General features: G+C 71.3%; 100 protein-coding genes and 5 pseudogenes (1 of these 105 running past the window's edge). 61 read left to right on the top strand and 44 right to left on the bottom strand.

Annotated features, from left to right (window positions below; genetic code table 11):
• Positions 1–1715: the start of an SDR family NAD(P)-dependent oxidoreductase gene (locus ACTMVF_RS24155; RefSeq protein WP_441273189.1), read on the bottom strand. It extends 5851 nt beyond the left edge of the window; the window shows 1715 of its 7566 coding nt (coding positions 1–1715); it begins with the start codon at positions 1713–1715; the stop codon falls past the left edge of the window.
• A gap of 299 nt (positions 1716–2014) precedes the next feature.
• Here ACTMVF_RS24155 and ACTMVF_RS24150 point away from each other — a divergent pair, with 299 nt between their 5' ends.
• Both ACTMVF_RS24150 and ACTMVF_RS24145 read left to right on the top strand, forming a co-directional pair.
• On the top strand, positions 2015–2467 hold the full coding sequence (locus ACTMVF_RS24150; RefSeq protein WP_441273188.1) for a hypothetical protein: 453 nt from the start codon (positions 2015–2017) through the stop codon (positions 2465–2467).
• 182 nt (positions 2468–2649) lie between these two features.
• A pseudogene (locus tag ACTMVF_RS24145) lies at positions 2650–3395 on the top strand (transposase family protein).
• 153 nt (positions 3396–3548) lie between these two features.
• Here ACTMVF_RS24145 and ACTMVF_RS24140 read toward each other — a convergent pair.
• Positions 3549–3776, bottom strand: a pseudogene (locus tag ACTMVF_RS24140) (aldehyde dehydrogenase family protein); the annotation flags it as partial.
• 90 nt (positions 3777–3866) lie between these two features.
• Positions 3867–5990 (bottom strand): glycoside hydrolase family 36 protein, encoded by a 2124-nt coding sequence (locus ACTMVF_RS24135; protein WP_441273187.1) that lies wholly within the window; start codon positions 5988–5990, stop codon positions 3867–3869.
• Between the two features lie 70 nt (positions 5991–6060).
• On the opposite strand from ACTMVF_RS24135, the gene ACTMVF_RS24130 reads away from it, so the two are divergent.
• The 5 genes from ACTMVF_RS24130 (at position 6061) to ACTMVF_RS24110 (ending at position 12920) form a co-directional block, all read left to right on the top strand.
• Positions 6061–7098 carry a LacI family DNA-binding transcriptional regulator gene (locus tag ACTMVF_RS24130; RefSeq protein ID WP_441273186.1) on the top strand — a complete coding sequence of 346 codons (1038 nt, stop codon included), beginning with the start codon at positions 6061–6063 and terminating at the stop codon, positions 7096–7098.
• A gap of 144 nt (positions 7099–7242) precedes the next feature.
• Positions 7243–8574, top strand: coding sequence for an ABC transporter substrate-binding protein (locus ACTMVF_RS24125; RefSeq protein ID WP_441273185.1), 1332 nt, complete (start codon positions 7243–7245; stop codon positions 8572–8574).
• 2 nt (positions 8575–8576) lie between these two features.
• A complete protein-coding gene (locus ACTMVF_RS24120) occupies positions 8577–9497 on the top strand; it encodes a carbohydrate ABC transporter permease (RefSeq protein WP_441273184.1) in 921 nt (306 codons plus the stop codon).
• Positions 9494–10324 (top strand): carbohydrate ABC transporter permease, encoded by an 831-nt coding sequence (locus ACTMVF_RS24115; protein WP_441273183.1) that lies wholly within the window; start codon positions 9494–9496, stop codon positions 10322–10324. Before ACTMVF_RS24120 ends, ACTMVF_RS24115 begins: the two co-directional genes overlap by 4 nt.
• A 124-nt stretch (positions 10325–10448) precedes the next feature.
• A complete protein-coding gene (locus tag ACTMVF_RS24110; protein ID WP_441273182.1) occupies positions 10449–12920 on the top strand; it encodes a CBM35 domain-containing protein in 2472 nt (823 codons plus the stop codon).
• 81 nt (positions 12921–13001) lie between these two features.
• On the opposite strand, the pseudogene ACTMVF_RS24105 reads toward ACTMVF_RS24110, so the two are convergent.
• Both ACTMVF_RS24105 and ACTMVF_RS24100 read right to left on the bottom strand, forming a co-directional pair.
• Positions 13002–13271 (bottom strand): annotated as a pseudogene (locus ACTMVF_RS24105) (ABC transporter ATP-binding protein); the annotation flags it as partial.
• 10 nt (positions 13272–13281) lie between these two features.
• Positions 13282–14142 carry an aldo/keto reductase gene (locus ACTMVF_RS24100; protein ID WP_441273181.1) on the bottom strand — a complete coding sequence of 287 codons (861 nt, stop codon included), beginning with the start codon at positions 14140–14142 and terminating at the stop codon, positions 13282–13284.
• A gap of 327 nt (positions 14143–14469) precedes the next feature.
• Here ACTMVF_RS24100 and ACTMVF_RS24095 point away from each other — a divergent pair, with 327 nt between their 5' ends.
• Positions 14470–15357 carry a Gfo/Idh/MocA family protein gene (locus ACTMVF_RS24095; RefSeq protein ID WP_441273180.1) on the top strand — a complete coding sequence of 296 codons (888 nt, stop codon included), beginning with the start codon at positions 14470–14472 and terminating at the stop codon, positions 15355–15357.
• A 169-nt stretch (positions 15358–15526) separates the two neighbouring features.
• Here ACTMVF_RS24095 and ACTMVF_RS24090 read toward each other — a convergent pair whose 3' ends face one another.
• Entirely contained in the window at positions 15527–15853 is a 327-nt protein-coding gene (locus tag ACTMVF_RS24090) for a hypothetical protein (protein ID WP_441273179.1), read from the bottom strand.
• Positions 15854–15992: 139 nt separating this feature from the next.
• Positions 15993–16889 (bottom strand): GNAT family N-acetyltransferase, encoded by an 897-nt coding sequence (locus tag ACTMVF_RS24085; protein WP_441273178.1) that lies wholly within the window; start codon positions 16887–16889, stop codon positions 15993–15995.
• Between the two features lie 455 nt (positions 16890–17344).
• On the opposite strand from ACTMVF_RS24085, the gene ACTMVF_RS24080 reads away from it, so the two are divergent.
• Positions 17345–18553 (top strand): beta-1,3-glucanase family protein, encoded by a 1209-nt coding sequence (locus tag ACTMVF_RS24080; RefSeq protein WP_441273177.1) that lies wholly within the window; start codon positions 17345–17347, stop codon positions 18551–18553.
• Positions 18554–18763: 210 nt separating this feature from the next.
• A complete protein-coding gene (locus ACTMVF_RS24075) occupies positions 18764–18970 on the top strand; it encodes a hypothetical protein (RefSeq protein WP_441273358.1) in 207 nt (68 codons plus the stop codon).
• A gap of 94 nt (positions 18971–19064) precedes the next feature.
• Here the strand turns inward: ACTMVF_RS24075 and ACTMVF_RS24070 are convergent, their stop codons facing one another.
• Entirely contained in the window at positions 19065–20201 is a 1137-nt protein-coding gene (locus tag ACTMVF_RS24070) for a sulfite oxidase (protein WP_441273176.1), read from the bottom strand.
• 196 nt (positions 20202–20397) lie between these two features.
• Here ACTMVF_RS24070 and sthA point away from each other — a divergent pair, with 196 nt between their 5' ends.
• On the top strand, positions 20398–21801 hold the full coding sequence (sthA, locus tag ACTMVF_RS24065; RefSeq protein ID WP_441273175.1) for a Si-specific NAD(P)(+) transhydrogenase: 1404 nt from the start codon (positions 20398–20400) through the stop codon (positions 21799–21801).
• A gap of 10 nt (positions 21802–21811) precedes the next feature.
• Here sthA and ACTMVF_RS24060 read toward each other — a convergent pair whose 3' ends face one another.
• The gene (locus tag ACTMVF_RS24060; protein WP_441273174.1) at positions 21812–22315 is read right to left on the bottom strand and encodes a DUF5709 domain-containing protein; all 504 of its coding nucleotides are present in this window, start codon (positions 22313–22315) and stop codon (positions 21812–21814) included.
• A 312-nt stretch (positions 22316–22627) separates the two neighbouring features.
• Between ACTMVF_RS24060 and ACTMVF_RS24055 the strand changes: the two genes are divergently transcribed.
• Positions 22628–24100, top strand: coding sequence for an APC family permease (locus ACTMVF_RS24055; RefSeq protein ID WP_441273173.1), 1473 nt, complete (start codon positions 22628–22630; stop codon positions 24098–24100).
• Between the two features lie 11 nt (positions 24101–24111).
• Complete coding sequence (locus tag ACTMVF_RS24050) at positions 24112–25083, top strand: hypothetical protein (RefSeq protein ID WP_441273172.1); 972 nt, start codon at positions 24112–24114, stop codon at positions 25081–25083.
• Positions 25084–25098: 15 nt separating this feature from the next.
• Here ACTMVF_RS24050 and ACTMVF_RS24045 read toward each other — a convergent pair whose 3' ends face one another.
• From ACTMVF_RS24045 to ACTMVF_RS24035, 3 genes are all read right to left on the bottom strand, one after another.
• A complete protein-coding gene (locus ACTMVF_RS24045) occupies positions 25099–26250 on the bottom strand; it encodes a HoxN/HupN/NixA family nickel/cobalt transporter (RefSeq protein WP_441273171.1) in 1152 nt (383 codons plus the stop codon).
• A 193-nt stretch (positions 26251–26443) separates the two neighbouring features.
• Positions 26444–27298, bottom strand: coding sequence for a proteasome subunit beta (gene prcB / locus ACTMVF_RS24040; RefSeq protein ID WP_441273170.1), 855 nt, complete (start codon positions 27296–27298; stop codon positions 26444–26446).
• Between the two features lie 382 nt (positions 27299–27680).
• Positions 27681–29180: a hypothetical protein gene (locus ACTMVF_RS24035; RefSeq protein WP_441273169.1), complete on the bottom strand. Its 1500-nt coding sequence runs from the start codon at positions 29178–29180 to the stop codon at positions 27681–27683.
• A gap of 265 nt (positions 29181–29445) precedes the next feature.
• On the opposite strand from ACTMVF_RS24035, the gene ACTMVF_RS24030 reads away from it, so the two are divergent.
• Together ACTMVF_RS24030 and ACTMVF_RS24025 are read left to right on the top strand one after the other, a co-directional pair.
• The gene (locus tag ACTMVF_RS24030; RefSeq protein WP_441273168.1) at positions 29446–30126 is read left to right on the top strand and encodes a nucleoside/nucleotide kinase family protein; all 681 of its coding nucleotides are present in this window, start codon (positions 29446–29448) and stop codon (positions 30124–30126) included.
• 6 nt (positions 30127–30132) lie between these two features.
• Entirely contained in the window at positions 30133–30738 is a 606-nt protein-coding gene (locus ACTMVF_RS24025) for a hypothetical protein (RefSeq protein ID WP_441273167.1), read from the top strand.
• A 12-nt stretch (positions 30739–30750) separates the two neighbouring features.
• Here ACTMVF_RS24025 and ACTMVF_RS24020 read toward each other — a convergent pair whose 3' ends face one another.
• From ACTMVF_RS24020 to ACTMVF_RS23995, 6 genes are all read right to left on the bottom strand, one after another.
• Positions 30751–32583: a hypothetical protein gene (locus ACTMVF_RS24020; RefSeq protein ID WP_441273357.1), complete on the bottom strand. Its 1833-nt coding sequence runs from the start codon at positions 32581–32583 to the stop codon at positions 30751–30753.
• 70 nt (positions 32584–32653) lie between these two features.
• Positions 32654–34372 (bottom strand): hypothetical protein, encoded by a 1719-nt coding sequence (locus ACTMVF_RS24015; RefSeq protein ID WP_441273166.1) that lies wholly within the window; start codon positions 34370–34372, stop codon positions 32654–32656.
• A gap of 2 nt (positions 34373–34374) precedes the next feature.
• On the bottom strand, positions 34375–35277 hold the full coding sequence (locus ACTMVF_RS24010) for a carbohydrate ABC transporter permease (protein ID WP_441273165.1): 903 nt from the start codon (positions 35275–35277) through the stop codon (positions 34375–34377).
• On the bottom strand, positions 35274–36185 hold the full coding sequence (locus tag ACTMVF_RS24005) for a carbohydrate ABC transporter permease (protein ID WP_441273164.1): 912 nt from the start codon (positions 36183–36185) through the stop codon (positions 35274–35276). The genes ACTMVF_RS24010 and ACTMVF_RS24005 overlap by 4 nt, the downstream gene beginning before the upstream one ends.
• Positions 36186–36309: 124 nt before the next feature.
• Positions 36310–37635: an ABC transporter substrate-binding protein gene (locus ACTMVF_RS24000; RefSeq protein WP_441273163.1), complete on the bottom strand. Its 1326-nt coding sequence runs from the start codon at positions 37633–37635 to the stop codon at positions 36310–36312.
• A gap of 274 nt (positions 37636–37909) precedes the next feature.
• The gene (locus ACTMVF_RS23995) at positions 37910–39031 is read right to left on the bottom strand and encodes an ROK family transcriptional regulator (protein ID WP_441273162.1); all 1122 of its coding nucleotides are present in this window, start codon (positions 39029–39031) and stop codon (positions 37910–37912) included.
• A 430-nt stretch (positions 39032–39461) separates the two neighbouring features.
• On the opposite strand from ACTMVF_RS23995, the gene ACTMVF_RS23990 reads away from it, so the two are divergent.
• From ACTMVF_RS23990 to ACTMVF_RS23970, 5 genes are all read left to right on the top strand, one after another.
• The gene (locus ACTMVF_RS23990) at positions 39462–40361 is read left to right on the top strand and encodes an N-acetylglucosamine kinase (protein ID WP_441273161.1); all 900 of its coding nucleotides are present in this window, start codon (positions 39462–39464) and stop codon (positions 40359–40361) included.
• A 170-nt stretch (positions 40362–40531) separates the two neighbouring features.
• Positions 40532–42454 (top strand): phosphatase PAP2 family protein, encoded by a 1923-nt coding sequence (locus tag ACTMVF_RS23985; RefSeq protein ID WP_441273160.1) that lies wholly within the window; start codon positions 40532–40534, stop codon positions 42452–42454.
• 237 nt (positions 42455–42691) lie between these two features.
• Positions 42692–44272, top strand: a complete 1581-nt coding sequence (locus ACTMVF_RS23980; protein ID WP_441273356.1) for a phospholipid carrier-dependent glycosyltransferase — start codon at positions 42692–42694, stop codon at positions 44270–44272.
• Between the two features lie 81 nt (positions 44273–44353).
• A complete protein-coding gene (locus ACTMVF_RS23975) occupies positions 44354–45277 on the top strand; it encodes a MurR/RpiR family transcriptional regulator (protein ID WP_441273355.1) in 924 nt (307 codons plus the stop codon).
• A 394-nt stretch (positions 45278–45671) separates the two neighbouring features.
• Positions 45672–46046: a hypothetical protein gene (locus tag ACTMVF_RS23970; RefSeq protein ID WP_031487273.1), complete on the top strand. Its 375-nt coding sequence runs from the start codon at positions 45672–45674 to the stop codon at positions 46044–46046.
• A gap of 60 nt (positions 46047–46106) precedes the next feature.
• Here the strand turns inward: ACTMVF_RS23970 and ACTMVF_RS23965 are convergent, their stop codons facing one another.
• Positions 46107–46889, bottom strand: coding sequence for a cellulose binding domain-containing protein (locus ACTMVF_RS23965; protein WP_441273159.1), 783 nt, complete (start codon positions 46887–46889; stop codon positions 46107–46109).
• A gap of 124 nt (positions 46890–47013) precedes the next feature.
• On the opposite strand from ACTMVF_RS23965, the pseudogene ACTMVF_RS23960 reads away from it, so the two are divergent.
• Positions 47014–47216: pseudogene (locus ACTMVF_RS23960) on the top strand (hypothetical protein); the annotation flags it as partial.
• A gap of 18 nt (positions 47217–47234) precedes the next feature.
• Here the strand turns inward: ACTMVF_RS23960 and ACTMVF_RS23955 are convergent.
• The 4 genes from ACTMVF_RS23955 to ACTMVF_RS23940 form a co-directional block, all read right to left on the bottom strand.
• Positions 47235–48068: a hypothetical protein gene (locus ACTMVF_RS23955; protein ID WP_441273158.1), complete on the bottom strand. Its 834-nt coding sequence runs from the start codon at positions 48066–48068 to the stop codon at positions 47235–47237.
• Between the two features lie 51 nt (positions 48069–48119).
• Positions 48120–49211 carry a substrate-binding domain-containing protein gene (locus tag ACTMVF_RS23950; protein ID WP_441273157.1) on the bottom strand — a complete coding sequence of 364 codons (1092 nt, stop codon included), beginning with the start codon at positions 49209–49211 and terminating at the stop codon, positions 48120–48122.
• 138 nt (positions 49212–49349) lie between these two features.
• The gene (locus tag ACTMVF_RS23945) at positions 49350–50570 is read right to left on the bottom strand and encodes a helix-turn-helix domain-containing protein (protein WP_441273156.1); all 1221 of its coding nucleotides are present in this window, start codon (positions 50568–50570) and stop codon (positions 49350–49352) included.
• 17 nt (positions 50571–50587) lie between these two features.
• Positions 50588–50776: a hypothetical protein gene (locus ACTMVF_RS23940; RefSeq protein ID WP_441273155.1), complete on the bottom strand. Its 189-nt coding sequence runs from the start codon at positions 50774–50776 to the stop codon at positions 50588–50590.
• 230 nt (positions 50777–51006) lie between these two features.
• On the opposite strand from ACTMVF_RS23940, the gene ACTMVF_RS23935 reads away from it, so the two are divergent.
• The 10 genes from ACTMVF_RS23935 to ACTMVF_RS23890 all read left to right on the top strand — a co-directional run bounded on the left by ACTMVF_RS23935 (position 51007) and on the right by ACTMVF_RS23890 (position 63056).
• A complete protein-coding gene (locus ACTMVF_RS23935; protein ID WP_441273154.1) occupies positions 51007–51999 on the top strand; it encodes a DUF3068 domain-containing protein in 993 nt (330 codons plus the stop codon).
• A gap of 206 nt (positions 52000–52205) precedes the next feature.
• A complete protein-coding gene (locus ACTMVF_RS23930) occupies positions 52206–53492 on the top strand; it encodes a glycosyltransferase family 4 protein (RefSeq protein WP_441273153.1) in 1287 nt (428 codons plus the stop codon).
• Between the two features lie 11 nt (positions 53493–53503).
• Positions 53504–54304 carry a class I SAM-dependent methyltransferase gene (locus ACTMVF_RS23925; RefSeq protein ID WP_441273152.1) on the top strand — a complete coding sequence of 267 codons (801 nt, stop codon included), beginning with the start codon at positions 53504–53506 and terminating at the stop codon, positions 54302–54304.
• Complete coding sequence (locus tag ACTMVF_RS23920; protein WP_441273151.1) at positions 54301–58449, top strand: alpha-(1->3)-arabinofuranosyltransferase domain-containing protein; 4149 nt, start codon at positions 54301–54303, stop codon at positions 58447–58449. The genes ACTMVF_RS23925 and ACTMVF_RS23920 overlap by 4 nt, the downstream gene beginning before the upstream one ends.
• A complete protein-coding gene (locus ACTMVF_RS23915; RefSeq protein WP_441273150.1) occupies positions 58446–59825 on the top strand; it encodes a condensation protein in 1380 nt (459 codons plus the stop codon). Before ACTMVF_RS23920 ends, ACTMVF_RS23915 begins: the two co-directional genes overlap by 4 nt.
• On the top strand, positions 59822–60583 hold the full coding sequence (locus ACTMVF_RS23910; RefSeq protein ID WP_441273149.1) for a class I SAM-dependent methyltransferase: 762 nt from the start codon (positions 59822–59824) through the stop codon (positions 60581–60583). Before ACTMVF_RS23915 ends, ACTMVF_RS23910 begins: the two co-directional genes overlap by 4 nt.
• Before the next feature lie 4 nt (positions 60584–60587).
• Positions 60588–61493, top strand: a complete 906-nt coding sequence (locus tag ACTMVF_RS23905; protein ID WP_441273148.1) for a DMT family transporter — start codon at positions 60588–60590, stop codon at positions 61491–61493.
• Positions 61490–61702 carry a Trm112 family protein gene (locus ACTMVF_RS23900; protein WP_441273147.1) on the top strand — a complete coding sequence of 71 codons (213 nt, stop codon included), beginning with the start codon at positions 61490–61492 and terminating at the stop codon, positions 61700–61702. The genes ACTMVF_RS23905 and ACTMVF_RS23900 overlap by 4 nt, the downstream gene beginning before the upstream one ends.
• Positions 61703–61739: 37 nt before the next feature.
• Complete coding sequence (locus ACTMVF_RS23895) at positions 61740–62480, top strand: TetR family transcriptional regulator (RefSeq protein WP_441273146.1); 741 nt, start codon at positions 61740–61742, stop codon at positions 62478–62480.
• A gap of 159 nt (positions 62481–62639) precedes the next feature.
• The gene (locus tag ACTMVF_RS23890; protein ID WP_441273354.1) at positions 62640–63056 is read left to right on the top strand and encodes a Zn-ribbon domain-containing OB-fold protein; all 417 of its coding nucleotides are present in this window, start codon (positions 62640–62642) and stop codon (positions 63054–63056) included.
• Positions 63057–63081: 25 nt separating this feature from the next.
• Here the strand turns inward: ACTMVF_RS23890 and ACTMVF_RS23885 are convergent, their stop codons facing one another.
• Positions 63082–63468: a PPOX class F420-dependent oxidoreductase gene (locus tag ACTMVF_RS23885; RefSeq protein ID WP_441273145.1), complete on the bottom strand. Its 387-nt coding sequence runs from the start codon at positions 63466–63468 to the stop codon at positions 63082–63084.
• Between the two features lie 58 nt (positions 63469–63526).
• Positions 63527–64741: a MalY/PatB family protein gene (locus tag ACTMVF_RS23880; RefSeq protein WP_441273144.1), complete on the bottom strand. Its 1215-nt coding sequence runs from the start codon at positions 64739–64741 to the stop codon at positions 63527–63529.
• 200 nt (positions 64742–64941) lie between these two features.
• Between ACTMVF_RS23880 and ACTMVF_RS23875 the strand changes: the two genes are divergently transcribed.
• On the top strand, positions 64942–66321 hold the full coding sequence (locus ACTMVF_RS23875) for a S1 family peptidase (RefSeq protein WP_441273143.1): 1380 nt from the start codon (positions 64942–64944) through the stop codon (positions 66319–66321).
• Positions 66322–66334: 13 nt separating this feature from the next.
• Here the strand turns inward: ACTMVF_RS23875 and ACTMVF_RS23870 are convergent, their stop codons facing one another.
• The 3 genes from ACTMVF_RS23870 to ACTMVF_RS23860 form a co-directional block, all read right to left on the bottom strand.
• On the bottom strand, positions 66335–67276 hold the full coding sequence (locus tag ACTMVF_RS23870; protein WP_441273142.1) for an EamA family transporter: 942 nt from the start codon (positions 67274–67276) through the stop codon (positions 66335–66337).
• 85 nt (positions 67277–67361) lie between these two features.
• Positions 67362–67547 carry a hypothetical protein gene (locus ACTMVF_RS23865; RefSeq protein WP_441273141.1) on the bottom strand — a complete coding sequence of 62 codons (186 nt, stop codon included), beginning with the start codon at positions 67545–67547 and terminating at the stop codon, positions 67362–67364.
• A gap of 100 nt (positions 67548–67647) precedes the next feature.
• The gene (locus tag ACTMVF_RS23860) at positions 67648–68808 is read right to left on the bottom strand and encodes an ROK family transcriptional regulator (RefSeq protein WP_441273140.1); all 1161 of its coding nucleotides are present in this window, start codon (positions 68806–68808) and stop codon (positions 67648–67650) included.
• A gap of 164 nt (positions 68809–68972) precedes the next feature.
• Here ACTMVF_RS23860 and ACTMVF_RS23855 point away from each other — a divergent pair, with 164 nt between their 5' ends.
• Genes ACTMVF_RS23855 through ACTMVF_RS23840 form a run of 4 tightly spaced genes read left to right on the top strand, consistent with a single transcriptional unit; the run spans position 68973 to position 73444 of the window.
• Complete coding sequence (locus tag ACTMVF_RS23855) at positions 68973–69935, top strand: carbohydrate ABC transporter permease (protein WP_441273139.1); 963 nt, start codon at positions 68973–68975, stop codon at positions 69933–69935.
• A gap of 17 nt (positions 69936–69952) precedes the next feature.
• Positions 69953–70873, top strand: a complete 921-nt coding sequence (locus tag ACTMVF_RS23850) for a carbohydrate ABC transporter permease (protein ID WP_441273138.1) — start codon at positions 69953–69955, stop codon at positions 70871–70873.
• A gap of 10 nt (positions 70874–70883) precedes the next feature.
• A complete protein-coding gene (locus ACTMVF_RS23845) occupies positions 70884–72227 on the top strand; it encodes an ABC transporter substrate-binding protein (protein WP_441273137.1) in 1344 nt (447 codons plus the stop codon).
• A gap of 14 nt (positions 72228–72241) precedes the next feature.
• On the top strand, positions 72242–73444 hold the full coding sequence (locus ACTMVF_RS23840; protein WP_441273136.1) for a Gfo/Idh/MocA family protein: 1203 nt from the start codon (positions 72242–72244) through the stop codon (positions 73442–73444).
• 32 nt (positions 73445–73476) lie between these two features.
• On the opposite strand, the gene ACTMVF_RS23835 is transcribed toward ACTMVF_RS23840, so the two are convergent.
• Positions 73477–74175 carry a L,D-transpeptidase family protein gene (locus ACTMVF_RS23835; protein WP_441273135.1) on the bottom strand — a complete coding sequence of 233 codons (699 nt, stop codon included), beginning with the start codon at positions 74173–74175 and terminating at the stop codon, positions 73477–73479.
• A 137-nt stretch (positions 74176–74312) separates the two neighbouring features.
• Here ACTMVF_RS23835 and ACTMVF_RS23830 point away from each other — a divergent pair, with 137 nt between their 5' ends.
• Complete coding sequence (locus ACTMVF_RS23830) at positions 74313–76202, top strand: PucR family transcriptional regulator (RefSeq protein WP_441273134.1); 1890 nt, start codon at positions 74313–74315, stop codon at positions 76200–76202.
• A gap of 261 nt (positions 76203–76463) precedes the next feature.
• A complete protein-coding gene (locus ACTMVF_RS23825; protein ID WP_441273133.1) occupies positions 76464–77921 on the top strand; it encodes an amino acid permease in 1458 nt (485 codons plus the stop codon).
• Positions 77922–78179: 258 nt separating this feature from the next.
• On the opposite strand, the gene ACTMVF_RS23820 is transcribed toward ACTMVF_RS23825, so the two are convergent.
• The 5 genes and pseudogenes from ACTMVF_RS23820 to ACTMVF_RS23800 all read right to left on the bottom strand — a co-directional run.
• Entirely contained in the window at positions 78180–79475 is a 1296-nt protein-coding gene (locus ACTMVF_RS23820; RefSeq protein WP_441273132.1) for an MDR family MFS transporter, read from the bottom strand.
• Between the two features lie 38 nt (positions 79476–79513).
• Positions 79514–80041 (bottom strand): aspartate carbamoyltransferase, encoded by a 528-nt coding sequence (locus ACTMVF_RS23815; protein WP_441273131.1) that lies wholly within the window; start codon positions 80039–80041, stop codon positions 79514–79516.
• Positions 80028–80477 (bottom strand): MarR family winged helix-turn-helix transcriptional regulator, encoded by a 450-nt coding sequence (locus ACTMVF_RS23810; RefSeq protein ID WP_441273130.1) that lies wholly within the window; start codon positions 80475–80477, stop codon positions 80028–80030. Before ACTMVF_RS23810 ends, ACTMVF_RS23815 begins: the two co-directional genes overlap by 14 nt.
• A gap of 118 nt (positions 80478–80595) precedes the next feature.
• Positions 80596–81378: a TSUP family transporter gene (locus tag ACTMVF_RS23805; RefSeq protein WP_441273129.1), complete on the bottom strand. Its 783-nt coding sequence runs from the start codon at positions 81376–81378 to the stop codon at positions 80596–80598.
• 95 nt (positions 81379–81473) lie between these two features.
• Positions 81474–81923, bottom strand: a pseudogene (locus ACTMVF_RS23800) (SDR family NAD(P)-dependent oxidoreductase); the annotation flags it as partial.
• A gap of 51 nt (positions 81924–81974) precedes the next feature.
• Between ACTMVF_RS23800 and ACTMVF_RS23795 the strand changes: the two are divergent.
• A complete protein-coding gene (locus tag ACTMVF_RS23795) occupies positions 81975–82523 on the top strand; it encodes a hypothetical protein (RefSeq protein WP_441273128.1) in 549 nt (182 codons plus the stop codon).
• On the opposite strand, the gene ACTMVF_RS23790 is transcribed toward ACTMVF_RS23795, so the two are convergent.
• From ACTMVF_RS23790 to ACTMVF_RS23775, 4 genes are all read right to left on the bottom strand, one after another.
• The gene (locus ACTMVF_RS23790; protein WP_441273127.1) at positions 82514–83428 is read right to left on the bottom strand and encodes an SDR family oxidoreductase; all 915 of its coding nucleotides are present in this window, start codon (positions 83426–83428) and stop codon (positions 82514–82516) included. The genes ACTMVF_RS23795 and ACTMVF_RS23790 overlap by 10 nt on opposite strands.
• Before the next feature lie 95 nt (positions 83429–83523).
• The gene (locus tag ACTMVF_RS23785) at positions 83524–83898 is read right to left on the bottom strand and encodes a DUF4180 domain-containing protein (protein ID WP_441273126.1); all 375 of its coding nucleotides are present in this window, start codon (positions 83896–83898) and stop codon (positions 83524–83526) included.
• 70 nt (positions 83899–83968) lie between these two features.
• Positions 83969–84598 carry an MBL fold metallo-hydrolase gene (locus ACTMVF_RS23780; protein ID WP_441273125.1) on the bottom strand — a complete coding sequence of 210 codons (630 nt, stop codon included), beginning with the start codon at positions 84596–84598 and terminating at the stop codon, positions 83969–83971.
• Positions 84598–85686, bottom strand: a complete 1089-nt coding sequence (locus ACTMVF_RS23775; RefSeq protein ID WP_441273124.1) for an S-(hydroxymethyl)mycothiol dehydrogenase — start codon at positions 85684–85686, stop codon at positions 84598–84600. The genes ACTMVF_RS23780 and ACTMVF_RS23775 overlap by 1 nt, the downstream gene beginning before the upstream one ends.
• Before the next feature lie 213 nt (positions 85687–85899).
• Between ACTMVF_RS23775 and ACTMVF_RS23770 the strand changes: the two genes are divergently transcribed.
• Both ACTMVF_RS23770 and ACTMVF_RS23765 read left to right on the top strand, forming a co-directional pair.
• Positions 85900–87645 (top strand): MBL fold metallo-hydrolase, encoded by a 1746-nt coding sequence (locus ACTMVF_RS23770; RefSeq protein ID WP_441273123.1) that lies wholly within the window; start codon positions 85900–85902, stop codon positions 87643–87645.
• Positions 87642–88391 carry a sulfite exporter TauE/SafE family protein gene (locus ACTMVF_RS23765; RefSeq protein WP_441273353.1) on the top strand — a complete coding sequence of 250 codons (750 nt, stop codon included), beginning with the start codon at positions 87642–87644 and terminating at the stop codon, positions 88389–88391. Before ACTMVF_RS23770 ends, ACTMVF_RS23765 begins: the two co-directional genes overlap by 4 nt.
• 73 nt (positions 88392–88464) lie before the next feature.
• Here ACTMVF_RS23765 and ACTMVF_RS23760 read toward each other — a convergent pair whose 3' ends face one another.
• On the bottom strand, positions 88465–88752 hold the full coding sequence (locus ACTMVF_RS23760) for a metal-sensitive transcriptional regulator (RefSeq protein WP_030051803.1): 288 nt from the start codon (positions 88750–88752) through the stop codon (positions 88465–88467).
• Between the two features lie 75 nt (positions 88753–88827).
• On the opposite strand from ACTMVF_RS23760, the gene ACTMVF_RS23755 reads away from it, so the two are divergent.
• Entirely contained in the window at positions 88828–89424 is a 597-nt protein-coding gene (locus ACTMVF_RS23755; RefSeq protein ID WP_441273122.1) for a rhodanese-like domain-containing protein, read from the top strand.
• Here the strand turns inward: ACTMVF_RS23755 and ACTMVF_RS23750 are convergent.
• Complete coding sequence (locus ACTMVF_RS23750; RefSeq protein ID WP_441273121.1) at positions 89417–90010, bottom strand: transketolase; 594 nt, start codon at positions 90008–90010, stop codon at positions 89417–89419. The two genes, ACTMVF_RS23755 and ACTMVF_RS23750, sit on opposite strands and share 8 nt — an antisense overlap.
• A 254-nt stretch (positions 90011–90264) precedes the next feature.
• Between ACTMVF_RS23750 and ACTMVF_RS23745 the strand changes: the two genes are divergently transcribed.
• From ACTMVF_RS23745 to ACTMVF_RS23730, 4 genes are read left to right on the top strand one after another with little or no spacing between them, the layout of a single operon-like run.
• Positions 90265–91035, top strand: a complete 771-nt coding sequence (locus ACTMVF_RS23745) for an isopentenyl transferase family protein (protein WP_441273120.1) — start codon at positions 90265–90267, stop codon at positions 91033–91035.
• Between the two features lie 38 nt (positions 91036–91073).
• Positions 91074–92366, top strand: coding sequence for an FAD-binding protein (locus ACTMVF_RS23740; RefSeq protein ID WP_441273119.1), 1293 nt, complete (start codon positions 91074–91076; stop codon positions 92364–92366).
• On the top strand, positions 92363–93895 hold the full coding sequence (locus ACTMVF_RS23735; RefSeq protein ID WP_441273118.1) for a TIGR00730 family Rossman fold protein: 1533 nt from the start codon (positions 92363–92365) through the stop codon (positions 93893–93895). The genes ACTMVF_RS23740 and ACTMVF_RS23735 overlap by 4 nt, the downstream gene beginning before the upstream one ends.
• A 29-nt stretch (positions 93896–93924) precedes the next feature.
• Complete coding sequence (locus ACTMVF_RS23730; RefSeq protein ID WP_441273117.1) at positions 93925–95688, top strand: ABC transporter ATP-binding protein; 1764 nt, start codon at positions 93925–93927, stop codon at positions 95686–95688.
• Between the two features lie 133 nt (positions 95689–95821).
• Here the strand turns inward: ACTMVF_RS23730 and ACTMVF_RS23725 are convergent, their stop codons facing one another.
• A complete protein-coding gene (locus tag ACTMVF_RS23725) occupies positions 95822–96667 on the bottom strand; it encodes a (2Fe-2S)-binding protein (protein WP_441273116.1) in 846 nt (281 codons plus the stop codon).
• A 205-nt stretch (positions 96668–96872) separates the two neighbouring features.
• Here ACTMVF_RS23725 and ACTMVF_RS23720 point away from each other — a divergent pair, with 205 nt between their 5' ends.
• From ACTMVF_RS23720 to ACTMVF_RS23680, 9 genes are all read left to right on the top strand, one after another.
• Positions 96873–97865: a FecCD family ABC transporter permease gene (locus ACTMVF_RS23720; protein WP_441273352.1), complete on the top strand. Its 993-nt coding sequence runs from the start codon at positions 96873–96875 to the stop codon at positions 97863–97865.
• Positions 97862–98911, top strand: a complete 1050-nt coding sequence (locus tag ACTMVF_RS23715) for a FecCD family ABC transporter permease (RefSeq protein WP_441273115.1) — start codon at positions 97862–97864, stop codon at positions 98909–98911. Before ACTMVF_RS23720 ends, ACTMVF_RS23715 begins: the two co-directional genes overlap by 4 nt.
• A 56-nt stretch (positions 98912–98967) precedes the next feature.
• Positions 98968–99786: an ABC transporter ATP-binding protein gene (locus ACTMVF_RS23710; protein WP_441273351.1), complete on the top strand. Its 819-nt coding sequence runs from the start codon at positions 98968–98970 to the stop codon at positions 99784–99786.
• A gap of 26 nt (positions 99787–99812) precedes the next feature.
• Complete coding sequence (locus ACTMVF_RS23705; protein WP_441273114.1) at positions 99813–100832, top strand: ABC transporter substrate-binding protein; 1020 nt, start codon at positions 99813–99815, stop codon at positions 100830–100832.
• Positions 100833–100921: 89 nt separating this feature from the next.
• Positions 100922–102097 (top strand): ATP-grasp domain-containing protein, encoded by a 1176-nt coding sequence (locus ACTMVF_RS23700; protein WP_441273113.1) that lies wholly within the window; start codon positions 100922–100924, stop codon positions 102095–102097.
• Positions 102094–103773 carry an IucA/IucC family protein gene (locus ACTMVF_RS23695; protein ID WP_441273112.1) on the top strand — a complete coding sequence of 560 codons (1680 nt, stop codon included), beginning with the start codon at positions 102094–102096 and terminating at the stop codon, positions 103771–103773. Before ACTMVF_RS23700 ends, ACTMVF_RS23695 begins: the two co-directional genes overlap by 4 nt.
• A complete protein-coding gene (locus ACTMVF_RS23690; RefSeq protein ID WP_441273111.1) occupies positions 103770–104966 on the top strand; it encodes an MFS transporter in 1197 nt (398 codons plus the stop codon). Before ACTMVF_RS23695 ends, ACTMVF_RS23690 begins: the two co-directional genes overlap by 4 nt.
• Positions 104966–106699 (top strand): IucA/IucC family protein, encoded by a 1734-nt coding sequence (locus tag ACTMVF_RS23685; RefSeq protein WP_441273110.1) that lies wholly within the window; start codon positions 104966–104968, stop codon positions 106697–106699. Before ACTMVF_RS23690 ends, ACTMVF_RS23685 begins: the two co-directional genes overlap by 1 nt.
• Entirely contained in the window at positions 106696–107895 is a 1200-nt protein-coding gene (locus ACTMVF_RS23680; protein ID WP_441273109.1) for a type III PLP-dependent enzyme, read from the top strand. Before ACTMVF_RS23685 ends, ACTMVF_RS23680 begins: the two co-directional genes overlap by 4 nt.
• A gap of 74 nt (positions 107896–107969) precedes the next feature.
• On the opposite strand, the gene ACTMVF_RS23675 is transcribed toward ACTMVF_RS23680, so the two are convergent.
• A complete protein-coding gene (locus ACTMVF_RS23675) occupies positions 107970–108227 on the bottom strand; it encodes a hypothetical protein (protein WP_403342706.1) in 258 nt (85 codons plus the stop codon).
• Between the two features lie 170 nt (positions 108228–108397).
• On the opposite strand from ACTMVF_RS23675, the gene ACTMVF_RS23670 reads away from it, so the two are divergent.
• The 5 genes from ACTMVF_RS23670 to ACTMVF_RS23650 all read left to right on the top strand — a co-directional run bounded on the left by ACTMVF_RS23670 (position 108398) and on the right by ACTMVF_RS23650 (position 111235).
• On the top strand, positions 108398–108763 hold the full coding sequence (locus ACTMVF_RS23670) for a nuclear transport factor 2 family protein (protein ID WP_441273108.1): 366 nt from the start codon (positions 108398–108400) through the stop codon (positions 108761–108763).
• 163 nt (positions 108764–108926) lie between these two features.
• Entirely contained in the window at positions 108927–110027 is a 1101-nt protein-coding gene (locus ACTMVF_RS23665) for a YihY/virulence factor BrkB family protein (RefSeq protein WP_441273107.1), read from the top strand.
• An 82-nt stretch (positions 110028–110109) separates the two neighbouring features.
• A complete protein-coding gene (locus ACTMVF_RS23660) occupies positions 110110–110535 on the top strand; it encodes a phage holin family protein (RefSeq protein ID WP_441273106.1) in 426 nt (141 codons plus the stop codon).
• The gene (locus ACTMVF_RS23655) at positions 110532–110972 is read left to right on the top strand and encodes a DUF3618 domain-containing protein (RefSeq protein ID WP_441273105.1); all 441 of its coding nucleotides are present in this window, start codon (positions 110532–110534) and stop codon (positions 110970–110972) included. The genes ACTMVF_RS23660 and ACTMVF_RS23655 overlap by 4 nt, the downstream gene beginning before the upstream one ends.
• Positions 110969–111235: a DUF4235 domain-containing protein gene (locus ACTMVF_RS23650; RefSeq protein ID WP_441273104.1), complete on the top strand. Its 267-nt coding sequence runs from the start codon at positions 110969–110971 to the stop codon at positions 111233–111235. Before ACTMVF_RS23655 ends, ACTMVF_RS23650 begins: the two co-directional genes overlap by 4 nt.
• Positions 111236–111293: 58 nt before the next feature.
• On the opposite strand, the gene ACTMVF_RS23645 is transcribed toward ACTMVF_RS23650, so the two are convergent.
• Together ACTMVF_RS23645 and ACTMVF_RS23640 are read right to left on the bottom strand one after the other, a co-directional pair.
• Positions 111294–112265: a CU044_5270 family protein gene (locus ACTMVF_RS23645; protein WP_441273103.1), complete on the bottom strand. Its 972-nt coding sequence runs from the start codon at positions 112263–112265 to the stop codon at positions 111294–111296.
• Positions 112258–112791 (bottom strand): RNA polymerase sigma factor, encoded by a 534-nt coding sequence (locus tag ACTMVF_RS23640; RefSeq protein WP_441273102.1) that lies wholly within the window; start codon positions 112789–112791, stop codon positions 112258–112260. Before ACTMVF_RS23640 ends, ACTMVF_RS23645 begins: the two co-directional genes overlap by 8 nt.
• 105 nt (positions 112792–112896) lie before the next feature.
• Here ACTMVF_RS23640 and ACTMVF_RS23635 point away from each other — a divergent pair.
• A partial coding sequence (locus ACTMVF_RS23635) for a cbb3-type cytochrome c oxidase subunit I (protein WP_441273350.1) occupies positions 112897–113105 on the top strand: 209 nt, incomplete at its 3' end.

Raw genomic sequence — 113105 nt, 5'->3', positions numbered from 1 at the left:
AGCAGGTCGGCCCCCATGCCCGCCCATTGCGAACCGTTGCCGGAGAAGACGAACGCCACCCGCCCGCGCTCCGTGGCCTCACCCACAGCCCCGACGCCGGCGTCCGGCACAGGAAAACCTGGCTGCACATCCGCCTCGTCGTCGGATGCCGGAGACGGGGCGAAGAGCCTGCCCAGACGTTGTTGCGCCTCCTGGGAGGTCCGGGCCAGCACGACCGCTCGGTGTCGGTGCAGCCCGCGGCGCCGGCTCGAGGTGTACGCGAGATCGTAGAAGTCAGCCGGGTCGGCTTGTCGTAGGCACATGCCCATGCGGGCTGCCGCCTCCCGCAGCGCCTGCGCGGAGCGCGCTGAGACGATCACCGGGCGCAGCGCGCTGTCCTCGTCGACCGACTGCCGTGCCGCAGGCACCGTGGCAGGAGCAGGCGCGAGGATGACGTGAGCGTTGGAGCCGCCGAACCCGAAGGAGTTCACTCCCACCACGGGCTGCTCAACCGTCTCCAGCGGCATGGCTTGGGCGACCGGGGCCACGTTGAGCGCCGCGAAGTCGATGTCGGGATTGGCCGGCAGGGTATGCAACGTGGCCGGAGCCGTTCCGTAGCGCAGGACGAGCAGCGCCTTGAACAGGCCCGCCATCCCGGAGGCGGGCTCTAGGTGGCCGAGGTTGGATTTAACCGATCCGATGGGCAGCACCGTGGTGCGGCGCACGCCCAGGGCCCGTCCGATCGCCTGGCACTCGGCCGGATCCCCCACCAGCGTGCCCGTGCCGTGTGCCTCGAAATACACCAGCTCGTCGGGCTCCACCCCGGCCTGTTCATAGACCTGCCACAACAGGTCCTCCTGAGCACGGGGGTTGGGCAAGGACACGCCAAGGGTGCGGCCGTCGCTGTTCGAGCCGCTGCCCAGGATCACTCCATGGATCCGGTCCCCGTCGGCCAGCGCATCCTCCAGCCGCTTGAGGACCACCAGCCCGCCCCCCTCGGCCCGCACGAACCCGTCCGCATGGGCCGAGAAGGGCGCGCACCGCCCGTGCCGGGACAGCATGGACGCCTGCGAGAAGCCCACATAGTGGTAGGGACTGAGCAGCACGTTGGCACCCGCGGCGAGAACCGTACGGCTGGTGCCCTCGTGCAAGGTGCGGCAAGCCCGGTCCAGAGCCACCAGGGATGAGGAACAGGCCGTGTCGATCGCCATGCTGGGACCACGCAGGTCCAAGAAGTGTGAGAGGCGGTTCGCCGCGAGGCTGGAGGCGCCTCCGGCCATGGTGTAGGCGTTGACAGAACGGCTCTGCATCATCTGCAGCGCGGCGTAGGAGGCATCTGAGATGCCGACGTAGACCGCAGTGTCCGAACCGGCCAACTCGCGCGCAGAGAGGGCTGCATCGTCGAGTGCCTCCACCGCCAGCTCCAGCAGCATGCGATGCTGCGGATCCATCCGGGCGGCTTCCTTCGGCGTGATGCCGAAGAAGTCAGCGTCGAAGGACGCCACATCATGCAGGAACCCGCCCGCCGCGGTGTAGCTCTTTCCCGCCCGCGGCATGGCCGAGTCGACGAAGCGCTCGCGGTCGAAACGGTCCGCAGGGGCCTCACCGATCAGGTCCCGCTCCTGCTCCAAGGCCCGCCACAAACCGTCAAGGTCGACGATACCGCCGGGCAGTCGACAGGCGGCACCGACGATGGCGATCTGCCGAGACCGCCCCGGGCTGATATTGGCGTTCACTGAAAGTTCTCCCACCGCAGGCTTCGGCCGCCACGGCGCAGAAAGCCGTGATCGACAGCGCGGATGCTCCCATGAACTTCCATTTCGCCGCGCACGAGGAACTGCAAAGCCCTACTCACGCCAGCCCACCGAGAGCCGGTCGATAGAGGCACTGACCAGCAACAACGACTACCCGCTGAATCCGTTCACTCTACACTTGGGGGGGGTCGAAGATCACCTGAACGAGTGATAGGAAAATCGCGAAGGCTATAAGTTGCTACGCGCGCGAATACCCTCACTGCCGAGATGTGAGGTTAAGCGTGCAGAACTACACCCTGCCGACGCACCTGAGCCTCCTTGCCGCCCCCGACAGGAACGTCTCCGATCACATGAACGAATTGACGCAAAAAGCACTGGTTGGCACATGGCACCTCATCGACATGGAAGTGAAGTGGCGCACTCGCCCAGTCCGCATCTACGCCGAGGGCACACTCGTCTACACGCCGCAGGGGGACGTTTCCGTCGTCATGGAAATCGGCCGCTCACAGCGGTTCCACCTTCGTAAAGCGGTCGCCTACACCGGCCGTTATCACGTCGAGGACAACGAAACGGTGCATCAACTCACCAGCTGCACATGGCCGTTCAATCCGAAAAAGCAACTACGTCGGCGTGCACATCTTCTCCCAGACCGGCGCCTGCGCCTCGTCCCGGTCCGAAAAGGAAACACCGTAACGTGCGCCCTCACATGGCAGCTGGCAGACACACGCCTATGAGAGCGCGTAGCGCAGAGGGGTTATCCACTCATCACCCCAATCGCTTGATCAGTTCCGCCCGACCTACTGAGCCCTTTCCAACCTGAGGGTGGAGGCTGGCAGTTGGCGTGCTGTACGAACTGGTGAAGCTCCTGGTAGACGGGTTCACGACCAAGATCACCCGTGTCTGCCAGGAGCTTCGCGTGCTTGTCTACCCATCGGCGATCGATCTGTCCAGCGCGCACCTGCGCCACTTCGCCCAGCATTTGGCTGCCCGTCGGCGCGAGATCGGCACCCGATGGCGTCGGATCACGCCAGGTCGCCAGTCCTTGCTGGTCCTTGCGCACCTACGTTGCGGTGACACCTACGCCCAACTCGCCGCCGGGTTCGCGACGGTCTACCGCTACATCCGCGAGGCGATCGAGGTCCTGGCCGCGTTCGCCCCCAACCTCACTCAGGCCATGAAGACCATGAGCCGCCTGGCGTTCGTGATCCTCGACGGAACGCTCCTGCCGATCGACCGAATCACCGCGGACACCCCGTACTACTCCGGAAAGCACAAGCGCCACGGCATGAACGTGCAGGTCCTCACCGACCCGTTTGGACGGCTGTTGTGGGCCTCGCCCGCGCTGACTGGATCCACCCACGACCGACCGCCGCGCGTGCCCATGGCATCATCGACGCGCTGGCTGGCGTGGCTCTCAAGTGCTGGGCCGACAAGGCGTACCAGGGCGCCGGCCACCCAATCCGAGTCCCCTTCCGCGGTCGACGCCTCACACGATGGAAGCGTCGGCACAACAGCACCCACGCCAAGATTCGCTGCCTTGGCGAGCAGGCCATGGCTACCCTCAAGGGCTGGCGGCTCCTGCGGAAACTCCGCTGCAGCACTAACCGGATCACCGACATCGTGAAGGCCGTCCTCGTCCTCCACCACGTCACGTCAGCATGAGGTTGGATCAGGCTCAGTGAAGTGGGCCAGCTCCGCGGCCGAGTTCCGCTCGAACCGCTCACCCGCGTTCTGCGGGTGGGTCGGCCGACCTAAGAGGTCATCTCATTTGGACGCTTGAGTTGGCTCCAGTACCTGGCGGGCGTTCTCGGCTCCCGCTGGGACCGCGCGCGTGCCCAGGATGATCGGCGCGTTCCACGGCGCGAACGCGGCGATGACACCGAGGGGTTCGCGGACGGCCAGGCTGACACCGCCCGCTTCCTGGGTGGTGAGGACATCCCCGCGTGGCGTGGTGATGGCGGCGGCCTCGCGCAGCACATTCGCGGCCAGGGCGACGTTGAACAGCGACCGTCCCCGCGTCCCGCCCGCCTCCGCGGCCCTCAGGACTGCGGGAGCACACCGCCGGGGCCGGCGGCCTCTACGCCCCCTCTCGGCCGTTCGTCCTGTACTGCCGGGAGGTGACGATCTTCCCGGTCACGTGAGACGGACCAACAGGACACCGGGCGTACGCGGCAGTGACACCCGCAGCCCGTCCCCGTCCCAGACCGCGGAGCCGGTCGGCGCACAGGACGGGTGCAGGACCTCCGCACCGACCTCCCGGCCCGCCAAGTGCGGTACAGCCAGGCCTAGTTCGGACTCGCCGCCGCGCCGCCAGACCGTGATGTACGACGTGCGGTCGTCGGGCGTCCGCATCCCCAGGGCCAGCCACTCGTCCGTCCATCCGGGCAGACCCAGCGGCCAGAACGGCAGGGCCCGCGCGAGGTCCGGGCGGATCGACTTGTACGTGCTCACCGCCTCCCGCACAAGGGCGAGTTGGCGCTGCGACATCCGGTTCAGATGGCCCGACAGATGGATCCGCCCGAGCAGTGCCCCGCCCAGGGTGAAGGCGATCAGGTCGTCGTCGTACTCGGGCTGCGGGTACGCCCAGACGGCGCCCTGTTCGGGTGGTACGGCCGTCGGTGCGGCGGCGGCGATCGGCGGGTAGCGCAGCGGGTCCTGCTGGTCGCTGGTGGACTGGAGCTGGGACACGGCCAGCGTGGCCGCGTCCATCCGCATCCCGCCCGAGGCGCAGTTCTCGATGACCAGCCGCGGATGCCGGTCCAGCACCTCGGAGAGCCAGTCCAGGTAGGCGTGGGCGTGCCCGAGCAGCCCGGCCCCCGGTGCGAGGTCCCCGGGGGCCAGGGTGCCGGGATCGATCACGATGTTGTAGTCCAGCTTGAGGTAGCCCACGCCCCAGTCGCCGACGATCCGGTCCACCGTCTTGTCGAGGTGCGCGCGGGCCGCCGGATGGCGCAGGTCGAGCTGATGGCGGCCCTGCTCGGTGAGGCGGACGCCGTCGCGTTGGAAGAAGGCGTCCGGCGGGAGCGCGGCGGCGACGGGGCTGTGTACGCCGACGACCTCCGGCTCCAGCCACAGCCCGGGCACCATGCCGCGCTCCCGGATCCGGTTCAGGACCGCCCCGATGCCGCCGTCGGGGAAGCGGCGCGCCGAGGGCAGCCACTCGCCGACGCTGTCCCACCAGCCGCCGTCCGCCGAGTCGTCGTACCAGCCGGAGTCCACGCAGAAGTACTCCGCGCCCGCCTCGGCCGCCGCGTCGATCAGGGGCAGCAGCTTCTCGGTGGTCGGGTCACCCATGAGCGTGTTCATGTAGTCGTTGAAGACGACCGGGAGTGCCGTGTGGTCGGGGTGCGGGCGGCGCACGGCGCGGCGGTACGAGGTCAGCGCGCCCATGGCCGCGTCGAACCCGGAGCCGAGAGCCAGTACCCCCGGCACGGTGGTGAACTCCGCGCCCGGGGCGAGCCGGACCCGCCACTGGTGCTCCGCGTCCGTGGGGCCGTTCAGCGCCAGATACGTGCCGTGCGCGCGTTCGCCCAGGTCCCAGCGCCAGCCGGCCGGGGACTCGATCTGCCACAGCCAGGTCCGGCCGCTCCCCCGGTCCGTCAGCGCCCCCATCGCCAGATGGCCGTCGGTGGGCCAGCTGCCGCGCCCGGCGAGGACGAGGGCGGCCCGGCTGTCGTGCTGATGGGCGTCGACGTTGATGTCGGCGACGGTGTCCCGCAGCGGCTCGGCGTACCAACGGCACTCCGCGAGCCAGTCGTTGCGGGCCCGGTGCACATCGAGGGCGTCCGGTGCGGGCAGGCCGCCGATCAGCAGGCTGCTGACGGACTGGACGACGAGGGGCTCGGGGCCGTCGTTGCGCAGCCGCACACGCGAACGCAGCACCGGCAGTCCGCCGGGGGACGTCAGCTCGGCGAACGCCGTCAACCCGGTGGCCGAGTCGTGGAGTTCGACGGTCAGCCACTCCTGATCGCCCCGCCTGCCGGTGCGGTGGTGCCGGTACTTCAGGCGCGTACCGAAGGCGGTGCCGGTGAAGCGTGGGCCGGACCAGCCGCTGCCGTGCCCGAGGGCGGTGAGCTCGACGAGGGGAAGGGCGGATTCCGGGTGGACGGATGCGGCGGGCACTGACCCGGTGTCACCGAGCCGGACCAGCCGCAGCGTCCCGTCGGGTGCTGTGGCGAACTCGGCCGCCAGGGCCGCATGACCCCAAGTGAACATGACTCGCGTGCCGTTGAGATCCGCGTCGGCCGTACCGGTCAAGGCGCTCCCCTTTGTGAATCCCTCGTTACGGTCTCTTGACGGCCCCCATGTGACCGGTCACAATCCTGGCATGAATGTGACCGGTCACACAAGGCGCCCAGCGAGCATCAGGGACGTCGCGACCGCCGCCGGCGTCTCGTACCAGACCGTCTCCCGAGTGATCAACGGCCATCCCAGTGTCAAGCCGACCACCCGGGACCGCGTGCTCGCCGCCATCGACGAGCTGGGCTTCCGGCGCAGCGCGACCGCGCTCGCCCTGGCCAGCGGACGCAGCAGGGCCGTGACCGTGCTCACCGCGAACACCACTCACTACGGCTATGCCTCGATCCTCCAGGGCATCGAGGAGTCCGCCCGTGCGGCTTCCTACGCGGTCGGCATCGGCGTACTGGAATCGGCGGACGACGCCGCCGTTGCCGCCGAGGTGCAGCGGGCGGCGGACGCGGGCGGCGGGCTGATCGTGATCGCCTACGACCCGGCCGGTGTGCGGGCGCTGAGCGCCGTCCCCGCCGAACTCCCGGTCGTCGGCGTGGTCGAGACTCCGGCGAGCCCGCCCGGCGGCGACCGTCCCTGGGTGTGGACCGACGACCGCGAGGCCGCCTACCAGGCGACCCGTCACCTGCTCTCCCTGGGCCACGAGACGGTGCACTACGTCGCCATCCCGTCCAGCACCCGGCGCACCAGCGCCCGCACCAGCGGCTGGCGGCAGGCCCTGAAGGAGGCGGGAGCCCCCGAACCCCGCCCTGTGCAGGGCAGTTGGGGCCCCGCGGGCGGACACGCGGCGGGCTTGAGGCTGGCGCGGGACCGGGCCGTCACCGCCATCCTGTGCGGCAACGACGACCTCGCGCTCGGGGTGCTCCGCGCCCTGCACGAGAGCGGCCGTGCCGTCCCCGGCGACGTCAGCGTGGCCGGGTTCGACGACGCCCCGCACTCCGCGTATCTGACGCCGTCCCTGACCACCGTACGTCTGGACTTCACCGGGCTCGGGCGGGCCGCGTTCGCCCTGCTGCACGGGGCCCTGGAGGACTCCGCGCAGGTCGCCCCGCATCCCGTCTCGGTGCCGGAGCTGGTGGTGCGGGAGAGCTCGGGGCCGCCGCCCGCCACCGCCTGAGCACCCCACGATCCCGAACGCGCCGCACGATTCCTGAACGCGCCGCCCGATTCCTGAACACACCGCACGGTCCCCGAACGCACCGCATGAGCACCGCTGTTCTGATTCCTGCTTCCTGAACCACCCGTTCGCGAAAGGCACGTGATGAAGACAAGAGCTCTTTCCGCCCTGGCGCTGATATGCGCCCTCGGCCTCGCCGCCACCGCGTGCAGCGATCCGACGGCCGGCTCGTCCGGCGACTCGGGCACGGACGGGAAGCAGGCCGCCGTCGATCCGACCGCCCGCCTCGACGGCGTGAAGCTGACGATGTGGACCGCGCAGAACACGGCCAACGCCCCCAAGCAGGTGATCGAGGCGTTCGAGAAGGCCACCGGCGCGACGGTTCAGACCCAGGCGATCCCGGACCTGTACGAGCAGAACGTGCCGACGAAGCTGGCCTCCGGCGACCGCCCGGACCTGATGTTCTGGCAGCCGTCCATCTCCACGCTGCCGTTCATCCAGCCGCAGCAGAACCTCCTCACCCTCGACGGTGAGCCGTGGGAGGCCAAGCTCGGCGACACCGAGAAGTCGCTCGGCCTGATCGACGGCAAGCGGTACGCGGCGATCGTCACCAGCCCCGCCATGCTCGGCGTCTACTACAACAAGGACGTCTTCGAGCGGGCCGGGCTGAGCGAGAAGGACTTCCCGAAGTCCTACGACGAGCTGCTGGCGCTCGGCCACAAGGTCGTCGACAAGACCGACGCCGCCGCCTTCTACGAGGCCGGCGGCGACAAGTGGCCCCTGCAGTGGCAGATGCAGGTCCAGCTCACCGATCTCGACGAGCAGTGGTGGGACGGGCTCAACAAGAACGAGGAGAAATGGACCGACCCGGTCGTCGTCGGCGCGATCAAGAAGTACAAGGAGAAGCTGCTCGACGCCGGGCTCGCGCAGAAGAACTACCGCACCGGCACGTTCACCGGGCAGGCCGACGCGCTGTGGAAGGGCGAGGCCGGCATGGTCCTCAACGTCACCTCCTTCCAGAGCCAGTTGCAGGCCAAGTACTCCACCGCCGAGATCGACAAGAGGATCGGCTGGTTCCCGATCGCCAACTCCGCCGCCACCGGCATGTACTCGCCCGACCAGACCAACGGTGTGGTCGCCTTCAAGACCGGTGACGACAAGCGGCAGAACGCGGCCCGGCAGTTCCTCGCCTTCTGGCTCGGCCCGGACTACGCCGACTACATCAAGGCGATGAAGATCCCGTCCGTGCAGCCGTCCGTGCCCACGCCCGACGGGCTGCCGCAGACGTCCACGGCCCAGGTCGCGGCGCTGCCCACCGCCATCGGCGTCTTCCAGGCCAAGGCGATCGTCGCCCCGGACACCCACCTCTACCTCGCCGACATGATCTTCGACAAGAAGAGTCCGCAGCAGGTCGCCCAGGCGATCCAGGACCAGTTCGCGCAGGTGGCCAAGGCCCAGGGCGCGCCCGGATTCTGACGATGACTCACACGGTTGTACGTGCCGAGCCCGCGCCGGTGAAGGGCACGCCGAAGAAGGTGGGGCGGCTGCCGCGGGCCGCCGTCCACCACCCCTGGTGGTTCGCGCTCCCCGCGATCGTCGTCTTCGCGGGCTTCTTCCTGGTGCCCAACCTGCTCAACTTCTACTACCCGTTCACCAACTGGTCCTCGTACCACGCGGACATCGCCTTCACCGGCCTGGACAACTTCAAGACGATCGCCGACGACGGCTCGCTGCTCCGCGCGATCCGCACGACCCTGCTGTACGCCCTGCTGGCCGCGCTGTTCCAGAACGGCTTCGGGCTCGTTCTGGCGCTCCTCCTCGAGGCCGACAGCCGCTTCAACCGGTTCTTCCGCGCGGTCTTCTTCCTGCCGGTGCTGATCTCGGCGCTCGCCACCGGTTACGTCTTCCAGGCCCTGCTCGACCAGGACGGAGCCGTCAACTCCGTGCTCGGCACGGACATTCCGTGGCTGGGCTCGACGACCTGGACCCTCGTCATCGTGACCCTCATCCACGGCTGGAAGTGGATGGGCCTGTCCATGCTGATCTATCTGGCCGGGCTCAAGGGCATCCCCGGCGACATGCTCGAAGCCGCGCGGATGGACGGCGCCGGCCCTTGGCGGACCTTCTGGTCGGTGCGCTGGCCGATGCTCGCGCCGGCCGTCACCTTCAACGTCACCACCGCGCTGATCGGTTCGATGAACACCTTCGACATCGTGCAGGCCACGACCGGTGGCGGGCCCGCGGCCTCCACGGAGGTCTTCAACATCTACATGTTCCGGATCTTCGGGCAGGGCCTGTACGCCCAGGCCTCCGCGATGAGCCTCGTCCTCTTCCTGGTCGTGGTCGCGGTGGCGATCCCGCTGGTCGTCGGGTTGCGGCGAAGGGAGCAGCTGCTGTGAACCCGTCCGTCGCATGGCGCTACGGCCGCCCCGCCCTGGTCCTGCTGCTCGCCGGTCTCGCGGTCGGCGTACCGCTGTGGCTGGTCGCCGTCACCTCCGCCAAGCCGCAGGCGGAGGCCATCAAGCCCAACCTCGACCTGCCGCGCACCTGGCAGACCGCCGACAACTACGCGGACGCCGTCAGCCAGGGCGAGATGCTGCGCGGCTTCTTCAACTCCCTGCTGGTCGTGCTGCCCTCGGTCGTGCTGGTCCTGCTTCTCGGGGCGGGCGCCGCCTGGGTCTTCGCCCGCCGCAAGTCGAAGCTGGTGTCGGCGGCGTACGCGCTCTGCATCAGCGGACTGCTGCTGCCGCCCGCGGTCATCACCATCGTGATGGAGCTGCGGCAACTCGGCCTGTCGAACACCCGGCCCGGCATGATCGCCGTCTACACCGGCATGTACCTGTCGACGTCGATCTTCTTCATGACGGGCTTCATCCGCGCCATCCCTCTGGAACTGGAGGAGGCGGCCCGGATGGACGGGGCGACGCCGGCGCGGATCTTCTGGCGGATCATCCTGCCGCTGCTGCGCCCGGTCATCGCCACCGCGACGATCATGGTGATGCTCTACGCCTGGAGCGACATCTTCTACGCCTTCTTCGTCCTCGGCGGCGGCGAGCGGGCCACCCTTCCGCTGAACCTCTACCAGGTCGCCAGCGCCCAGCTCTACCTCAACAACTGGCATCTCGTCTTCGCGTACGTCGTGGTGATGAGCCTGCCCATGGTCGCCGTGTTCCTCGTCGGCCAGCGAAAGATCGTGTCCGGAATCACCAGTGGAGCCGTCAAATGACCGGAGGTCCAGCAGCGTGATCACCCCCGCCCGCGCACGAAGCCGCACCCGACTCCGTACGAGATTCCGTACGGGATTCCGCGCCAGAACCGCCTTGATATCAGCCGCACTTGGAGCAGCCACCATGGCAGCCACTCTCCCCGCCGCGGGCCCCGCGGCCGCTGCCGACCCGCAGCGCCTCACCGTCGACCTGTCCGCCTCCGAGGGGCCGGTGATGCTCGGCGCCAACGGCGCGCTGTACGGGCTGAGCGACGACGGGGTGCCCAGCGACGCCGCGCTGGAACCCCTGAAGATCACCAGCATCTCGCAGAAGCCGGAGGGCGGCGCCCAGCACCCCAACGGCGACGCGCTCACCGTCTCGAAGTCGTTCTTCCGCAACGGCGGCGGCGAGATCAACGTGATGATGCAGGACATCTACGCCAAGTGGCCGTACGAGGATCTCGGCATCGACGACTACCTCCCCAAGGTCGACAAGATCGCCAAGGAGGTGTCGGCGGACCCGAACAGCGAGCGGTTCGTCTACATCCCGTTCAACGAGCCCGACCAGATCTGGTACAAGCTCGGCGTCGCCGACCAGGCCCAGTACGAGGCCAACCGGGACCGGTTCTTCAAGGACTGGAAGACGGTGTACCAGCGCATCCGCGCGATCGACCCGGACGCGAGGATCGCGGGCCCGAACGAAGCCGCCTACCACACCCGCCTGTTGAAGGACTTCCTCGACTTCGCCAAGCGGGAGAACGTCCTGCCGCAGGTGATGACCTGGCACGAGCTGGGCTCCGGCTCGCTGCGTGACTTCCAGGCGCACTACGACGACTATCGCAAGCTGGAGCGCGAGGCGGGCATCGCCCCGCTGAAGATCAACATCGACGAGTACGCCAACCGCCGCGACCTTTCCGTCCCGGGCCAACTCGTCCAGTGGGTCTCGATGTTCGAGCGGAACAAGGTGTACGCGAACCAGGCCTACTGGGATGCCGCCGGCAACATGGACGGCAACGTGGTGCGCTCGAACATCCCCAACGGCGGCTGGTGGTTCTTCCGCTGGTACGCCGGGATGACCGGTGACACGGTCAAGGTGACCCCGCCGCAGCCCCACACGATCGACACCCTTCAGGGCCTGGCTTCGCTGGACCCCTCCCGCCGCCAGGCGCAGGTCCTGCTGGGCGGCTCCGCCGGCGACTCCGACGTCGTGGTGCGGGGCGTCGACCGGTCCCTCTTCGGGGGTACGGTCACCGCGACCGTCGCCGAGGCCGCCTGGTCCGGCTACGAGGGGCAGCACGCGACGCCGCAGGTCCTCGCCCGTACGAAGGTGAAGGTGGCGGACGACGGCTCGGTGACCGTCCCGCTGCGCGGCATGCACAAGATGTCCGCCTACCGGATCGTCCTCACCCCCGGCGGCACGGGCACCCCCTCCCCCGCCACCGTCCCCTGGTCGGCGTCGTACGAGGCCGAGACCGCCGCCATCACCGACGGCAAGGTCTACACCCAGGGCACGGTCCAGAACGCCAACGGCTACGCCGCCTCCGGCACGAAGGACGTCGGCTCCCTCAACCAGGCCACCAGCAAGGTCGACTTCACCGTCACGGTGCCGCGCGAAGGGTCCTACGACCTGGCGATCCTGTACGGCAACCAGTCCGGCACCCCCGCCACGCAGAAGCTGTCCGTCGACGGAGGGGCCCCGGTCACGGTGACCTACCCCTCCACGGAGAACTGGACCTACCGCGCCAAGAAGGACGTCACTCTGCGGCTGTCCGCAGGCACCCATGTCCTCACGCTCGCGAAGGGCGACGCCGAGGTCACCCTCGACCGCGTCGACCTGACCGCTCGCACGGGCGCGGCGTCCGCGTCGTACGAGGCCACGCTGGCGGACATCAGCGGGAAGCCGTCGTACGACTACGCGTCGTCGGCCGGGGTGGGCACCGGCTCCCTCGTCCTGCGCTCCGGGGACAAGGCGGTGTTCGACGTCTACGCCCCGCGCGACGGCTACTACACGGTGGTGCCGCGGGCCTCCGCGCCGGTGCGGCTCGCGCTGCACGGCGAGACGGTGACGGTGGCGCCCGGGCGCGCCCTGCGGCTCTACCTGGTGGCGGGCAACAACCGCGTCGCGGTGACGGCGGGGCACGCCTCGGTCCGCTCCCTCGACGTCTCGGGCGACGGATCGACGTCCGGCACGCTCTCCTACGGGGCCGCCTCGGCCACCCTCGCGGGCGGGGCCGAACTCGTCGACTCGGCGTACGCCTCCACCGGTTCCTACATCGGCAAGCTCGGCAACAGCCCCTCCAGCACCGCCGAGTTCACGGTGCGGGCGCCCAGCGCGGGCCGCTATGTGCTGGTCGTCCACTACGCGCACAACGACCGGCGCGACAACGGTCACGCCTACAACACGGACATCATGTCCCGTACGGCGGACATCACCGTGGGGAACGCGGCGCCGGTGAAGGTGACCTTCAAGAACACCTGGAGCTCGGACGACTACTGGACGCTGGGCGTCCCCGTCGACCTGAAGAAGGGCGCCAACAACGTGACGTTCGGCAACGCCACGGCGTGGGCACCGAACATCGACCGCATCGAGGTGGGCCGAGTCGTCGACCGGCCGTAGTCCGGCCGCTCCAACCGGCCCACCCGCTGCACCCGGCCTCGTACCGAGTCGGTACGAGGCCGGGTGCGAGGTGGACGCGCGTCAGGCGACCTGACCGCTGTGCAGTGCGGTGTACGCCCCGTTGCGGTGCAGGAGTTCCTCGTGGGTGCCGATCTCCCGGATTCGGCCGTCGCCCATCACCACGATCCGGTCGGCACCGCGCACGGTGGACGGCCGGTGTGCCACCACGAAGGTGGTGCGGCCGTGCAGGAGGCGGGCGAGGGCCTGCTGGACGAGGGTCTCCGAGTGGGTGTCCAGGGCCGAGGTCGCCTCGTCGAGGACGAGCACCCTCGGGTCCCGGATCAGGGCCCTCCCGGAAGGTTCAGACGGCGGCGTCCAGCTCCGCGATCTCCTCGGCGCCGAGCACCAGGTCGGTCGCGGCGAGCGAGTCCAGGATCGTCTCCGGCCGGCTCGCGCCCGGGATCGGCACGACGACCGGCGACTTGGCGAGCATCCAGGCCAGGCACACGCGCTGCGGGCTCACCCCGTGCGTCTCGGCGACCCGGGCGAACGGGGCGTAGGCGGAGCCCAGTTCGCGCGCCCGGGAGATGCCGCCGAGGGGGCTCCAGGGCAGGAAGGCGATGCCGAGTTCGTCGCACAGGCGCAGCTCCGGCTCGCTGGAGCGGAACGCCGGGGAGAACTGGTTCTGCACGGAGACCAGCCTGCCGCCCAGGATGTCGTTCGCCTGCCTGATCTGGTCCGGGTTCGCGTTGGAGATGCCGGCCATGCGAATCTTGCCCTCGTCGAGCAGCTCCCGTACGGCGCCGACGGACTCGGCGTACGGCACCCTCGGGTCGGGGCGGTGGAACTGGTAGAGCCCGATGGCCTCCACGCCGAGCCGGCGCAGGGAGGCCTCGCAGGCGTCCTTGAGGTGCCGGGGGCTGCCGTCCTGGGTCCAACTGCCGTCGCCGGGGCGCAGATGGCCGCCCTTCGTGGCGACCAGGACGTCCTTGCCCAGGTCGTGGGAGGAGAGGGCCTTGGCGATCAGGGTCTCGTTGTGACCGACCTCGTCGGCGTCTCGGTGGTAGGCGTCCGCGGTGTCGATCAGGGTCACGCCGGCGTCGAGCGCGGCATGGATCGTGGCGAGCGAACGGGCCTCGTCCGGGCGCCCCTCGATGGACATGGGCATCGCGCCCAGTCCGATCGCGCTGACCTCGACGTCACCGATGCGGCGGGTGTGCATGGGGTCGTGACCTCTTTCGGCTGTCGCGCGGGAAACGTTGTCGTCCGGCGAGTGGGCCGCGGATCACGGCCGTTGCGGACCGACTCCAGCGTGGCTGTCAGGACGCGAGAGGTCCAATAGAAGAAAGAGAACGCATTCAGCGACGGCGCCACTGAATCCGTGGTGCCGAGTTCGGCCGCCCGTCCGCCCATCCGCTTGCGCGGCCTCCCGGTTGGTGTGGCACGCTCACCCTCGACCGACCGGCTGATCGGGTATCGGCCTGCCTACCGTCCCGGCGTCGGTCGCGGAGGTTTCGGCACAGTGATCGGCACAGTGAGAGGCGGCGGCATGCGCATCGGACTGCTCGGCACCGGCCCGTGGGCCCAGATGGCCTACGCTCCCGCCCTGGACCGGCACCGTGAACTGGACTTCGTCGGAGTGTGGGGCCGACGTACAGCCGCCGCAAAGGAGTTGGCCGACACCTACGGCGTGCGTGCCTACGACGACGTGGACGAGCTGTTCGCCGACGTGGACGCCGTGGCCGTCGCCCTGCCGCCGACCGTGCAGGCCGACCTGGCGGTGCGGGCCGCGCGGGCGGGCTGTCATCTGCTGCTGGACAAGCCGCTCGCGCTGACGGTTCAGGAGGGGCGGGCGGTCGTCGAGGCCGTCGAGGAGGCCGGTGTGGCCTCGGTCGTGTTCTTCACCGTCCGTTTCCAGTCGGAGACCGAGGCGTGGATCACCGAACAGGCGGCCGTCGAGGGCTGGTTCACGGGGCGGGCGCAGTGGCTCGGCGCCGTGTTCAGCGATGACGGCAGCCCGTTCGCGCAATCGCCGTGGCGGCGGGAGAAGGGTGCGCTGTGGGACGTGGGCCCCCACGCCCTGTCCGTGCTGCTGCCGATCCTGGGTGACGCCCGGCGCGTGACGGCGGCCGCACACGGGCCCGGCGACACCGTCCATCTGGTCCTCGATCACGTCAGCGGCGCGTCGAGCACGCTCACCCTGAGCCTCACGGCGCCGCCCGCGGCAGAAGGGGCAGCGGTGGAGCTGCGGGGCACGGCCGGAGTGACGCTGCTCCCGGAGAGCGCCGACAGCGCGGTGTCCGCTCTGATCCGAGCCGGGGACGCCCTGCTGGCCGCCTCCCGAACCGGGCGCGCTCATGCGTGCGACGCGGCGTTCGGTCTGCAGGTCACCGAGATTCTGGCGGCGGCCGAAGCGCTGTTGAACGGCGGTGCGTGACGGCGTGGTGGGACAGGTCCGGTAGGTGGTAGCCGCCCGATACCTCGATGTCCCGGGCGCTGACCCAGCGGCTGCTCCCGGAGAGCACTGTGGCAATGATCGCGCCGCTGTCGTCGGGTTCGCCACCCCGGCTGAGCGCGGTCCTCGCGGCCTGGGCCGGGACCTGGCCCTACTCTTCGAACGGCTCGTCGCTCCACCGGAACCAGGCTCTGTCACCCTCGATGTGCAGCAGGAACTCGGCGACCGGGCCGTCCGGCGAGGACAGTGAGACGCGTCTTCGGATCTCGTCGTAGGCCGCCTCCCACGCCTCCCGGACCTCGTCGTAGTCCCGCTCCAGCAGGGCCAGTTCACGGGCGAACAGGTCGCGTACCGCGTCGTACCCCGGACCGGGCGTGAAGCGCCCCGACAGCCACGGGAAGTCGGCCTCGTCGATCAGGATCTCCCCGACCGGCTCGTCGCTGCTTCGGACCTGCCAGACCTCGCCGTCGAACCCCATGCCGCCTCCGTGGCCCGCTGTCGATCACACCGCCGACCAGCATGCCACCCGGCACTGACAGGCGGCCCGGACCCGAAGTCGGACCGGGCCGCCCCTCAGCGACTGCTCCTCAGCGACTGCTCCTCGGCTCTACGCCTCGCTACGCCGACTGCGCCGCATGGAAGTTGATGCGCTCGCTCACGACGGGGAAGCCCGCCTTGGCGAAGTTCGCGGCCATGGGGAAGTTGCCCTGGTCCGTCGCGCCGCTGACGAACTCCGCGCCCCGCTCGACAAGGAAGTGGGTGCACTCCGCGAGGAGGTCGTAGGCGTAGCCGTGGCCGCGGTGTTCCGGGACGACTCCGATGAAGCCGATGGTCGGGCCGGAGGGGTTGTGCGCCGGGATGTGGATGCCGGCGAGGTCGCCGTCCGGGGTGTGCGCGAGCTGCCACCACTGGCGTGGGGACGGGCACCAGTGGAAGAAGTCGAGCTCCTCCTGGGCGGCCCGGTCCAGGCCGCCCTCCTCGATGGCCCGCAGCGCGTGGGCGTCGAGGGTGACGGAGTGGATGCGGCGCAGCGCGTCGAAGAAGACCGCGTCGTCGGGTTCGGCGCTGAAGCGCAGGCGCCCGGGCCGCTCGGGCAGGCCGTGCTCCGGGGTCCAGCGGTACAGGAAGCGTTCCACCAGGAGTTCGTAGCCGGCCGCGCGTGCGGCGGTGAAGCGGGCCTCGGCGGCGGCTTTCAGGTCGGGCTCGTCCCGCCAGCCGCCGGGCAGGTTGATCTCGAGTTCGACCTGCCAGGGGGCGGAGCGCAGGAGTTCGGCGCCGGCCTCCTCCTCGCCCTCGGCCACGTCGAACCAGTTGATGTTGACGGGCTCCGAGTCGTCGGGGCCGCCCCACCAGGCGCCGCGCGCGACGACCGCGCCGTCGCGCAGGGCGACTCGCTTCCACTCGGGGCGGAACCGGGTGCGTCGGTGGCCCTCACGGGCATTCAGCGGGTCGGGATGGGCGTCGAAGAGATGGGCGTCGCTCGCGGAGAGCGCGCGGATGACCGGATCGGTCACGGATTCCTCCGGGATAAAGGCTGCTTGGAGCGCTCCCGGTCAGATCTGACGCAACACGCCGGGGCAACGGGAAAGGGAGCGCTGGAAAGGTGTGAACCGCACGGCACTCGCCTCCTTCCGTCCGTCTCAGGGCGTGGAGCCACACGGTACGTGATCTTCATGGGTGCCGTCCACAGGTTTTCGCCGAGCATGGGAGAGCGCTCTCAGCGACCTAGTGCGACTTAAGTGGGCCTTAGGAGAGAATTAAGCCGTCGTGGTCATTCCGTGCTCTTTCAAGTCCCCCCAGCTGAGCGGAGTTTGGGCACGATGCAGACCCATTGGCCGATGCGGGGGTCGTGCGTAGCATCGGGGCCCATAGGCAGCGGTGACGCTTGGTTTGAGAGCGCTCTCACGCCGACTGTACGTCCCGCCGCCGCAGCCCCAGTACCCCCACAAGTACTCCGGGAGACCCCCACATGACTTCCCGCCATCAACGCCCTCTCGGTCGCCGCAGGCTCCTCCTCGCCCTCGGCGGCACGGCGGTGGCCGTCCCCGCCGTCGCCGCCGTGGCCCCGTACGCCCTCGCGGGTACGCCCGCGGACGGCGTCGCGCCCGCCGCGGCGGGCCCACTGCCGCTGACGATCGTCAATGACAGCGGCTCCTTCGGGAACGCCAACGTCCACGTCTACATCGTCGGCAACCAGGACGGCAGGCAGGTGCGGGTCACGCCCGACGGCACCCTCGCGCCGATCGCGCTGTCGGACAACGGCCCCGACGGCTTCACCGACTACGCCATCGGCCTGGCCGGCAGCGGCGAGACCCGGCTGTCCCTCCCCCACATGTCCGGACGGATCTATGTGTCGCTCGGCCAGAAGCTCAAGTTCAAGGCCGTCACCGACGGCAACGGAAACGCCGCGCTGCAGTACCCGGCGGGCTGGGTGACGTCGGACCCCAACTACCCGGTGCTGCACGATTGCGCCGAGTTCACGTACAACACCGCCGGCATGTTCTGCAACACCACCATGGTCGACATGTTCAGTGTGCCGCTGAGCATTCGGCTGACCGGCGCCAAGGACCAGACGGCGGGCAGGCTGCGGGCCGGCGGGCGGGCGGCCGCGTTCGCCGCGGTGCGCCAGGTCGAGGAGTTCGCACGGCTCGTCGTGGACGACACACGCGTCATCGCCCCGGGGCACGGCCTGGACGCCGGTCTGTTCGCCAAGGACTACCTCGCCCCGTACATCGACGAGGTGTGGAGCACGTACACCGGGCGGGATCTGACCGTCACCACCAACGCGGGGACGTTCACAGGACGGGTGCGCGGTGATCGGTTCACCTTCGACGGACCGGCCCAGGTGTCCTTCGCCAAGCCGTCGACCCGGGACGTGCTGTTCTGCGACGGCAACCTCGCCGCCCCCAACGACGGCACGACCGGCCCCGTCGCCGCCGTACTCGGTGCCGGATTCAACCGCTCGACGCTGCTCAGCCACCCGGCCCAGCCGACGACCGACGCCGCCGCCTTCTACCGGACCGGCCTGACCAACCACTACGCCAAGGCGATGCACACGGCCACCGAGGACGGCAAGGCGTACGGCTTCGCCTTCGACGACGTGGCCGATTTCGCCTCGTACATCCAGGACACCGCGCCGACGGGGATCAGGCTGACGCTCACGCCCTTCGAGGGCTGACGCGGCCGGCGAGGACGCCCGGTCATCGGGCGCGGTCGGTTTCAGCGCGGGAGCGGAGAGGTACCCCGGGTGTCCAGGGGCCGACCGGTGCGCAGCGGGTCCCTCACGGCGTCTCCGGATGCAGGGTCCGCTCCGGCGTTGAATGGTGATAGCAGACCCGATGACCGCACCGGGCCCGAAGTAGTGATCCGGATCCGAGGAGCAGAGATGATGCCGACGTCCCAGCCCGAAGCCTCCGGGCCGTCCGGGGAGCGCACCACCCCGGACGACCTGCTTCACGCCCGCACCGGTACCGATGTGTCCGCCGAGGACATCGTGCTTGCCTCAGGCAAGGACATCACCCCGCGCAACCTGGAATGGGCCAAGCGCAAGCTGGAGGCAGAGGGTCCCGCCGCTCTCGACAAGCTGCTGCCCTAGCCGAGACGGCCACGAGCCGCACGACCGCCCCCGGGTGCGGGCCGGCACCCGGGGCGGCGTGTGCGCCTGCCGTGCCGCACCGCCCCGGCCAGGCTCACCCGCCCTCGCCCTCGTCCTGCTGCGGACAGACCACCGGCACCCGCTGCACGAGGTTGTTGGCGAAGCCCCCGCGGTTCCAGGGCGGGACCAGTGGCTGGCTGTGGCCCCCGGCGTCGGTGGCCCGTGCGCTCAGCACGTGTACGCCCGGGGTCGCCGTCCAGCTGTGCCGCCAGCGGCGCCACGCCCACCGGTGACCGTTGTCCGGCTCCAGCTCGGCCTCCTGCCAACTGCGCCCTGCGTCCGTGCTGACCTCGACGCACGTCACCGGCCCGCGCCCCGACCAGGCCCGCCCCTCCAGGATCTCCGGGCCGGGCCGGACCACGCGGGAACGGGACATGAAGTCGGGAAAGCCCGGCGGGACGAGCAGGGCGCGAGGAGCGATGCGGGTAACGGGTTCGCCCTCCTCCTCGGGGCGCCGGCGCAGCCGGTAGGCCACGGCCTGCTGGAACCCCGTGAAGGGCACGTCGGTGACGGTCACCTCGCGCAGCCACTTCACGTGTGCCATGCCGTACCAGCCGGGCACGACCAGTCGTAGCGGGCGGCCGTGCTGCGGGGGCAGCGGGGCACCGTTCATGGCGTACGCGACCAGCACCTCCGGATCGCTGCCCGTGGCGACGTCCACGGGCAGGGCGCGCTGGTAGTCCTGCTCGACGCCGCGCTCGACTCCGTGGTCGGCGCCCGTGAAGACCACGTCGACCGCGTCGGCCCCGACTCCGGTCTCGGCGAGCAGCAGGCGCAGCGGTACGCCCGTCCACTCGGCGGTGCCGACCGCCTCGACCAGCCAGGGCTGGCTCACCGGCCGGGGCGTGAGCAGGGCCCGGCCATTGCCCGCGCACTCCAGGGTGACCCGGGTGGTGACCTGCGGGAACGTCCGGAGGTCGGCGAGGTTCAGACGCAGCGGGTGGCGGACGCGGCCGCCGAAAGTCAGCTGCCAGGGGGCATCGTCGGGGACGTACGGGATGTCGTAGTGGGTCAGGACGTAGTGCAGGCCCGGCGGGGTGAGGTCGTAGCGCAGGGCTTCGAGCGGCAGGCCGTGGTTGCGGGTCGCGAGCGCGAGTTCGTCCCGGCCGATGCCCTCGTCGGGGGCGGCCAGCCTGGCCGGTGCGCTCACGTCGGCGAGTCGATGCCCCATACCGGCATTATCGACCCATACGTGTATGTCGTGCCGGACCGCCGTGACCGACCCCGGCAGCCCCGGCGGGGGCCTGGGCGCTCCGGCATCAACAGATGGGCGGCACAACTCCCCTTGCTCCCCTGTCACTTCACCCCGGCAATGGTTTCGGGCTCACCCTTCCGAAAGGGGTCTCGCGACTGTCAGACTCCTGAGGGTGCCCGACTTCGACATGCTCGTCATCGGATCCGGACCGGGTGGCCAGAAGGCCGCCATCGCCGCGGCCAAGCTGGGCCGCCGGGTCGCCGTCGTCGACCGCCCCGACATGGTCGGCGGCGTCTCCATCCACACCGGGACCATCCCCTCCAAGACCCTGCGCGAGGCGGTGCTGTACCTGACCGGCCTCACCCAGCGCGATCTGTACGGCCAGAGCTACCGGCTCAAGGAGGACATCACCGTCGCCGACCTGACCGCCCGCACCCAGCACGTGGTCGGCCGTGAGGTGGACGTCATCCGCAGCCAGCTCTCCCGCAACCACGTCTCCCTGTTCGCCGGCACGGGGCGGTTCGTCGACCCGCACACCGTCGCCCTGCGCGAGGTCACCGGGCACGAGCGGCTGCTGACCGCCGAGCGCATCGTCATCGCCACCGGCACCCGGCCCGCGCGGCCGAGCAGTGTGGAGTTCGACGGGCGGACGATCATGGACTCGGACAACGTCCTGGCGCTGGAGCGGGTGCCGCGTTCCATGGTCATCGTCGGTGCCGGTGTCATCGGCATGGAGTACGCCTCGATGTTCGCCGCGCTCGGCAGCAAGATCACCGTGGTGGAGAAGCGCGCGGGCATGCTCGACATGTGCGACGTCGAGGTGATCGAGTCGCTCAAGTACCACCTGCGGGATCTCGCCGTGACCTTCCGCTTCGGGGAGACCGTCGCCGCGGTGGAGCGGCATGCACGTGGGACGCTGACCGTCCTGGAGAGCGGCAAGAAGATCCCCGCCGACGCGGTGATGTACTCGGCGGGGCGGCAAGGGCTCACAGACGAGCTGGACCTGGACAAGGCCGGGCTCACCGCGGACGCGCGCGGCCGGATCACGGTCGACGAGCACTACCGCACCGAGGTGCCGCACATCTATGCCGTCGGCGACGTCATCGGCTTCCCGGCGCTGGCCGCGACCTCGATGGAGCAGGGGCGGGCGGCGGCGTACCACGCCTTCGGGGAGCCGGTCGGCCGGATGCACAACCTCCAGCCGATCGGCATCTACACCATCCCCGAGATCAGCTTCGTGGGGCGGACCGAGGACCGGCTCACCGAGGACCGGGTGCCGTTCGAGGTCGGTATCTCCCGCTACCGGGAGCTGGCCCGCGGGCAGATCATCGGCGACTCGCACGGCATGCTGAAGCTGCTGGTCTCCCCCGAGGACCGCACGCTCCTCGGTGTGCACTGCTTCGGTACGGGGGCGACGGAGCTCATCCACATCGGGCAGTCGGTGATGGGGTGCGGCGGGACGGTCGACTATCTGGTCGACGCCGTGTTCAACTACCCGACGCTCGCGGAGTCGTACAAGGTCGCCGCCCTGGACGCCACGAACAGGCTGCGCCAGATCGACCGGATCGGGGAGTGAGCTCCTCGCTTCAGCTCTCCTGGCCGCCCTCCGGCAGGCGGGCGTCGTCCTCGACCACGTGCATCGCGGCCTCCTCCGCGCCGGCCGCTCCGCCGTCGACGCCCTGGTCGAAGGCGATCTCCTCCTTCGTGATGTCGGGGCCGGTGCCCTCGTCCGGGGCGAGCAGACGGCCCGCTCGGGCGGCGCCCGCCTCGGGGTCGACGGGTTCGCCCTCGCCGCCCGGCAGGTCGCCCACACCGTCGCCGGCGGGCTCGGCCACCTCGGGGACCTCCTGGGTGAGCCGCTCGTCGAGGGTCTCGCCCTCGTGCTGCTCGGCGGCCGTGGTGCCGTGCTTGGTGACCCCGAGCGGCTTCTCCGGCGGGGAGTAGCCCTCGTCGAGGGTGTCGTCGTAGGTCCGCTCGTCGACGGCGTCCTGCAGGTCGAGCGGCGCCGCGTCCTGCTGTTCCTCATTGCCGCCGGTGGGCTGGTAGGCGTCGTCCGCCATCGGCTCGGAGGGCGTGTGTCCGGTGCCCATGCTCGCCTCCCTCACTCGCGTGCGTCGGCTGGTCGTGCTCTGTGCGTGTCCTGAACCGCGTTTCCCGTTGCGCGCTCTCCAACCCCGGAAGATCCAGGCGACCTTGAAGGCTCAATGAGGGGGGCTATCATCACTCGCACACACGGCGTGACCGTACGGCGACGCACCGACGTGCCGTATCCGCCACCCCTTTGTGCCGCCCCTGCCCCGAGGTCATCCCTCAACGGTTCGTGGCGTTGTACCACCCCACCCCCCATACGCCGTCGGGGCCGGTTCGCCCCCGCGTCGTGCACAACGGAAAGCAGCGCATCCATGAGCAACAACAGGGGCAGAGGGCTGCAGGCCAATGTCCTCGGTACGTTCGACACGGTGGTGATGGCGGTCGCGGGCAGCGCCCCGGCGTACTCGATCGCTGCGACCACGGCGGTCCTCGTGGGCACGGTGGGCCTGGCCAGTCCGGCCGCGCTGCTGTACTGCGCGATACCCATGCTGGGCATCGCGCTGGCCTTCAGCTATCTCAGCCGGATCGATGTGAACGCGGGCGCCAGTTACTCCTGGGTCGGGCGTACGCTGCACCCGTTCCTGGGCTTCATCAGCGGCTGGGCGCTGGTGATCTCGGCGACCATCTTCATGGTGGCGGGTTCCCTGCCGGCCGGGTCGATGACGCTGGCCCTCTTCGACGGGGAACTCGCGGAGAACACCGCGCTGTCGACGCTGGTCGGCGCCGGCTGGTTCCTGATCATGCTGTTCGTGGTGCTGGGCGGCGCCCGCCTCACCGTCCGGGCGCAGCTGGTGATGTCCGGTGTCGAACTCGCCATCCTGGCCCTGTTCGCCGTACTCGCCCTCTTCCACTCGGGAAGCGCCCGGGCCTTCGACTGGTCCTGGCTCGGCTTCGGGCACTTCGACGGGGTGAGCGGATTCGCCTCGGGGGCGCTGATCGCCGCGTTCTACTACTGGGGCTGGGACGTCACCAGCAACCTCAGTGAGGAGACCCGCAACAGCCGCCGTACGACGGGCCTCGCCGGGCTCATCGGGGTCGGCATCGTGTTCCTGCTGTTCGAGGTGTTCACCATCGCGGTGAACGTCATCGTCTCCTCGAAGCAGATCCAGGACAACGACGCCAACGTGCTGGCCGTGCTCGGGGAGGAGGTGTGGCCGGGCTGGGGCGGCAAGTTGCTGATCGTGGCGGTGATGCTGTCCACCATCGCCACCCTGGAGACCACGCTGATCCAGGTCACGCGCTCACTGTTCGCGATGGGCCGCGACCGTACGATGCCGTCCGCGCTGGGCCGGGTGCACCGCCGGTGGAACACGCCGTGGGTGGCGATCGCGGTGGTCGGCGTCGTGGCGCTGGCCATGTTCATCGCCGCCAACTCCCTTGGCACGGTGGGCGACATTCTCTCCGACGCGATCTCGGCGATCGGTCTGCAGATCGCCGTCTACTACGGGCTGACGGGCCTCGCGGTGGTCGTCGCCTACCGCAAGATGCTGCTGAAGTCGGTGGGCAACCTCGTGCTCGGCGGTCTGTGGCCGCTGTTCGGGGCCCTGTTCATGTTCTGGGTCTTCGTCGAGTCGCTGGGTGAGCTGAGCCGGTCCGCGATCGCGATCGGCCTCGGCGGTCTCGCGGCCGGGCTGGTCCCGATGCTCTGGTACTGGCGGCAGGGCAGCGACTACTACCGGCCGGCCAAGCTGGACGCCGCGCGGACCGTCGAGGCGGACTACGTCCCGGCCGGCGCCGGCGGCACGAACTCCCTTGTCCACGAGGGTCTTCCCACCGACTTCTGAGGGGACCCACCATGCCGAGAGGCACCTCGAAACGCGACCTCACTCCCGACTTCGACCCCGACTGCGGGGACGCGCCCCTCACCCGCGCCCGCCAGGACATCGTCATCGGCCGCTGGCAGGGACTGCGGGAGCTGTTGCGGGTCACCGGCCCCGACTGGCTGGTGCGCGGGCACCGGGTCCGGCTGCTCGCCCAGGCCTGTGCGGGCAGTTCGACGGTGGAGTCATGGCTGGCCGCCGAGCCGCACAGCGCCGACGCGCTGGTGCTGCGGGCGGCGACGGAGACGGCCCGGGCGTTCCATCTGGCCATCACCGCGGGCCGGGGCGTACCGATCGACCGGCAGCGCATCGACACCGCGGTGCTGTCCTGCCTCAGGGCCGCCGACGCCTACCCGGACGATCCGACGCCGTGGATCTCGCTGATCTCCGTCGCCCGGCTGTATCCGTCGGGCGTACGGCGGCAGGAACTGGGGCTCTGGTGGGACGAGTTGCACCAGCGCGACCCGTACAGCGTGGAGGGCCACCTCCAGGTTCTGCACTACTACTCCTCGCGCTGGCACGGCACCCACGGCCAGATGTACGACTTCGCCCGCGACGCGGCCGGCGTCGCACCGCCCGGCTGCGCGCTACCGGTGCTCGTGCAGTACGCCCGGGTCGAGGAGTTCCGCTACGCCCTGGACGCAGCCAAGGGACAGCATGCCTCCGTGGGGCTCGGCCAGCACTGGAGTCACGACGGCGCCGTCAGTGACGTACGCCGCACCTGGGAGCGCTGGATCAAGGGCCGCACCGACGACAGCGTGCCCCCCGGCGAGCTGCGCGACCTCAACTACCTGACGCACGCAGCGTGTTACGCGGGCGCCCACGACATCGCCGCGCCCCTGTTCCGGATGCTGGGCCGCCGCGCCACGCGGGCTCCGTGGGTGTATCTCGGCGATCCGGAGAAGCAGTTCGTGCGGTGGCGGGGGGAGATGGCGCTGCGCGGGTGACGGTTCGTCCTTGTCTCAGGGCGATTCGGCGCGCGGACCGGCTGTCCATTTCTCCTCGATCCGGCCGATCCGCCACACCAGGAGGGCGACGATCCAGGTCACGGCGAACAGGCCGACGACGACGAAGCCGGCCGTGTTGAGGTCGAGGCCGGTGATCCAGGTCCAGAACGGGCCGTGCAGGGCGATGCGGTCGGCGAGGAGGGCGAGGAGTTCGACCGTGCCGATGAGCAGGGCGACCGCGACGGACAGGCCGGTGACGGTGAGGTTGTAGTAGACCTTGCGGACCGGCTGGGAGAACGCCCAGCCGTAGGCGAAGTTCATGAACGTGCCGTCGATCGTGTCCAGGAGCGACATGCCGGCGGCGAAGAGGACGGGCAGGCAGAGGATCGCGTACCAGGGCAGACCGGAGGCGGCGCCCGAGCCGGCCAGGACCAGCAGGGCGACCTCGGTCGCGGTGTCGAAGCCGAGACCGAAGAGCAGGCCGAGCGGGTACATGTGCCAGGGCTTGGTGACCGATCTGGTGACCCGGCCGAGGAGCCGGTTCATGAAGCCGCGCTTGTTCAGCTGCTCTTCCAGGGCCACCTCGTCGTAGCGGCCCGAGCGCATCCGGCGGAACACCTTCCAGATACCGGCGAGGGCGACCAGGTTGATCGCCGCGATGAGATAGAGGAAGGCCCCGGAGACCGTCGTACCGATCAGGCCGGTGATGTCGTGGAGGCGGGAGCCGTCGTCGCGGACCGGGCCGGCCAGGGACCTCACGCCGAAGGAGAGCAGGAGCACCAGGGCCAGGACGACGCTGGAGTGGCCGAGCGAGAACCAAAAGCCGACCGACAGTGGCCGCTGCCCCTCCCCCATCAGCTTGCGGGTGGTGTTGTCGATCGCCGCGATGTGGTCGGCGTCGAAGGCGTGCCGCATGCCGAGCGTGTACGCGGTGACGCCGATACCGATGCCGAAGGACTGCTCGCCGATGCTGTAGTGCTCGGGCGCCACGACGGCGACGAGGGTGAACCAGCCGATGACATGCAGGGCCAGCACGAACGCGGCCATTGCCCCGACCCTGCTCCACTCCTGCCGCGTCATGGAGGTACGGACGCGGTGCCAGGCCGCCGTGCGCTGTGCGGGGGCCGTGGCCGGGAGGGTCGGAGTGGAGTCAGGGGCAGCCGTCATCGGGGAGGGAGTGACTTTCTTGTGGAGGGCGACTGCGTTGTACAGCCTGCAGCCATCCTCCAGTACTTGCAAACCATGTGCAGTAAAGGCCCTGGCAGTTCTTGGCCATGGAAGCCAAAGCGCTTGACCATGGGGAGGGAAAGCGGTGCGGGAAGCGGGAGAGGGAGAACCCGGAGAGTGGCCTGACGGCCCGTCAGGGGGTGGCGTTCGGGCCGTTGGGACGGCTGCGGCGCTGCTCCACGATCTCGCGGCTCAGCTCCTCGGTCTCGGACTCGGGCAGCCGCTCGAAGCCGTCCTCCGTGATCACCGAGACGATGGGGAATATCCGGCGGTTGATGTCCGGTCCGCCGGTCGCGGAGTCGTCGTCCGCCGCGTCGTACAGCGCGTGCAGCGCGGCCAGGGCCGCTTCGCGCCGGGACATCCCCGGACGGTACAGCTTCTTCAGAGCGCCGCGGGCGTACGGCGATCCGGAGCCCTCGGCGTGGAAGTCGTACTTCTCGTACGGTCCGCCGGTCACCTCGAAGTCGAAGATGCGTCCTCGCGCACCCTTGGGGGCCCCGAAGTCGTAGCCGACGAGGAGCGGGACGACGGCGAGGCCCTGCATGGCCTGACCGAGGTTCTGGCGGATCATGGCCGCGAGCCGGGTCGCCTTCGCCTTGAGGGTCATCGGGATGCCCTCGATCTTCTCGAAGTGCTTCAGCTCGACCTGATACAGCTTCACCATGTCCAGTGCGAGTCCGACGGTACCGGCGAAGGCGACCGCGGTGTGGTCGTCCGCGGGATGGACCTTCTCCAGGTCGCGCTGGGCAATGAGGTTGCCCATGGTGGCCCTGCGGTCGCCGGCGATCAGTACGCCGTCGCGATAGGTGAGGGCCAGCACCGTGGTGCCGTGCGGGAAGCGGTCGGCCGCGGCGCGGACACCGTCGGGTAAGGGGCGGCGCATGGGCAGCAGGGCCGGGCGGTGGGCGGCCAGGAACTCGGTGAAGGACGAGGTCCCCGGAGTGAAGAACTCCTCCCCCAACCGCCCTTCGTGCTCACTGCTCGCCATCACGCTCCCCCTCCTCCACCCGGACCGCCGACCGGCCGACAACCGGACTCCTACCTGAACCGACCGCCCGGGAAACGCCTTTGGCGCGCACAGCGTCGAGGGAGCCGAGGCGGCTGGGTGTGTGCAGCAGGCCGGCCGCGATGCCGACGGCGCCACCCCAGCCGCTGGGAGGGCGCTGCCCGGGTGACGGCGATCAGCGCGACGCAGGGCGGCGTCACGTGGGTGACCGTGGTGGCCGTCGGCGGCCGGAGCTGGTCGGCGCCGGTCTCCGGCCCGGGATGTGGCGAGTCGGCCGGGCGAGCGGCCGTCAGGGCGGCGAGGGAGAGGGCGGTGTGCCGGTGGGCAGGTCCGCGCCGGGGCGTGGCGAGGGCCTGCTCCGGCGTTACGCCGGCCCGCCCGGGCCCGGGGCGATGCGGACCTCCAGGCCGTCGAGGCGGTGGAGCTGCCAGTCGCGGGCATACCGGGGCGGCTTGCCGCCGGGGGTGGTGAGGGCGCCGACCGGGACGCTGCGGGCGGTTCGCAGGATGTCGGCCTCGGTGGTGTTGGCGTTGTGGCCGTGGGTCGCTCCGGAGGAGCAGCCCGCGTAGTAGCCGACGGGAATGGCCTCCTGCCCGGTGAGCAGACAGGGCGGGCGCACGCCGAGGCGATGGAGTTCGGCGGCGGAGCGGGCCCAGGCCTCGCGGTCGGCGGTCGTGCGGTTCACGGTGCGGTGCAGGACGGCGTACTGCACGGCCAGATGGCCGGCCAGCCCGAGCGCGATCACCGCGGCGACGGCCGGACGCCACCGGCCGGACGGCGTGATGACGAGGTCGAGCAGGGCGTCCGCGACGGGGATGGCGAGGAGTGCGTAGGCGGGCAGGAGGAAGCGGGGTGCCGCGTATCCGATGAGGAACAGGTAGGGGAAGGCGGCCGTCGCGGCGCAGAGCAGCGGGACCAGGGTGCGGGTGGTGCGTACGCCGCGGATCGCGACCGCCAGACCGTACGCGGCCAGCAGGGGGAGCACGAACCACCAGACGTAGACGACCGGGTGGGGCATTTCGCCGTTGCAGGGCCGGCACAGGGCACTTCCGACGAGGCTGCGCAGCTGGTCGTCGACGGCGAAGTTCCAGCCGAGGTCGCCCTGGATGCGGGAGGCCTCGTTCAGCCGCTCGCGCAGGCCGCCGTAGCCGAGGTACGCCTCGATCACCCACTGGACGCCGCCGGCCGCCAGGCCCCCCACGAGGGCGGCCCCGAGTCGCCAGTGCTGTGCCACCAGCGCGAGGACGAGCAGCGGCAGCGTGACCCACACGGCGTCGGTGGGCCGCATCCACGCCATCAGCGTGGCACCGGCCACCACGCCCCACAGGGCCCGCCGGTCGAGGTGGCGCAGGCGGTCCGCGCGGGTGCGCAGGAAGCAGCCGACGCAGAGCAGGGCGCCGAACGCGACCCAGAGGTTGGGCATGGCCTGCGGGCCGTAGAAGAGGGTCACCCACAGGGTGGCGAAGAAGGCGCCCGCGCCGGCCAGGACGCGGGCCGGGAACAGTCCGCGCCAGGCGCGCAGGGCGAGGTAGAGGCCGAGTCCGGACAGGACGGCGAGAAAGATGCGCAGCAGCGTCGTGGACGACGACCAGGAGGCGATGGGCCACACCAGCAGCGAGACGCCACGCGCGCGTGGCGCGCTGAAGAAGGCGGCCGGCGCCTCGGTGCCGACCTGGCTGACGTACACCACCTCGTCCCAGCCGAGGCCCATCGAGGGCCGTACGAGGAGCAGTTGGGCGAGGCTGAAGAGGCCGGCCACGGCGGCGAGCAGGCCGTCACCGCCCGACCGCCACGACCTGTCGGCCACGAGCGCGTCGTCGCGCCACCCCGTACTCATGAGCATGGGCTTCGTGCCGTGGGCCATCGTCCGCCCCTCCCCCTACGCGTCGTAGGGTTTCTGAAAACCCCACAGCCGGGCGAGTTGGGCAGCGGGGAGCCGAAGAAACACCAAAAACACGAACAAACTAACCCGTAGGGAACAGGCGTGCAGTGCGATCTTCGGCCATGTGCCTGACGCGATCCCGCCATCCGCCGCCCGCCCAACGGGCGTCTGCGCGGAGCGACTCCCTCGCCAGGAATCTTTGTGTCCGGCCGGAAGTCACCGCCGACCGGGTGACACACTCTGCGGTGTGGCCCTGACCTTCGAGGATCTCCTCGCCCGCGCCCGGTCCCTCCCCCGCGACGGCCGCCGTGCCGTCCTCGGCATCGCGGGCAGCCCCGGTGCGGGCAAGACGACGCTCGCCGAGCGCCTGGTGCGGGAGCTGAACGGTGCCGGGGAGCCCTGGGTCGCGCATGTGCCGATGGACGGCTTCCACCTCGCCGACGTCGAGCTGGACCGGCTCGGGCGCCGGGACCGCAAGGGTGCGCCCGACACGTTCGACGCGGCGGGGTACGCGGCCCTGCTGCGCCGCCTGCACGAGGAGGCCGGCGGCGCCACCGTGTACGCCCCCGGCTTCGAGCGGGTCCTGGAGCAGCCGATCGCGGGGGCCGTTCCCGTGGAGCCCACGGCCCGGCTGGTGGTGACCGAGGGCAACTATCTGCTGCTGGAGACGGGGGCGTGGGCGCGGGTGCGGCCGCAGCTGGACGAGGTGTGGTTCTGCGAGCTCGACGAACCGGAGCGGATCCGGCGGCTCGTCGCCCGGCACGAGGAGTTCGGCAAGCCGCACGAGCAGGCGGTGGCGTGGGTGCTGGGCTCGGACCAGCACAACGCGGAGCTGGTCGCCGCGACCCGGGACAGGGCGGACCTGATCGTGCCGGGCACGGCGTTCTCCCTCCCCGGGGAGCCGTCGGCCGCCCGCGCAAGGTCCTGAGCGTCCATGGGGCTGGACATCACCGTTCTCGCGGTGGACTGGGAGCGGTTGGAGTCGACCGAGGTGGGTCGGCGGCTGGAGTTGCTGGAGGATGCCGCGTTTCCCGACCTCGAGCTGGATCTCGAGGCGCGGCCGGAGGTGGGTTGGGTGTGCCCGGCGGCACCGGATCTGCCCTGGTGCGCCCGGTACGCGTTCCACTGCACCAGCGGCTCGTACAAGCCGCACTTCTGGGCCGGACAGGCCTGGGACGACGTACGGGAATTCGCCGAACCCGGGCTCCGCGAGGGCCTCGACGGGTTCCTGCGGGACCTGTTCTGGCACGACGACCCGGTGCCCCCGCCGCTCGACGGGCTGGTCCATGACGCCGACGATCCACGGCGGCCGGGCCTGCTCGTCGCCTGCCCGCCTAAGACGGTGTCGGCCCTGGCCGCCCGCTGGGCCGTCGTCGAGCCGGCGCTGGAAGGGCTGCGTGCGGCGTACGACGTCCATGCCGCACGTCCGGGCGGATGGATCGAGGACTTCGACGCGTTCGCCGTACTGCTCCGCGAGTGGGCGGTGGTCGTCCGCGCGGCCGAGCAGCGCGGGTGGGGGCTGCTCGGCCTGCCGTGGTGAGCCGGTGCGCCCCTATGCCGCCTTGAGTGTGAGCTCAGGCTCCCCGTGGCTGTCGCCCGCCGCCTCGCCGATCACGGCGGTGAACGCCTCGGTGCGGACCGTCAGCCCGGAACCGTCGTGCGTGAAGGAGGGCGCGAACGGGCCCGTCCGTCCGTAGCGTACGGCGAAGACGTGCAGGCCCTCCGGGGCGCCGGGGGCCGGTTCGGCCTCCAGGGCTGTGGAGCTGACGAGGTGGCTCCAGCCCTCGTCGGGGTTGCCGTAGCCGCGGGGGTCGGCGGCCAGGGCGAAGGCCGCCTGTTCCTGGGTCAGGTCCGTGCGGGCGTCGAAGTGGTCCACGCCGTCGGACTCGGGGTGCGTCAGACGGAGTTCACCGGCCGCCGTGACCTCGCCGTGCGCGGTCCTGCGTACGCGGTCGCCGTCGTCGGCGGCGTACGGCAGGCCGGCGAGCAGGTACGGCGTTCCGGGGAGCCGTTCCACCGCGACGGTGGTCCACAGGCTGGTGCCGTCGGTGACGTACAGGGACCGGACGTGGCGAAGTACGTGGTCGCGGCCGACGACCGGCTTGGTGACCAGCTTCGCCGTCAGGCCGTCGGCGTCGAGGTCGCGGACGCGGACCTCGCCCATCGGACGGCAGAGCAGGAAGCCGTCCGTCACCGGGCCGAAGCCGTGCTGCCGGTTGGCTGCCGCGGCGAGGTAGTAGGTGCCCGCGGCCTCGACCAAGGACGGGGTCATACGGTCGTCGAAAGCCACCGAGACCGTGCCCGCGCGCAGTTGGTGACGGGCGGGAGCGGTGGACGGAGTGCGGTGCCAGCGGGTGGTGTCCTGGATCTGCCAGACCAGCATCCACGCGAAGTGGCCGTCGACCGAGCCGTCCGCCTTGACCGCGTGCCGGCCCCAGCGGGTGTCGCCCCGGTAGCGGCCGAGGTCGGAGCCGATCCGGGCACTGAAGTAGCGCAGGCCCAGGACCGACTCGAAGCCGCTGTGCTGCTCGCTGTAGCGCGGACCGCCGTTGTCGAAGCCGCCGACGGTCAGGCGGGCGTCGATGTAGCGGGCCAGCGCGTCGCCGTCCTCGGCGAACATGTCCTCGCCGCTGATCCGGTGGGCCTGGGCGAGGAAGGACAGGGAGATCGGACCGTAGTTGTTGTCGTAGGCGCCGCCGTGCTCGGGAGGCAGCAGTGCGCCACGGTCCGCGACACGGTGGGCGCGGATCTCCTCGACGTACAGGGCGAGCGCGCGCGACCGCACCGGCTCGGCCTGCTCCGGCGGGAGATGGCGGGCCAGCATCAGTCCGCCGACGACGCAGCCGATGGCCTGGTTGCCCGCCTCCTGCGGGTTGAAGAAGGTCGCCTCGGTCAGCCAGCGCCAGTAGCCGTGCGCCACCTCGACGAGTTCGGCGCGCTGCCCGTCCTCGACGAGGCCCTCCGCCAGGTCCAGCACGTCGACCGCCTGGAGCAGCGCCCACACCGTGCTCGGCCAGTCGCCGATGGGGTGGGCGCCGGGGGCGAGGGTGTAACGGGCGTACGGCAGACCGCAGTTGCGAACCTTCAGGTTCGGGTAGCCGGGGTTGTCCTCGGTGTACACCCGCTCGCGCAGGTGGAAGGCGAGGCTGCGGCGCACCGCCTGAGGCAGGCGCGGGTCCTTGCCGCGCTGCCAGGCGAGGGCGAGCAGTGAGGTGATGCCGAGCGAGGTGTCGCCGATGTCGTCGACGCAGTCCGGGTGTTCCAGGTTGCCCTCCGGCGTGAGCCGGGCCAGGGCCGCTTCCACGACACCGGCGAGGACGGCGTCGTATGCCTCCGGGGTGTCGGGGAGGTCGTGCAGCGGGCCGCGCTGGTGCGTGAGGTGCACGGGAGGGGACGTGAGGTGCACGGGGATCAACCCTTCAGGCCTGAGATGGCCGTGGCGTGGTTCGTCGGGGTCACACGACAGGTGCGGGCCGGCGGGCGCGCAGCGCGACAGTGAGTGTGTGCGGGCCATGTCCACCGATGTAGACGTGGTTCCCGCTCGTCGCATCGGTGCCGCCCGCCACGGTGTAGTCCTGACCCGGGTCGTATCGCAGTATGTCGCCCCGGTCCGGTCCGGCGAGCGGTTCGCCCGCCTCGACGGCGGCCTCGACCCGGATCTCGTCGTCGCCGGCCCGGTAGGTCAACGGCTCGGTCGTCAGGCACCAGCGTCCCTCGCCGAGCGGTACGGCGCCCTGCGGCTCGCCGCCCGGCCGGAAGGTCAGTTCGAGGGCCCAGGGCACCGGTGGGCCGCTGATGTCGATCCGCAGGTCGGCCCCGTCCTCCCGCAGGTCGACCTCGACTCGAGTCGTGTGGGAGACCTCGTCCTGAGGGCGGTCGGGGAAGGCCATCGCCGCGGAGAAACGGCCCTCGTCCAGCAGGCGGTAGGCGCCGTCGTCGCGCCTCCGGTCCTTCGGGAGCGGCTGGTAGTAGGCGGTGGTGAGGGTTTGGGTGAGCCGGTACCGGTTGTCGGCGAGCTGTTCCATGTCGGCGGCGCGGAACGGGCCCAGGTCGAAGAACACCCGCGAGAGGCGGACCGCGTCGAGGACGGCGGCACCGGCGAACATGCGCAGGAAGGTGGGGTTGCAGGCGAGGCCCGAGCGGATGCGCCGGTGCTCGGGCACGTCGGAGCCGCCGTACACCACCGTGTGCGCGGTGGCCGAGGCGTGTGCGGCGAGGCGCGCGGTGGTGAGGTACCGGTCGCGCGGAAGTGTTTCCGCGACGGGGTCGGGCAGTGCGCGGCACAGGTCCGGGGTGAGGAGGGTCTGGGCGAGCAGGTCGGGGTCGTCAATGCCGTCGGCGGCCGCCAGGCGGGCCGCGCGGGCGAAGTCGCCCCGGCCTGTGCGGATCGCGAGCAGCCGGTAGTGCGGCAGGTAGGGCCACAGCGCGAACGACAGCTTCTGGTCCTGGCGGCGCGAGTGGACGGTCTCCACCGTGCCGTCCGGCCTGATCAGGTCCAGGGTCGCGGCGAGGTTGCGTTCGACGGCGTCCAGGAGGTCGGTACGCCCGAGCACCTCGGCCAGCAACAGCAGCGCCGGGTTGGTCACGATGGACGCGTAGACGGCACTGCGTTCCGAGTACAGGCCCTCCGTGTCGATGTCGACGCTCTCGGCGAGCCACTCCTCGACGCGGGCGGGCAGCCGGTCGTCGGGGAACGACCGGTGCAGCCGGGCGAGCGCCGCGCACAGCTCCCAGCGGTGGTTCGGGGTGTGCACCCCACCGGTCAGGAGACTGCCCGCAGAGGCGCCGGCGATCTCGGCGAGCGCGGCCGTGACGTCGTGCAGTTCCGGCCCCGCGCCGGCGGCGAGGACGTGCGCGTCGCATACGTCGTTGACGGTGAACGCGGAGTCCGGCGGCGACTGCACGTTGTCGCCGCCGGCGAAGAGGCCGGTGGTGGTCTGCGCGGCTCGCAGGACGCGCAGGTGGGTCATCGCGGCGGCGATGGCCTGTGTGCTGCCGTGCAGTGCCGAGTCCGGGGAGCGGTATGCGGCGACCAGGGTCTTCACCCGCCGCGCCAGACCGCGGTGCGGCACACCGGCGGGCTCCTCGTCGGGACCCCCCGCCAGCGGGACGGCCAGCCGGTCGGCGGCGCGCGCCGCCGACCGGACGAACTCGTGGTCGAGCGGGGTGGGCAAGGTCAGTCCTTCAGTCCGGCGTTGATGTCGGCGTTCATGACATAACGCTGGAACACCAGGAAGACGACGATCAGCGGGACCATGGAGATGACCGAACCGCCGAGCACCACCGACCAGTTGATGTTCTGCGCGCCGACGAGGCTCTGGATGCCGATCTGAACCGTGAACTTCTCGGGGTCGTTGAGCATCAGAAGCGGCCAGATGTAGTCGTTCCACCGCCACTGGAACGACAGGATGGCGAGCGTCAGCATGATGGGCCGGGAGATCGGCACCATGATCCGCAGGAAGATCGACAGCTCACGCGCCCCGTCGATGCGGGCGGCCTCGATGAGCTCGTCGGGGACCGTCAGGAAGAACTGGCGGAACATGAAGCATCCGGTCGCGGTGAGCACGGCCGGGAGGATGATGCCGGCGAGCGAGTTGAAGAGGCCGAGGTCGCGGACCACCAGGAACTGCGGGGCGAGCATGACCTCGGACGGCAGCATCGTGGTGGCCAGGATGCCGACGAAGAAGACCTTGAGCCACTTGTTGTCGTACTTGGCCAGCGCGTACCCGGTGCAGCAGCTGACGCCCACCGTGAGGATCGTCGCGATCACGCACACGATGGTGGTGTTGATGAAGTACTGGGAGAAGTTGGCGCTGTCCCACGCCGCCTTGTAACCCGACACGGTGGGGTTGTTCGGAAACAGCGTCAGCGGAAGGGAGAACAGGTCTCCGGCCGGCTTGAAGGAGCTGAGGACGAACCACAGCACCGGGAGCCCGTAGACGGCCGCCAGGACCCACAGCAGTGTCGTCGGCGCCACCGCGCGCCGAAGCCCACCGGTGGCCGCGCCGCTGGGGCGCTTCTTACGGACAGCCCGTCCGGGCCCGGCGTCGACCTTGCGAGGCATGTCTGTGGTTGTCATCGGTTCTCCACCCGCCGGTTGACGACCAGCTGGATGATCGCGACGGCCATCAGGATGAGCATGAGCACGAACGAGGCGGCGCTCGCGTAGCCGATCTGACCCGCTTTGAAGCCGGTCTGGTAGATGTACTGGACAAGCAGGTTGTTCGACGTTCCGGGTCCGCCGTTGTTGAGGGAGGCGAACAGCGGATATTCCTTCATCCCGTGAATCGTGTTGAGCAGGATGACGATGAAGGAAGTGGGCGCGATGCTCGGCAGTGTGATGCTGAAGAACTGGCGCCACGGACCGGCGCCGTCGAGCGCGGCCGCCTCGTAGTACGACGTCGGCACGTTCTTGATCGCCGCAATGAACAGCAGCATCGAGAAGCCCGTCCAGGCCCAGGACGCCGCCACCACGACCACCAACAGCGACAGGTCCGCGTTCGACTGCCACGGAACGGCACTTCCGCCGAACTTCTCGATGAGGTAGTTGACCAGTCCGAAGTTCTCACCGAACAGCCACCGCCACAGGACACCCACGACGATGGGCGACAGCAGCCACGGGATGAAGAAGAAGACGCGGGCGACCGACACGCCCTTGGCGTGCTTGCTCACCAGCACGTTGGCGATGAGCAGCGAGAACACGAAGTTCAGCGGGACGAAGAGCACGGTGTACAGCAGCGTCCGGGTCAGCGCGTCGTAGAAGGCGGAGTCCCCGGCCAGGTTGTTGTAGTTGTCCAGCCCGACGAACTGGAACGCCCCTACGCCCGTGTAGTTCGTGAAGGAGTAGACGAGCCCGATCACCGCCGGCCAGAGGAAGAACAGCGCGAAGAGTACGACGTTGGCCGAGATGAGGACGAGCGGCGCAAGGGTGTACTTACTGCGTCTCCTGGGCGGGCTCGCGGTCACGTCCGAGGCGCGTTTGGTCATCTTCCTGACTCCGTGCTGGTGGATTGGGTTCCTGTGGGCTCAGGCCATGAGCCCCGGCATCGGGTGGGCCCCGAGGCCGGGCGGCGGGGTCTCGGCCCCGCCGCCCGGGCCTGCCGGCCTACGATCAGCCGCCGACCTGCTGGTTGTAGCCGTCCACGATGTTCTGCAGGGCCTTGTCGGCCGACTGCTGGCCGTTGATCGCCTTGCCGAGCTCCGTCTTGGTCGGGTCCTCGGTGAGGCTCTTGCCCTTCAGCACCCAGTTCGTCTGCGCGCTGTTGAAGTAGCCGGAGATCGGGGCGTAGAGCGGGATCGACTCGTTGTAGAGCTTGAACGCCGCCTGCGCCGCCTCGGACTTGAAGGGGTACTTCGGGTTCAGACCGCTCTCGACCGGCAGGAAGCCGGACGCCTCACACAGCGCCTGGTAGTGGGCCGGCTCGTACAGCCAGGACAGGAACTTCGTCGCGGCCTTCGCCGCGTCGGCGTTGTTGTTGAAGCCCACCGTCATGCCGCCGCTGTTGACGTCACTGGCCTGCACCGGCTGGGCGGGGGTCGGGACGCTCGCCCACTCGAACTTCTTGATGCTCTCCGAGAAGGCGGCGACCTGCCACACGCCGGACCAGTAGGCGACCACGTCACCGCTCTGGAACATGGCGGACGGGTCGGCGCCGCTGGTCCACACCGACTTCGGCATGGTCTTGTCGTCGTTCCATCCGACGAAGGTGTTCACGGCCTTCTTGGTCGCCGCGTCCACCGAGAACTTGCCGGAGGAGTCCGCGTGGACGTACTTCCCGCCCATCTCGTACACCATGGCGCGCAGTCGCGACGGCGACTGGTCGAAGGTCAGGGAGTACTTGGCGTCGGTCTTCTCCCGGACCTCGTTCGCCGCCTTGATGAACTCGGTCCAGGTCCAGGTCTTCTCGGGCGAGGTCGGGTAGGAGACGCCGGCCTTCTCGAAGAGCGACTTGTTGATGAACATGCCGGACGCGGTGACGTCCGAGGGGATGGACAGCACCTTCCCGGACGAGTCCTTGGCGACGAAGTTCGCGTTGATCTTGTTGGTCTTGTTGTTGGCGATGGAGCTGAGGTCGATCAGCTTGTTCGACCAGATCGGGTCCAGCTTCGGCACCGCCGCCACGTCGGGCAGGGAGTTCGCCTGCGCGGCGTTGCGCAGCTTCGCGTCGTAGCCGTCGTAGGGGATGTTGACGAGCTTGACCGCGACGCCGGTCTCCTTCTTGTACTGCGCCACCATCTTCTTCCAGCCCGCGTCCTGCCCCGGAACCGTGGAGATCCAGAACGTCAGCGACTTGGAGGTCCCGCCCGAGCTGGACCCGGACCCCCCGCAGGCGGAGAGCACAAGGGCACCTGCCGTGGCCACGGCAGCGAGGGGAACCAGGCGGCGCATACCGCCGCGGCCGAGTCGGCGGGAGCGCCGCACACCCACAGTGGTCATCTTCGATCCCATTTCGTGGTAGGGGACGGAGCACGGCGCCGACCGAGGCGGCACGGGTGCATTTTGCAGAGAATTTCGCTTTCTGGGGGCGCGGCCTCGCCCGGCCGCGTCGCCTTGACGGGTGGCGTCCCCGGCCATGAGGGCCGTCGTCGCACAAGCACGCCCTCGTGCGGCTGCCGTACTTCGCGTACGGGCGGGAGGCTCACCCGGAGTCGGCGTCCCGGCCAACTCAGAAAGCGCTTGTCCGGACATTGGCAGATCGAGTCGGAAGCCGTCAATCCTTCGACCCCGCGGCCTCGGTCACGGTTTGGACTCCTCGGGAGACCGCGAGCCGGGCGGCGCCCACGACCGTGCCGAGGTCCCCGACCGTGCTGCTGACCACTTCGGTGGGCCAGCTCAGCCGGGCGAGTTCGGCCCGCACACCGGGCAGCACCTGCGGGTCCGCCCCGGTGCTGCCGCCGAGCACGATCAGTCCCGGGTCCAGCACGGCGGTCACGGCGGCGGCGAGACGGCCGACGTCGGTGGCATGGCGGCCGATCACGGCGCGGGCCGCCGCCCGGCCCTCCCCGGCCAGGGCGAAGAGCTGCTCGGCGGTGCGCGGGCACGGGCCGTCCTCGTCCGGCCAGGCGGCGGCCGCCCGCCGCAGGAGCGAGCGGGCGCCGATGTACTCCTCCAGGGCCTCGTGGCGCGGCTCACGGCCGTCGTCCCAGGGGTAGGGCAGCCGGGCCAGCTCACCGGCGGCGCCGTTGGCTCCGCGCAGCACCTGTCCGCCGACCACGATGCCGAGGCCGATACCGACGCCGATCCGCAGGTAGCCGAAGGTGCCCCGGCCGCGCGCGGCGCCCTCGTGCAGTTCGGCGAGTGCGGCGCAGTTGACGTTGTTCTCGAGGTGGACGGGAACGCCCGGCGGCAGGGCGACGGCCATGGCGTCGAAGACGGGGCCGGCCTTGGCCGTGGCGGGGCGCATGCGGGCGCCCTCCTTCTCGCGTGCGGTGACGTCGCCGACGGCGACGACGACGGTGCGCAGCGGGGCGTCGGCGGGCAGCGCGACGAGGGCCTCGCGCACCACGTCGGCGCCCTCCTCCCGGGTCCCGGTGGCCTGGGCGAGCAGGGTGCCGTCCAGGGCGCAGCCGCGCACCCGGGTCAGGGAGGGGCCGAGGTCGACGGCGAGTACGGCCCCGGCGGCCGGCCCGAGACCGTAGACGGCGGCGGAACGGCCCGTGCCGCCGGAGGCGGTGCCGGAGTGGGCGGCGAGCCGGGCGCTCTCCAGCTCCGCGACGGCGGAGGACACGGTGGGCTTGGACAGGCCCGCCAGGCTCGCGAGCTGCGGCCGGGTCGCGCTGCCGGCCGCGGCCAGCACGGCGAACACCGCACGCGCGCTCTCGCTCAGGTCCATGCTCTCCCCAGGTGGTACTGCGGCGGCCGGGGCGCCGCCGGAGAAGTCCGGGCGCGCTCCCGTGCCGCCCGGCACACAGTCTCGCCGCACCGGCCGAGGCCCCAGTGGCTCTCCCCCGGTCTCAGCTTCGTTCGACCAGGGGCCCCCACCGAGAACCCTCGTCCGCACGCCAGGAGCACGCACCGGACGACACGGGAACGCACCCGGACTTCCCTGGCTCCGCCAAGGGCCGCCAAGGTCGTTCGGCATCGGGTTTCCGCGCCTCTTGACGCGCACCCTACTTCGTTAGTTAACTTCCTAACGAAGTACACGGTACTCGCCTGCCGTGTTCCGCACGAGGCCCGTCCCGGGGCTTCCCGATCTCACAACTTCCGTTCCCGAGCACGGTTCGCCCGCCGTCATCGCGCTGCGCAACGACGAAAGAGGACTCGTGCAGGAGACGACGCCACTCGTGGTCGGCATCGACGTGGGCGGCACCAAGACGCATCTGCGCGCCTACGCGGACGACGCCCTGGTCGCCGACCACGTCCGGACGAGCGGCGGCTGGCGACCGCACGACCCCGTGGCCGCCGCGGGCTGGCTGGCCGCGCTGGTCGCCGAGGCCCTGCCCACGGGTGCCCGCCCGTCCGCGCTGGCCCTGGGCGGGCACGCCTGTGAGACCCCCCGCCAGTGCGACCAGATCCGTACCGCGCTGCAACTCCACTTCGACGCGCCCGCGTTGGTGGTGGGCGACGCCGAACTGCTCGTCCCCGCTGCCGGGTTGGACAAGGGGGTCGGCCTGGTCGCCGGCACCGGTTCCGTCGCGGTCGGCCGGCTGGCCGACGGCACCCCCGTGCAGGTCGGCGGCTGGGGTGCGGCACTCGGCGACGAGGGCGGCGCGGCCGGTCTGGTCCGCGAGGCGGCACGGGCCGTGTGGTCGGCACACGACTGCGGAGAGCAGCCCGACGCCCTGGCGCTCGGGCTCCTCGACGCGTTCGGAGTCGCCGAAGTGCCCGCGCTCGGCGCGGCGCTGGAGAGCGCCACGGACATCTCCGCCCAGTGGGGCCGGCACGCGCCGGTGGTCTTCGCGGCCGCCGAGGCCGGTTCGCCGCTCGCCCGTGCGGTGATCGACGAGGGCGCTCGGGCGCTGGCGGCGCTGGTCGGGCAACTCGCCGCCCGCGGGGTTCCCGTGGACGACGTCGTGGTCGCCGGCAGCACCATTCTCGCCCAGTCGGTCCTTTACGACGCCTTCGCCTCCGCTCTCGCCGACTCGGTGCCGGGGGCCCGACCGCGGCCCCTGCGGGTGCCGCCGGTCGAGGGCGCGGTGTCACTCGCCCGTTCACTCGTGTGACACCTGCCGGATGCCGGGCCATCCCGACTCCGACACAACTCGCCCGTAGATCTTCGCTCGTACGACTCGATCCCTCCTGCGCCTCGTACGTCTCCTGCGCACCGGACGATCGACTCGATCATTTCGATCCCCTCCCGGCCGTAGGGCCGACGAACTCGAGAGAGGCACGCATGCCGTCATCCGCCGGGCGTCACACCACCCCGTCCATGAACAGAAGGCGCTTTCTGATGACCTCGGTCGGCGGTGGGGCGGCCTTGGCGGCCATACCCGCCTTCGCCGGCTGGCTCCCCGCCGCGGACGCCAAGGCCGCCACGAACGCCGCCGCGTTCGTCGACGACTACAAGACGAACGTCGTCGCGAACCAGACCCCCGAGACCAACGCGGTGGTCCGCATCCTCGGCGGCTTCGCGCAGGTCTGGAAGACCGGCGACGCGTGGAACACCGGCATACCGCTGATGGCCGAGGTGCTGCGCGCCAACATGCGCTACTGCGCCCGCGTCACCGCCGCGCGCACGGACGCGCAGGCGAAGGAAGCGTTCATCATCGACCGTCAGCACCAGAGCTACTCGGTGATCGCCGGGCTCGGTCCACTGGCCGAGTTGTACAAGTCGGGCGCCAAGGCGGTCACCTCGATCACCAGCGCGCCGGACGGCACCCCCGCCGGGAAGGTCAGCGACGCCCTGCCCGCCGACGCACCGGCCGGTTCCGCGATCGGCGCCGGTTCGTACGACTCGGAGCTCGGCAAGGTGGCCAAGCTGGTCGACACCGTGCGTGGCCCCTTCGCCTCCGGCAACCCGGCCAAGTTCGCCTTCCAGTACCCGCGTCCGTGGCGGATGAACGAGGACAGCGAGGTCGTCGACACGGGCAAGAAGGACGAGTTCGGCTTCCCCGTCTACGACTCGGAGGTGGTCGTCGCCCCGCAGCTGCTGCGGCAGCGCGCCGAGAACCCGGCCGAGGACGGCGGCTTCCCCAGCGGCCACACCAACGCCCTGCACCTGGCGGCCCTGGCGTACGCCTACGCCGTGCCCGAGCGTTTCCAGGAGATGGTGACCCGCGCCTTCGAGCTCAGCCACACCCGGATCGTGGCGGGCATGCACTCCACGGTCGACGTCCTCGGCGGCCGCGTCATGGCCACCGCCCTGGCCGCCGCCGCCCTCACCGACCCGGCCAACGCCGAACTCAAGGCCGCCGCACGGGCCCAGGCCCTGGCGTACTTCGAGGAGCGGACCGGCACGACGGCCGACACCCTGTACGCGTACGCCCACTCGGCCGGCACCGACACCGACCCGTACGCCGACCGGGCCACCAACGCCCGCATGGTCAAGCCCAAGCTGACGTACGTACTGACCCGGCAGGGCCGCAACGAGCCCCTGACCGTGCCCAAGGGCGCCGAGGTGCTGCTGGAGACGCGCCAGCCGTATCTGACCGCGGCCCAGCGCCGCGAGGTGCTGCGCACGACCGCGCTGCCCGCCGGGTACGTCCTGCTGGACGGCTTCGAGCAGTGGGGCCGGCTGAACCTGTTCGCGGCGGCGGACGGTTACGGCGCCTTCGACTCCGACGTGACCGTCACACTCGACAAGGCGGCCGGGGGCTTCGGCGCGGCGGACAGCTGGCGCAACGACATCGCGGGCGACGGCGGTCTGACCAAGCGGGGTACCGGCACGCTCACCCTGACGGGCCACAACCGGTACCACGGCGGCACCGTGGTCGAGGACGGCGTCCTCGTCGCCGCGTCGCCGGGCGCCCTCGGGCAGGGCGACGTGCGGGTGGTCGGCGGCACGCTCCGCGCGGACAAGGTCCTGCGCGTGCGCGGCACGTACGTCCAGCAGGGCGACACGACCCTGGAGCTGCTGGTCCGCAAGGACCACGGTCCCGCCCTCGAGGTGTCCCGCCGGGTCCAGCTGGGCCGGGGCAGCGTACTGTCGCTGCGCCTGGACGCCGAACGCCCGCCCGTCGCCGGGACCACCGTTCCCGTCATCGAGGCGTCGCAGCTGCGCGGCCGGTTCGACCGGGTGGAGCTGAACTCCGACACGCTGCGAGCCGTACCCGTGTACACGACGGATGGTCTGTCGGTACGACTCCTGAAGCGGTAACGCGTCTCCCGGCGGGAGCTGATGCAGAGTAGGCCCATGGGCCGGCTCCGGATCAGCTCCCGCCGCCGCGGGGGCGACGGCGCCGCGGAGCGGATGATGGCGCTCGAACGACACTCGGCCCCGGTCCCGGCCTCGGCCTCGGCCCCGGAGGCCCCCTGCGCGACGCCCACGCAGCCCTCGTGGGCGTCGCGCAGGCGGTGGCTCGTGCCGCTCCTCCTCGTCGTGCTGCTCGGTCAGATGGCCGTCGCGATGGTGACCACCGCCGTGCAGCAGACGCCGACGATCGACGAGCCCGTGTACGTGGGTACGGCGGCCGAGTATCTGCATGAGCACCGCCTGCGCCACAACCCCGAGCATCCGCCGCTGGGGAAGCTGGTCATCGCCGTCGGAGTGGGGCTGGCCGATCCGCATGTCGACGGGTCCTTCACCGGTGATCAGGGCCGGCTGGGGCGGCATCTGCTGTACGAGTCCGGGAACGATCCATGGCAGCTGATGCTGTTCGCCCGACTCCCCGTGATCGTCTTGACGCTTCTGTTCGGATTGATCGTCTTCGCCTTCGCCCGTGAACTCGTGGGCGTGGTGGGCGGTTTGATCGCGCTCGGTCTGTACGCCTTCTCCCCCGACGTCATCGCGCACGGCGCACTGGCCACCCTGGACGTGCCCGCCGCCGGATGCGTGCTGACGTCGACGTGGCTGTTGTGGCGGGCCCGCCGACGGCCTCGTCTGTTCCTGCCGGCGGCCGGCGTGGCGCTGGGCGCGGCCCTGGCCACGAAGATGAGCACGCTGGCGGCGGTCCCGGTGCTGCTGGGGCTCGCCGCGCTGTCGGTCTGGTGCGCGCGGCCGGCCTCGGAGCCGTCGGACTCCGAGCCGACGGCCTCGGAGCCGCTGCGCGGGAAGCTTGTGCGGGCGGTGGCGGGTGCGGGTGTCGTGGCGCTGGCCGCGGTCGCTGTCGTATGGGTCTCGTATCTGGTGGTCGACCCACGGCTGCGCTGGTCGCCGCAGCAGCACGTTCCCGATGTGCACGGGCTGCGGGGGCTGGTCGTCGAGCTGCTGCCGTTCCCGGAGGCGTACCGGGACGGGATGCGCATCCAGTTCGGCTTCGAGAACCACCCGTGGGAGGGCTTCCTGTTCGGGCGGCTCTACACCGGGTCGCTCTGGTACTACCTGCCGGCCGCGCTGCTGGTGAAGACGCCGCTCGGCATGCTCGCGCTGTGGGCGGCGGGTGCCGTCGCGGTCGTGACGGTACGGCGGCTGCGGCCCGCGGCGCCCTATCTGCTCGTCCCCACCGCCGTACTCCTGGCCGCCGCGATGACCGGCTCGCGGGACTTCGGTACGCGGTACGCCGTGTTCGTGCCGATGTTCCTGGCGGTGGCGGCGGGCTGTGTGCTCGCGGTGCGGTGGCGGTGGGCACCGGTCGCGGTGGGCACGCTGGCGCTGTTCGTCGCGGTCAGCTCGGCGCGGACGTACCCCTACTATCTGCCGTACTCCAACGAGGCGTTCGGCGGCCCGGAGAAGACTCGTCTGCGGTTGCACGACTCCAACGTGGACTGGGGTCAGGACCTCGGCAGGCTCGCGGACCGGCTGCGCGAGCGGTACCGGGGCGAGCGGGTCTGGCTCGTGTACAAGGGCAGCGGGGTGCCGTCCTTCTACGGCATCCGCGGCGCCGATCCGCGCGAGGTGCCCATGGGTGAAGTGCGCGGGCTGCTGGTCGTGTCGGACTCCTCGGCGGCGAAGGCGACCGGGCGGCTGGCCGAATTGATTGACACCAGTCGTCCGATCGAAACAGTCGGTCATTCGATCACGATCTATCGCCGGTGAGCGTGGGCTTTCGGAGCGACCCGGGTCACCACGTTGTGTGAGCTATGTTGAAGCACTGTGGAAGACAAAGGAGGCGCCTCCCTGCCATCGCCGCAGCAGGCACGCGCACAGGCATCCGCGATCACCTCGGGCAAGAGCGCTCCGGAAGTGGAAGCGTCCCCGACTTCCCAGCTCAGGACCCTCTTCGACCATCCCCGGCTCTCCCCCGGGCAGCGGCGCATCGCCCAGTATCTGATCGAGCACATCACCGAGGCCGCGTTCCTTTCGATCACCGATCTGGCGGAACGGGTCGGCGTGAGCCAGCCCTCGGTGACGCGTTTCGCCGCGGCGGTCGGCTTCAGCGGTTACCCCGCGCTACGGGAGAAGCTCCAGTCGATCGCCCTGGGCACGCTCGCGAAGGGCCCCGAGGCCGCCGAGGAGAACGGCGCCAACGAACTGCAGTCCGCGGTGGACGCCGAGATCGACAACCTGGAGAACCTGCGGCGCGACTTCGCCGACCCCGACCAGGTGATCGACATCGGCCGCAAACTGTCGCAGTCGACCCCGCTGACCATCCTCGGGCTGCGCATCTCGGCCTCCCTCGCCGAGTACTTCGCCTACGCGGCACGCCGCATCCACCCGGACGTGCGGCTGGTGACGCGGGGCGGCAGCGTCGCCTACGACTCGCTGCTGCAGTCGCGCGAGGCGGGCGGCACCTGGGTGCTGGCGTTCTCCATGCCCCGGCACGCCCAGGAGACGCTCACCGCCGTACGGGTCGCGCGCAGCGCCGGGCTGCGGGTCGCCCTGGTCACCGACCTGGCGCTCGGGCCGGTGGCCGACACGGCCGACGTCGTCTTCGCCACCGGCACCGGCTCCCGGCTGGTCTTCGACTCCTACGCCGCGCCCGGCGTGATGGCCGCCGCCCTGCTGCAGGCCATGACCGACGCCGACCCGGAGCGGACACAGGCGCGGCTGGAGGACTACGAGCAGATCTCCGATCAGCACCAGTTCTTCCTCCGGGACTGATCCGGCCTTCGCCGCGCCCGGCGTCGCGGGCGAATCCCCACCCCAGACAAACTGCACCGCAGGGGCACCATTCACGCCAAATCGCGCATGAATGTTTTCATGCTCCTTGCAAAGCGGACGGCATATATAAATACTTCACACGCATCATCCGCCCGCAGGAAGCAGCCGGTCCGCTCATGCGCACGTCACCCCATCCGCCGTGCGAACGCCGTCTGCCACTCCGGGCTCCTCAACGGACAGCCGCAGCCGCCGTCTCCTACCCGCGTCGGCGCTCGGGCTGTTCGGTCGGGCATCGCCTGCGCGAGCGCCCGTGGCGGCGGCCCCGGTCATCCCCTAGGCCGGGGCCGCCCCGACCCCGTCGGACACCCTGAACGACGCCGCACACCCGGAAGCGATGACCATGCCCCTGACGACCACGCGCATCAGCTCGGACTGGCCGTGCCAGGTCAAGACCCCCGGTTCCTACGACTGGGAGCGCTCGGCGGCCAAGTGGCTGCGCGAGCTGGTGCCGGCCCGCTACGCCAGCTATCCGGCCCTGATCCGCCACCCCGTCCTGCTCGCCCGCCATGCGCAGATCCAGGTCCAGAACGAGATCCGCGTCGCCCGCACCGCGCTGCAGACCGCACGGGCCGACCTGCCCGCGCTCGGCATGCCCGAGTCGGTCATCGAGCACACCATCAAGCTGTACGCGGCGGAGGTCATGCAGCTTCAGCACATCGCCCGCAGCGTGCGCGCGGTGTCCCAGGCACTGATCGACCACGGGCGCTGATCGACCACGGGCGCTGACCGGCCCCGCTCGGGCCGAGCGCTCTCGAGGTCGCGCCGGGCGTCAGGACGCGTCGTTCGTCGCCGCGCAGGTGACCTTCGCCGAAGGGGCACCGGTCGAGGCCGAGGCGTCGGCGATGAAACCGAACTTGACGCTCGCACCGGGCTCCAGCCTCCCGTTCCATGACGCGTTGGCGACCGTGGCCGTGCCGTCCCGGGTCGTGGTGAGGGTGCCGTCCCAGACCTGGGTCAGGCGGGCCCCGTCGGCCGGTACGACCGTCGCGGTCCAGCCGGAGACGGAGGAGTCGGGCGCGTTGGTCACCGTCACCTCGCCCTGGTAGCCGCCCTGCCAGCTGTTGACGGTCCGGAAGGACGCGGTGCAGACGGCAGGCTCCCCGGCGTCACCGGCGCCGGATCCGCCCGGGGCGGTCTCGGTGGGGGCGGACGATGTGGAGGCGGTCGCGGACGGCGCCGCGTCGCCGGCCGACGCTGCGTCGCCACGGCCGGAGAGCAGCAGCGCCCCACCGAAACCGATGACCGCCGCCGCCGTCACGGCGACCGCGACGGCGGCGCGGCGAAATCCGGGGCCGGCTACGGCCGGGTCGGGGCGGTCGCCGCTGCCGCGCGGCGCGATCCACCTGTCCGCGGCGACGGGCGGGAGTTCCTGTGTCGCGTCCTCGGCGCCTGGCAGGGCCCCGGGAACGGCCACGCTCTCGTAGCCGTTGCGGTCCTGCTCCAACTCCTTGAACAGCTCCGCCAGGGCGTCGGTGCGGCGGGGCCGCAGGACCCGGATCGGTTCCAGGGCCGGCTCTTCGTCGGGCTGCTCGGCGTCGGGCCGTGTGGACACGCCGCTCTCCTTCCGTCCCGTCTTCACGGGCTTCGCCATTCCCCGAGGAGTGATACGGGGCCGCCGCCCCGGCGGTTCAGCGGGCGCGAGCGGGTACCCATAGGTGCGCGACGTCCCCCTGCTGGATGGCTCAGCGGTGATCTGCGTGAGCGATCCGATGCGGATGCAGACGAGCCTGACACTCCCCTGGAACGTGCCGTGTCCGCGGTGATCGCCAAGCCGTCCACCGTGACCTCGGCGACGACCGGCTCCTCACTGAAGCTCACCTTCGCGGACCCGAGCACGACGAAGGGTGTCACGCAGAAGATCACCGTCCGGCTGGAGTGAGCGGACGGCTGACCGCCGTCAGGACCGCGCGGCGACGAAACGGTGCAGGGACGCCTTCATCGCGGCCACGAAGGCGTCCCGTCGCGGGTCGTCCAAGGCGTCCAGCGACAGGTAGGGGTTGAGGTCCTCGAGCTCGACCAGCAGAAGCTCGCCGCCCGGCGCACGGCAGGCGTCGACGCGCTGGATGCCGTGGCCGATGCCGTTCCACTCGATGAAGCGCCGGGCGAACTCCAGGTCGCCGTCGGTGGGTTCGTACGGCTCGAGCTGCCAGCGCCGGTCGGTGTGCGGCGCGTACAGGGCGTACTGGAAGTCGTGGTCGACGAAGTAGAAGGAGACCTCGTAGGCGAAGTCGACGCAGGGCTGGACGAGGACGTCCCCGTCGACCAGCTCGCGCACGCCCGCCGCCTGCACGGTCCGCAGCCCGATGGAGTCGGCGCCGAGTCTGGGCTTGACGACGTACCGGTCGGCCTCGGGCAGGAGGTTCAGATCCTCGGCGCGGTCCACGGTGGGGATGACCGGATATCCGGCAGCGGTCAGGTCGAGCAGGTACTGCTTGCCCGCCATGTCCGCCTTGCCGGAGAGCGGGTTGTACACGCGCGTCCCGCCGGCGATCGCACGGCGGCGGAAGTCGTCGTACGCGTCCTGGTAGGCGATCACCGGACCGCTGTTGCGGACGACGACCGCGTCGAAGGCGTCCATGAGCGCGGCCGCCTCCCGGGGGTGGCACAGGGCGAGGTCGAAGTCGTCGCGCAGTCGGGAGGTGAGGTGGATGTCCTCGTCGCAGTAACGGCGCCCGCGTGCCTGGTAGGCCAGGTCGGTGACGTACAGGATGCGGGGGCGGGCGGACGGCATGCGGGGCTCCTCGGCTGCGGCGGCAGAACACTCATGACGATCGTCGGTCGCTCATTCGGCGATCGGTTCACCGCCGCAGGAAGAACGGATCCTCAACTCCGGGAGCAGGTCGAGGTGTTGGCTCGGTGCCGGCTTTCGCCCGCTTCGGCGTTCCGCGAGGCGTTCCAGCAGGAGCTTGGCGGAAAGTTCCCCCACCGCGCGGGTGGGGGGCGCGACGGCGGTGAGCGGTACGTCGGAGAGGCCGGCCACCTCGTCCTCATAGGCGATCAGCGCGAGGTCGTCCGGGACCCGGATGCCGCACGCCTGCAGCCGCGGCACCAGCACGATCGCGTCCTCGTCGCTGTGCACCAGCGCGGCGGTGACGCGCCGCTTCTCGACCGCCTCGACGAGGTAGTCGACGCCGGCCTCGTAGTCCCCGTGTTCGCGCACGGTCGGGGCGCCCTTGTCCACGTCGAGGCCCAGGGCCTGCACGGCCGCCTGGTAGCCGGCGGTGATCTGGGTGGCGTGCGGGCCTTCCTGCAGGACGGCGGTGATCTTGCGGTGTCCGAGGCTCGCGAAGTGGCCGACGGCGACGGCGGCGCCGTGGGCACGGTCGGTGCGGACGCGGTCGAGCACCGCGGCGGGGTTTCCGGGTGGGGCCAGGCGCTCGACCAGGACGGCGGGCACGTCGTGCTCCAGCAGCCACTTCTCCTGGCCGTTCTCGGGCACTCCGCCGAACCAGCTGGGCGCGGCGAGCAGTCCCTGCACGCCGCCCGCGAGGAGGTGTTCGGCCTGGACGGGGTCCTCGGCGTCGACGTATCCGGACACCCCCAGGACCAATCGGCCGCCTTGTGCCGCCACGGCCTCGCGGGCGCCGCGGACGATGTCCGCGAAGATGTAGCCGGTGGTCGGGACGATCATTCCGATCACCACGCGCTCGGCGCCCTGCGACCGCTCCCGCGCCTCGACGGCCGTGTCCCCCGGCCACACCACCGCACCGTGCAGCCGCTGCACCCGGCCCCGCGCGGCGAGTGCTTCGACGTCCCGCCTCAGGGTGACCACCGAGACGCCGAGTACTGCGGCGAGTTCGGAGACCCGGAGACTGCCCCGCTCCCGGACGAGTTCGAGTACCCGCTCATGGCGCTGGTCGACGTGCAGTCGCATCGATTCCCCCTGGGGCAACGGTCGAACGATCCACGGGCACACGCGAGGTGTGATCCCGAGCCGCACACTCTACGCCCACGATCTACCCCCACAATCGTATCGATCGTTTGCAATCAATACGATCACCAAAGCGCTCACTCAGGCGCTCGGGTCGGCGAGCTCCCCACGCAACCGGCGTGTTCGCAGGACCAGTTCGAGTTCGAAGCGGCGGTCGGGGTCGTCCAGGTCCTCGCCCCACAGGTCACGGATCTGCCGCAGGCGGTTGCGCACCGTCTGGGGGTGGACGCCGAGCCGGGCGGCCACCTCGGGCGCGCCGCCCTGGGTCTCCAGCCAGGCGAGGAGTGTCTCGGCCAGGCGGCGGGCCTGTTCCGGTCCGGCCTCGGTCAGCCGGGCCAGCCGGCGGCGCGCGAGGTCGTCGATCAGTTCCTCGGCGGGGAGCAGTACGAGAGCCTCGGCGTGTTCGCTGCAGCGCAGGAGTCGGCCCTGCGGCAGCAGGCCGTCCTGGATCATCCGCGTGGCCGCCGCCGCCCAGTGCAGTGAGGTGGCCGCCTGCGTCACGGGAACGGCGGGGCCGATGGCTCCGGACCAGCCCCCCATGGCACGGTGCAGCCGCTCGATGCGGCCGGGTGCGTCGGGGTCCGCCAGTACCAGCCGGGGCTGCTCGCCGTCCATGTCCAGCAGGACCTCGCCACCCAAGGCGGGCGTGACGAGTTGCTGGGCGGGGCGGAGCAGGACGGCCACGGCGACCTCCGCGGGCAGCGGCCAGTCGACGGCTGCGGCGCGTTCGGCGAGAGCGTCGGACGGGTCGGTGCGGTGTTCGGTGAGGAGAAGGTCGACCAGCAGGCGCTGGCGACGGATCCGCTCCCCCGCCTGACCGGCGGCGACCTCGGCGTAACCGCGCACGGAATGGGACACGAGCTCGTCGAGGTACTCGAACGCGGACTCGGCGAGTTCGTACATCGCCGGTGGCGGAATCTCGACCTTCTGCCCGATCTCGGCGAGGCTGCGCCAGGCCAGCCGTACGTTCAGCCGGTAGATCGCCTGGAGGGAGTCGAGCCGACGCCCCTTGAGTGCCTGATTGCGTCCGAACTCCCGGAAGACCTCGGCGAGTTCGCGGGGTCGTTCGATGTCGGTGGTCAGCTGCGCCACGAAGCTCTCCAGTGCGAGCCGGATCGCCAGGAGTGCCTTCGGCACGCCCGTGTCGTCGGTCGTCAGCTCGAGGTTCGGGAACTCCTGGCGCATGGTCCGCAGGATGTCCCCCGCGATGTCCGGTACCTGCTCCATGGCCAGGTCGGCGAACCGCCGTACCTGTTCCGGGGGCACCTTGTGCCAGGCGGGGGGCGCGGGCACGGGCACCATCTCCTAGCGATCAGCGATCAGCGATCAGCGGTCGGCGTGCGTGGCACGGAAGCTGCCCGGTCGCCCGCCGGTTCGGGGAAGGTGACCAGCGGTACGTTCGGCTGCTCGGGAGCGGCGGTCAGGGCGGTGACGAGGCCGAAGGCGGCACCCGCGGCCAGGGCGGCGGAGAGTGCGCACGCCAGGAGGACGGCGACGATTCTGGACATGGGGGCGAGAAGCCTCTCGGTCGATGAGGTTGTCACCCAGCGTTCCGGCCCGGTCCGGCACGATCAGTATTAAGTCAGTGTTGACACCTGGTCAATAGCGGCTTAATTTCGCCGGTCATAACTACTTACTCCCCGGTAGGCCAGATTCGCCCCGGGTGACCCGGACTGGCTCGCGCCCCGTCGCACAGGTCGCACAGTCTGCATCTTTCCGCTGCCACCGGAGTGCCCTCATGCGCCGCACAGCTTCCGTTCTGCCGTTGATTCTGCTCGGGTTGGGCATTTTCACGCTGGTTTTCGGCCAGCTGCTCGACCGGTATGTGGAGCCACGGGTCAAGCGCACACCGGTGGACGTCGCGACGGACTCGGTCCTCACCGGGACCGGGAGCTATTTCGATACCGGTGCCCTGGAGACCGTCCACGGGAAGCGGATCACGATCACCCGCCGGATCGTGGGCGACGTGGCCGCCGCCGAACGCAGCGGCAACGCGGTGTGGAACGTCTCCACGCAGATCGACACCCCCACCACACTGCCGCTTCGGGACCCACGCAGGTCGCTTCAGTGGACCACCGAGCGCTGGGTCACGGACCGGCGGTCCAACCTGCCGGTGCACTGCTGCGGCGAGCAGCCGTCATTCCGGGGCGACGCCTATCTGAAGTTCCCGTTCGACGTGCAAAAACGCACCTACCAGTGGTGGGACGGCGTGCTGGGCGCGGCGGTACCGCTGAAGTTCTCCGGGACCGAGAAGGTGCTCGGACACGAGGGCTACCGGTTCACCGGCGCCGTGGAGCCCAGGCGGACGGGCGTCACCCGTGAGGTGCCCGGATCGCTGGTGGGACGGCCGAAGCAGCGGCAGGTGGCGGCCGAGGAGTGGTACGCCAACGCCGGCATCGAGCTGGTGGTGGAGCGGCGCACCGGCCGGATCATGAACGCGCGCATCGCGCCGAAGATCACGCTCCGGGCTCCCGGTGGCCGGTCCGACGCCGTGACGCTGCTGGCGAGCGACCGGGTCGAGTTCACCGAGGCGACCCGGCGCACCCAGGTGGCCGAGACCGCGCGCGACAGCCGGCGACTGGAGATCCTGGGCGAGACCGCGCCCACGCTCGCCACCGTCGCGGGCGGTGTGCTCACGGCTGCCGGGCTGACGCGCCTGGCCCTTGGACGGCGGCGCCGAGCCGTGCCGGAGGACTCACAGAGGGTCGACAGGACTCACACAGGTGACTGATCCGGGGGAGCGAGCAGGGACAAATTGTCACCTGCGTGCGTAGCCAGATCGAACGCTCAATCCGAAAACTTACGTTACTAACCAGTACATCCGCGTTCTCCCGGAACCGGCCCAAACGTCACCCCCCGTCCCCGCCCAGCGTGTCTCCCCGGTCGCCCGGCTCCCTCCCTCCTCTCTCCCCCCGTATCCGACGAGTTGGAGCAACGATGCCCCAGCACGCTTCCTCCCTGGTTTCCGGCCAGGAGAAGACCGCCGCCGCTCATCCCCGCAGCACCGGCCGCCGCACCCCCGGCCCCGAAGTCACCGCCTCCGGCTCGTCTTCGTTTCCGCGCCGGATCGTCTTCCTCGCCCGCCGCGATCTGGACAACCCGGCCGCCGGCGGTTCCGAACTCCTCGTCGACCGTGTGGCCGACGGACTCACCGCCGCGGGCCACCAGGTCACGCTGCTGTGCGGCGGCCCGGCCGCGTACCGCGACTACCGCGTGGTGTCGGCGGGCGGCGACGCCGGTCACTTCCTGCGCGCCAAGCGGGCGTTCGCCCGTCAGGTCGGAGGTTGCGACCTCCTGGTGGAGGTGTGCAACGGCATGCCGTACCTGGCTCCGCTGTGGCACAAGGGGCCGACCCTGTGCCTGGTGAACCATGTGCACACCGACCTGTGGGACATGCGCTACCCGGGCCCCATGGCCCGGCTCGGCCGCAGGCTGGAGCACTGGGCGCTGGCCGGCCCGCACCGCGACAGCCTCACGGTCGCCGTGTCCGACTCCACCGCCGCGGCCCTGCGCGCCATCGGTGTCCCGCCGGACCGGATCAGGGTGGTCCACAACGGCGTCGACGCACCCGGACCGCTGCTGCCCAAGGCCTGCGAGCCGCTGTTCGTCGCGGTCGGGCGGCTGGTCGAGTACAAGCGGATCGATCTGCTGCTGCGGCTGTGGGAGCGGGTGCGTCCGGTCACCGGCGGGCGGCTCGTCATCGTCGGTGACGGCCCCGAGCGGGAGCGGCTTCAGGCCATGGCCGGGCCGGACGTGGTGTTCACCGGCCGGGTCTCGGAGGCGGAGAAGCACCGGCTGCTGTGCCAGGCGTGGCTGCTGCTGCATCCGTCCCTGGTGGAGGGCTGGGGCCTGGTGGTCACCGAGGCCGCCGCGCGGGGCACCCCGGCCGTCGGCTTCGACATACCGGGTCTGCGGGACTCCGTCGTGGACGGGGTGACAGGCGTGCTGGCCGGGGGCGAGAGCTCGTTCGCCGCCGCCTGGTGCACCCTCGCGCTCAGCCCGGAGCGCCGTAGGGTCATGGGCCGTGCCGCCGAGGCGCGCGCCGAGAACTTCCGGTGGAGCAGCACCGTCCGTCAGTTCCGTGAGGTGGCGGCGGAGGCCTGTCGCACGGTACGGCCCGCGCAGGGTGGCCCGCCCATCGCGCCCGGCGTGCCCCTCCCCCGCATCGCGCCCGGACCGAGCGTCCCGCCGGCGGTCGCCCTCGACCCTTCCGACGGCGCGTGAGGTGGCCGCACATGACTGAGGTCGTCGACCGTCCCCTCAAGGACCCTTCCCTGCGCCGCTCGCTCGCGCTGTTCCGAGCCTTCATGCGCGAGCAGACCGACCCCGAGGGCTGCTACTCGCTGCTGGCACGTGACGCGGTCGCCCAGGTGGCGCGCCACACCGACCTGCGGGGCCGGATCGTCCTCGACGTCGGGGGCGGACCGGGCCACTTCACCGAGGAGTTCCGCCGCCGGGGCGCCCACGGCTACCTCTTCGAGCCCGATCTCGGCGAGTTGGGCTCGCGCGGTCGCCCGCCGGAGGGCGCGGTGGTCGCCGACGGCTATCTGCTGCCGGTGCCCGACGGTGCCGCGGACGTGTGCTTCTCCTCGAACGTCCTGGAGCACGTGGCCGATCCGGAGACCTTCCTCAGCGAGATGGTCCGGGTGACCCGGCCGGGCGGGCTGATCTACCTGTCGTTCACCAACTGGCTCTCCCCGTGGGGCGGCCACGAGACGGCGCCCTGGCACTACCTCGGAGCGCGCCGGGCCCGCGAGCGCTACCGGCGACGGACCGGCCGCGAGGCCAAGCACACCGTCGGCGAGAACCTCTTCCCCGTGCACATCGGCCCCACCCTGCGGCACGTACGCGGACGCGAGGACGTGCGCGTCGTCTCGGCCCGATCCCGCTACTGGCCCTTCCTCCCGGGCGCCGTCGCCCGCATCCCCGGACTGAGAGAGATCGCGACCTGGAATCTCCTGCTGATCCTGCGCCGCACCGGATCCGAGGCGACGCCCGTCGGCAACCAGGCACGTTCCAGCGAGGCACCTTCATGAGCACCACCGTCCAGGCTCCCGCACACTCCACCCCCGCACCCGCGCCGACGGCCCCGCCCGTCCAACGGCGCGGACGACGCCTGCTGTTCGGGTTCTGGGCGGCCGTACTGACGGCCTTCCTCTCGGTGTCCCCGGGACGGATGACCTTCGAGACGAAGCTCGGTGTGGCCGCAGATCCGCTGCGCTTCCTCGGCGACCTGGGTCAGTTGTGGCACGACCGGGCGGGCTTCGGCGGCATCGCCGACCAGTACGTCGGTTACGCCTTCCCGATGCTGCCGTACTACGCCCTGACGGACCTGCTGCACCTGCCGGTGTGGCTGGCCGAGCGGCTGTGGCTGTCGATCGTCGTGACCACGGCGTTCTGGGGTGCCCTGCGGCTGGCCGAGCGGCTGGGCGTCGGTTCGTCCGGGACCCGGCTGCTGGGCGCGGTGGCATACGCGCTGTGGCCCACCTTCACCGTCGTCGTCGGCTCGACGTCCGCCGCCGCGCTGCCCGGGGCGCTGCTGCCCTGGGTACTGCTGCCCCTGACCTCCACGACGTCGAGCCCGCGCATCGCCGCCGCCCGCTCCGCCCTGCTCATCCCCTGCATGGGCGGGGTCAACGCCGCCTCGACTCTGGCGTCATTGCTGCCAGTTGGCCTGTATCTGCTCAGCCGCCCGAAAGGCCCCCGCCGCCGCAAGCTGCTCGCCTGGTGGCTGCCCGGTGTGGTGCTGGCGACCGCCTGGTGGACGGTGCCGCTGCTGCTTCTGCGCGTCTACGGCGAGGACTTCATGCCGTACGTCGAGCAGGCGGACACCACCACCGCCACCATGTCGGCGACCGAACTGCTGCGCGGCGCGGGCAACTGGGTGGCGTACCTCCACTTCGGTGAGGCCTGGCTGCCGGCGGGCTGGACCGTGGCCGCGTCCGTCGTCACCGTGCTCGGCTCGGCGTTCGCCGCCGCCCTGGGCCTGGCGGGTCTGGCCCGCCGGGACGTCCCCGAGCGGCGCTGGCTGCTGCTGACCGTGCTGGCCGTCGCACTGATCGCCCTCGCCGGATACGGCGGCGCCCTCGGCGCGCCCTTCCACGACACGGTGCAGGGGTGGCTCGACGGTCCGCTCAGGCCGTTCCGCAACATCTACAAGTTCCAGCCGGGGCTCGCCCTCGCACTCGCCCTGGGCCTCGCGCACCTGACGGCGGTGCTCGCCGAACGCCGGGGCACCCGGGCATCGCGCTCTCGCCGCTACGTCCCGGTGGTCGCCGCGCTGCTCATCCTGCCGGGTCTGGCGTGGCCGTACGTGAACGGCGGCATCCTCCAGCCGGGCGCGTTCAGCAAGCTGCCCTCCCACTGGGAGCAGGCCGCCGACTGGCTGGACGAGCACGCGGCGGACAGCCGGGCCCTCGTCGTACCGGCCACCGCGCACGGCACCTACACCTGGGGCTCCCCGATCGACCAGCCCTTCGACGTGCTGGCGAAGACGCGGTGGGCGCAGCGGGACTTCGTGCCGTTCGGCACCGCGGGTTCGCGCCGGGCGCTGGACGCGGTCGAGCAGGCGCTGATGTCGGGGAGAGAAGTGCCGGGCCTGAAGGCGTACTTGGCGCGGGCCGGGCTGCACGAGGTGGTCGTGCGCAACGACCTCGACCCCGACCAGATCGGTTACGTACCGCCGCAGACGGTCCGGCGGACCCTGGAGGCCTCCGGCTACCGCAGGGCCGCCGGCTTCGGCCCGCTCGTGACCGCCGGACGCATCCCCGCCGACACCCCCGTCCAGGTGCAGGGCCTCTACCCGCGCCTCCAGGCGGTCGAGATCTACGAGCCCGAGGGTGCCGCCGACCGGCCGGGACTCGTCGGGGTCGACGCGGCCGCCGACACGGCCGTGGTGAGCGGGGGCCCCGAGGCACTGCTCCAGCTCTCCGCCGACCCGGCGCTGCGCGACCGGCCCGCCGTGCTGGCCGGGGACGCCCACCCCGGCGTCGACACGCCGGCGGTCAAGGCCGAGGCCGACGGACTGCGCCGCGCCGACACCCGCTTCGGCCTGGTCAACTCCAACACCTCGTACACCTATACCGCCACCGAGCGGAACCCCTCCGGCAGTCTCCAGGACCCGGGCGAGCAGCCGAAGCAGATCCTGCCCACGCAGGGCGCCGGCCATCAGACGACGGCCGTACTGCGGGGTGCGGCGTCGGTGACCGCGTCCAGCAGCGGGAACTGGCTGTTCCAACTGCCGCAGTACGACCCGGTGAACGCCTTCGACGGCGATGCCGGGACCGCGTGGGCCGAAGGCAGCCCGGGTGAGCCGACCGGCCAGTGGCTGCGCGTGGACTTCACCGCGCCGGCCGACCTGCCGGCGTCGCTCCGGCTGACCCCGCTGCCCGCGGACGCCACGCGGCCCGCTCCCACCCGGGTGCGGATCGAGACGGACCGGGGTTCGGTCGACAGTGCGCTGCGGCCGGACGGTGAGCGGCAGTCGGTCCGCGCGCCCGAGGGCCGGGCGAAGTGGCTGAGGATCGAGATCCTGGACGCCGAGTCGGCGCGCCCCGGGCTGTCCGGCGCCGGATTCTCCGAGGTGACCGTGCCGGGGGTGAAGGTGACCCGGCTGCTGGCCCTGCCGACCGCCGCCGAGCGCATCCAGGCCGACGCGCAGGTGTACTCGCTGCACCGCGGCACCGACCCGGGCGGCCTCGCCCCGGCCTCGACGCAAGCGGGACTGCACCGGCAGTTCCACACCCGTGAGGACACGGGTGCGTACGACGTGACGGCGCAGGCGGTGGCCGTGCCCGGAGACGCGCTGGACCGTCTGCTGGACCGCGTCGCCCCGCAGCAGCGGCAGCGGATCACCGTGTCCGCAGACTCCACCAGCCGCAGCGGCCTCGCGCTCGGCGCGCGCAACCTGGTCGACGGCGATCTGACGACGGCCTGGATCGCCGGGGACCGGCCCGTGATCCATCTGAGCTGGCCGGGCAGGAAGAAGATCGACGAGATCGTCCTGGGTGCGGCGGGCGGCCTGTCCTCCCGCCCCGAGCGGGTGCGGATCAGTTCGCCGCACGGCACGGCGACGGCCGACGTCGACTCCGACGGGCTCGCGCGGTTCGACGCGATCACCACGGACCGCCTCGACATCACGGTCACCAAGACGGCACCGCTGACCCTCCACAACCCCGTCGCCGACGAACGGCTCCAACTGCCCGTGGGCCTGAGCGAGGTGTACGTGCCCGCGCTGGCCGACCTGCGGGCACCGCGGCCCAGGGCCGACGCCCGCTTCTCGCTGCCGTGCGGACAGGGCCCGGCGCTCGACGTCGACGGCACGCTCCACCCGACGAAGGCGTCCGGGCTGGTCCGCGACCTGACGGAGCGTCGGCCGGTGAGGGTGGAACTCTGCGCGAGCGACGAGGCGAAGAGCGGCAGCGTGGAGCTGGCCTTCGGCAGGCACCGCGTGGAGGCCGGTGACACCGGACCGCTCGCGATCACGGACGTCACGCTGTCCCGGGGCGAGCCGCGTGCCGTCTCCGCTGCGGCGGGCCGCGAGGTCACCGTACGGAAGTGGACCGGCGACAGCCGGACGGTCGCCGTGTCCGCCGGGTCGGGCGAGGCGTCGTACCTGCGGACGTACGAGAACGTCAACGACGGCTGGAAGGCCACGCTGAACGGCGAGGAGCTCACGCCGGTCCGGCTCGACGGCTGGCAGCAGGCCTGGTTGATCCCGGCCGGGAAGTCCGGCACCGTGCACCTGGAGTACGAGCCCGCGGGGCCGTACCGGACCGCGCTGATCGGCGGGGCGATCGGTGTCGCCGCGCTCGTGGCCGTCGCCTTCGTGGGTCGGCGACGTACCGACCGAACCCCGGCCGGACACACGGACGTTCCCTCGGCGCCAGGGCTGCTCCTCGGAACGGTGGCGCTGACCGCCGTCGTGGCACTGGTGGCGGGACCGCTCGCCCTGGTGGTCCCGGCGCTCGCGCTGATCGCCCGGCTACGGCCCGGCGCCCTGGTCCCGGTCGCCGCGGTGGCCATGGCCGGGGCGGGGATCGCCGCGGCGACGGGGGCGGGCGCGCCGGTCTCCGCGGATCGCGGGGCCTTCGGTGCCCTCGCTCAAGTGCTGGCAGTGGTGGCCCTGTGCGCGGCGGTCGTGACGATCGGCCCGGGCAGGGCGGGGAGCGGTGAGCGATGACCGCGCTCGAGAGCGATCCCCTCACCGGGCGCGGTACAGGCACGGTTCCGGCGCGGCTGGCGTTCCCGGTCGTCGACGAGGTGTCCCGGCACTGCCTCAGCGACGACGAGCCGGAGACCGTCCACATCGAGGTCCATCTACCCGGCCGACCGAACGGGCAGCGGTTGTGGGAGGCGTTCCGCCGGGCGCTGCTCGTCCACTCCCGGGTCCTCGTACGCCAGGCGCCGCACCGCTGGTACCGGCGGTCCTACGAGTGGGAACTGACCGGCACTTTGGACGTGGACCCGGTGAGTTTCGCCGGGCCGGGGCCCGACGCCCTGGCCCGTGCCCGCGCCCGGGCGCTCGCGCTGTGCCCGCCGCTGTCCGAGTCGCCGCCGGTGCGCCTGGAGGTGGTCGCCCTGGACGCCGTACGGTCCGTCCTGCTGCTCACCCTCCACCACACCGCACTCGACGCGCCGTCCGGGTTGCGGTTGCTCGCCACGACGGCCGCGTTCTACGGCGGGCAGGGCGCGCTCCACGGCGGGGAGGGCACGGCCACGACACCCCTCGCGCCCGTGCACCGGGCGCCCGCCGGGCGGCACCGGGACGGCCGTACGCGAGGGGCCCGGCCCGCACGGCTGGCCCCCGACACCACTGGCAGACCGAGGCGAGCGAGTGCCGCGGCGAACGGCATGCTGCTGCTGGACCTGCCCCTGCCACCAGCGGACCCGGCCGCTCCGTGGACCGTCAACGATCAACTCCTGGTCGCCGCCTCCCTGATGGCGAGCCGCTGGAACCGGTCGCACGGCAGGCCCGACCGGCCGGTGCGGATCACCATGCCCGTGGACGACCGCTCGCGCGACCTGGCGATGCCGCTGGGGAACGGGACGCGGCTCGTCGAGGTGCCGATGACGCCCGAGGACCGGTCCGACGCACCGCTGCTCCTCGCAGGGCGTCCCGATCCGGCGGCCGTGACCCGGCTGCTGCACACCACCGCCCGGCGCACCCGGGCGCTGAAGTCGCAGACGCGCGCACCACTCGGACCGGGGGCGGCCCTGCTGACGGCCCCTCTCCTTCCGGTCGGGGCGCGCGGCGCGCTCACGCGTGGGGTGCGTCGGGCCGTCGCCCCATGGACATCGACCCTGCTGCTCAGCAACGTCGGGCGGGTGCCGTATCCGCTGGACTTCGGCGAGGCGGGGCGGGCCCGTGCCGTGTGGTTCTCCGCGCCCGCCCGCATGCCCCGCGGACTGAGCCTGGCGGCGGCCTCCACCGGCGGACGGCTGCACCTGACGCTGCGCTGGTCGCGCGACCTCCTCGACGACACGGCCGGGGCAGCCCTTGCCGGTCTCTTCGAGGACTGCCTCTCGCTGACGTACGGCCCTCGGAGCACGCCATGAGCACAGCACCGCCGTTTCCTGCCACCACCACGACGTCCTCGCCGGGACTTCGGGACTTCTACGAGGACCCGGCCGTACCGGTCGCCTCCGGGGAGGACCGCAGCCTGCGGCAGGCGCGGATGCTGGCCCGCGCGCTCGGCACCGTAGGGCCGGGCCACCCGCCCGCCACCGTGCTCGACGTGGGGTGCGGGGACGGCTCGGCGGCGGCCGTCGCCGCGCGTGTCCTGGACGGGCACCGGATCGTGGGCGTCGACTGGTCGCAGGACGCGCTACGCCGGGCGGCGCGGCGGCTGCCCTCGGTGGTGCGCGGCCAACTGTCCGACGGCGGGCTTCCGTTCGCGTCCGGCAGTGCGGACGCGGTGCTGTTCAGCGAGGTCGTCGAGCACCTCGTCGACCCCGACGGCGCCCTCGACGAGCTACGCCGGGTGCTGCGACCGGGCGGCCATCTCATGCTCTCCACGCCGAACCTCGCCGCCTGGTACAACCGGGCACTGCTGCTCGGCGGGGTCCAGCCCGTCTTCTCGGAGGTGAGCCTGCGCCGTGTCCACGGCAGGCCGGGCAGCCAAGTGGTGGGCCATCTTCGGCTGTTCACGGCGCGTGCGCTGCGGGAGTTCGTGACCGCGTCCGGCTTCGAGGTCGTACGGCTTGAGGGTGCTCCCTTCCACGGGGTTCCGCGTCCGCTGCGCCCGCTCGACCGGCTGGCCTGCCGGCTGCCGTCCCTCTCCTCGATCCTCCTCCTGCACGCCAGGAGGAGGTAGCGACGTGGTCTGGGGAGTGGTCGCGGCGCTGCTGGCGAACGTCCTCTACAGCACCGGGTTCGTGCTGGAGAAGCGGGCGCTGGCCGGTCTTCCGCCGCTGCGCGCCGCACGGCCGGGCCGAGCGCTGCGGCTGCTCGCGGGCAGCCCGCTGTGGATCGGCGGCGCGCTGGCCCTGGCCCTGGGATTCGCCGCTCAGCTGGCCGTCTACCGGGTCCTGCCGATCGCGGCGGCACAAGGGCTGTTCGTCTCCGGGCTGGTGCTGCTGCTCCTGCTCTCCTCGGTGGTGCTGGGCGAGCGGCTGACGGCCGCGGAGCGACGGGGTCTCGCCGTCATCGGGCTGGCGCTGCTGATGACGGTGGCGTCGCTGCACGACAGCACCGAGCCGATCTCCCGCACCGCCCCGACCGGCACCCTGCTCGCCCTGTGCGTACCGGCGCTCGCCCTCGGCCTGTGGCTGTACGGCACGGCCGAACGGCGGGCCCGGCGCCGCCATCGGACGCCGACGACGGGTGTGGCGTACGCCGTGGCGATCGGGCTGCTGTACGGGGTGAGCTCGCTCGCGATCAAGGGCGTCTCGGGCCGGCTGACCACCACGGGGCTCGGCGACGCCGTACCGGCCCTGCTCACCTCCCCCTACCCCTACCTCCTGCTCCTCACCGGGGCCTTCGGCCTCGTGCTGTCGCAGACCGCCCTGCAGCGTTGCCGCGCCTCGCTGATCGTGCCCGTGTGCACCACCGTCACCTGCGTGTTCAGCGTGGCGAGCGGCACGGTCGCGTTCGGCGAGCCGCTCCCGCAGGACCCGCTGCGGCTGGCCCTGCGATTGGGCGGCACCGCGCTCGCCCTGGCCGTCGTCCTCACCCTGCCGCGTCACGACGCGCACCGCCCCACCTCCGAAGGGAACCGCTCATGAAGCCCGACGACCCGCTGCTGAAGATCCTGGTCTGTCCCCTCGACAAGGGCCCGCTGATCCTGGACGGACCGGGCTCCGCGCTCTACAACCCCCGTCTGCGCCGCCGCTATCCCGTGCTCGACGGCATCCCCCAACTGCTCCCCGACTCGGGCGAACCGGCGTCGGACGAGGAACTGGCAGCACTCAGTACCCTCCCTACAGCGCACTGAGTGCCATGGGCCTCGCTCTGGTGCTACGTTCCCGTCCATGAGCACCAGCAGCGCGTCCCCCGGCCGCGACGAGAAGACGGAGGCCGGGGCGGCGAAGCCCCCGATGCGGGAAGCGCTGGTCGCGGCCGCTTTCCAGCTGTTCCTGGAGCGGGGCTACGAGCAGACGACCGTCGACGACATCGTGGCGCTGGCCGGCGTCGGACGGCGGTCGTTCTTCCGCTACTTCCCGTCGAAGGAGGACGTCGTCTTCCCCGACCACGAACGGTGCCTGGCCGACATGACGGCCTTCCTCGCGGCGAGCGGCGAGGAGCACGAGCCGGTGCGCCGGGTGTGCGACGCGGCCCGGCTGGTGCTGCGCATGTACGCGGAGAACCCGACCTTCTCGGTGCAGCGCTACCGGCTCACCAAGCAGGTGCCGGGGCTGCGCGCCTACGAGCTGTCGGTGGTGTGGCGCTACGAGCGCGCCCTGGCCGAGTATCTGCGCGAGCGCTTCGCCGGCCGGCGCGACGGGACCCTGCAGGCCGATGTGATCGCCGCCGCCGTGGTCGCGGCGCACAACAACGCGCTGCGCTCCTGGCTGCGCTCGGACGGCCAGGGCGACGCGAGCACCGCGGTGGACCACGCCCTCGGGTATGTGCAGACCGCCTTCGGCGCCGCCCCTCCCCCGCGCCCCGCCGACGACGAGCGGCCCGAGGACGTGGTGGTCGTCGTGTCCCGGCGCGGCGCCCCGCTGTGGCGGGTCGTCCAGGAGATCGAGGCCACGCTCGGGCGCGACTGATCCGAAATCCCGGACAGATTAAGGGTACGGAGTGCCTTTACCTATGGCACTGAGTGCCATACGCTGACGCTGTGCACGGTGGCACGGTGAACCGGGCACGTGCGTGCACGGGTGTCCCGCGCACGTGGGATTCCGGCCGAGCGCAGGGAGTTGACCAGCGTGTACCACCACTCAGGAAGCGTTGTTGCTCGTCAGACCGCCGGTTCCACGACCGGCGTACTCGACCCCGCGGCCCCGGCCACGGAGGCCGTCCTCTTCCAGCGCTGCACCTGGTGCGGCACCGCGATGTACCACCGGCTGCTGTGTCCGGTCTGCCAGGGCAGTGACCTGCGCACGGAGCGCAGCGAGGGCGTGGGGACGGTACGCCACTCGACGGTGGTCCACCGCAACACCCCGGCCGCGCGCAATGTGTCGCTCGTCGAGATGGCCGAGGGATTCGTCGTGCGCGGCCGGGTCATGGGCCCGCCCATCGGCATCCACAGCGGGGACCGGGTCCGGCTGTCCACGGCGAAGGACCCGGTCCGGGGCGAGCCGGTGTTCCAGCTGATCGACGAGCCCTACCGGGCCTGGACCTGAGCCCTGCGTGAATTAGGCCGGCAGGTCAGGGCGTCAGCGTGATGCGTATGCCGACCGTGCCGTTGACACCGCGGCGCAGTCGGCTGCCGAGCAGCGTGAGGCGGCCGGTGATCCCGTACTTGCGGGCGATGAGCCTGCGGTAGCGGGCGCTGGTCGCCTCGTCGCAGATCTCGGCGGTGGCGGGGACCTGGTCGCCGGTGGGCCTGCCGCGCAGGTCGCAGGGGCCGACGAGGACGTCGCCGCGGGCGCGGATGCGCTTGACCTTCCAGGAGTCGGCGACCGTCCACACGCCGAGCGCGTCCGCGTCAGGCACCACCCAGACCGGCGTGGCGACACCGGTACCGTTCTTGCGGTAGCTGGTGATGAGCAGGTACTTGCCCGCGCCGAGCTGCTCCAACGACGTGTCGTCCATGGCGGGAAGTGTAGGCAGGGGGGTGGGGATGCCGACCGGCGCCCCCACCCCCCTGCCGTCACTCTCCCTGTCCCTGGCCCGTGCCGTCCCGGTCGAGCGCCGCCGCCATCCGCCGTACGCCTTCCCGGATCAGCTCCGGCGACGTCGCCAGGTTCAGCCGTACGTGCCCGGCTCCTCCGGTGCCGAACGGGATCCCGGAGCTGAGCGCCACCCGGCCGCGGCGCAGGAAGACGTCGGCCGGGTCGGCAGCGTCGCCGAGGCCGAGGGCGCGGCAGTCGAGCCAGGCGAGGTAGGTGGCCTCGCCGGGGCGGTAGGTGATCGCCGGGAGGTGCTCGGCCAGGAGGTCGGCGAGCAGGCGCCGGTTGTCGTCGAGTGCGGACAGCAGGGCGTCGAGCCAGCTGCTGCCGTCGCGCAGGGCGGCGGTGTGGGCTATGACGCCGAGGTGGCTGGGCCCGTGGCTCACCTCTTGGGGCATGCGGGCCAGGTCGGCGGCGGCCGCGGGTCCGGCGACGGCCAGGGCCGCCTTGAGACCGGCCAGGTTCCAGGCCTTCGACGCCGACATCAGCGACAGCCCCCACTCGCCGCCCGGGACGCTCAGGTACGGCACGAACCCGGCACCGCCCGCGGTGATCGGTGCGTGTATCTCGTCGACGACGACGCGCACGCCATGGCGGTCGGCGAGGGCTGCCACGGCGGCGAGTTCGTCCGCGGTGTGGAGTGTGCCGGTCGGGTTGTGGGGGCTGCACAGCAGGAAGGCGGCGCGCCGGCCGGTGGCGACCGCCAGCCGGAACGTTTCGTCAAGAGCGTCGAGGTCGATGCGCAGATCCACCCCCAGCGGGGCCTCGAGCACCCGCCGGTCCATGTGCTCGACGAACTGGTAGAACGGCGGATACACGGGTGGGTTCACGACGACCGAATCGCCCGGCCCGGTGACCAGTTTGAGCATTTCGACCACACCGAGCATCACGTCCGGCACGATCGCCGTCCGCTCCACGGCCAGCCCGTCCCAGCCCCACCGTTTGGCCGCGAATCCGGCCAGCGCCTCGGCGTAGCCGGTGCCCGTCGTGTAGCCGGTGTCGCCGAGTGCGAGGGCGTCGGTGAGCGCGCGGAGGACGGGTTCGGCGAGCGGTACGTCCATCTCGGCCACCCACAGCGGCAGGACGTCGTCGGGGTAGGTGCGCCACTTCGCGCTCGTACGACATCGGAGCCGGTCGAGGGTGAGTGCGCGAAAGGGGTTCGGTTCACCGGACGTTGCGTACGGGATCCTGGTCATGGGGCACAAAGATAGAGGCCTGTGAGGTGGCCCGGAACAGCGAGGACGGGAGCGGTCGGGGCCGGGTGCGGGCGCCGGCGCGAGAACGATCACCTGTGCGGTGAACGCGGGCGGGCCGGGCCACGTATGGAGAGAGGGTGCTCAACTCCGGGAGGGCCCCGCGGCGTTGCCGCCGCGCTGTACTGGTTCGGGAGCCATGCATGAGGCACGCACGACGACGTCTCGTCCGGCGAGTGACACGGCTGGCGGCCGTCGGCGGACTCCTCCTTGGAGGAACGATGGTCACACGCGCCGTGGCGAGCGAACCTCCCGACGGCGCCACCGTCCCACGCACCTATGCCGCTTCGGCCGCCGACACCGGCAGCGACCTCGTCGCACGCCTGGGTTCTTCCCGTACGGCGGGCACCTGGATCGGTTCCGACGGCAAGCCGGTCGTCGCGGTCACCGACGAGGAGGCGGCCGCCGAGGTGCGGCAGGCCGGTGCCGAGGCGAAGATGGTCGACCACAGCATGGACGAGCTGAAGTCGGCGACGTCGACGCTGCGTTCGGCGCCCCGGGTGACCGGTACGGCGTGGGTGATGGACTACCGGTCCAACGAGGTGGTGGTACGGGGCGACAGCACCGTCTCGGCAGGTGACTGGTCCCGGATGACGAAACTCGCCGACGGCATGGGCGACTTCGTCCACATGGAGCGCACCGAGGGCACGTTCACCACGCGGCTGAACGGCGCGCTGCCGCTGTTGTCGACCGCCGGGCGCTGTTCGGCCGGCTTCAATGTCACCGACGGTGAGCGCGACTTCATCCTCACGGCCGGGCACTGCGGGCCGGACGGTTCCGTGTGGTTCGCCGACAACCGGGGCACCCAGCAGATCGGCCGGACCGTCAAGCAGAACTTCCCCGGCGCCGACTACTCCCTGGTGGAGTATGCGAGCGGGGACGCGGGCGCCGGCGCGGAGGTCGTGTCCATCGGGGACGGCAAGGGTGTGCGGATCACGGGCCTGGCCGATCCGGCCGTGGGGCAGCGGGTGTTCCGCAGCGGCAGCACCACCGGGCTGCGCGACGGTGAGGTGACCGCGGTCAACGCGACGGTCAACTACCCGGAGGGCACGGTCACGGGGCTCATCGAGACGAACGTGTGCGCCGAACCCGGGGACAGCGGCGGTCCGATGTTCTCCGAGGGGATCGCGCTGGGTGTGACGTCGGGCGGCAGCGGCGACTGCAACGCGGGCGGTACGACCTTCTTCCAGCCGGTGACGAAGGCGTTGGACTCGCTCGGCATGAAGATGATCGTCGCGGCGCCCGGCGGCTCCGGGCAGCAGAGCGGCTCGCCCGCTCCGACACCGTCCGCGTCGGCCACGCAGAGCGCGATCGCGCCCGGTGCGGCGTCGCCCGGCTCGTCGACCCCGATCATCGACGTCGATGCGTCGACCCTGCTGTCGCGGCTCGCGGACCCGAAGAACGTCGGCCCCGGGCTGCTGGTCATCGCGGGGAGCATGGTCGCGCTGGTGGCGACCCGGTTCATCCGCGCGGAGCAGGACCGCAAGGCGTACCGGCGCTACTACTCGGCGACCTGGAGCTGACGGGGCCGGCTCGTCAGCCCAGGGTCAGCAGCACGGTGGCCGCCGCCGCACCGGCCAGCCCGATGGCCCGTCGGCCGGTGAGGGGTTCGCGCAGCAGGACGAACCCCAGCACGACGGGCAGTGCCGGATAGAGCGAGGCGAGGACCACGGCGACCGCCAGCAACTGCCGCTGGGCGGCGAGCAGATAGAGGATGAGGCCGAGCGCGGCTCCCGCTCCGACCAGCAGCGCCTGGACGCATCGCCGTACCGGCAGCCGCAGTTGCCGGGGGTGCCGGGCGGCGACCGGCAGCAGCACGAGTACGGCGGCGACGCGGCCCGCAGCGACCGGCCACAGCCCGCTCGACGCATCGGCCTGGCCGAGCGCGAGGTACTGCACGGCGACACCGGCGCTGGCGAGCAGGCCGTCACTCACGCCGCGGGCCGGCCCCGGCCGAGGGGGGCTCCCGGTGCGCTGCGGGCGCCGGGCAGTCCCGGCGTCGAGGCCAGTCGCGGCTTTGTCGACCGGCCCCTTGCGATGCCCTTCGCCGTCGCTCGGCCGCGGCCCGCCCCGGTCGTCCGCGACGAGCCACAGCGCGGGCACGGTGACCGCGAAGCCGGTCCAGGCCAGGGCCCCGGGCCGGTCGCCGAGCAGGAGCACCCCGCACAGCACGGACAGCGCGACGGAGGTGACGGCGCTCACGGGAACGACCGTGCTCATCGCGCCCCGGCTCAGGCCCCGGTTGAGGAAGTGCATCGCCGCCCCGCTGCCGACGCCGGACAGCGCTCCCCACAGCAGATCCGCCGGGCGGACGGCACCGGCGGGGACGAGGAGGGCGGCGGCGAGGGCGAGGAGCAGCCCGCCGAGCTGGCCGAGAAGGGTGACGGCGGTGAAGTGGGCGCGCCGGGAGAGCATGCCGCCGGCGAAGTCGACGATGCCGTAACAGACGGCCGAGGTCAGTGCGAGAAGGGCACCCATCCGGTCAGGAGTGCCCCGGGAGGGTGTTCCGATGCCGGGCGAGGCGCGCCGAGGACGGTGCTCGGGCGGCCGCTGAGGCTGGTGCTCAGGCCGCCTTCGCCGGCTGTGGGACCGCGGCGGCCCACTCCAGGACGAGGCGCTGGTACTCCTCGCGCTCCTCGACGCTCAGTGTCCCGCCCGCCCGGCGCCACAGCGCCCGGATCTCCTCGTTGACCTCGTCAGCCGAGCGATCGGAGGCGAATTCAACAGTGGTGGACATGGTGTGAAGCATACGGCTCCCGAGGTGAAGGCACTGTGAGCAAGCTCGCACAATACGGACATATCGGGCCGTGTTGCTGATCACGTCCATCTGTCCACGCGGATCGAGGAGTTCAGGCGTCCGCCGCCCCGAGCACCAGCACCTGGATCGCCAGAACGGCGGCACCACGCGCCCAGTCGTGAAAGTCGGACACCTTGGTCTCCAGGACGATGGGGGCCGCCAGTGGGTGCCGTTGAGCGCGGATGGCCTCCGTCACAGTCTCGCCGGCGACGTCCATGAGGCCCACCCCTTCTCCGGCGAGCAGGATCTTCTGCGGCAGCACGAAGTTGCCGATCTGGGCGACCAGGGTGCCGAGGGCATGGGCCGCCTCCCCGATGACACGGGAGGGCATGGGTTCGCCCGCCGCGGCGAGCTCGAGGATCTCCTCGTAGGTGTGGTCGCGGCCGGTGGCGGCCTGCACCTGGTAGCGGATGTTGGGGATGGTCAGCAGGGAGACGGCGCTGCCGCGTGCCCCGTCGGGGGTGAGCGGACCGTTGGGGTTCACGATCCAGTGCCGCCCGAAGCCCCGGTCCTCCTCGGCGTACGGCACCCGTTTACCGCCCAGGACCAGCCCGTAGCCGATGCCGGCACCGATGGTGAGGACGACGAAGCGGTCGAGGCCGCGTCCGGCGCCGAACCAGGTCTCCGCCTCGACGAGGGCGGCCACGTCGTTCTCCACGACGACCGGCAGCCCCGTGCGCTCCTCGACCAGTTCGGCGAGCGGAACGTCGCTCCAGTGCAGGAACGGGGACTCCCCCACCACGGCACGGCCCTCGACGAGACCGCCCACGCCGATGCCGATGCCGGCGAGCCGGGGGTGGCCGGCGGCGAGTTCGTCGGCCATCTCCCCCAGCAGGTCCACGACCTCGGCAGGGTCATGGGTGGTGAGGGGGCGGTCGTAGCGGGCGACGATCTCGCTCCGGAGGGTGGTGACGACGCCGTAGACCATGTCATCGGTGATCTTGAAGCCGATGAAGGAGCGGGATTCGGCGACGACGTCCAGCGGCTGGGACGGACGACCCTGACGCACCTCCGCCGGGGCGCCCGCCTCAGGGACCTCGACGAGGAGGCCCGACTCGATCAGCGGTTTGGTCAGCCGGGTGAGGCTCCCGGCGGAGAGATCGAGCCGCCGGGCGAGTTCGGTGCGCGACACGGGGCCACCGAGGAGTACCTCGATCGCCACCGAGCGCTCACCGGGGCTGAGGGGAAGCCAGCTGGCGGCTACTGCGGTCATGGTCGTCAGGCTCCCACATGATTTTTTTCTCCACAAAAGCAACCACGCCAGTCTAAGGCGGTCCACATGGCCTGGTGAAGATGTTTGCACGACTCTTGACGGCTGGATTCTTCCGCCACAAAAGTAAGTGGCTGAGGACGAGCCGCAGACGAGGGAGTCTCCCGATGACCATCGCGTCCAGCAGCCCTCCGTCGCGTCTGCCTTTGGGCGACGCCGAGGGGGCAGGGATCAAGTCGAGGACGCGGGCCCGCTCCCGCGAGGAGCAGGGAGACGGGCGGCTCGCCGCGGTGTTCATCGCTCCGGCGCTGCTCGGGTTCCTGGTCTTCCTGCTCTGGCCGACGCTGCGGGGCGTCTATCTGAGCTTCACGCGCTTCAACCTGCTCACCCCGGCGGAGTGGGTGGGCCTCGACAATTACGTGCGGATGATCAACGACCCGATCTTCTGGAACTCGTTGACGGTCACCGTCGAGTACGTCTTCATCAACATCGGCGTCCAGACGGTGGCGGCGCTCGCCATCGCCGTCCTGCTCCAGCGGCTGACCCAGTCGGCGCTGCTGCGGGGCATCGTGCTCACCCCGTACCTGATGTCGAACGTCGTCGCCGGCCTGGTCTGGCTGTGGATGCTCGACACCCAGCTCGGCATCGGGAACGAGATCGTCAGCGCCCTCGGTGTGGACCGCATCCCGTTCCTCGCCGACGAGACCTGGGCCATCCCCACCATCGCCCTGATCAACGTCTGGCGGCACGTCGGCTACACCGCGCTGTTGCTCTTCGCCGGTCTTCAGGCGATCCCGAACGACATGTACGAGGCCGCGAAGGTGGACGGCGCGAGCGAGTGGCGCATGTTCTGGCGGATCACGATGCCGTTGCTGCGTCCGGTCCTGGCAGTCGTTCTGATCATGACGGTGATCGGTTCGTTCCAGGTGTTCGACACGGTCGCCGTGACGACCGCGGGCGGTCCTGCGAACGCCACGAACGTCCTCCAGTACTACATCTACGGTTCCGCCTTCGGCCGCTTCCAGTTCGGCTACGCCTCGGCGATGTCCGTCGCCCTGCTGGTCGTGCTCAGCGCGATCACCGTCCTGCAGTACCGGCTCACCCGGGCCGGCCAAACCGACCTCGGCTGACGGAAGGAGACAGCGAGATGGCTGCCGTGACAACGACCTCGACGACCGTACGGCCGGTCAGGCGCAGGTTCTCCCCGGGGCGGGCCGCCGCCTGGGCCCTGATGGGGCTCATCGTCCTCATCACCCTGCTGCCGTTCTACTGGATCCTGCGCACCGCGCTCTCCACGAACGCGGGTCTCAGCGCCGACCCCACCGATCCGCTGCCCGTCGATCTCACCGGCACCGGCTTCCAGCGGGCCCTCGGCCTGCAGTCGGCCGAGGAGGCGGTCGCGCAGGGCGGCGCGGGCGGCGGGCTCGACTTCTGGCGGTACCTGCTCAACTCGGTGATCGTCTCGACCCTGATCACCGGCTGCCAGATCTTCTTCTCCGCAATGGCCGCGTACGCCTTCTCACGGCTGCGCTGGCGCGGCCGGGACAAGGTGTTCGGTCTGTTCCTGGCCGGGCTGATGGTGCCGACCATCTTCACGCTGCTGCCCAACTTCGTACTCATCAAGCAACTCCACCTGGTGGACACGCTCTTGGGCATCGCGCTGCCCAGTCTCTTCATGACCCCGTTCGCGGTGTTCTTCCTGCGGCAGTTCTTCATGAACATCCCCCGGGAGGTCGAGGAGGCCGCCCTCCTCGACGGCGCCGGGAAGGTCAGGGTCTTCTTCCGGGTCGTCCTGCCGATGGCGTCCACGCCGATCATCACGCTGGGCGTGCTGACGTACATCACCTCCTGGAACGACTACTTCTGGCCGCTGATGGTCTCCTACAGCGACAGCTCGCGCGTGCTGACCGTGGCGCTGGCGGTCTTCCGGGCGCAGACCCCGGCGACCGGCGTCGACTGGTCGGGGCTCATGGCGGCGACGCTGATCGCCGCGCTGCCGATGCTGGTGCTGTTCGCCTGCTTCGCCCGCCGCATCGTCAGCTCCATCGGCTTCACCGGGATCAAGTGAGGGAACGCGCATGCGACTTCGAAAGCTGACTGCGCTCGGCGGAGCGCTGGCCCTGTCCCTGGCGGCCGGCTGTGCGAACGGCGGCTCCGCAGGGGCGTCCGCGAACACGGTGACGTACTGGCTGTGGGACGCCAACCAGCTGCCCGCCTACCAGGCCTGCGCCAAGGGGTTCGAGAAGGAGAACCCCGGACTCAAGGTCAAGATCACCCAGTTGGGCTGGAGCGACTACTGGACCAAGCTCACCGCCGGCTTCATCGCGGGCACCCAGCCGGACGTGTTCACCGACCACATCCAGAACTTCGGCCAGTTCGCCGACCTGAAGGTCCTCGAACCGCTCGACGACCTCGGTATCGAGAACTCCGACTACCAGCCGGGACTCGCCGCCAACTGGATCGGCCAGGACGGCCACCGGTACGGCGCCCCCAAGGACTGGGACACGGTCGCGCTGTTCTACAACCAGAAGATGGCCCGGGCCGCCGGGCTGACCGCCGAGCAGCTGAACAACCTGGCCTGGAACCCCAAGGACGGCGGCACCTTCGAGAAGGCCATCGCCCACCTGACCGTCGACAGGAACGGCAAGCGCGGCGACGAGCCGGGCTTCGACAAGAACAAGGTCAAGGTGTACGGCCTGGCCAGCAACGGCGGCGGCTTCGGCGACGGCCAGACGCAGTGGAGCAACTTCGCGGCCTCCGCCGGCTGGAGCTACCTGGACAAGCCGCGCTGGGGCACGAAGTACCAGTACGACAGCAAGACCTTCCAGTCCGTCATCAAGTGGTACTTCGGTCTGGCGAAGAAGGGGTACATGCCCCCGCTCTCCGACTACAACGTCCAGTCCAACCAGGCGAACACCCAGGTCGCCGCGGGGAAGGCCGCGGCCGCGTTCGACGGTGCCTGGATGATCTCCACCTACGCGGGCTTCAAGGGCCTGGACATCAAGACCGCTCTCACGCCGGTCGGCCCGACCGGCAAGCGCGCCACCATGATGAACGGGCTCGCCGACTCCATCACCAAGGCCGCCAGGAACAAGGAGGGCGCCCGCAAGTGGGTGACCTATCTGGCCTCCGACGAGTGCCAGACCGTCGTCGGCAAGTACGGCGTCGTCTTCCCCGCCACCCCGGCCGGCACCAGGGCCGCCGTCGCCGCGTACGACAAGAAGGGCATCGACGTCTCGGCGTTCACCGAACCCGTCGCCGACAAGAAGCGCTTCAGGACCTTCTCGTATCCGATCGCCAGCTACTCGGCGGACATGACGGCGCTCATGGCGCCCGCGATGGAGGACATCTACGGCAATGGAAAGCCCGTGAGCAGCCTCGACCAGACCAACGACCAGATCAACCTCATCCTCGGCCAGTGAAAGGCACCCACTCCATGACGTTCTCCCTCGGCATCGTCGGCGCCGGCCAGTTCTCCGGCCAGTTCGCCACGCTGTTCCAGGCCCACCCCGGTGTCAGCGACGTGTACGTCACCGATCTGCTGCCCGAGCGGGCCGAGCAGCTCGCCGACGCGCAGGGACTGGCCGGCACCTTCCCCTCGTACGAGGCGATGCTGGAGTCGAAGGCCGTCGACGCGGTCGCGATCTTCACCCAGCGCTGGACCCACGGCCCACTGGTCCTCCAGGGCCTGAACGCGGGCAAGCACGTCTACTCCGCCGTCCCCATGGCGATCACCGCGGAGGAGATCGCCGCGATCATCGACGCGGTCAAGGCGACCGGGCTGACGTACATGATGGGTGAGACCAGTCAGTACAACCCGGCGACCGTGCACGCCCGCAACCAGATCGCCGAGGGCGCCTTCGGGCGGCTCTTCTACGCCGAGGGCGACTACGTCCACGACATGGACCTCGGGTTCTACGAGGCGTACCAGTACAGCGGCGGCGAGAACTGGAAGGCGACCGCCAGCTATCCCCCGCTGCTGTACCCGACGCACGCGGTGGGCGGCGTGCTCGGGGCCTGGCGGACGCACGCGGTGAGCGTGTCGGCGATCGGGGTCGTGGACGACCGCGGCGACGGCGTCTTCGACAAGTCCGTCAGCCAGTTCGGCAACGACGTCTCCAACGCGACCGCACTGTTCGAGGTCGCGGGCGGCGGCTCGTTCCGTACGAACGAGTTCCGGCGGGTGGGCTACCCGTCCCACATACGGGAATCCCGCTTCCGCTTCTTCGGCACCGAGGCGAGCATGGAGCAGCTCGCCACGGTTGCCCTGTGGCAGGACAAGAAGGGCGTGCAGGACATCAGCGAGCTGCTGGAGCCCAAGCCGACCATGGCTCCTGACGACCCGTCACTCCAGCACATCGCGCCGGATCTGCGGGCCGCTTTCACCTCGGGTTCGGCGCCGGTGCACGACCGCTCCCGGCTGCCCCGGGAGTTCGACCATCTGCACAACGGCCATGAGGGCAGCCACCACTTCCTGGTGGACGACTTCGTGACGGCCGTCAACACGCGCACCCTGCCGTCCGTGAACGCGTGGGTCGCGGCCCGCTACACCCTGCCGGGCATCGTCGCGCACGAGTCGGCGCGGCAGGGCGGGGTCAGGCTGGAGATCCCGGACTTCGGAGACGCCCCCGAGGCGTGACGTTCCCGCGCGAGCCGGGTGCCTGTGCTCCATCAGGTGCCCGGCTTGCGGCCGTACACGTAGACGTCGTCGCCGTTCTTCAACAGCGACCAGTACTTCTTGGCGACGGTCTTGGTCATGTTGACGCAGCCGTGCGAGCCCGGCGGGTTCCACATGCTGACGCCGACCGAGTGGAAGGCCTGGCCGCCGTCGAAGAACTGGGAGTACGGCATCGGCACGTCGTAGATGCTCGACACGTGGTCGATGTCCCGCCAGTAGATCTTCTTCAGGCCGGTGCGGGTCTCGTAGCCGTTGCGGCCGGTGCGCACCGGTACGGGGCCGTAGACCAGCCTGCTGCCGTCCTGGATCCAGCTCAGCTGGAGCGTGAGGTTGACGCAGGCGATGCGGCCCTTGTTCGTCGGGCACTTGCCGTCCTTGTTGGGGTTGTTCCCGACGGCCTTCTGCTTGTTCATCAGGTCCATCACGCCCCAGGTGACGGGACCGGCGTAGCCCACGTTCGGGGTGATGCCGTGCTTGTTCTGGAAGGCCTGGATGGCCTTGCAGTCGGCGGCGGACTGCTTGCCGTCGACCGGTCGGCCGAGGAACTTCTCCACCTGCTTCTGGTACGGCCCGGTCTGCGTCGTACAGCTCGCGGCCTGCGCCGGCGCGGCGCCGAGTGCGAGCGTGAGCGGTGCGACCAGTCCTCCGGTGATGCCGAGCGCGACTGCTCGTCGTCTGCGTATGTCCGCCATGACCAGGCCTCTCCCCATGCGGTTCGTGTGTTCTCTGCCAGCTAGACAGGTCCACGGGGTCGTGGGTTGTGGGCCTCGTGCGGCTGTGACCGAACGGTGAAGTTTGTTCCTGCGCTACCGCTGTGCACCCCGCGGCGGTGCGACGCCGGCCGCGCTCGCCGGGGACGGGGCTGACGAGCACGTACGCCGTCGCCCGGGAATGGCTGGGCGAGCGCGGCGGCATGCTGTCGGGCGGCGCCCGCTCCACCGTCCGCAAGGCGCCGGCCGGGCTCGGCGTCGGCCTGGACCGGCTGCGCCGCCTGCCGCTGCGGCCATCCTCCGGGCGACGTTTGCAGGCCGGCGGTCGTGTCCCAGTACGATCCCCGTTCATGGATCCGGCCTCGGTGTCTCCGCCCTCAGCCAGCATCAGCCTGCGTCAGTTGCTGATGGCCCTGGGGGACACCCTGGTGGAGGTGCAGGCCGCTCCCGCCGGGCTCGATGTCGAGATCCGGGGTGTCGCGCTGCTCGATCCGGAGGATCCTCCGACTGCTCAGCCGGGTGAGTTGGTCCTCGTCATCGGTGCCCGGGGCCGCGCCGCCTTTCCCGCGCTACGGGCCGCCGCCCGCGACGGGGCCACCGCCGTCGTGGTCAAACTGGACGGTCCCGGTCAGGCCGCGGTCATCGGCGAGACCGCCGCCGAGGCCGGGGTGGCCCTGCTCTCGCTGCGCAGTGAGGCGCGCTGGGAGCAGGTGAACGCGTTGGCCCGCGCCGCCCTCGACGACGCCCCTCCGGGCCGCCCCGGCGAAGGGACCGAGGAGGGCGATCTGTTCTCACTCGCCCAGACCACCGCCGTCCTCACCAGCGGCATCATCAGCATCGAGGACGCCGCCAACCGGGTGCTGGCCTACTCGCGCTCCACCGACTCCGACGAGATCGACGACCTGCGGCGGCGCTCCATCCTCGGCTGGCAGGGGCCGGAGGCGTACCTGGCGAAGCTGCGCGAGTGGGGCGTGTTCCAGCACCTGCGCTCCAGCGACCAGGTGATCGGTATCGACAGCCACCCGGAGCTGGGGATCCGCCGCCGGCTCGCGGTCGCCATCAGATCCGGGGACCGGCAGCTGGGCACCATCTGGGTGCAGGAGGGCTCGACACCCCTGTCCGAGCACTCGGAGCAGGCGCTGCTGGGCGCCGCCCGGGTCGCCGCGCACCACCTGGTACGCCGCCGCCGGGAGCTCTCCGAGGATCTGACGCTCACCCGGACCCTGCTGGCCGGGCTGCTGGAGGGGAGCACGGGGCCGCAGCCGCTCGCCACCCACCTGGGATTCGACGCCGGCCTCCCGGCCGCCGTTCTGGGGTTCTCGTACGGGACCGCGGGGGTCGTCGCCGCGCCGGAGACGAGTCCTGTCGGCGCCGCACCGGAGCTGGCCCACACCGAGGTCACCAACCTGATCTCGGTGCACATCGCCGCCCGGCACCGCAGCGCGCTGGTCACCCAGCTCGACCCCCGTATCTACGTGCTCCTGCCCCAGCTGCCCCGCAGCGTCGGCACGGACACCCTGCGCGGCTGGTGCCAGGAGATCACCGACGCCGCACGCCGCCACCTGGGCCTGCCGCTGCGCGGCTCGGTCGGCTGCCTGGTGCCCGGGCTCGGCGACGTCCCCGATTCGCGCCGGGAGTCCGACCGCATCCTCGACGCCATGATGGGCGCCGACCTCCCCATCGCGGTCGCCGCGCTGCCGGACATCCAGGCGGAGGTCCTGGTCAGCGAGATGCTGACGCTGCTCACCGCCCATCCCGAGATACGCGATCCACGGCTGACCGCCCTGGTGCGGCACGACGGCCGGCACCAGGGCCGACTGGCCGAGTCCCTGCTGGCGTATCTGAACTCCTTCGGTGACGTGCGGGCGGCCGCCGCCCAGTTGCATGTGCACCCCAACACGCTGCGCTACCGCATCCGCCGGGCCGAGGAACTCACCGGCATGGACCTCGGCCGTCCGGACCAGCGCCTGCTGGCCATGCTCCAGCTGCGACTGCCGCCGACCACCTGACAGCGCTACCGAGCACCTGATGGTGCTGCCGACCAACTGACAGCGCTTTCGCATTGGCCGTTCGCACAGGCCTTGAGGGCGAGTTTGTTCGTCCTTCACAAACACGTCGCCCCCCGGCCCCTCGTACGCTTGCGCAAATCCATTTCCACAAGTGACACGGCTCACCTCCCATGAGGAGACGGAGCGAGGCTCCACGCCGTGATCGCTTTCTCCGGGCGCCCACTCCCCGCAAGGCCCCCCCATCACTCAATGGATGTCGACATGACTACACGTCCCCCTGGCACGGCCACCCCCACCACACCGCCCCCACTCGCCCAGCCTCCGCAGCAGGAAGGTCTACGGGCGGGTCTCAAGAACCGCCACCTGTCGATGATCGCCATCGGCGGGGTGATCGGCGCCGGCCTGTTCGTGGGCTCCGCCTCCGGTATCGCCGCCGCCGGGCCCGGCATCCTGGTGTCGTACGTACTGGTCGGCGCGCTGGTCGTCTTCGTGATGCGGATGCTCGGCGAGATGGCCGCGGCCAATCCGACCTCCGGTTCCTTCTCCGCCTACGCGGACCGGGCACTCGGGCGCTGGGCCGGGTTCTCGATCGGCTGGCTGTACTGGTTCTTCTGGGTCGTGGTGCTCGCCGTGGAGGCGACCGCGGGTGCCGTGATCCTGGAGGGATGGGTGCCGGCCGTACCGCAGTGGGCCTGGGCGCTGATCGTGATGGTGGTGCTGACGGCCACGAACCTGGCCTCGGTCGGCTCGTTCGGCGAGTTCGAGTTCTGGTTCGCGGGCATCAAGGTGGTCGCCATCGCGGGCTTCATCGTCCTCGGCGGCCTGGCGATCTTCGGTGTGCTGCCCGGCTCCGACCACGCCGCGACCGGCTTCGGCAATCTCACCGAGCACGGCGGCTTCCTGCCCAACGGACCGGGTGCGATTCTCACCGGCATCCTGCTGGTCGTCTTCTCCTTCATGGGCAGCGAGATCGTCACCCTCGCCGCCGGTGAGTCCCCGGACGCGCGCCGGGCGGTCGCCAAGGCCACCAGGAGTGTCATCTGGCGGGTCGGCGTGTTCTACGTCGGCTCGATCCTCGTCGTGGTCGCGCTGCTGCCGTGGAACGACCCCTCGATCGCCAAGCACGGCTCGTACGTGGCGGCCCTGGACTCGATCGGCATCCCGCACGCCGGGCAGATCATGAACGTCGTCGTGCTGACGGCCGTGCTGTCCTGTCTCAACTCCGGCCTCTACACCGCCTCCCGCATGGCCTTCTCCCTCGGTCAGCGTGGCGACGCGCCACAGTCCTTCGTCCGCACGAACTCCCGCGGTGTGCCGCAGACGGCGATCCTGGCCTCGGTGGCCTTCGGTTTCGTCGCGGTCGTCTTCAACTACCTGTGGAAGGACACCGTCTTCCAGTTCCTGCTGAACTCCTCGGGCGCGATCGCGCTCTTCGTGTGGCTGGTCATCTGCTTCTCGCAACTGCGGATGCGGGGGATCATCCTGCGCGAGAGCCCGGACAAGCTCGTGGTCCGGATGTGGCTGTTCCCGTATCTGACGTGGGCGACGATCGGGATGATCTCGTTCGTCCTCGTCTACATGCTCACCGACGACAGCGAGGGCGGCGGCCGCAGTCAGGTCCTGCTCTCCGTACTCGTCGCCGCGCTGGTGGTCGGGGTCTCGTTGGTAAGGGAGCGGAGCCGGCGCAACCGCACCGAGGACGCGGTCGCACCCCGGTAGTCACCGCGACCGCCGTACGGCGTTCCCGGCTCCCCGCCACCTCGGCGGGGAGCCGTCCGGGCGGGCCGCTCATGCGCCTGCCCGCCCCCGCGTCCCCGCCTGGAAGCCCGTGTTGACCGCCATCAGCTCGCCGACCGCCATGCGGTCGTGCGCGTACTGCCGACGCAGGCCCCGCCCGGCAGGTAGCGGTCAGCCGATGTCGGCGCACCCGGGGCGGCGGCCACCGTGCGGGGCTTGCTCCTCGCAAGCGCACGCCGTTCACGCCACGTCATCGGCATGCTCTTCCTTCGACCGCTCCGTGGTGCGCTCCGGTACGGGGGCGGCCAGTCCGGGGATTCGTCGGCCGACGAGCAGGTAGATGGCCACACTGGCCAGGGCGAAGGAGCCGACACCGAGGAACATGGTGGTGCCGCCGTAGGCCGCGAGCAGTAGGCCTCCCGTGTAGGGGCCGATGAAGACGCCGAGTTGGGCGAAGGTCTGTGCGCCGAAGTACGAGCCTCGGCGGTCCTCCGGCGCGATCCGGTCGATGATGGCGAACTCCGCCGGATAGATGAGGATCTCGCCGAGCGAGAACACCACCATTGCGGCGACGAAGTGCCAGAGCTCCTGCGCGAACGCGAAGCCGGCCATGCCACCGACGGTCAGCAGACCACCGACGAGGATGGACGTCACGGGATTGCGCTTGTCCATGAACCGGGAAACGGACAACTGCAGGACCACCACGGTCACCGCGTTGGCGGTCAGTACGTATCCCAGGATCGCGGTGCCGTCGGCGAAGCCGTCGGAGAGATGCTGCGCGAGCAGCGAGGAGACCCGGCCATGCACGGCCTCCAGCAGTAGTCCGGCAAGGATGAGGAACAGCAGACGCGAGTCGCTCGCCACGACCCGCGCGCTCTCCGCGAGCCCTTTGAGCACGCTGCCGAAGAGCTGGGTCTGCCCGCCGCCGGTGGCCGTCCGGCTGGGCTCGCGGTCCGACGCGGACGAGGAGGTCAACAGCAGCACCCCGGCCAGGCCGAGCAGGTAGACGCCGTAGCCGAGCGCGCCGACGAGGAACGCCGACCGGTCACCAGCCAGACCCACCGCCGCGCCGACGACCGGACCGACGGCGAACCCCATGTTGGTGGTCACGTACTGGTAGGAGAACCACTTCACCCGCCGGCCCGGCGGGAGCAGGTCGCTCAGCAGCGCCTTGCCCACGGGCCCGAAGGAACTGCTGGCGAGCGCCATCGTCGCGTTGAAGACGAACACCGCGAGGACGCCGTGGCTGAAGTAGAGGCCCACGAACGAGCCGATCACTCCCATGAGGGAGATCAGCAGCAGCCGGGTCCGGCCGACGAGGTCGGAGAGCGAACCTCCGACGAACCCGGCGAAGATCGAGAAGAACACCGACGAGCCGATGATGAAGCCGATCATGCCCGGCTGGAGCCCGAGTTCCTTGTGGAGGAACACGGCCAGGAAGGGCACGGTGACCGAGTTGGCCAGGCTCATGATGCCGGAGCCGACGATCAGCACCCGGGCGAGCACGGGCGGGGACGCGGTGGTGGTGTCGGTCATCGCGGTGTCGTGCCCTTGTCCCCGCCCCCTCTTCCGCATCAATGACCAGACTCGGCGTGCGCGCCGTGGTCACCGAGCTGGGCCTCGAACCAGTCGTGCAAGGCGTCAACCAGTGCAGAATCCTTGGTGGTGTAGGCCAGGGTGGCCCCGTCGGCACGCTCCTCGTAGCGCACCTCAATACGGTCATGCCCGTCCCGCAGTTGGGCGAGGCCGGGCATGTCGGCGCCGTGGATCCGGGCAGGGTCGGCGAAGTCACCCCGACCGAACGCTTCCGCCTCCTTGCGCAGATGAGCGCGTATCAGACCGGTCTGCTCCGTATCGCCGCTCTGGTCGGCCACGACATCCTGGACACCTCCCGTCGCCGTGGGGGTGAAGCGGTGGGTGGTCTGCTCGAGGTCGAAGGGCATCACACTCTTGCCCCGCTCGGCCACTAACGCCTGCCGCTCGCTCCGGTCTTCGCCCGACTCCTGCTGCGAGCCGCCCGCCAGCAGGGCGACAGCCGTCACGGCGCCGGCGAGCACCACACCCGCGCCCGCCACCAGGGCCCGGCGCCTACTGCTCTTCATCCAATGCCTCCACCATCACATCGAGGGCATGCAGCACGCCCGCTCTTTCATGGGCCGGGATCGAATCGAGCAGCCGGGAGAACCGCTCCCGCCGTGCTTCAGCCAGGTTCTGCGCCGCCCGCTGCCCCAAAGCGGTGAGCCGCAGGACAACGCCGCGTCCGTCGTGGGGCGCCGGAGCGCGTTGCACCCAGCCACGGGCGGACATCTGACCCACCAGCCGGCTCACCGTGCTCTTTTGCAGCCGCAGCCGACGGGTGAGTTCGACCTGCCGCATCTCGTGCTCCTGGGCCAGCTCACCCAAGGCATGTGCCTCGGAGACCGAGATCGGTTGGCCACAAGGGGTTGTTTCCGGCTGATGCAGCCCGAAGGCCCGAACGAAGCTTCCCAGCGCCTCTTGGAGGACGGCCGGGTCATCAGCCCTGTGATCCCTGGACATGGTTCGACCGTACAACCAGAAGGTTCGATGGCACAACCAGTCTGGAGGTGTGCTCGGGCTGAGTCGCTGACGCGGACGTGCGGAGCCGGGGCACCTGAGCTGTGGCGGAGCGTGGGCCTCAAGCGAGGGTCTGTGCGGCGTAGAAGGTGCCGAGGACGGCGGCCAGGCCGCCGAGGAGGAGGCGTAGCGTGGTCTCGGGCAGGTGGGGCTGGAGGCGGGCACCGAGGTAGCCGCCGACCAGTCCGCCCAGCCCGCAGGCCAGCCCGAGCCACCAGCTGGGTGCGACGTCGCCGCCGATCAGGGACAGCAGCGCATAGGCACCCGCGCCGACGATCGAGGTGGCGAACGTCGCGGCGAGCGCGGCCGGTGCCACCCGCGCCATGGGCAGCCCCCGGGCGGCGAGGATCGGCCCGAGGAGGGATCCGCCGCCGATGCCGTAGATCCCGCCGACGACCCCCACCGCCACGGCAAGGGTGGTGAGCGCAGCCGGGGACGGCTCCGCCGCCGCACCCGCCCGGACGGGGGCCGGGGCGAGGGTGCGGACGCACAGCCACACCCCAAGTGGCAGGAGCAGGGCGGCGATCAGCAGTCGGAAGACACCCGGACCGGGAAGAGCGAAGACGCGTATCGCGGCGCCGAGGACGACGCCGGGAAGCGTGCCGGCGACCAGGCGCCGGGCCAGGCCGCCGCGCAGAGCGCCATCGCGGCGGTACCGCCACAGGGCGCCTGGCCCAGCCACCACATTGAACAGCAGATTCGTCGGCGTGATCGCCGGATTGGGCACGCCGAAGACGCTCAAGTGGACCGGAAGGAGGAACACCGCTCCGGACACGCCGACCGGCGCGGTCACCATCGCGATCAGCAGGCCCGCGGCCAGGCCTGCCCACACCGTCCAGTCCACCCTGCTCCCCGCCCCTTGGTCGCCGCCCGGTCAGTATCGGCCCGCCGGGCGCCGGCGGAACGCATCAGCAACGAGATGTTCACACGAGCAGCCAGAGCTCCCGGGGCGGCAGCCGCACTCGCAATCGAACTCAACACGCTGGACTTGGCAGAGAAGGCGGCGCGACAGCAGCGGTAGGTGCCGGTCAGGGTGACGTCGAGGTCGCGGGCCCATGCCTCGTCCGGGCCGTCCTCGAAGAGCGGGGTGTCGGGGGTGCAGGAGGCCGCGCTGTTGACCAGGACGTCGAGCGAGCCGAAGGTGTCGGCGGCGTGGGCGACGGCCGCCTCGACGGACGCCCGGTCCCCCACGTCGCACGCGAGCGCCTGCGCCGCGAGGCCTTCCTCCCGCAGCGTCGCCGCGGTCTTCTCGGCCTCGGGCCCGTCCCTGTCGGTCACCAGCACCCGGGCCCCCTCCTGCGCGAACCGTCGAGCGGTGGCGGCGCCGATGCCGCGAGCCGCGCCGGTGACGAGAACTCCGTGGCCTGCGAAGCGTGTTGTGTCCGTCATGACGCCGAACCGTACTGCCGTGATGATCGTTCGGGCAGATAGCGTGCCGCCATGTCCGCGTTCATTCAGCAACTCCCCGCGCTCATCGGCGTCGTCATCGGCGCGCTCGGTTCGTATCTGGTGGTCGTGCGGGGCGACCAGGTGAGGTTTCGGCGGGAGCAGGCGGCGCGGTGGGAGGAGCGGCGGCTCGCGGTGTACGCCGACTACGCGCAGTCGGTCAAGAAGACGGTCACGGTGACGTACCGGGTCGCGGCCGAGCTCGGCAACGACCCGCACCCGGATCCCCTGCCCCTCGAAGAAGCCAAGCCGCTGCTGGCCGACGCCACCACCCGCCGGGATCCCTCGGGTGAAGCGCTGATCATGCTGGGCAGCCCCGAGGTGGTGGACAAGGCACGGGCGTGGGTCGTGACGGCGATGGAGATGGAGCGGTTCGTGCGCGAGAGCAGGAGGGACTCCGAGGCCTGGCGGGCGCTCCTGGAGCGGCAGCGCGCCGGACGCGAGGGCTACTACACGGCGGTGCGGGAGGATCTCGGCCTGCCGCCGGGCCACTCTGCGCGCTGGCCGCTCCGCACGGGCGACCCGGTACCGCCTCAGCGGTAGCCCGTCGTGTCCGCCGGCTTCCCCGCGTCCTGGACCTCGACGAGATACCGCCACGCGTCGGGGCGACTGCCGTCGAGGTCCGTGAAGCCGTAGACCTGTGCGAGCTGCCCGCTGGAGAGCGACGCGCCGTTCCAGCGGGACACGTCGGGGTCGGCGGCGAGGGCGGCGACGGCGCGGCCGACGTAGCGCGGTGTCTCGGAGATGGCGAAGTGCGGGACGCGTTCGAGGGCGTCGCGCCAGTTGTCCTCCCGCACCTCGAAGGTTTCCAGCATCATCTCCGAGCGCAGCCAGCCCGGGGTCAGCGCGACGGCCGTGGCGCCGCGCGGTCCGAGTTCGTGGCCGAGGGAGAAGGCCATGCGCAGGACGGATGACTTGGCGAGGTCGTAGAAGAAGGAGCTGCGGTAGTGGTCGCCGTTGTAGTCGGCCGTGCCGTCGGTCATCTCGACCACGAGTCCGCCGGGGTGGCGCAGGAGCAGGGGCAGGGCGTGGTGGTTGGTGATCGCGTGGGTCTCGACCGCGAGCCGCAGCAGCCTGAGGCCCTTGTCGAGGTCGTGCTCCCAGATCGGGCTGTCCCAGGCGAAGAGCTTCTCGCCGCCCCAGATGTCGTTGACGAGGATGTCGAGACGGCCCTGTTCGTCCGCGACGCGGTCCACGAGGGTGCGGACCTGTGCCGGGTCGAGATGGTCGGTGGGTACGGCGATGCCGTGGCCGCCGGCCTCGGTGACCAGGTCGGCGGTGTCCTCGATCGTCTCGGGGCGGTCGTACTCCGAGCGCCGGGCGCGAGTGCTGCGTCCCGTCACGTAGACGGTGGCGCCGGCCGCGCCGAGCTCGACGGCGATGCCCCGTCCGGCTCCCCGTGTCGCCCCCGCGACGAGTGCGACCTTGTCCTTGAGCGGCTGTGACATGTCCGGCCTCCCGACCCTGTACGAGCGATGTCGCTTTCGAGGGTGCCGGGGAAGCCGGACATCTTCTGTCGTCTTTTACTCGGCCTGCTGAGGGGTCACCCGGCCGGGCGCAGCCGCGCGTCGAGTGCGTCGTAGGTCGGCAGGAACCAGATGTGGCCGCCGTTGTTGGTCTCGTGCACGAAGTCGCGCAGGGCCGTGCTCTCGGCGATGTGGTGGGAGACGTCGCCGACGACGGCGAGGCGTACCCGGTAGTTCACGAACTTCTGCATGACCGCGCCCGCGACGCCTGACCGGAGTCGGAAGAACTCGTCCGCGACCCGCTCCACCGGCACCGCGACCAACTCGGCCTCCTGCCCGTAGGCGTCGCCGATGAGATCGAGCGCCGCGCTCTCGCCGTCCAGGGGCGGGCCGTCGGGAGCGCAGCGCAGGACGCGTACGTCATGCAGGGTCACGAGCGTGTTGGTGGTCATGGGGCGCGATCGTATGGCCGGCTCTCGTCCCCGACGATTGGTTTTCCGGCCCTGACGACGATTTCCGGCCTCAGTGGCCCCGGTCGATCCACTCCTGCAGGTGTGGCAGCTCCGCGCCGATGGTGGTCGCGTCGCCGTGGCCGGTGAGGACCTTGGTCCCGGGCGGCAGGGTGAGGAGGCGGGCGCGGATCGAGTCGATGATCGTCGGGAAGTGGGAGTAGGAGCGGCCGGTGGCGCCGGGGCCGCCCTGGAAGAGGGTGTCGCCGGTGAAGACGACGCCCAGTCCGGGGTCGTGCAGGCAGACCGCGCCCGGAGCGTGGCCCGGCGTGTGCAGGACCGTGAGGTCGGCGCCCGCGGCCTCGATGATCTGGCCGTCCTGGAGGTGGGCGTCGGGGTCGCGGTCCGGATGGGTCTGCTTCCACAGCGGCAGGTCGTCGGGGTGGAGCCAGATCGTGGCGCCGGTGCGGTCGGCCAGGGCGGGTGCGGCGTCGATGTGGTCGTTGTGGGCGTGGGTGCACACGATCGCGGTCAGGCGCCGGTCGCCGACGGCCTCGGCGATGGCGTCGGCGTCATGGGCGGCGTCGATGACGATGACCTCGTGGTCGTCGCCGACGATCCACACGTTGTTGTCGACGTCCCAGGTGCCGCCGTCAAGGCTGAACTGCCCGGAGATCACGAGGCGTTCGATGCGGGCGGCCATCAGAGCATCACCACCGAGCGCAGGACGTCGCCGTGGTGCATTCGCTCGAACGCCTTCTCCACCTCGTCCAGTTGGATGGTCTCGGTCACGAACGCCTCCAGGTCCAGGCGGCCTTGCAGATGCAGGTCGATCAGCATCGGGAAGTCCCGGGAGGGCAGGCAGTCGCCGTACCAGGAGGACTTCAGCGCGCCGCCGCGGCCGAAGACGTCCAGCAGCGGCAGCTCCAGCTTCATGTCGGGGGTGGGCACTCCGACGAGGACGACCGTGCCGGCGAGATCGCGGGCGTAGAAGGCCTGCTGGTACGTCTCGGGACGGCCGACCGCCTCGATCACCACGTCCGCGCCGAAGCCGCCGGTCAGCTCGCGAATCGCCGCCACCGGGTCGGTCTCGCGCGAGTTGACCGTGTGGGTGGCGCCCATCGTGCGGGCCTTGTCCAGCTTGCGGTCGTCGATGTCCACGGCGATGATCTTCGCCGCTCCTGCCAGGTTCGATCCGGCGATCGCCGCGTCGCCGACGCCGCCGCAGCCGATCACCGCGACCGTGTCGCCCCGGCCGACGTGTCCGGTGTTGATCGCGGCACCGATTCCGGCCATCACGCCGCAGCCCAGCAGACCGGCGACCTGTGGGGCCACCGCCGCGTCGACCTTGGTGCACTGCCCGGCCGCGACGAGGGTCTTCTCCGCGAAGGCGCCGATACCGAGCGCCGGGGAGAGTTCCTGTCCGGTCGAGGCCAGAGTCATCTTCTGCGTCGCGTTGTGGGTGTCGAAGCAGTACCAGGGCCGGCCGCGCAGACAGGCCCGGCATGTCCCGCACACCGCACGCCAGTTGAGGATCACGAAGTCACCGGGCGCGACCTCCGTGACGCCGGCGCCGACCGACTCCACCACGCCGGCCGCCTCGTGGCCCAGCAGGAAGGGGAAGTCGTCGCTGATGCCGCCCTGTTTGTAGTGCAGGTCGGTGTGACAGACCCCGCAGGCCTGCACCTGTACGACGGCTTCTCCCGGCCCCGGGTCCGGCACGACGATCGTCTCCACGCGCACGGCCTCACCCTTGCCCGGTGCGATCACGCCCCGTACTTCCTGCGCCATGGTGCTGACCCTTCACTAGCGGCTCTCCGTCCACCTCCGACCCTAGACGTGACTGATCAGTAAAGGCACGCGGGAGGGCCTTCACATCTGCTTCCGGCCATCTTCCAAAAATACCCCCGGGGGTACCCTGCTACTGTGGTCCATATACCCCCGGGGGTAAATCTCCGACCGGGGCTAACAGGCTTCACCAGGAGACAGGAGAGGAGTGCTGCCGTGTACTTCGTCGACACCATCGACGTGCCGGGACTGGGCAACCGCGGCTATCTGGCGGGCGGCGCGCACAGCGCCGCGGTGGTCGATCCGCCCAGGGACATCGACCGGATGATCGCCGCCGCCGCGCGGCGGGGCGTGCGCATCACCCACGTCGTGGAGACCCACGTCCACAACGACTACGTGACCGGGGGGCTGGAACTGGCCCGGATCACCGGCGCCGCCTATCTCGTGCCGACCGCGGCACGAGTCGGGTACGAGCGGGTGCCGGTCGCCGACGGGGACCGTACGCGGATCGACGACGGCCTGGAACTGCGTGCCCTGGCCACTCCCGGGCACACCCCGCACCACACCTCGTACGTCCTGGAAGAGGCGGGTCACTCCGTGGCCGTCTTCACCGGCGGCTCCCTGCTCATCGGCACCGTCGGGCGGCCCGACCTGGTCGAGCCGGGGCTGACGGGGCGGCTGGCGCGGGCGCAGTACGACTCCGCGCACCGGCTGGCCGCCGAGTTGCCGGACGAGACGGCGGTCCTGCCGACGCACGGCTTCGGCAGCTTCTGCTCCGCCACGCAGGCCGCGGGCGAGGCGGTGACGACGATCGGGCGTGAGCGCACCGTGAACGAAGCCCTGGTGAAGGACGTCGACGCGTTCGTCGCCGACCTGCTCGCCGGGCTGGACGACATCCCCGCGTACTACGCGCACATGGGTCCGGCGAACGCACAGGGCCCCGCTCCGGTGGACCTGACGCCACCCCGCCAGGCCGACCCCGAGGAGCTCGCGGCACGGCTGGCCGCCGGGGAGTGGGTGGTGGATCTGCGCAACCGGGTCGCGTTCGCGAAGGGGCATGTCGCCGGGTCGCTCAACTTCGAGGCCGAGGGGCAGCTCGCCACCTATCTGGCCTGGCTGCTGCCGTGGGGCAAGCCGGTCACCCTGCTCGCCGAGACGCCGGCCCAACTGGCCGACGCACAGCGGGAACTCGTCCGGGTCGGCATCGACCGACCGGCCGCGGCCGCGACCGGCTCCCCCGCCGACTGGATACGGCAGGGCGAGCGGCCGCACTCCTTCCCGCGCGGCACCTTCGCCGAACTGGCCGCGGCCCTACCGGCCACTTCCCGACCGGTCGCTGCTCGACCGACCGCAGCCCGACCAGCCGCACAGGACACCGTCGTGGTCCTGGACGTGCGGCGCGACAACGAGCTCGAGGCCGGCCACATCAAGGGCTCGCTGCACATTCCGCTGCACCAACTGCGCGGCCGTCTCCGGGAGATACCGGACGGCACCGTGTGGGTGCACTGCGCCGGCGGTATGCGGGCCGCCATCGCCGCCTCGCTGCTCGACGCGGCGGGACGCGACGTGGTCGCCGTCGACGACGGGTTCGCGGCGGCGCGTGACGCCGGGCTGCCCATGGCACGCATCACCCCGGCCGAGGCCGGGGAGCGGGCCGGCTCGGACGCCGTCCTGCTGGACGTCCGCGAGCCCGACGAGTGGGCCGCGGGGCACGCCCCGGGCGCCGTACTCGCGCCGCTGTCCTCGCTCACGGCCGGGGGGCCGCTGCCGAAGGCCGCGCAGGGCCGCCCGATCATCGCGATCTGCCGCTCCGGCAAGCGCTCCCGCGAGGCCGCGGCCCTGCTCACCGCGCGCGGCGGCACGGATGTCGTGGACGTCATCGGCGGTATGCGGGCCTGGGCCGAGGCGGGGCTTCCCGTGGTGGCGGAGCCGGGGGCCGGCACCCCCGGCCGGTGCCGGTGAGCACCCTGGTCCTCGGCCTGCTCGCCGGTGGCGTCACCGGGCTGGCGCTCGGGGCGCTGGGGGGTGGCGGCAGTGTGCTGGCCGTGCCCGCGTTGATGTACCTGCTCGGTTCCACGCCCGCCGCGGCCGCCACCGCGAGTCTGGTCGTCGTCGCCGTCACCTCCGCCACGGCGCTCGCCGCGCACGCCCGCGAGGGCACGGTGCGGTGGCGCGTCGGAGCCCTGTTCGCCGGGGCGGGCCTGCTGCCGGCGGCGGTCGGCGGTGCGCTGTCCGGGCGCCTGCCTCCCGCGCTGCTCACCGCGGCGTTCGCGGTGATCGCCGTTCTCGCCGCGCTGCGCATGCTCCGGCCGTCGGCCTCCGTACGGCACCACGACGTGCCCGTGCGGCGCGGTCAGGTCGTCCGGGCCGGAGCGGGTCTCGGTGCGGTGACCGGGGTGCTCGGAGTGGGCGGCGGCTTCCTCGCCGTACCGGCGCTGGTGAACGTGGTGGGGCTGCGCATGTGGGCCGCCGTGGGCACCAGTCTGCTGGTCATCGCCGTCAACTCGCTGGTCGCGCTGGCGGCCCGGGCCGGCTCGGCCGAGAGCCTCGACTGGACCACCGTCGGGCCGTTCGCCGCGGCCGCGATACTCGGCGCGTGGGACGGCAGGCGTCTCGCCGCGAAGGTCTCGGGCGGCACACTTCAGCGGATCTTCGCGTACGTCCTGCTGGCGGTGGCCGTGTTCATGCTGGCCGACGCCGTCGTGTGACGACCGGGCGTACGGCAACGGCCCTGCCGGCCCCGGCCCGGATGTGTCCCCCTGGCAACCGGGCCGGCGCCTCCTATGCCAGCGACAGGAACAGCTTCTCCAGCCGTGCCTTCATCTGCTCCGTCGTCTCGCCGTTGCTCCGGCCCTTCTCGGCGTCGGTGAGGCACTGCTGCAGCCCGGTCGCGATGATCGCGAAGCCGGCCCGGTCGAGGGCGCGGGAGGCGGCGGCCAGCTGGGTGACGACGTCCTCGCAGTCGCGGCCCTCCTCGATCATCTTGATCACTCCGGAGATCTGCCCCTGCGCCCGGCGCAGCCGGTTCAGCACCGACTTGAGGTCATCGCCCTCGAACTGCAGCTCCACGATCGCTCCCCTACCTACCCCACTACATACCCTTGGGGGTATTTTACCTCCTCCTCGGAAAGGATCTCATTTCCCATGACCGCACCCCACGTCCCCCTCGCCCTCGACGTCGAAGAGGCCCGCACCCGACTGCCCGGCCTGACCGTCCTCGACGTCCGCACGCCGGGCGAGTACGCCACAGGTCATCTGCCCGACGCCCTGAACATCCCCCTGGACCGGCTCGAGAGCGCTCTGCCGGCCCTGCGCCGGCTCCCCGGCGAGCAGCTCTTGGTGGTGTGCGCCTCCGGGGCCCGCTCGGAGAACGCCTGCCGCGTCCTCGCCGAGCACGGCGTCCGGGCCATGACCCTGACGGGCGGCACCCAGGCCTGGGCGCAGCGCGGGCACGAGCTGCACCGGCCCACAGCGACCTCCCGCGCCACCTGGTCCATGGAGCGCCAGGTCCGGTTCACCGCCGGGGCGATCGTCCTGACCGGTCTCGGGCTCGGACTCCTGCACCCCGCCTGGCAGTTGCTGTCCGCCGGTGTCGCGGGCGGCCTCGTCTTCTCGGCGCTCACCAACACCTGCGGCATGGCCGTACTGCTGTCGAAGCTCCCGCACAACCGCCCGCGCCCCGCGGACCTCGAAGCGACTCTGGCCACCCTGGCTCAGCGCGGGGAGGCGCCGGTCACCTGAGGAAGTCCCGGACGGCCCGGGCGAGGACGTCCTCGTCCAGGCCGTCCGCGCCGCCCAGGGGCAGCAGCCGGTGCGGTACGTGCACCAGGGTCTCCGCGACATGCCGGGCCGACAGACCTGGCGGTCCGGGCTCGACGAGTACGACGTCCGCGTGGTCGGCGGCCAGTACGGCCGTGCGCAGGCCGACCTCGTCGAAGGGGCGGAGGGTGGCCGCGTAGAGCACGGCCAGGTCGAGGCCGACTGTGGCGCGCAGTACGGGGTCGAGGGCGGCGCCGACCGCGAGGACGACGCCGTCGAATCCCTCCCGGACGAGTTCGAAGCCTTCTGCCGGGCAGCGCGCCTCGGTGTTGGACTCCTCGGACAGATGCACGTACGCCCGCTCGCCGCGCCGCACGGCGCGCCCGATCGCATGGCGCACCTCGTCCGGATGACCGGGGACGTGGACGCTCCAGCGCGGGTCGTTGGCGAACCGCGCCAGTTCCTCCACGGCGCGGTAGCCGACCAGGACGGTGCCGCGGCCGGCCGGCCCGGCGGGGCGGGCGGCGGGCAGGGATTCGGCGACGGCCTGCAGCATGTCGGGGTGCACGGCATGTCCTCCTGGAGACGGGTTCCCATGGCGCGTCATGAAGGCGTTGAGAAAAAATGCGACGGCCACTCATATGGCTTGGAATTCCCCGAAGTCGCTCCCGCCAACTAGTCCCGCTTGAACCTTTAACAAGCTCACAGGAATGTGGCCGTCTCTTTGCCCGGTCCAGGCTTTCCACTGGGTGTCAGCTCAAGCCGTGCTGCGTAACTTGACAGTGGTCTTTCCAGTACCCGAAGCGGAAGGGACACCCCGCCATGGCAGAGAACGAAACGTCCTCCACGGTCCGTCCGTTCGTCCATCTGATCGCGGGGCCGACCGGCGTCGGCAAGAGCGCGGCGGCCACCGAACTGGCCCGGGCGACCGGCGCCCCGATCGTCGTCGCCGACCGCCTGCAGTGCTTCACCGATCTCGCCACCACGAGCGCCCGCGCCGGGGCCGAGGTGCCGGGCGTGCGCCGCCACTGGCTCGGGGACCGGACGTTCGCCGACGGCGACCTGTCCGCGACCGAGGCCACGGACGCGCTCATCGAGATCGTGGGGCGGCTCGCCGACCGGCATCGGCTGGTGATCGTCGAGGGTGGCTCGATCTCGCTGCTGCGGGAGCTGTGCGTCCGCCGACCACGGCTCGACTGGCGACTGACGGTCCGTCTCCTGCCGCCTCCCCCGTACGACGTGTACCTCGCCGACCTGACCCGTCGGGCCCGGGAGATGCTCACGCCGGGCGTCTGCGGTCCGGGTCTGCTCCAGGAGCTGGCCGCGCTCTGGCACGATCCGCGGCAACGGCGGCTGGCCGCGTCCGTCAACGGATTCGAGGCGGTGCTCGAATGCTGCGCCAAATACTCACTTGATGTGGGGGCCATCGACAAACAGGAAATCCCCGAACACATCCTGCGTCGGATCGCCGCTCTCATCGCCGAGCGGCATGCGGAACACGGCATTCTCCAACATCGCGTGTTCACGGAGATTTTCGAGAACGCGACGACGGATGCCGCATTCGACTTCGGCATGCTGGAGCGTGCGGCATGACGGGCGCGTCCGGGGTGAAGCCAGGGGGGAAGTCAGAGGTGAAGGAAGCCTCCACCGATTTCGGTCATATCGTCGGCTCCAGTCCGCTCGGCGTGCTCCCGGCCCGCTCCGCCGCCGACGTACAGGAACTCGTCTCCTTCGCCGGGCCGCACGGGCTGCCGGTCTCCGCGCGCGGCGCCGGGCAGGCCGTGTACGGGCAGGGGCAGGCGCACGGCGGCTACGTCGTCGACATGGGCGCTTTCGACGACGTGCGCTGCGCGCCGGCCGAGCGGACGCTGACCGCCGGGGCCGGCGCGCTGTGGCGCGACGTCGTGCGGGCCGCGCTCGCCGCGGGGCTCACCCCACCGGTGCTGCCCGACCACCTCGGCGGCAGCGTCGGCGGGCTGCTGAGCACCGGAGGTTTCGGCGGCTCCAGCCATCGGTACGGTCCGGTGGCCGACTGGGTACGGGAGTTGGAGGTCGTCACCGGCACCGGCGAACGGCTGGTCTGCGCCCCCGACCGGCGGCCGGACCTCTTCCGCGCGGTCCTGGCGGGGCTCGGCCAGTGCGCCCTGATCCTCGGCGCCACCCTCGCCCTGGTGCCCGCGCCGACCTATGTGCGCCGCTACCGCCTCTATCACGACGCCCCGGCCGGCTACCTCACCGATCAGCGGCGACTGGCCCGCGACAGCCGCTTCAGCCATGTCGCGGGCCAGGCGCGACCCGCGCTCGGCGGGACATGGCGCTACATGATCGAGGCGGTCGTGCCGCACGACGGCGGACCACCCGACGACGAGCTGTTGATCGGCGACCTGGACCACGACCGCGACACCGAGGAGATCGCGGACCTGTCGTACGCCGAGTACGTGCACCGCCTGGACCGTGACGAGCGGCTGCTGCGCGCCACGGGTGAGTGGGACCGCCCGCACCCCTGGCTCACCCTGCTGCTGCCGGAGGAGGCGGCGGGCTCCTTCGTCCCGGCCGTGCTGGCCGAGGGGGCCCAGCAGGGCCTGCGTTTCTGCGGCACGGTCCAGCTCCGCCCGCTGACGGGCCGCACGCTGCACACCCCGCTGCTGCGCAGGCCCGCGGGCGAACTCCTCTGTCTGCTCGCCCTGATGCGCACGGCACCGCCCGCCGCCCCGGGCGTCGTACGGCGTCTGGTCGCCGCCAACCGGGCGCTGTACGAGCGGGCCAGGGCCGTCGGCGGCGTCCTCCACCCGGTCGGCGCCCTGCCGATGTCGCCCGGGGACTGGCGCGCCCACTTCGGCCCCGTCTGGCCCGATCTCGTCCGCGCCAAGGACCTGTACGACCCGCACCACGTCCTGACCAGGGGGTACGGCCTGTGGACATGACCGCCGCGGCCCCCGTGACCGCCGTGACCGTCTTCTGCGGCGCCTCCCCCGGCCGCGGCCCCGGGCATGTGCGCACCGCCGCCGAACTCGGCCGCGCGCTGGCCGGAGCGGGCCTGCGGCTGGTCTACGGCGGTGCGCGCACCGGCCTCATGGGCGCCGTCGCGGACGGGGCACTGGGCGCCGGCGGGGCGGTGACCGGAGTCGTGCCGCGCCTGATGCTGTCGTACGAGATCACCCACACGGGACTCACCGATCTCGTCGTGGTCGGGGACATCCATGAGCGCAAGGCGCGGATGGCCGCGGAGGGCGATGCCTTCGTGGCCTTGCCGGGTGGGCTGGGCACGGCGGAGGAGTTGCTGGAGGTGCTGTCCTGGGCGCAGCTGCGGATCCACCGCAAACCGTGTCTGCTCCTCGACCCGTCCGGTTTCTACCGCCCCCTGCTGTCCTTCCTGGAGCACGCGCGGGACGAGGGCTTCCTGCATCCCGGGGACATGGAGCGGATCGTCGTGTGCGCGTCGGTCGAGGAGGTGGTGGCACGGCTGACGCGGGCGCGCGAGGCGCCCGCGCGGGCGGCGGACGCGGTGCGGGTGCCGCGGGGGCGTGTCGCGTTCCTGTTCTCGGCCGCCGGCTCGCAGCGGCCGGGCATGGGGCGGGCGCTCCATGGCTCCTCCCCGGTGTTCGCCGACGCCCTCGACGAGGTGTGCGGGCTGCTGGACCCGTACGTGGACGTGCCGTTGCGGGAGGTGATGTTCGCCGAGGCGGGTACGCCCAGCGCCGCCCTGCTCGATCGGGTCGCGTTCGGGTATCCGGCGATCTTCGCGCTGCAGGTCGCGCAGTACCGGCTGCTGCGGAGTCAGGGTGTGCGCCCGGACGTGCTGTTCGGGTACTCGGCCGGGCACATGGCCGCCGCGCACGCGGCAGGCGTGCTGTCCCTGCCGGACGCGTGTCGTGCGGTCGGCACGCTGGCCCGGCTCGCGGACGCGCTGCCGAAGACGGGGTGCATGGCGGCCGTGGAGGCGTCCCCCGCCGAGCTGAGCCCCGGGCCGGGGGCGGTGATCGCGGCGGTCAACGGGCCACGGTCGGTGGTCGTGTCGGGAGACCGTGCGGCGGTGCGGCGGATCTGCGAGGAGTGGGCGGCCCGCGGACGCCGTACGCATCCGCTCCGCCTGGACGTGGCACCCCACTCCCCCCATTTCGACGCCCTGCTCGAGGACTACCGCCGCGCCTTGGCGTCGCTCGACCTGCGGTCCCCGCGCCTGCCCCTGCTCTCCGACACCACCGCCGAGCCGGTCGGGGCCGAGGCGGCCGCGCCGGACTTCTGGGCGCGGGCGATGCGCGCGCCGGTCCGCTTCGCGGACGCGGTCGGCCGGCTGCACCGCGACGGTGTGACCGTCTGCGTCGAGCTCGGGCCCGGTGACGTCCTGACCGGCATGCTCGACGGCTGCCTGCCCGACGGCGCCCGGCGGCCCCTGGCACTCGCCGTGGCACGAAACTGGCAGGCTCCACGGGAGGGGGCCGACGTAGCCTGAGTGCTCCGTACGACTCCTGAGGAGCCTCGTTGAGCATCGCAGCGACCGAGACCGCCCCGCCCACCTGGCGGCTGCTCCTGGGCTACGTACGCCCGCACCGGTGGGCCCTGCTCGCGGGCGCCGTGCTCTCGCTGGTCACGGGCGCCACCGGGCTGCTGCTGCCGCTGGTGGCGCGGGAGTTGATCGACGACCTCTCCCACGACCGGGCCATCACCGGCGCGCTGCTGATCATGTCCGGACTGGTGGTCGGCAACGCCGCGGTGGGCGCGCTTGGTTCGTATGTGCTGCGGCGCACCGCCGAGTCGGTGGTGCTCGGCGCGCGGCGCGCCCTGTCGTCGTATCTGCTGCGGCTGCGCATCGCCGCCGTGGACCGCAGCGAGCCGGGCGATCTGATGGCCCGTATCACCTCGGACACGACGCTGCTGCGCGAGGTCACGACCGACTCGCTGGTGGGCCTCGGCACCGGCGGGCTGACGCTGGTGGCGACGGTGGTGATGATGGGCCTGGTGGATCCGGTGCTGCTGGCCGTCACGCTCGCCGTGATCCTGGGCGCCGGGACGATCCTCGGCGTGATCGTGCCGCGCATCAACCGGGCCAGCCGTCGGGCGCAGGACGCGGTCGGAGTGATGGGGGCCTCGCTGGAGCGGATTCTCGGCGCGCTGCGCACGGTGAAGGCGTCGGGGGCCGAGCACCGGGAGGAACGGACGCTGCACGAGGCCGCCGAGGAGTCGTGGCGGCAGAGCGTACGGGCCGCCAAGTGGTCGGCGGCGGCGGGCAACACGGCCGGACTCGCCATGCAGATCGCTTTCATCACGGTGCTCGCGGTGGGCGGGGCACGGGTGGCGACGGGGGCGATCGACATCGGCACGCTGGTCGCCTTCCTGCTGTACGTCTTCTATCTGATGTCGCCGATCCAGCAGGTCGTCGGCGCGATCACGCAGTACCAGACGGGCTCGGCGGCGCTCGCCCGGATCCAGGAGGCGCTGCGGCTGCCCGCCGAACCGGCCGCCGCGCCCGCGCCGTTGCCCGTCGCCGGGGTGGCGGGGCCGGCCGCGGTCGCGTTCGACGACGTGCGCTTCCGGTACGCCGACGATCTGCCGTACGTCCACCACGGGGTGACGTTCGCCGTGCCGGCCCAGGGCATGACGGCGTTCGTCGGCCCGTCCGGCGCGGGCAAGACGACCGTGTTCTCCCTCATCGAGCGGTTCTACGACCCCGAGGGCGGGACCATCACGCTCGACGGGCGGGACCTCGCCGAGTGGGAGCTGGCCCAACTGCGTTCCGCGATCGGCTATGTGGAGCAGGACGCCCCGGTCCTGTCCGGTTCGCTGCGGGACAACCTGCTGCTGGGCAACCCGGACGCGGACGGCGACGCCGTCACGCGCGTACTGAAGACGACCCGCCTGGACGGCCTGGTCGCCCGGCTGCCCGCCGGCCTCGACACGCTCGTCGGTCACCGGGGCACCAAGCTCTCCGGCGGCGAACGCCAGCGCGTCGCCATCGCCCGCGCCCTGCTGCGCCGACCCCGCCTGCTGCTCCTGGACGAGGCCACCTCGCAGCTCGACGCGGTGAACGAGGCGGCGTTGCGTGACACGGTCGCCGATGTCGCCCGTACGACCACGGTGCTGGTCGTCGCGCACCGGCTGTCGACGGTGACGATGGCCGACCGGATCGTGGTGATGGACGCGGGCCGGGTGCGCGCGGTGGGCACGCACCGAGAACTCGTGGCGGCCGATCCGCTGTACGCGGAGCTCGCGGCGACGCAGTTCCTGGCGACGCGCTCCGCTGGGTAGCGGCCGCGATGGGGAGTGCCGTGTTGTGTTGTCGGGCGTCTGCGGCGCCATCGTGGCTTGTCACACCCAGGCGGCGGAGCCGCATCTCGAAGGCAGCCCCGCGCCCCTTGAGGGGCGCTGCCGACAGGCCGTTTCAGCTCTGGAGACGGCGCAGGCGTTCCGCGTCGCAGATGCGGGGGCAGGTGGCGCACGCCTCGTCGGGGCGGATCGTGTAGTACATGCAGCAGCCGGTGCGGGTGCGTGTCGGGTGCCGTCGCCCGTCGTCGGTCGTCAGGTGACGGAAGTCGGCGCCGCCGGGGTACGGGGTCACCGCGGTCGGCAACAGCCGGGTGGCCGCCGCTACGGCTTCGTCCTCGCGGTCGAGCGTCCGGCCGAGGTACCAGATACCGGAGACGAGGTCGTCGGCGACCATGCCCCACAGGGCGCGAGAGCCGCGTCGCGCGACGGGGCCGATCGCGTCCAGGAGCGGACCCATGTGATCGGCGACGGCGGCACGCAACTCCACGCGCAGCGCCTCGTCATGAGGGGCCGTCAGCACACCGGGGAGGGTGGCCGCCGGGTCATCGGCCAGGCAGGTGAGGTCGTTCCCGGGCGTGAGGGTGAACTCGGCCGAGTCGATGTCCAGGCGCAGGTCCTCCGGCCGGATCCGCGGCACGCGGCGTTCGAGGTACCAGGCTCCGCTCATGAGCAGCGAGACCGACCAGGCGTAGTCGTGCAGGGCGCGCGAGGCGGCGACGTGGCGACGCGGAACGCTCCCGTAGCGGTCGTGAATTCGGGCCGTCTCCGCCGCCACGAAGGCGTCGAGCACGGCCTCGTCCTTCACCAGCTCCGCCGCCGACACGCCCCCTCGGGCGCCCGCCGTGCCGGGCTCGGCGACCCGCACGGACAGGACGTCGCAGAGGCCGGTCAGCCGCGTGTAGACATCACCGAGCGTACGCGCGACGGCGCCGACCGCCGGGGGCGTCGAGGTCACGGACATCGGTGCTCCTGTGGGAGGTTTCAACGGAAGCAGACTAGGTAAGGCTTACCTTACACGGATGATCAAGGGAAAACACCAGGTGAACCGCGAGCGCCTGATCATCTATTGCGCATGTCACAGTGATCTCACAGCAGTTGAACTATAAAGCAAGCCTAACCTAAGCTCACGGTTTGTGACTGCGACCCAACGGGGCGCACCCATCGGTGTGCCCTTCCGTGCCTTCCGGCACATACCGCTCTTCCTCACCGGCCTCGGCGCCCTGGCACTCTGCACCGCGCTGAGTCTCGCCCTCGGCGCCCGTTCCGTGCCCTTGTCCACGGTCGCCGACGCGCTGTTCGGAAGCGCTCACGGACGCGAAGCCCTGGTGGTGACCGGGCTGCGCCTGCCGCGCACCGTCAGCGGACTCGCGGTCGGTGCCGCGCTCGGCGTCGCCGGGGCCGTCGCCCAGGGCATCACCCGCAATCCGCTCGCCTCGCCGACCACGCTCGGCATCAACGCGGGCGCCGGCTTCGCAGTCGTCGTCGCCATCTTCGCGCTGAAGCTCAACAGCCCTGCCCAGTACGTGTGGTTCGCGTTCGCCGGAGCGGCCGGCGCCGCCCTGTTCGCACAGGCCCTCGCCCGCCGCGCCGGAGACATCGACCCCGTACGGCTGGCGTTGGGCGGCACCGTCCTCCAACTCGTCCTGCTCTCCTGGACGTCGGCAGTCATGCTGATGAACCAGCGCACCCTGGACGAGGCTCGCTTCTGGCTGGCCGGTTCGCTGTCCGGCCGCTCCCTCGACGTGCTCTGGCCGGTGCTGCCCACCCTGCTGCTCGGCCTGGTGGTCGCGCTGGCGGTCTCCCCCGCCCTCAACGCCCTGGCCCTGGGCGACGATTCGGCGCAGGCGCTCGGCGTTCCGGTGGCCCGGATCCGGCTGGCCGGCGGCATCGCGGTCGTCCTGCTCGCCGGGTCGGCGGTGGCGGTGGCCGGTCCGATCGCCTTCATCGGGCTCGCCGCGCCCCATCTCGTACGGCCGCTGCTCGGCGGCGACCACCGACTGCTGGTGCCCGGCTGTCTGATCGCGGGGCCACTGCTGCTGCTCACCGCCGATGTGCTCGGCCGGATGGTGATCCGCCCCTCGGAGCTGGAGGTCGGCATCGTGACCGCGTTCCTGGGTGCGCCGCTGCTGGCGCTGCTGGCCCGGAGGGTGGCCCGATGAGCGCCGCGGTCGTGTCCGTGCGTACGAAGTCCGCCTCCCGTGCCCGGGTCCGGCGCCGCGTCCTGCTGTTCGCCACGACCGGCCTGGCCCTCCTGTTCGTGCTGCTCACCGTGTCCCTGACGACGGGTGAGATACCGATGCCCGCGGGAACGGCGCTGCGGGCGCTGGTCGGGCTCGGGGATCCGGGCGATGTGCTGGTGGTGCAGCAGTTCCGGGCGCCGCGATCCGTGGCGGCTGTCGTCGCCGGAGCCGGGCTGGGCGCGGCGGGCTGTGTGCTGCAGCGGCTGTTCCGCAATCCGCTGGCGTCTCCGGACGTCATGGGCGTGACGGGCGGGGCGTCGCTGGGCGCGGTCGCGCTGATCGCCGCCGGGGCCTCGCAGGCGCTGATCCCGGTCGGGGCGCTGGGCGGCGGGCTGCTCGCGGCGCTGCTGCTGGGCGTGTTCGCCTGGCGCTCCGGGCTCGCGGTCACCCGGCTGGTGCTCACCGGGCTCGCCGTGCAGGCGGGTCTGGCCGCCGCGGTGAACCTGATGGTCGTGCGCTTCCCGGCCGAGCTCGCCGGCTCGGCGCTGCAGTGGATCACCGGCTCGGTGTACGGGCGGACCTGGACGGAGGTGTGGGAAGCAAGCGCCGCCATGGTGCTCGCGTTCGCCACCGCACTCGTGATGCACCGCAGGCTCGCCGTGCTCGACCTCGGCGACGACTCGGCGGGCGCGCTCGGCCTCCGCACCTCCGCGGCTCGGCTTCAACTGCTCGTCCTCGCCGTCGTGTTGGCCTCGCTGGCGGCCGCGCTCGCCGGGCCGGTGACGTTCGTTGCGCTCGCCGTGCCGCACATCGTGCGGTTCGTCACCGGGCCGCCGACCGCCGCGTCCCTCGCGCTGGCCGGGCTCACCGGGGCGGTGCTGCTGCTCGCCTCCGACCTGGTCGTGCAGCACCTGCTGCCGATCGAGGGGCTGCCGGTCGGCGCGGTCACCGCCACGCTCGGCGCCCCCTGGCTGCTGGTGCTGATGCTGCGCCAGAGCTCGCCCGTCCAGAGGAGTCACCGATGACCGGCGCCCGGCACGAACCCGCCCCGCCGCCCTCCACCGGTCTTCAGGAGCCGCACATGCCCGCCCCCGCCAACCAGCTCTCCACGCAGGGCCTCGATCTGCGCTACGGCGACCGGGCCGTGGTCGGCGGCCTCGACCTCACGCTGCCGGGTGGCGCCGTCACGGCGATCGTCGGCCCCAACGCCTGCGGTAAATCAACCCTGTTGAGGGGGCTCAGCCGACTCCTCGCCCCGGCCGCCGGCACCGTGGCGCTCGACGGCGCCGACATCCACCGCATGTCCGCCCGTTCCCTCGCCCGCCGCATGGGCCTGCTGCCGCAGCAGCCGGTAACTCCCGAGGCGATCACCGTCGAGGCGCTCGTCCGGCTCGGCCGCTATCCCCATCAGCGGCTGCTGAGCCCCTGGTCGGCCGCCGACCAGAAGGCCGTCGACGAGGCCCTGGAGCGCACCGGCACCACGGTCCTGCGCGACCACCCCGTGGACCAGCTCTCCGGCGGTCAGCGGCAACGCGCCTGGATCGCGCTGGCGTTGGCGCAGGACACCGAGCTGCTCCTGCTCGACGAGCCGACGACCTTCCTCGACCTGCGGCACCAGCTCGACGTCCTCGACCTGGTCGCCGCCCTGCACGCCGAGGCCGGCCGCACCGTGGTGATGGTGCTGCACGACCTCGGACAGGCCGCCCGCTACGCGGACCACATGGTGGTCCTCAAGGACGGCCGCCTCGCCGCCGCCGGCGCCCCGGCCGACATCCTCGACGCGGAGCTGGTCAAGTCCGTGTTCGACGTGGACTGCCGGGTGATCCCCGACCCGGAGACCGGCACCCCGCTGGTCGTCCCCAAGAGCAGCGCGGTGCGGCACTCCGCCGCCACTGCCTGATCAGTCCCCACTCACAGAAAAGAACCATGTTCATGCGATCTCCCCTGCGCGGAATCGGCCGGCTGATCGCCGTGCTGCTCTCCGTCGTGCTCGGCACGGCCGTCCTGGCCGCCTGTGGCAGCGAGGACTCCTCCAAGGACAGCGACACGGCCAAGGCCGCCAATGACAGCTCCGCCTTCCCGCGCACGCTGAAGACCGTGATGGGCGACGTGAAGATCCCGTCCCAGCCGAAGCGGGTCGTCGTGCTCGACACCGGTGAGCTGGACGACGTCACCCTGCTCGGCATCGACCCGGTCGGCGCGGTCGCCCCGCACTTCAAGACGTCAGGCGGCTTCCCGGCCTACCTGGACGGCGAGCTCAAGAACACCGTCGACGTCGGCCCGCTCCTGGAGCCGAACCTGGAGAAGATCGCCTCGCTGAAGCCCGATCTGATCCTGTCCTCCAAGGTCCGGCACGAGAAGGTCTACGACAAGCTCAGCGCCATCGCGCCGACCGTCTTCACCGAGACCACCGGCGGTGTCTGGAAGGAGAACCTGAAGGTCCACGCCGAGGCGCTGGGCCTGGAGAAGGAGGCCGCGGCCAAGCTGAAGGAGTACGAGACGCAGGCCAAGGCGCTCGGGGCGGCCATCAAGAAGAAGGACGGCGGCACCATGCCGACCGTGTCCGTGGTCCGCTTCATCGCCGGTCCGACCCGTCTGTACCAGACCAACTCCTACAGCGGTGTCGTCCTGAACGACATCGGCTTCCAGCGGCCCAAGTCGCAGATCTCCAGCGACCCCGAGGTCACGATGAAGGACGTCAGCCCCGAGGAGATCGACCAGGCCGACGCCGACCTGATCTTCGTCACGGCCGCCGACGCCGAGGACAAGACCCAGAAGAAGCAGGTCGTCTCCAACCCGGTATGGAAGGACCTCCCGGCCGTGAAGGACGGCAAGGTCTTCGAGGTGCCGGACGAGACCTGGATGTCCGGCATCGGCGTCCAGGCCGCCGAGGAGATGCTGAAGGACGTGGCGAAGGCCACCGGCGTGGAGTTCCCGGCGAAGTAACCGGTCGCTGAACCTTCCGGGGCGGGCCGCGCCCGACCGGCCCGGCCCGCCCCCACCCCCCACCCGCTAGCGGAAGTTGTTCCTCTGCCATGCGCCTGTACCTGCTCGCGCTCAATCCGACCGACTCCGTCACCGAGGGCTTCCTGCCCGCCGCGGCCCGGCTCGGCCTGGACGTCACCGTCCTCACCGACCAGCCCGAGGCCCACCGCCGCCTCTACCCGGACGTCGAGATCATGGAGTGCGACGTCCGAGACTTCCGGGCGGTGATCACCCGGATCTCGACCCACCACCGCCCCGACGCGGTCTTCACCAACAGCGACCACCTCCAGACCCAGGCCGCCCTGGCCGCCGCCTACTTCGACCTCCCCGGCAAGGACTGGCGGGCCACCCTGCGCTGCAAGGACAAGGCCGAGATGCGCCGGCGGCTCGCCGCGGCCGGCGTGGACACCGTGTGGTCGGCGGAGCTGACCCGACCGGTCGCGCCCGGCGACGCGCCGTACCCCTGTGTGGTCAAGCCACGTGAGGGCGTGGCCAGCGAGGATGTCGTCCTCGTCGGCGGCCCCGAGGAACTGGTGACGCACACCAAGGAGATCCTGGAGCGCCGCCCGGGAGCCGTGCTGGTCGTCGAGGAGTACCTCCCGGGCGACCTGTTCACCCTGGAGACCCTCGGCGACGGCAGCGTCCGACATGTGCTGGGCGGCTTCCACACCGAGCTGTCGCCGCCGCCGTACTTCATCGAGGAGCGCCTCACCTTCGTCCCCGCCCACCCCGAGCCGGTCGTCGCGCAGGTCCTGGAGCAACTGGACGCGCTGGGCGTCGGGTTCGGTGCCTGCCACACCGAGTTCGTGGTGCACGACGGGCGGGCGCGGATCATCGAGGTCAACTACCGTGCCATCGGCGACCAGTGCGATCTGCTGCTGGCCCGGCTGCTGGAGGTCCCGCTCTTCGAGCACATCCTGCGCACCCATCTCGGCGAGCCCCTCCCGGCCGACCTGGCCGCCCGCCGCGACGGCGCCGCCCGTCTGGAGTACCCGTGCGCCGACCGCGCCGGCACGCTGGTCGGCGCCCCCGAGGCCACGGATCTCGACGTCGACGGCGTGCATCTGACGTACCGTCCGCTGCGTGCGGTGGGCGAGGAGCACGAGCTGTACAGCACCAACCGCGACTACCTCGGCGTCGTGCGGGCCACCGGCACCGACCAGCCGACCGTGGACCGGGTGGTGGCCGGCTTCCTGGCCGAGCGGCGCTGGGAGATCCAGCCGTGAGCGCACCGCCCCTGACGGACACCTGCGAGGCGGAGCTGCTCACACGGGTGCTCAGCGCACTGCTGCGCGAGGACGTGGTCGGGCTGCACACGAAGGGCACGCTGACGCAGCGCCCGGACGGCCCCTGGATACGGCTGGCCGCCGGACGCGACGACGCCCTGTTGCTGCCCGTCGCCGAGGACGGCTACCAGTGCGAGTACGCCGCCCGGCTGCCGCTCCTCGTGCGTGAGTCGGACGGCGCCGAGCTGACGTCGTACGACACCGTGCTGAGCGCGCTGCGTGCGCTGGCCGAGCCGGAGGACCAGGACGGCTTCGACGCGTTCGCCGAGGAGTGCCGGCAGACGCTGGCCACGATGCGGCTGCACGCGGCGACACGGACGGAGGTCCTGGCGAAGCTCGGGGCCGGGACCGGGCTCGGCGGCTCGCTGGCGTACGAGACCCTCGCCGCCCGCCTCGACCATCCCGTCTATCCGACCGCGCGCGGCCGCTCCGGGCTGACGGAGGAGCAACTGCGCGCGTACGCCCCGGAGTTCCATCCGCGTTTCGCGCTGCGGTGGCTCGCCGTGCCCCGGGAGACGGTCACCCTGACCGGCGCCCTCCCGCAGGACTGGCCGACGCCGGAGACACTCGGACTGCCCGAGGCGCGGGGCACCCATGTGGCCCTGCCCGTCCACCCGTTGACCGTCGACGCGCTGGCGGCCGCCGGTCTCCCGGACGGCGCGCTGCTCGCCGACCGGGCCCACCTGGACGTCGTACCAACCCTGTCGATGCGTACCGTCGCCACGGTCGCGGATCCCTCCCTGCACCTCAAACTCCCACTGGCGACCGCGACGTTGGGTCTGCGCAACAAGCGGACCGTCAAGCCCGGCACGCTGGTCGACGGCGCGGCGGGGCAGCGGCTCCTGGAGGCGGTGATCGCCCGGGAGCCCCGCTTCCGGGAGACGATCCTGCACGCCGACGAGACGGTCTACGCGCACGCCGGTCACGAACTGCTGGCGGTCCTGTGCCGCCGCTACCCGGCCGGGCTCGACGACTCGGTGGTCGTACCGCTGGCGGCCCTGCTGGCCGAGGCGCCCGACGGGCGGCCGGTCCTCGGCCACCTCGCCGACCGCTTCCACGGCGGCGACCCGCTCGCCCTGCTGGACGCCCTTCTCACGCTGCTGTTCGACTGGCAGACCACGCTGTTCGGGTACGGCATCGCGCTGGAGTCGCACCAGCAGAACATCTCGGTGGTGCTGCGGCCGGGGAATCTGCGGCTGCTGTTCAAGGACAACGACGGGCCGCGCATCAACACCGAGCGGCTGGCCGCCGTGCTCCCCGGGCCGTGGGGCTTCGACGACGCGCGGATCTTCGGTACGGACGACGGGCCGGTCGCCGACGTGTTCACCACCATCACGGTCCATCTGTGCGCGGGCGCCTACGCGTTCGGGCTCACCGAGCACCGCCGGGCCCTCCTCGACCTCGTCCGTGACCGGCTGACGGAGGCGGTGGACCGGCTCGGCGGCGACGCCGGGGCCGTCCTGCGGGCCCGCGTGCTGGACGCGCCGCGGCTGCCGGTGAAGGCGATGGTGACGGCCGGGACGCTGCTGTCCAAGGAGCGTTCGGGCGCCGCCGACATCAACAAGCACTACACGACCGGCCCCAACTACCTTCTGCCCGGCGGTGGTTCGGCATGACCGTGGAGGCACTGCGTATGCCGCGCACCGGGTTCGGACGCGGGCATGTACAAGCGGTGGCCGGCTGCTACTTCGTGGCGTCGTTCGCGGCGCTCGGCCTGCCGCCGTATCTCACCGAGATCCTGCCGGAGCTGGGGGACCACGGTGCCCGCTGGGCGGGGGTGCTCTACATCGTGCCGACCGTGTTCGGTGCGCTCGGCGCCCCTCTGTGGGGGCGGCTCGCGGACCGGTTCGGCCGCAAACGGCTGCTGCTGCGCGCCCAGTTGGGGCTCGCCGTGTCCTTCCTGCTCGCGGGCTGGGCGGACTCGCTGGCCACGTTCACGGTGGCGCTGGTGCTCCAGGGCATCCTGGGCGGCACGTTCGCCGCGTCCAACGGCTATCTGGGCGCCGCTCTGCAGGGCCCGGCGCTGTCCAAGGCGCTCACCCTGATGCAGGGCAGCGCCCGTGCCGCGCTGGTGGTCGCGCCGATCGTGGTCGGCTCGCTGTCCGGCTGGCTCTCCCCGCACCGGCAGTACGCCCTGCTCGCCGTACTGCCCCTCACGGCCGCCCTGTTGCTCGCGGCACTGCCCGAACCACAGCCCGCCGAGCAGCTTCGGGCCGAGCCCGAGACGGTCGACGACACGCCTCCGGTGGTCTCGCTCAGGGCGCTGTACGCGCTGGAGTTCGCCTTCGTGTTCTCCACCGTCATCTCCTTCCCCTATCTGATCGCGCTCGTCGAGGACCGGCTGCCGGGGACCTCGCCGGCGCTGTCCGGTGTGCTGTTCGCCCTGCCCCACCTGGTCTATCTGGTGGCGGCGCTGGCGGTGCACGCCGCTTTCCACGACCGGCCGCGGTCCGGGATCGCGCTCGGCTTCACCTGTATCGCGCTCGGCCTCGCCGGGCACGGCGTCGCCGGTTCCCTGACCACGCTGATCGCCGTACGCCTGCTGCTGGGCGCGGGGCTCACCCTCGGTCTGGTGTGTCTGTCGGTGCTGGCCGCCGACTGCGCCAGGGGCCGTGCACCGGGCGGGATGTTCGGGTCGCTGGAGTTCTTCTCCAAGGCCGGCGCGGTCGCCGCCGGCTTGGCCGCGGCGGTGGGCAGCGCCCGCTTCGGATCGACCGCCCCCGTGCTGACCGGCGGCGCCGCTGCCGCCCTCACCGTCGTCGCCACCCTTCTCCCCACACTGAACCACCGCACCCGCCGGAGCCGCTGATGCCCTCCCTCACCGCCTCGCTCCCCACCACCGAACTCCCCACCGCCGACGAAGCGGTGACCCACACCCTGCTCAACTGCCTGCTGCGCGAGGTGTCCGGCCCCGAACACCAGACGGTCGTCACCGACGGCGACCTGCTGCTGCGCCTGCCCCGCCGCGGGGTCCTCCTGCGCGTCGCCCTGCGCCGGTCCTCGCTCCTCGGGGCGCACCGGTTCACCGGCCCGGTGAGCGAACAGCGCGACGGCGACTGGACGGAGGTGGACTGGCGGCGTCTGGCCGAGTACACGCACGACGAGCTGTCGCTGCGGACGGGCGTGCGCAACGAGGAGTTCCTGGAGCAGATCGCCTCCAGCCACGAAGCCGTGGCGACCGCGCTGGCCGACCGGCGAGCGGCAGGGCCCTCGCCCGACCCGCTCGCCCCACTCCCCGCCTATCTCGCCTCCGAGCAGTCCCTCCTGTTCGGCCACCGCTTCCACCCCACTCCCAAGGCCCGCACCGGCGACCCGCGCGCCTGGTCCGCGTACGCCCCCGAGGTCGCGGCCGCCTTCCCGCTGCGCCACCTCGCCGTGCGCGCCGGCCTGATCGCCGAGGAGTACGTCGAGGCCTCTGCCGTCGCCCCGCTGGACGGGCAGCGCACCGACATCCCCGACGGCTACCGTCTGCTGCCCGCCCACCCCTGGCAGTACGAGACACTCCGCGAGCACCCGTTGCTGCGCGCGGCCCTCGACCGCGGCGACATCCTCGACCTCGGCCCGGGCGGACGGCCCTTCGCCGCGACCGCCTCGGTCCGCACCCTGTACGACGGCGAGACGTTCCTGAAGTTCAGCCTGAACGTGCGGATCACCAACTGCCTGCGCAAGAACAGCACGTACGAGCTGTCGGGCGCCGTCGCCCTCACCCGCGTCCTGGCCCCGGCACTCGCCGACCTGGCCGAGCGTTTCCCCGGCAGCGCGGTGCTCCGCGAGCCCGCCTACCGTACGCTCGCCCTCCCCGGCCCGGACGGCACACCGGACCGCGCGCTGTTCGAGGGCTTCGGCGTCATCGTCCGCGAGGGCCTGCCGCAGCGCCTCGCACCGGGCACCACTCCCCTGCTGGCGGCCGCGGTGGCCGACGAGTACCCGACCGGCGCGGCGCACATCTCCCGCCTCCTTCGGGGCGCGGACTCCCGCACCGCCCTCGACTGGTGGTCGGCGTACCTGAACCTGCTCGTCCCGCCGGTCATGGCCGCCTACTTCGACCACGGCCTGGTCCTGGAGCCGCACCTGCAGAACGTCCTGATCTGCGTCGACGGCGACGGCATGCCCGCCCAGGTCCTCTTCCGCGACCTGGAGGGCACCAAGCTCGTCCCCGACCACCACAAGGACACCCTCGCCGCGCTGCCGCCCGAGGTCGCCGGTCCGATGACGTACGACGCACAGCGCGGCTGGGACCGGGTCGTCTACTGCCTGCTGGTCAACCACATCGCCGAGCTGCTCGCCGCGCTCGCCGACCTGCACCCCGAGGCGGAGGCCGCCCTGTGGGCACGGGTGCGCGAAACGCTCCGCGCGTACGCCGGCCGGGACGGCTGCCCGCCCCGTCTCGCCGCCCTGCTCGCCGGGGTGCCGTTGCCCGCCAAGGCCAACCTGCTCACCCGCTGGGAGCGCAAGGCCGACCGCGAGGCCGGTTACGTCCGATTGCCGTCCCCCCTCGCCGAGGACATCCTGCGCGACAGGAACGGGAGTGCCGCCCGATGACCGAGCCCACGCCCGCGGTCCGCGACCGCGTCCTGTCCCTGCCGTCCGTCGAACTGCCCGCCTACGTCTACGACTTGACGGCCCTGCGCGCGCATGCCGCCGCCGTACGGGACGCCCTGCCCGAGCGGGTGGAGCTGTACTACGCGGCCAAGGCCAACCCGGAGCCGGAGATCCTCGCCGCCCTCGGCCCGTACGTCGACGGCTACGAGGTCTCCTCGGGCGGCGAACTCGCCCATGTCGCGAAGGCGGTGCCGGGCCGCCCGCTCGCCTTCGGCGGTCCCGGCAAGACGCCGGACGAGGTGACGGCCGCGCTGGAGACGGGAGTCGAGCGCTTCCACGTCGAGAGCGCGTACGAGCTGCGCATGCTGGCCGAGTTGGCCCGGACATACGCGCCGGGCCGGCGGATGGCGGTGCTGCCCCGGGTCAACCTGCCGGTGGCGGACGGGTCGTTGGCGGGCAGCTCGCTGGCCATGGGCGGGCGTCCGACACCGTTCGGGATGGACCCCGCCCAGGCCGGCGAGGTCGTACGCGCCCTCACCGACGGGACGTATCCGCACCTCGAACTGCGCGGCATCCACGCCCACTTGGCCAGCGGACTGGAGGCGGCCGAGCAGATCACGGTGGCCGAGTCGATCGTGACGTGGGCGACGGGCCTGGGCGTGCCGCTCGCCGAGGTGAACGTGGGCGGCGGCATGCACGTCGACTACGCCGACCCGCGGCGCCGGTTCGACTGGGCCGCGTACGGCAAGGGGCTCGCCCGGCTGAGCGAGGCGCACCCGGGGCTGAGCCTGCGCATCGAGCCGGGTCGGGCGCTGACGGCGTACTGCGGCTGGTACGCCACCGAGGTGCTGGACGTGAAGCACAGCCACGGCGAGGAGTTCGGCGTGGTGCGGGGCGGCACGCACCATCTGCGGACCCCCGCGACGAAGGGCCACGACCAGCCCTGTTCCGTTCTGCCGGTGGACGCGTGGCCGCACCCTTGGCCGCGTCCGTCCGCCGACGGCGAGCAGGTGACCCTCGCCGGTCAGCTGTGCACGCCGAAGGACCTGCTGGCCCGCCATGTGCCCGCGCCCGGGCTGAGGGCCGGGGACCGGGTCGCGTTCTCGCTGGCGGGGGCGTACGCCTGGAACATCTCCCACCACGACTTCCTGATGCACCCCAGGCCGGGCTTCCACTTCCTGGACACCGCCGAGTAGTCGGCGCGTCACTCACCGCGCACGAGAAGGGCCGCCCGGCGCGTTCCGGGCGGCCCTTGCCGTGGGTCGGTGACCTAGGGGAGCTGCTTCAGGCCGTTGAGGTGGTTGAGGTGGCCCAGGTGCTGGGTGACCCTCGGGACCCGGTGCTTGTGCTCCTCGGGGATGCCGGTCGTGGCGAGCGAGTCGAGCGTGGCGACCGGGTTCAGCGAGCCGGCCTTGGGGGCGGTCGCCTTGGGTGCGTTCACGTCGGCCGCGTTCGCCATCGGCACGGTGAGTCCGGTGATTCCGGCGGCCAGGCCAACGGCGGCGACGATACGTCGTGTTGAGATCATGTCTTCTGCAACGCGAGGGGCCGGCGCCGGACACGGCCGCCCGGCGCCGGTCACCCGTCAGGCGCACCGCCGCGGCTGCGCTTGCCGGGTCCGGCGGGACAGAGGAGTCTCGGAGGAGAGGCCCTCGCGGTCCGCACCTCGTCCTGCCGCGGGCCTCGGAGGAGGTCACCATGGGCACAGCCACCAGCCCGTCGTTCGACACCGAAACTCTGCGCCGGGGCATAGAGGGACAGACCCCGGAGACGCTTCTGTCGCTGTACGCGGACGACGCGGAGCTGCGCGTCGTCAACCGCAACGCCCAGCCCAGCCACCCCAAGGTTCTGCATGGCCGCGGCGAGATCGCCGACATGCTGAGCGACGTCTACAGCCGCGACATGACGCACAAGCTGGAGGGATGCGTGATCCAGGGTGACCGCGCGGCCTACAGCGAGTCCTGTGAGTACGCGGACGGGGTACGCGTCCTGTCCGAGTCGATGATCACGTTGCGCGACGGCAAGATCTCCCGGCAGATCCTGATCGAGGCGTGGGACGAGTAGGACAAGAGCCGGAACGGAATCACCGAAGGTCCAGGTCGGTTCGGTTGCCGACCTGGGCCTTCTCGGCCGCTCCGGTGGCTGCCGGAGCCGTCTCGGGGTTTTCCTCGCTACGCACTTGCGTGGTGGCGCTTGAGCGGAGCAGGGCCGGGTTACCCGGGGGAGCATGACTCGGCTTCTCAAATCCAGGCACAAGGATCACCGCGCGCGACGCAGTCCGCCTCCCCCACCGGCCCCCGACCGGGCAGGACAGGACGCAGCCGGCGCCGAGACCTCCCAGGAGCGCTTCGGGCCCGATCCCCAAGTGGAGCGGGAGGCGCCCGACACCCCGACCGAGCTGCCCGGTCGCTCGTGGGGGGCGGCGCTGAAGGGCACCCTGCGGGAGTTCAAGGACGACGAGCTGACGGACCGCGCGGCGGCCCTGACCTACTACGGGGTGCTGTCCCTCTTCCCGGCCCTGCTGGTGCTGATGTCCGTGCTCGGGCTGGTCGGCAGGTCGGCCAGCGACAAGGTCCTGGAGAACATCAACCAGCTCGCACCCGGCTCGGCCCGGGACATCCTCACCACCGCGGTCGAGCAGTTGCAGGGCAACGGCGGTCTCGGCTCCCTCATGGCCGTCGTCGGCCTCGTCCTGGCGGTGTGGTCGGCCTCCGGCTATGTCGCGGCCTTCATCCGCACCTCCAACGCGGTCTACGACATGCCCGAGGGGCGCCCGGTGTGGAAGATCCTCCCGATCCGGCTCGCGCTGACCGTCGCCCTCATGGTGCTGGCCGTGATCAGCGCGCTGATCGTCGTCTTCACCGGCGCCCTGGCCCGCCAGGTCGGCACCACGCTGGGCATCGGCGACACGGCCCTGACGGTCTGGTCCATCGCCAAGTGGCCCGCCCTGGCCGTTCTGGTGACCACCATGATCGCGATCCTCTACTGGGCGGCTCCCAACGCCAGGGTGCGCGGCTTCCGGTGGATCACTCCGGGCAGCTTCCTCGCCCTGCTGATCTGGATGATCGCCTCCGCGGGCTTCGCGTTCTACGTCGCCAACTTCGCCTCGTACAACAAGACCTACGGCACCATGGCGGGCGTCATCGTCTTCCTGATCTGGCTGTGGGTCGGCAATCTGGCCATCCTGCTCGGCCTGGAGTTCGACGCGGAGGCGGTACGGCAGCGCGCGATCGCCGGCGGTCACCCACCCGACGAGGAGCCCTACACACCGCCGCGCGACACCCGTAAATGGGACGAACAGGACCGGCGACGGCTGCGCGGTCCATGACGGCGAACCGCGGTACGTCGGGTCGACGCCCGGGTACCCGGCGCCACAGTCCCATCCGCGAACCGCAACGCAGGGGAAGAAGGTGACCCTCGTGACCACCACGCACCCGCGGTACCACTCCCGCTCCGACGCCTCGGTCGGCGAACTGGTCCAGGAGGCCACCCAGGAGCTGAGCGACCTGGTCCGGGCCGAGATGCGGCTGGCGCAGACGGAGATGACGCAGAAGGGCAAGCGCCTCGGCATGGGCGGCGGCATGTTCGGCGGCGCCGGACTGGTCGGCTTCCTCGCCCTGCAGGCGATGGTCGCCACCGCGATCGCGGCCCTGGCCGTGCCGCTGCCGGTGTGGGCCGCAGGGCTGATCATCACCGGGGGTCTGCTCGTCGTCGCCGCGCTGATGGCGGCCGTCGGCAGGGCGAAGGTCCGCACGGCCACCCCGCCCACCCCCGAGCAGACCGTCGGCAGCATCAAGGCCGACGTGGCGGAGATCAAGGAAAGGGCACAGCGATGACCAGCGATGCGACGTCCGGTTCGGGCGGCAAGGGCCCCGACGAACTGCGCGAGCAGATCGAGCAGACCCGCGAGGAACTGGGCCGGACCGTGGAGGAGCTCGCCACCCGGACCGACGTGAAGTCACGGGCCCAGGACAAGGCCCATGAGGCCAGGGAGCAGGTCGGCCGTGCGACCGCCGAGGCCGCCCGGCGCCTCCGGGAGAAGGTGCCGCCTCCGGTACAGGACACGGCCGACCGGGCCGCGCACCGCGTCCGGGACACCGCGAGCCGGGCCGGCCACATGGTGCAGGACAGGACACCCGAGCCGATACGGCAGCGGACCGACCGCGGCCTGCGCACCGCCCGCCGGCACCGCGGCGCGCTGCTGGCCGGGACGGCGGCTGTGGGCGGTGCCGTCCTGCTGGCACGCCGTCGTCATGCGGGAGCCCACCGATGAAGACCTCCAAGATCGCATACAAGCCCGTGGGCCTCGTCCTCGGTGCCGTCAGCGGCATGCTGGCCGGCGCGGCCTTCAAGCAGACCTGGAAGATGCTCGGCCACGAGCAGGACGCCCCGGACGCCACCGACGAGGACCGCACCTGGCAGGAGATCCTCACGGCCGCGACCCTGCAGGGCGCCATCTTCGCGGGCGTCAAGGCCGCCGTGGACCGCGCGGGCGCCACCGCCACCCACCGCCTGACGGGCGCCTGGCCGGGCTGAGACTCTCGAACCGCTTCCCTTGAGGGGCGCTCCCCTCAAGGGGGTGTGATGCTCCCGGTCAGCGCATCCAGGCGCTGTACGACATCACGTCGCCGGCCTTGACGCCGTACTCCGGTTCCGCCTTCGTGAAGGTGGTCTCCAGCCCGAGTACGGCGCCGGTGGCCGGGTCCATGATCAGCATCTCGCGGGTGGCGGACCGGTCGTACACGTACGCCTGTCCGCGCCGCCCGAGCCGGTCCGTCACCTGCCCCGCGGGCCGCAGCCCCTCGGCGTCCGCGAGCAACCGGGCCAGCGCGGCGGACTCGCGGGCGCCGAGGGTCCAGTGGTCCAGCAGGATCTTCGTGGCGTCGAGGAGTTCGGAGGTGTTCAGCGGCTTGCTGTGGTCCGCCAGGTGGGCGCGCTCCGCTTCTTCGAGGTAGTCGTGCAGCCGTACGGCGTCGTGCGGCGGCCGGGACTCGGGCGGGGCGTCGCTCCAACTGGGCGGGTATGTCTGCCTGCTGAGGACGTGGCCGTCCTCGACGAGTTCCCCGTCGCCGCCGAGGACCGGCCGGCCCGGGTGTCGCGGGTCGGTCGCCACGACGAGTTCCGTGTGGCTGTCGTCGGCCATCCACCGCACGATGCGCTCCTCGGGAAGCGTGATCGGCGGCTTGTCGTCGCTCATGCCCATGCTCCACGACTGCATGTGCGTGCCCTTGCGGAGCTTCGGCGAACCGTCGGCCGCGGCCGCCTGTGCCCGCTCGGCCAGGGTGTTCAGGGATACGGGGGTGGAGTCGGCCTGCACGAGCAGCGGGCGGGGTGCGGCGACCGCCGGGGCGGTCGTCTGGCCGGTGAACAGCAGAGCCGACACGAGCGCGGTGACGACGGCCACCGCTGCCAGACCCCAGACCAGCCGCGGGCGGCGGGAGTTCCGCTCCCGCATCAGCCGGTCGAGCCGCCGCTCGGCGTGATGGTCGAGGGGGCCGTCGCCGAAGTGCGGACCGTCGACCGGTACCGGGTTGGCGCGGCGCAGCAGTTCGAGTTCGTCAGCCATGACTTCGTTCCTTGGACGCGATGGGAGGGCACATACGGTCGATCTCGGCTCTCAGCCGGCGCCGGGCCCGGTGCAGTCGCATCGACGCGGCCCGCCTGCCGCAGCCGAGGGCAACGGCGACCTCGTCGATGCCGAGCTCCTCCCATGCCGTCAGCCGCAGCACCTCCTGGTCGGCCGGGGACAGCCGGGCGAGCGCGTCGTGCACCCAGGCGCCCGGGGCCTCAGCGTCCGGGCCGGCCTCGATGTGCCGCCCGTGTGCCGTGTCGTCGTTGCCCAGCCGGTCGACCAGCCGCCGTCTGCGCCCCTGGCCGCGCACCGCGTTGGCCAGGCAGTTGCGTGCCACGCCGTACAGCCAGGGCAGCGGTGCCGGCGGGAGGTCGGCCCGGCGGCGCCAGGCGACGGTGAACACCTCCGCCACCACTTCCTCGACTTCGCTCGTACGCCCGTCCAGTCGCCGCGCGACATAGCGGCTGACCGCCCAGTAGTGCTCGCGATAGGCAGCGGCGAAGTTGTCGTCGTTGCTCATGTTCCGTTCGTGTCCGGCACCGTCGGGATCGTCACAGCTGTTTGCGTGATTCTCGTCGCGTCCCTGAAGTGTGACGGCCGGGCGGGGCACGGACACAGGCGGGGCATGAGGCACCTCAAGTGGCTGACGACCACCGATCACAAAACAATCGGAACGCTCTATCTGGTCACGTCGTTCGCGTTCTTCTGCGTAGGTGGCGTGATGGCGCTCTTCATGCGCGCCGAGCTCGCCCGGCCCGGTCTGCAGATCATGTCGAACGAGCAGTTCAACCAGGCGTTCACGATGCACGGCACGATCATGCTGCTGATGTTCGC

The sequence above is a fragment of the Streptomyces sp. SD31 genome (assembly GCF_052068475.1).
Lineage (GTDB): Bacteria > Actinomycetota > Actinomycetes > Streptomycetales > Streptomycetaceae > Streptomyces.
This window is presented reverse-complemented; position numbering and strand designations above follow the sequence as displayed.

What these genes read in the sequence shown, in the direction of transcription:
- ACTMVF_RS23745 (WP_441273120.1), top strand. Translation starts at nt 90,265, where the DNA reads ATGGCAGAGAACGAAACGTCCTCCACGGTCCGTCCGTTCGTCCATCTG.
- ACTMVF_RS24060 (WP_441273174.1), bottom strand. Translation starts at nt 22,315, where the DNA reads ATGGGCACCGGACACACGCCCTCCGAGCCGATGGCGGACGACGCCTAC.
- ACTMVF_RS23705 (WP_441273114.1), top strand. Translation starts at nt 99,813, where the DNA reads ATGTTCATGCGATCTCCCCTGCGCGGAATCGGCCGGCTGATCGCCGTG.
- ACTMVF_RS24000 (WP_441273163.1), bottom strand. Translation starts at nt 37,635, where the DNA reads ATGACCACTGTGGGTGTGCGGCGCTCCCGCCGACTCGGCCGCGGCGGT.
- ACTMVF_RS24025 (WP_441273167.1), top strand. Translation starts at nt 30,133, where the DNA reads ATGGGGCTGGACATCACCGTTCTCGCGGTGGACTGGGAGCGGTTGGAG.
- ACTMVF_RS24100 (WP_441273181.1), bottom strand. Translation starts at nt 14,142, where the DNA reads ATGCACACCCGCCGCATCGGTGACGTCGAGGTCAGCGCGATCGGACTG.
- ACTMVF_RS23700 (WP_441273113.1), top strand. Translation starts at nt 100,922, where the DNA reads ATGCGCCTGTACCTGCTCGCGCTCAATCCGACCGACTCCGTCACCGAG.
- ACTMVF_RS23820 (WP_441273132.1), bottom strand. Translation starts at nt 79,475, where the DNA reads ATGACCGACACCACCACCGCGTCCCCGCCCGTGCTCGCCCGGGTGCTG.
- ACTMVF_RS24010 (WP_441273165.1), bottom strand. Translation starts at nt 35,277, where the DNA reads ATGACAACCACAGACATGCCTCGCAAGGTCGACGCCGGGCCCGGACGG.
- ACTMVF_RS23665 (WP_441273107.1), top strand. Translation starts at nt 108,927, where the DNA reads ATGACTCGGCTTCTCAAATCCAGGCACAAGGATCACCGCGCGCGACGC.
- ACTMVF_RS24120 (WP_441273184.1), top strand. Translation starts at nt 8,577, where the DNA reads ATGACTCACACGGTTGTACGTGCCGAGCCCGCGCCGGTGAAGGGCACG.
- ACTMVF_RS24055 (WP_441273173.1), top strand. Translation starts at nt 22,628, where the DNA reads ATGAGCAACAACAGGGGCAGAGGGCTGCAGGCCAATGTCCTCGGTACG.
- ACTMVF_RS23710 (WP_441273351.1), top strand. Translation starts at nt 98,968, where the DNA reads ATGCCCGCCCCCGCCAACCAGCTCTCCACGCAGGGCCTCGATCTGCGC.
- ACTMVF_RS23655 (WP_441273105.1), top strand. Translation starts at nt 110,532, where the DNA reads ATGACCAGCGATGCGACGTCCGGTTCGGGCGGCAAGGGCCCCGACGAA.
- ACTMVF_RS23650 (WP_441273104.1), top strand. Translation starts at nt 110,969, where the DNA reads ATGAAGACCTCCAAGATCGCATACAAGCCCGTGGGCCTCGTCCTCGGT.
- ACTMVF_RS23670 (WP_441273108.1), top strand. Translation starts at nt 108,398, where the DNA reads ATGGGCACAGCCACCAGCCCGTCGTTCGACACCGAAACTCTGCGCCGG.
- ACTMVF_RS23735 (WP_441273118.1), top strand. Translation starts at nt 92,363, where the DNA reads ATGACCGCCGCGGCCCCCGTGACCGCCGTGACCGTCTTCTGCGGCGCC.
- ACTMVF_RS23780 (WP_441273125.1), bottom strand. Translation starts at nt 84,598, where the DNA reads ATGGCCGCCCGCATCGAACGCCTCGTGATCTCCGGGCAGTTCAGCCTT.
- ACTMVF_RS23955 (WP_441273158.1), bottom strand. Translation starts at nt 48,068, where the DNA reads ATGCCGTCCGCCCGCCCCCGCATCCTGTACGTCACCGACCTGGCCTAC.
- ACTMVF_RS23715 (WP_441273115.1), top strand. Translation starts at nt 97,862, where the DNA reads ATGAGCGCCGCGGTCGTGTCCGTGCGTACGAAGTCCGCCTCCCGTGCC.
- ACTMVF_RS23640 (WP_441273102.1), bottom strand. Translation starts at nt 112,791, where the DNA reads ATGAGCAACGACGACAACTTCGCCGCTGCCTATCGCGAGCACTACTGG.
- ACTMVF_RS23840 (WP_441273136.1), top strand. Translation starts at nt 72,242, where the DNA reads ATGACGTTCTCCCTCGGCATCGTCGGCGCCGGCCAGTTCTCCGGCCAG.
- ACTMVF_RS23895 (WP_441273146.1), top strand. Translation starts at nt 61,740, where the DNA reads ATGAGCACCAGCAGCGCGTCCCCCGGCCGCGACGAGAAGACGGAGGCC.
- ACTMVF_RS24050 (WP_441273172.1), top strand. Translation starts at nt 24,112, where the DNA reads ATGCCGAGAGGCACCTCGAAACGCGACCTCACTCCCGACTTCGACCCC.
- ACTMVF_RS23935 (WP_441273154.1), top strand. Translation starts at nt 51,007, where the DNA reads ATGCGCCGCACAGCTTCCGTTCTGCCGTTGATTCTGCTCGGGTTGGGC.
- ACTMVF_RS23725 (WP_441273116.1), bottom strand. Translation starts at nt 96,667, where the DNA reads ATGTCCGTGACCTCGACGCCCCCGGCGGTCGGCGCCGTCGCGCGTACG.
- ACTMVF_RS23845 (WP_441273137.1), top strand. Translation starts at nt 70,884, where the DNA reads ATGCGACTTCGAAAGCTGACTGCGCTCGGCGGAGCGCTGGCCCTGTCC.
- ACTMVF_RS23915 (WP_441273150.1), top strand. Translation starts at nt 58,446, where the DNA reads ATGACCGCGCTCGAGAGCGATCCCCTCACCGGGCGCGGTACAGGCACG.
- ACTMVF_RS23940 (WP_441273155.1), bottom strand. Translation starts at nt 50,776, where the DNA reads ATGTCCAGAATCGTCGCCGTCCTCCTGGCGTGCGCACTCTCCGCCGCC.
- ACTMVF_RS23645 (WP_441273103.1), bottom strand. Translation starts at nt 112,265, where the DNA reads ATGGCTGACGAACTCGAACTGCTGCGCCGCGCCAACCCGGTACCGGTC.
- ACTMVF_RS24080 (WP_441273177.1), top strand. Translation starts at nt 17,345, where the DNA reads ATGACTTCCCGCCATCAACGCCCTCTCGGTCGCCGCAGGCTCCTCCTC.
- ACTMVF_RS23900 (WP_441273147.1), top strand. Translation starts at nt 61,490, where the DNA reads ATGAAGCCCGACGACCCGCTGCTGAAGATCCTGGTCTGTCCCCTCGAC.
- ACTMVF_RS23785 (WP_441273126.1), bottom strand. Translation starts at nt 83,898, where the DNA reads ATGACCACCAACACGCTCGTGACCCTGCATGACGTACGCGTCCTGCGC.
- ACTMVF_RS23950 (WP_441273157.1), bottom strand. Translation starts at nt 49,211, where the DNA reads ATGCGACTGCACGTCGACCAGCGCCATGAGCGGGTACTCGAACTCGTC.
- ACTMVF_RS23930 (WP_441273153.1), top strand. Translation starts at nt 52,206, where the DNA reads ATGCCCCAGCACGCTTCCTCCCTGGTTTCCGGCCAGGAGAAGACCGCC.
- ACTMVF_RS23690 (WP_441273111.1), top strand. Translation starts at nt 103,770, where the DNA reads ATGACCGTGGAGGCACTGCGTATGCCGCGCACCGGGTTCGGACGCGGG.
- ACTMVF_RS23880 (WP_441273144.1), bottom strand. Translation starts at nt 64,741, where the DNA reads ATGACCAGGATCCCGTACGCAACGTCCGGTGAACCGAACCCCTTTCGC.
- ACTMVF_RS23920 (WP_441273151.1), top strand. Translation starts at nt 54,301, where the DNA reads ATGAGCACCACCGTCCAGGCTCCCGCACACTCCACCCCCGCACCCGCG.
- ACTMVF_RS23815 (WP_441273131.1), bottom strand. Translation starts at nt 80,041, where the DNA reads ATGAAGAGCAGTAGGCGCCGGGCCCTGGTGGCGGGCGCGGGTGTGGTG.
- ACTMVF_RS23865 (WP_441273141.1), bottom strand. Translation starts at nt 67,547, where the DNA reads ATGCTTCACACCATGTCCACCACTGTTGAATTCGCCTCCGATCGCTCG.
- ACTMVF_RS23970 (WP_031487273.1), top strand. Translation starts at nt 45,672, where the DNA reads ATGACCATGCCCCTGACGACCACGCGCATCAGCTCGGACTGGCCGTGC.
- ACTMVF_RS23985 (WP_441273160.1), top strand. Translation starts at nt 40,532, where the DNA reads ATGCCGTCATCCGCCGGGCGTCACACCACCCCGTCCATGAACAGAAGG.
- ACTMVF_RS23995 (WP_441273162.1), bottom strand. Translation starts at nt 39,031, where the DNA reads ATGGACCTGAGCGAGAGCGCGCGTGCGGTGTTCGCCGTGCTGGCCGCG.
- ACTMVF_RS24005 (WP_441273164.1), bottom strand. Translation starts at nt 36,185, where the DNA reads ATGACCAAACGCGCCTCGGACGTGACCGCGAGCCCGCCCAGGAGACGC.
- ACTMVF_RS24045 (WP_441273171.1), bottom strand. Translation starts at nt 26,250, where the DNA reads ATGACGGCTGCCCCTGACTCCACTCCGACCCTCCCGGCCACGGCCCCC.
- ACTMVF_RS23825 (WP_441273133.1), top strand. Translation starts at nt 76,464, where the DNA reads ATGACTACACGTCCCCCTGGCACGGCCACCCCCACCACACCGCCCCCA.
- ACTMVF_RS23870 (WP_441273142.1), bottom strand. Translation starts at nt 67,276, where the DNA reads ATGGGTGCCCTTCTCGCACTGACCTCGGCCGTCTGTTACGGCATCGTC.
- ACTMVF_RS23835 (WP_441273135.1), bottom strand. Translation starts at nt 74,175, where the DNA reads ATGGCGGACATACGCAGACGACGAGCAGTCGCGCTCGGCATCACCGGA.
- ACTMVF_RS24070 (WP_441273176.1), bottom strand. Translation starts at nt 20,201, where the DNA reads ATGGGGCATCGACTCGCCGACGTGAGCGCACCGGCCAGGCTGGCCGCC.
- ACTMVF_RS24075 (WP_441273358.1), top strand. Translation starts at nt 18,764, where the DNA reads ATGCCGACGTCCCAGCCCGAAGCCTCCGGGCCGTCCGGGGAGCGCACC.
- ACTMVF_RS23945 (WP_441273156.1), bottom strand. Translation starts at nt 50,570, where the DNA reads ATGGTGCCCGTGCCCGCGCCCCCCGCCTGGCACAAGGTGCCCCCGGAA.
- ACTMVF_RS23850 (WP_441273138.1), top strand. Translation starts at nt 69,953, where the DNA reads ATGGCTGCCGTGACAACGACCTCGACGACCGTACGGCCGGTCAGGCGC.
- ACTMVF_RS24130 (WP_441273186.1), top strand. Translation starts at nt 6,061, where the DNA reads ATGAATGTGACCGGTCACACAAGGCGCCCAGCGAGCATCAGGGACGTC.
- ACTMVF_RS24110 (WP_441273182.1), top strand. Translation starts at nt 10,449, where the DNA reads ATGGCAGCCACTCTCCCCGCCGCGGGCCCCGCGGCCGCTGCCGACCCG.
- ACTMVF_RS23910 (WP_441273149.1), top strand. Translation starts at nt 59,822, where the DNA reads ATGAGCACAGCACCGCCGTTTCCTGCCACCACCACGACGTCCTCGCCG.
- ACTMVF_RS23810 (WP_441273130.1), bottom strand. Translation starts at nt 80,477, where the DNA reads ATGTCCAGGGATCACAGGGCTGATGACCCGGCCGTCCTCCAAGAGGCG.
- prcB (WP_441273170.1), bottom strand. Translation starts at nt 27,298, where the DNA reads ATGGCGAGCAGTGAGCACGAAGGGCGGTTGGGGGAGGAGTTCTTCACT.
- ACTMVF_RS23875 (WP_441273143.1), top strand. Translation starts at nt 64,942, where the DNA reads ATGAGGCACGCACGACGACGTCTCGTCCGGCGAGTGACACGGCTGGCG.
- ACTMVF_RS23795 (WP_441273128.1), top strand. Translation starts at nt 81,975, where the DNA reads ATGTCCGCGTTCATTCAGCAACTCCCCGCGCTCATCGGCGTCGTCATC.
- ACTMVF_RS23755 (WP_441273122.1), top strand. Translation starts at nt 88,828, where the DNA reads ATGACCGCACCCCACGTCCCCCTCGCCCTCGACGTCGAAGAGGCCCGC.
- ACTMVF_RS24090 (WP_441273179.1), bottom strand. Translation starts at nt 15,853, where the DNA reads ATGGGGTTCGACGGCGAGGTCTGGCAGGTCCGAAGCAGCGACGAGCCG.
- ACTMVF_RS23790 (WP_441273127.1), bottom strand. Translation starts at nt 83,428, where the DNA reads ATGTCACAGCCGCTCAAGGACAAGGTCGCACTCGTCGCGGGGGCGACA.
- ACTMVF_RS23925 (WP_441273152.1), top strand. Translation starts at nt 53,504, where the DNA reads ATGACTGAGGTCGTCGACCGTCCCCTCAAGGACCCTTCCCTGCGCCGC.
- ACTMVF_RS23680 (WP_441273109.1), top strand. Translation starts at nt 106,696, where the DNA reads ATGACCGAGCCCACGCCCGCGGTCCGCGACCGCGTCCTGTCCCTGCCG.
- ACTMVF_RS23885 (WP_441273145.1), bottom strand. Translation starts at nt 63,468, where the DNA reads ATGGACGACACGTCGTTGGAGCAGCTCGGCGCGGGCAAGTACCTGCTC.
- ACTMVF_RS24035 (WP_441273169.1), bottom strand. Translation starts at nt 29,180, where the DNA reads ATGGCCCACGGCACGAAGCCCATGCTCATGAGTACGGGGTGGCGCGAC.
- ACTMVF_RS24125 (WP_441273185.1), top strand. Translation starts at nt 7,243, where the DNA reads ATGAAGACAAGAGCTCTTTCCGCCCTGGCGCTGATATGCGCCCTCGGC.
- ACTMVF_RS23980 (WP_441273356.1), top strand. Translation starts at nt 42,692, where the DNA reads ATGGCCGTCGCGATGGTGACCACCGCCGTGCAGCAGACGCCGACGATC.
- ACTMVF_RS23685 (WP_441273110.1), top strand. Translation starts at nt 104,966, where the DNA reads ATGCCCTCCCTCACCGCCTCGCTCCCCACCACCGAACTCCCCACCGCC.
- ACTMVF_RS23860 (WP_441273140.1), bottom strand. Translation starts at nt 68,808, where the DNA reads ATGACCGCAGTAGCCGCCAGCTGGCTTCCCCTCAGCCCCGGTGAGCGC.
- ACTMVF_RS23675 (WP_403342706.1), bottom strand. Translation starts at nt 108,227, where the DNA reads ATGATCTCAACACGACGTATCGTCGCCGCCGTTGGCCTGGCCGCCGGA.
- ACTMVF_RS23855 (WP_441273139.1), top strand. Translation starts at nt 68,973, where the DNA reads ATGACCATCGCGTCCAGCAGCCCTCCGTCGCGTCTGCCTTTGGGCGAC.
- ACTMVF_RS23775 (WP_441273124.1), bottom strand. Translation starts at nt 85,686, where the DNA reads ATGGCGCAGGAAGTACGGGGCGTGATCGCACCGGGCAAGGGTGAGGCC.
- ACTMVF_RS24095 (WP_441273180.1), top strand. Translation starts at nt 14,470, where the DNA reads ATGCGCATCGGACTGCTCGGCACCGGCCCGTGGGCCCAGATGGCCTAC.